This window comes from Nocardia acidivorans NBRC 108247 (genome assembly GCF_001625085.1).
GTDB lineage: Bacteria > Actinomycetota > Actinomycetes > Mycobacteriales > Mycobacteriaceae > Nocardia > Nocardia acidivorans.
Map to the genome: position 1 here is coordinate 54741 of NZ_BDAW01000006.1, position 96161 is coordinate 150901.

A 96161-nucleotide genomic window follows, 5' to 3' on the forward strand; every position below is an offset into this window, starting at 1 on the left:
GACCCGGCGGCTGCAATTCCCCGAGTTCGAGGGGTCCGATCTGAACCTGGCCGGCTGGGCCAGAAAGCTCTCCGGGAAACCCGCCGTCAGTGTCGGCTCGGTGGGGCTGGGTGATGAGTTCCCACATATGTCACCCGGCAAGGTCACCGATATCGGTGAGTTGCTCGACCGCATGGAGCGCGACGAGTTCGACCTGGTGGCCGTCGGCCGGGCCCTGCTGGGGGATCCGGAGTGGCTGACGAAGGTCCTCGCGGGCCGCACCGATGAACTGACCCATTTCCATGGCGGCCTGCTCGGCAGTCTCCGCTGAAACGATTGGAGCACAGAACAATGCACAACCGACCTACGCTCGGCGATCCAGCACGGGCCACCACTGCCCACGAGGTCGCCGCTCGCTTCGCCGAAGGTCTGCAACAATCCGGCGCGGCGGGCGACGCGGACGGCTATGACGGCGCCTTTGCCGCAGATGTGGTGTGGGGCAGTCCATACGGTGCGTCGGTAGTCGGCTACGCCGAATTGAACGCCATTCACCGCCGCTTGATGGACGCACAGGTCGCGCCGCCGTCACAGTTCGAAGTCGTCGTTGCGACGTCCCCGACACCGAAGGTCGTGCTGACCCAAATCCGCAGGCGTGCAACCGAACCGGGTGGATTCTCCGAGAACGCGATGTACGTACTGGTCGAGCGGAACGGCCGATGGTGGCTCGCGGGCGCTCAGAACACACCGATCACGCAGCCACCCGGACGAACCGACTCCACTCCACCGACTCCACCGACTCCTCAGGCGGCGGCGTCTGAGTCCGCTGCCAGTGCGGCCGTTCAGGAGGGCTTGTCATGACAGGGAATTCAGAGATCCGGTTGGGCGTCGTCCGGGGCATCCAGTACGGGCTGATCGACGAGACCGACGACTTCACGCCGCGGGTGCGCCAACTCGGGGCCGGTGGGGTCCGGGTGTTCTTCTACTGGTCGCAGCTCGAACCCGAACCGGGACGATACGATTGGACGGCCGTGGACGCGGTGCTCGAGCAGAGCGACGAGGACACCGAACTGTGGTTCACGATCACCGCGTCCTCGCCGTGGGGATCGACCCGTGCCACCGATTTCCTACCCGCCTCCGTGCCCCACAACCCCGACGGCTACGCCGCCATGGTGCGTACATTGGTTGAGCATTGTGGCGGCCGGGTGCGGTACTGGCAGTGCGAGAACGAACCTTCGAGCGGATTGTTCTGGGCGGACTCGGCCGATGACTACGTCCGGCATCTCGCCCGCTTCCGGGCGGCCGTCAAAGCGGGTGACCCAGCGGGCCAGGTCGTCCTCGGCGGTTGCGTGCCAGGTGTTTTCGCGAACATGGACGAGCCCGATTCCGAGCGTGAGTTCTTCCTACACGTGATCCACGCCGGTCACGACTCTTACGACGTGTTCGATCTGCACCCCTATGGTGACCCGTACCTGGTGCCGGGCATGGTCGCCAACGCCCGGGCCGCGCTGCGTGCCGCCGGAGGCGAGAAGCCGGTCGTGGTGGGCGAATACAACGGTCCGCTTCTCGTCGAGTTTCCGGAACTGTTCAGCGAGTTGACCGATGTGCTGGCCACCGAACCCCTGCGGCCCTGGCACGCACTGACCGTCGCTGATTTCCGTTCGGGACAGACCGTCATGACCGAGTCTCGTACGGCCATGGAACGCCTGTACGAGCGTATGCCCGAATTGCCTCCCGCTCTCCAGATGTTCATGCTCGACTGCCCGCCCGAGGCGGAGGCCGAACGGCACCGGCTCAATGCCGATGACATCGTGATCCGCAATGTTCTCGCGCTATCGTGCGGCATCGACCGCACCTTCTGTTGGCAACTCGGGCCTGACACACCAGAACCCGCTGAGCGTTTTTCGTTCCTGGGCCTGCTGTTTCTGAAGTTCGCGCTTTTCGGCTACGACAACCAGCAGCAGCCGGTGGGCTATCCCTGCGCGAGCGCATTCGCCGAGCTGTCCTTACGCCTCGACGGCGCCAAGGCCGTCGAGCGAATTCCTGTGCCAGATCGGCCCGATGCCTATATTTTCGATCTCGTCGGAACCGAATGGCAGGTCGGCTGGTTGCGCCGAGAGTACCCAGCCGCGGAACCAAACCCACTGGTGTGGAACAACACCGCCCTGGGTTCCCGTCCGAGCTATATGCGCGGCGGCCACTGAACAAGCTCGGGCGTCGCGCCTATGTCAACCCAGCCTCCATCGAGGCAACCGGACGGGGTGCAGGCCGACGACCGGCGAACGTCGGATGGCTGGCAGGCGTTCGGGCCGAATGCCTCTATCTGTTGCCCGCCAGCAATGTCAGGCAGTGGTCGGACCGCGCCGAGAACTATCGGTTTCCGTTCGATTCTCGTAATGTGGTGGATTTTCACGTCGATTCGGTGTGCGGCCGATATAGCCGAAGCGCCGACGACCTCGCGAACGATGACGCGTTCAGCTTTGGTCGAGAGGTCCCAGATCTCGGACGATGCGGGTGAAGGCGCGGATTTGTTCGCGGTCGCGGTCGCTGCGCCAGATCAGTGCCCATTGGACCAGATGGGAATCGGTGATCGGCAGGTAGGTGACGCCGGGACGGTTGTAGTAGCGGGCGATGTGGCTCATGCCCGTGGTGAGTGCGGTGCTGGTACTGACGGTGGTGAGAATGTCTTCGAGGGTTGAGATTTCGGTGACCCGTTCGATCGGTCTGCCCTTGGGGGTGTAGAAGGGGCTGACCGAATCTTCCCAGTATTCGGGTAGCGGTGCACTGGGCTTGAAGACGCCGAAAACACCGAAGTCCTCCAATGTCAGGTGGTGCTCCTCGGCGAGTACATGGTTTCCGGGCAGCACCGCCACCATCGGCTCCGCGGAAATGATGGGACCAACCGTCAATCCGGGTTCTTCCACCGGCAGCCAGGCGATGAGGATATCGGCCTCGCCGCGATGCAATGGTCCGAACTGGTCACCGAATTCGGTACTGCGAATCTGCAACTCCCACTCCGGATGTCGTCGACGGAACGTATCCCAATACGGTTGGTAGTCATAGGGGTTGTAGCCGATCATCGCCACGCGCAGCACGCCCGAGATGCCCAAGGCCGCCGAGCGGGCGTTCTCGATGGCATGCAGCACGCCGTGGTACGCCGGCCGGAGCTCGGCGAGCAACTGGTGTCCGAGTGGAGTGACCTGCACATTGCGCGGGTTGGAGCGGTCCACCAGGCGACCGCCGATGCGGCGTTCCTGATTCTTGATCGACTGACTGATCCTTGCTTGGGACAAGTGCAGCCGTTGTGCGGTGCGCCCGAAATGCAGTTCCTCGGCCAGCACCAGGAAGATTTCGATGTCCCGCAATTCCATGCCGACATTGTGCTCCTCCCCGATTGGCGCTGCGAATCGGGAATCGGGAGTACGACGCTCAGATCACCTTCGCGAAGAAGTCGCATATGTCGTAGAGAAGCACGTCCGGTGCTTGGTGGGCCGGCCAGCGGCCACCGACGCCCCGGGTGCTGGCTGTTCTGTTCAATGAACCGTATGATCACCGCCGGGTGGGGCCGAGCTCCGAGGTGAAATACGCACTCGCAGAACGCAATATCTCGTTGAGCCGCCCAACACCGCCACCCGCTTCCTCAACGCGCGGTTCTCAGCGGCAAGGCAAGTGGTGGGCCTATCGTTGCGTTCGCCAGCGTTGTTCTCGGGCTGGCGGATCGAGTTCCTCGCCGCCGCAGTCGTTGTCGTCAGGTCAGCCGGTGATGGACTGGAAGATCTTCACGCCCACCAGAACCACCGCGATGAGCAGATAGCCGCGCAGGGCGATCATTCCGGCCATGCGGCCCATCGAGAACGCCGGGCGTTCCAGGGTGTCCAGCGCGGGTGTGCGGAAGGCGTCGCGGTCGGCTTCGAGGATGGCCTTGCGCTCGGCGCGGGTCAGCGGGGTCGACTCGAGTTCCTCGACCTGGTCAGGGTCGAGACCGCCGAGTTCGGCCGCGGTGCGTTCGGTGGCCCTGCGCTGTCCGCGCCGCCAGGCCGGCAGCATGGCCGCGCCGCCGAGGATGCCGATGAGAGCGCCTGCGCCGAAACCGATTTCGAGGGTCTGGGTGGACAGGTTGGGGAAGAAGGTTGCGGCGGTGAGGGCCAGTGATAGCAGTACCAGCGACCAGACGATGACGCCCGCGACGATGTTCTGCCGCACGGTGTTCACCCACGGGCCCAGGACGGCCTTGTCGTTGCAGAGCAGGACCAGGAACACCGTGGCCGAGGGCAGCAGCACACCGGCCAGTGCCTGCACGCCCTGGGTCAGCAGGCCGAGCACGTGGTCCGGGCTGAAGGACACCGCGGCGGCGATCGCGAGCAGCGTGGCGTATCCGGCGTAGAAGATCGGGGCTTCGGTGATCTTCCAGTGCAGCGAGTGCCGCTTGCCGAGGGTGTCGCCGAGCGCGTAGGTGGTGGCCAGGCCGACCGCGTTCGCGCCGATCAGCGAGGCGTCGAGCAGCAGGATCGCGAACAGCGCACCGACGGTCGGGCCCATGTGGTCGTGCAGCGCCCGTGCCACCGCCCCGGCGTCGGTGAAATTGCCGATCGCGTCGGTCCCGGCGAGGCCGAACGAGGCCGCGCACATGATGGCGATGGCACCGGCCATGACCACGACGATGCCCACGATCAGGTCGTAGCGCTCATAGCGGATCCAGCGCGGGGTGATGCGCTTGTCGACGATGTTGGACTGCTGGAAGAACAGCTGCCAGGGGGCGACGGTGGTACCGACGATGGCCACGATGAGCAGCAGCAGCGTCGAGTTCAGCCCGCCGGGGAAAGACGGCAGGAACCCGTGGCCGACCTCGGATACCTTGGGGCGCACCATGAACGTGAGCGGGAAGATGACGATGTTCAGTGCGATCAGCCCGAACAGGAATCGTTCCCAGCGCCGGAACGAACCACCGGCGACGACCGCGAACAGCAGTACGGCGGCCAGTGGGATCGAAATGCCCCTGGGCAGGCCGAAATAGCCCAAGGCCATGGAGACGCCGATGAATTCGGTGACGATGGTCAGCGCGTTCACGATGAACAGGTCGCCGACGCTGAACGCGCCCCAAAACTTGCCGAAGCGGTCGAAGATCAAGCGCGCGTGGCCGACTCCGGCGACCGCGCCCAGGCGCACCACCATTTCCTGGTTCACGTACAACACCGGGATCAGGAGGACCAGCGTCCATACCAGCGCCATGCCGTAGTTCTGTCCGGCTTGGGCGTAGGTGGCCACGCCACCGGCGTCGTTGTCGCCGACCATGACGATCAGGCCGGGGCCGATGACGGCCAGCAGCATGCGGAAACGCTGCCAGCGGGAACGTCCTTCGAGGGTGTCGTGCTGACTGATGGAGCCCAACGCGCCATGGATGTCGCCGACGTGGGCGCTGTCCATGACGGCGCCGGTGGGCTGAACGTCGGCGACGGCGGTGGTGTTGCGGCGCGGCGCGCCGTTCGAGAAGAAGGCCATTGCCTTTCCCCGCTTTCATCATCAGGTGTCGAGCAAGGTCGTACCTCCGGCGGGCTGCGACCGCCGGAGGGTCCGGAGAACAAGTGATGTGTGGTCCACGCGGGACCCGCGTGGATCTACGCGCGGAAGCCGCGGCCGCCGAGCGAGGCGGTGTACACCGCCGAACGGCCGCGGGCCGCACGCAGGTTGTGGCGTTCGGCCTCGGTGAGGGTGTGGCGGGCGCGCACGCGCCGGGTGCTCTCACCGAGGACCGACAGCACGGTCATCGGGGTACGGGCACGGGTGAAGGTGGGGAAGGTCATGGCAGGCTCCTTCGAGCACAAGCGGCTCATCGGCTGCCCGGACACAGCAGGAGTCCGAAACTCACTGCCGCACAAGCGAATATGCGTTCAGTGCGAGAGCGCGTCGGAATCAGGCAATGGCCAGGCCGCGGCAAGCCGGAACGACAAGGATTTTCGAACCGGACTCGGATACGGACTATCGCCGGACTTCATGTCGTCCCTCACCTCCTTGCCGTCTGGGCGCGCACGCCGAAACCTTCACAACGCCGCACAACGCGAGACAGAGGGGAAACGTTCACCATGAGCGTGAACGAGCACCCCTCTCGTCAGAGCTTCGGCACTATACGACGTATCCCGTTGCGCGGGAAGCCACTTCGGGTGACCCCTTAATCCGGGGAAACCTGTCCTAACCCTGGGCGTCTCTCGACGTCGTCGGATCAGTGGCCTTTGTTCGTACAGGAGCCTCGCCTAGCGAGGTGCTGACCGAGCAATATTGGACCCGCACGGTGGGAATGTCAAGCCAGGGTCTGCTGTGTGAGGATCGCCGCCGGAGCTGGAACGACGCTGTGACGCAACCGGTTCGATCACGGAAAGCTTCTCTGAACTGGGGATTCATGTGCGCAATCATGCACCTGTCATTGGTGTGCCGCGCTGGAACGTCTGTGAACGCACGCTCACGCCGATGACACGACGCTCCCGGCCCTAACCCGATCCGCTAGCTAATTTCTGGCACTCGTGTGTTGTGTGCGGAGAAAACACGCCGGACCACATCGTCGTGGACCGGTGGCCCCGGCCTGCCCTTGCCGCTGCGTTTCTTGCCGATCAGTCGGCGGGCGCGAGCACGTGCGCTGAAATATCCTGTCGCACAATTACTCCGCGATGCGGTGGGTGGCATCGCGGACGGTGCCGACGAACTCCTCCACCAGATCCTCGAGCGCGACGATGCCGACGGTATTGCCGCGGCTGTCCACCACCCGGCCCAGATGGGAGTTGGTGCGGCGCAGGCGGGCCAGGGCCTCGAAGAGAGTGGCTCCGGTGCTCACCGTGGGCAGCGGGCGGATATCGGTGCGGGGGATGGGCGTCGACGGACCGGCCTTGTCATCGGCCACCAGATCCAGCACATCCTTGACGTGCAGGTAGCCGACCAGCGACCCGTCCCCGGCCCGCACCGGATAGCGGGAGAAGCCCGTCTCGGTGACGGCGTTCTCGATATCGCCGAGGGTGGTGCCCTCACCGCGCAGCGGCACCGACCTGGTCTTGGCCAGCGGCACCATCACATCGGAGACGATACTGTCGCTGGACCCCAGCGCCTGGGTGAGGCGGCGGTGCTCCTCCTCGTCCAGCAGCCCCTCCGAATGCGATTCACCGAACATCTCCGCCAACTCCACCGACGACACGGTGGAGTCCAGCTCATCCTTGGGTTCGATCCGCAGCGCCCGCAGCGATAGATTCGCCGCCAGGTTGTAGATCGAGATGAGCGGCTTGGCCAGCCGCAACCACAGCAGATGCAGCGGAACCAGCAGCAGCGCACTGCGTTCCGGCCCGGCCAGCGCGATATTCTTCGGAATCATCTCGCCCAGCAGGATGTGCAGCACCACCACGATGGCCAAGGCAACCGCGAACGAGATCGGGTGCAGCAGTGACTCCGGCATGCCGATCAGGTCGAAGACGCCCGAAAGCAGATGCGCCACAGCGGGTTCGCCGACCCGGCCCAGCAGGATCGAGCAGATGGTGATGCCCAGCTGCGCCGCCGCCAGCATCATCGACAGGTTCTGTCCCGCCTCGATTACCGTATTGGCGCTGCGCTTGCCCTGTGCGGCAAGCGCTTCGAGCCGATCGCGGCGCGCGGAGATCAGCGCGAACTCCGCGCCGACGAAGAACGCGTTGCCCAGCAGCAGGCCCAGGGCCAGCAGTACCGCGGTCCAGTCACCCATGGTCGCGCTCCCACTCCGCCAGGCTCTCGGCATCGACCGGACGCAACAGCACCCGGTCGATCCGGCGGCCGTCCATTCGCTCCACCTTGGCGATCCAGCCGCCGCTGGTGTGCGGATCCATGGCGTGGTTGTTGCCGGGTTCGGGCAGTAGTACCTCATCATCGGCGACCGGAATCCGGCCCAATTGGGTCAGCACCAGACCGCCGAGGGTTTCGTATTCACCCTCGGGCGCGTCGTAACCCGTTGTGCGCGAGACCTCGTCGATGCGCAGCAGCCCGGAGCAGTCCCAGCCGTTGGCGGTGCGGCGCACATCGAGTTCCTCTTCGTCATGCTCATCGCGGACATCGCCGAGGATCTCCTCGATCAGGTCCTCCATGGTGACGATGCCCGCGGTGCCGCCGTATTCGTCCACGACCAGGGCCACCTGCATACCGTCGGCGCGCACGCGTTCGAGCACCTCGTCACCGTCCAGGCTCGCGGGCACTATGGGCACGGGCTGGCAGATGGATTTGAGCCGGATGGTGCGGCGCTGGGTCGAAGGATGCGTGAACGCCTGCTTCACGTGGACGACGCCGAGCGTGTTGTCCAGATCCCCGTCGATCACCGGGAAGCGCGAATAGCCGGTGCGACTTGCCGTTTCGATGAGATCGGCGATGGTGCAGTCCTGATCCAGGGATTCGATCTTCACGCGCGGGGTCATCAACTCCTCCGCGCTGCGCTCACCGAATTGCAGTGAGCGATCCACCACCTGCGCGGTGCGCTGATCCAGCGCGCCGTGCAGGGCCGAGGTGCGCACCAGCGAACCCAGCTCCTGCGGCGAACGCGCCGAACGCAATTCCTCGGCCGGTTCGACCCCGAGCCGGCGCACGGCCCAGTTGGCCGTGCCATTGAGGAAATTGATCAACCAGCGGAACGCGGTCGAGAACCACATCATGGGTCCCGCGGTCCAGCGCGCGGTCACCAGCGGCGAGGCGATGGCGATGTTCTTCGGCACCAGCTCGCCGTAGATCATGGACAGCGAGGTGGCCAGGATGAGCGCCAGCGCCAGCGAAATGCCGTGCGAGGCACCCGAATCCAGGCCGAGGGCGTCGAAGGGGGGCTCCAGCAGCCGTGCCAATACCGGTTCGGCGATATAACCGGTGATCAGCGTGGTGATGGTGATGCCCAACTGGGCCCCGGAGAGCTGGAACGACAGCGTGCGATGCGCTGTGCGCACCTGCCGGGCGCGGCGATCGCCCTCGCGGGCGTGCGCCTCCACGGTGCTGCGTTCCAGGGCGGTGAGCGAGAATTCCGCGGCGACGAACAATGCCGTACCGGCGGTCAGTGCGATGAAACCGATCAGGCTGAGAACGGTGAGCAGGGCTGACACGGTCAGCACCACCCGGCCGTCTGGGTGGCTGAGAGAGCGATGGCGCCGGGTTTGTCACCCGGCTCGGTAGAGGAGCCCTCCTGAACGGCGCCCTCGGACGCGGGTGACAACTGGTTCCTTTCGCATGGGGTAGACCGTGACGGGTCGTCACGGTCCGATAGTCGACATGGTACCGGCTGGTCGATCACACTTGCGTGTGACCTGGCCGGACATGGCCAACCCGGTGGGTTCCCGCGGGTTCCCACCGGGCGTGATGTCGTACGGGTCTACCAGCCCGAAGGCAGCGGGCGACCCTCGGCGAAACCGGCGGCGGACTGCACGCCCAGTACCGCCTTCTCATGGAATTCGGCGATGCTGCGCGCACCGGCGTAGGTGCAGGAACTGCGCACACCGGAGGTGATGTGATCGATCAGATCTTCCACACCCGGGCGCTCGGGATCCAGGCGCATGCGCGAGGAGGAGATGCCCTCCTCGAACAGCGCCTTGCGCGCCCGATCGAAGGCCGAATCGGTGGCGGTGCGCGCGGCGACCGCGCGCTTGGAGGCCATGCCGAAGCTCTCCTTGTAGCGGTTGCCGTCGCGGTCGATGCGCATATCGCCGGGCGATTCGTAGGTGCCCGCGAACCAGGAGCCGATCATGACGTTGGCCGCACCGGCCGCCAGGGCCAGGGCCACATCGCGGGGATGCCGCACGCCACCGTCGGCCCAAATGTGCTTGCCGAATTCTTTTGCCGCGGCGGCACATTCGGCCACGGCGGAGAACTGCGGCCGGCCCACGCCGGTCATCATGCGGGTGGTGCACATGGCGCCGGGGCCGACGCCGACCTTGATGATGTCCGCGCCCGCCTCGATCAGATCGCGGGTGCCCGCGGCCGAGACCACATTGCCCGCGACCAGCGGCACACCCAGATCCAGGGCGGCGACCGAGCGCAGCGCCTCGAGCATCTTCTGCTGATGGCCGTGCGCGGTATCCATCACCAGCACATCGGCGCCCGCGTCGACCAGGGCCTTGGCCTTGGACGGGATATCGCCGTTGATGCCGACCGCGGCGGCGATGCGCAGCTGACCGTTGGCATCGACGGCGGGCTGGTAGATGCCCGCGCGCACGGTGCCGGTGCGGGTCATGACGCCCGCGAGGGTGCCGTCCGGATGCACCAGCACGGCGAGCTTGGAATGCCCGGCCTCGAGCAGATCGAACACCTCGCGCGGGGAGGCGTCGGCCGGTGCGCTCACGAAATTGGTGTCCGCGACCGTGCTCAGGCGGGCGAAGCGATCCACATCGGCGCAGGCGGTCTCGGTGACCACGCCGACCGGTTTGCCGCCCTCGACGATCACGACGGCGCCGTGGGCGCGCTTGTGGATCAGCGCCAGCGCATCGGAGACCGAACGCTCCGGATCGAGGGTGACCGGGGTGTCGGCGGTGAGCGAGCGACTCTTGACGAACGCGATGGTGTCCGCGGCGGCCTGGATCGGAAGGTCCTGCGGCAGCACCACGATGCCACCGCGGCGTGCCACTGTCTCGGCCATGCGACGGCCCGCGACGGCGGTCATATTCGCGACCACGAGGGGAATGGTGGTGCCGGTGCCGTCACTGGTGGACAGGTCGACGTCGAACCGCGAGGCGACATCGGTCCGATTCGGGACGAGGAAGACATCGTCGTAGGTCAGGTCGTAGGGCGGAGTCTGCCCGGGAAGGAACTGCACGGTGTTTGCCGCCTCATGGTTTGACGTCGGGGTTGTCGTATTTCCATGCTTCGATGGCAGGTGCCCTTCGCGCTACCTGGTGTCACGCATGCAGCCAGCCAGTGTAGTCGGCGACGGCGCACACCGTGGAAACCGGGTTGCCGCCCCGCCGACCGTGCCTTGGGTTCGCCACCCTCTCTGCCACCGAGATCACCGCCGGTTGGGCGCAGGGCCTGGCGCCCTCGACGCCGTGCACCACCGGGCGGGCAACCACCTCATCGACATCACCGGCGACACCGGCCGCGCGCACGCCGACGCCATCGCCGTCCACCTGAAGAACGACGCCACCAACGGCACCACCCGCTGGTTCATCGGCAGCTACGTCCCGGGCTTCGAACGCACCGAGAAGGGCTGGCGCATCAACCATTTCGAATACAAGCTCAAAGTCATCGACGGCAACGCCGACCTGACCTGACCTGACCCGGACGATTCGTGTTGATTCGGTGAAAGTTGTGAGCTGACGCCGATATTCGCTCGGACCGCCGGAATTCTCGGGGCAGCCTGTGCGCATGGGAGAGGGAGCACACATACGGGGGTCGTGCCCGAATCAACGGGCTCCTCGCGAGTCACGCTGTGACAGCGTGGAATTCGCTCGTCCTGCTCGTCGGAGCGCTGCTGACCCCGCTGGCCTGGCATATCGGAGCCAACCAGTCCTACGACCGCTACCGATACCCGCATCATCACCACTGTTGCGCGGGTGGGTGATTCGGTGGGGTAAATCGCGGTTTGTGGGTATCCCGTAGGTATGTTCGCAATCGCTGCCGCCGTGCTGTTCGCCATCGCACTGCTACTGCAACTCGTCAATCAGGCAACCACATTCGGGGCCGAGGTGTGCCTCACCATCGGATTGCTCGCTCTCGCTTTGCAACTCGCGGGATTCAGTGAGCGGATTCCGGCGCGCGGTGGGTGGCGGTCCCGGTCGGGCTGGGGCCGCCGCCGTTGATCAGCGTGGGTCGCTGATCAGAGGGAACCGCTCTCGATATCGCGTTCGAGTGCCGCCTGGTAGGCGCGTTGCACTCGACGGTGTGCGCGTTATCGGATTCGATACCGCCGATGGCGGTATCCGCCTGCGCCACAGGCAATCCCACCGTCGTGCAGGTGGCGAGGACCAGGGCGCACCCATGATGAACTTCACGCGGCGGACGCTGCCGGGAAGCGGGTTCCCCGGCAGGTCGGTCGCGGTCAGCCCTTGCGGGTGGGTTTGGGTTTACGTTTCTTACTGTGCTGGCGACCGCCGGTGCGGGGATCGATGCGGTGGCGCGGGCGTTCGGGGGCCGGATCCGGTGTGGCGGCAGCGGCTTTGGCATTGGCGGCGACCGTCGACGGATCGGGCACGGGGCGGCCGAAGGGGCGGCGGGCCCCGGTGATCTCGGCCAGGCGGCGGTCCCCGGGGCGGACCTCGAGATCGGTGACCGCGACGCCGGCGCGGCGCGCCAGATCGGCCGCCTCCTGACGGTCGTCGGGGGTGACGACCGTGACGACGGTGCCGGAGGCGCCCGCACGGGCGGTGCGGCCGGTGCGGTGCAGATAGTCCTTGGGGTCGGCCGGGGGATCGACGTGCACGACGAGCGAGACATCGTCGACGTGGATGCCGCGCGCGGCGATATCGGTGGCCACCAGCACCGGCCAGGTGCCGTCGGCGAAAGCGGCCAGCGTGCGGGTGCGCTGATTCTGCCCTTGACCACCGTGCAGCGCGGCGGCGGAGATGCCGGCCTCGCGGAGTTTGCGGGCCAACTTGTCCGCACCGTGCTGGGTGCGCACGAACAGCAGGGTGCGACCCTTGCGCGCGGCGATCTCGGTGACCACCGGGCGCTTTTCGATACGCCGCACATGCAGGGCGTAGTGCGCGATATCGGGCAGGCCGCCATCATCGGTGGTCTCGGGCTCGGCGGAATCCCGGCCGCCCGCATCGGGATTCGCGCCCGGCGCCTCGGTCACCGCATGGGCGGTGGGGGAGTGCAGGTAGCGCTGGACCAGATTGTCGATGGCCTCGTCCAGGGTCGCCGAGAACAGCAACTTCTGGGCATTGTCGGGGACGCGATTGAGCACGGCCGTCAACTGCGGCAGGAAGCCGAGATCGGCCATATGGTCGGCCTCGTCGACGGTGATGACCTGCACATCCGACAGATCGACGGCACGACGGCCGATCAGGTCCGTCAGCCGGCCGGGCGTGGCGATGAGCAGATCCACACCGCGCCCGAGCTTCTCGTCCTGCGCCTTGATGGCGAGACCGCCCACGGCCGAGGCCAGCCGCAGCCCCACCGAGAGTGAGGGCTCATCCAGCGCGGTCTCGACCTGCAGCGCCAATTCCCGTGTCGGCACCAGAATCAACCCGCGCGGTCGCCGCGGCGCGGTCGGCGCACCCGAGAGCCGCACCAGCATGGGCAGTCCGAAGGCCAGGGTCTTGCCCGAACCCGTTGCGGCCCGGCCCAATACGTCGTGACCGGCGAGGATATCCGGAATCACCGCGGCCTGAATCGGGAACGGGGTGTCGATCCCATTGCGCCGCAATGCCTGCACCAGCATCGGTGGCAGCCCGAGATCGGCGAATCGGCGCGCACCCGCGGCCGAGGACGCGAAGCGCGGGGTTTCGGGTGTGGTGTCGAGGGGCTCAGGCACGGCTGAGCAATCGGCTCAGTTCCTGCAACCACGGAATGGCGACCGCGAGGGTCGGCACCACGAGGATGGCCGCGGCCGCGAGATAGGCCGCCGACGCGATCCGCAGATCACCGATCGGCCCGGCCAGCCGTTGAATACGAATCAAGGTCGTCGGCCCGCCCACCGCCATCGCACCCTGCGGCGCGGGCGAATTGGAACAGGCGACCAGTGCCCGCGCCAGCGGTGTCGGCCCGGTGACCTTCACCGCCGAATCGTCGGCCAGCAATTCGATCAGCAATTTCACCGAATCCAGTGCGGATTTCGAGCGCACCACCCGTGGAAACGCCTCGTGCGCGGCGGTGAACGCCTCCAGCACCAGGTCGTGGCGGGCGCGCAGATGCGAACGCTCATGGCTGACGATTGCGGTCAACTCCTCTTGGGAAAGATTGGTCACCGTGCCCTGACTGAGCACGACGCGGCGGCGCAGCCCGGGCAGACAGTAGGCGATGGGTTCGGTGGAGGCGAGCACCCGGATATCGGCGGATTTGCGCGCCACCCCGCCCTGATCGAGCAGATCGACCAGCATGCGGTGTTTGGCGCGCCGCCGGCGCGTGTGCACGCCGACCCGCACCACCGAGAAGATCAGCCGCGCGCCGACGAGCAGGGTGAGCGCGAAGACGGTGACCAGGGCCAGCCACAGCGGCAGTCCGAGGGCGTCGATCTCCTTGCTCGGGGTGGTGGTGGGCCGGCCGTCGGCTCCGGGCACCAGTAGTCGACTGGCGATGGCGAGTCCGGAGCCGAAGGCGCTCAGAATGGCGGCGAGGGCGATGGCCTGCCAGAGCACCAGCGCCGCGCGGGGACTCCGATACGGCCAGGTGGCTCGGCTGAGCAACGCCGGGACCGGTCCCGCCAGCAACAAGGCGAGACCGGCGAATACCGGCGCTGTTACGTCCATTCCTCAGCTCACTGCGTTGTGGGGGCCTGGGCCGAGGCTGGGGCTACTTGGAGTCTTTCGGCTCCTTGCGTGCCGCCTCGGTGGCTTCGAGCTTAGCGAGTGCATCCCGCAAAGCGGCAGCCTCGTCGGCTCCGACCTGTTCCACGAAGTGCACGAGTGCTGCTCGGCGCGAGCCTACTTCGTCCGCCTGCTGTAGTGCGTCCACCATGAGACTGGCGACGAGTTCGTCGCGAGTGTGCACGGGGGCGTACCGATGCGCGCGGTCATCACGCTGCTGGAGTACGAGATTCTTCTTCGCGAGACGCTGCAGAACGGTCATTACCGTGGTGTAGGCGAGCTCGCGGCGTTCGGCGAGGGCCTCATGGACCTGCCGTACCGTTTGGGGTTCATCGGCCGACCACAACTGGTCCATGACCGCTTTCTCGAGTTCACCAAGACCTGCCATCCCACAAGTTTACGGAGACAACGACAGGAATGCGTACTACAAGTTGTCGTAACCCGCCGGTAGCTGTGTGGGATTGGTCATAGCGGGCGTGTCCTGCCCGGTCGCGCCGTGCACGTGCCGGGCGCCGATCGGCACGATCATGGGTCGCCCGGAGACCGGATCCTCGAGCACCTCGGCACGCAGACCGAAGACCTCCAGCAGAAGCTCGGCTGTGATGATGTCGCCCGGTGTGCCCTGCGCCACGATCTTGCCCGCGCGCATGACGACGAGTTGATCGCTGTAGCGAATGGCCAGATTCAGATCGTGCAACACCATGACCACGGTGCGGCCGAAGTCGGCGTGCAGGCGATCGACGAGATCGAGCACCTCGAGCGAATGCGCGAGATCGAGATAGGTCGTCGGCTCGTCCAGCAGCAGGATGTCGGTGCCCTGCGCCAGGGCCATGGAGATCCAGGCGCGCTGGCGCTGGCCGCCGGAGAGTTCGTCCAGGGCGCGGTCGGCCAGATCCGCGATCCCGGTCTGGGTGAGCGCGAGGGTCACCTCGGCCTCGTCGTCGGCGGACCACTGGCGCAGCCAGGATTGATGCGGATGCCGCCCGCGCGCGACGAGATCGGCGACGGTCAGGCCCTCGGGGGCGAGGGGGGTCTGCGGCAGCATGCCGATCATGCGGGCGATATCGCGGGTCTTGAGGGACGAAATGGCCTTGCCGTCCAAGACGATTCGGCCCTCGCGCGGCTTCAGTAACCGGCCCAGCGAACGCAGCAGCGTGGATTTGCCGCAGCCGTTCGGGCCGATGACGGTGGTGATCACACCGGGCCGGATATCGAGGGTCAGTCCGTCGACGATGACCCGATCGCCGTAACCCAGCGTGACGTTTTCCGCGGCGAGAGTTGTTGTCTCGCCGATCTTCACATCATCCGTCGCAGCGGTCACAGGGTCGCCTTCCGATTGGCGCGAACTAGCAGATACAGCATGAACGGTCCGCCGACCGCGGCGGTCACCACACCGACGGGCAGATCGACCGGTAGCAGTGTGCGGGCGACCAGGTCCGCGCCGACCACGGCGATCGCGCCGATCAGGGCCGAGGCGATGATCGGTTCGCCGGGGGTGCGCAGCAGGCGGCGCGCGATCTGCGGTGCGGCCAGCCCCACGAATCCGACGGGTCCGGCCGCGGCGGTGGCGAGCGCGGCGGCGATCACGCCCGCGCCCAACAGGATCGCCTGCTGGGTTTGAATGCTGACGCCCAGCACGCGCGTGGTGTCGGTGCCGAAGCGCAGGGCGGCCAGGGTGCGGCTGGACGCCGCCGCGGCGAGCAGTGCCAGTCCGAGGCCGAGCGCGGCGGGGATCAGGGTCGAGAAGTCCGCGCGATCGAGGGAGCCGGTGAGCCACAGTTGCGCGTGCGCCGCGTCGGCGAGGGTGGCGCGGGTGAGCAGCCAACTGACCACCGACAGCAGCGCGGCATTGACTCCGATGCCGATGAGTACCAGGCGAAATCCCATGACCCCGGTATCGCCGGTGCCGGTGCGCCCCCAGGCCAGCAGATAAATGCCGATCGCGGTGAGCAGCCCACCGGCCAGCGCGGCGAGCGGAACACCCATAGATGCCGCGATTCCGGTGGTCGCGCCGCTGGTTCCGGCCAGGACCAGTACCGCACCGCAGCTCGCTCCGGAGGTGATGCCGAGAATATCGGGGCTCGCGAGCGGATTGTGCAGGATGGATTGGGCGATCGCGCCCGCCAGGCCGAGCGCCGCACCGACCACGACCGCGGTGAGCGCGCGCGGCAGCCGGGAGTCGAAGATCACGAATCGCTGTGCGCGAGTTCCGCCGCCGCCCAGCACATCCAGCACTCGGCCGAGGGGTATGCGGAAGTCGCCGGTGGCGATGTCGAGGGCGAACAGGGTGAGCAGAACCGTGATGAGCGCGGCGACGGTGAGCAGCGCGCCGATCCGCAGCACCGCCGAGAAGCCGCCTACGCGTAGGGCGGGCCGTACCCGCCGCACGGTACGGGTAGGCGCGGCACCGCTCTTCGTCACCATGCCGGTTTCGGCCGCCGATTCGCGCTGCCCGGAAATGCTATTCGCGGTAGCGGCGAGATCAGCCGTCGTTTCCGTTTGCCCGGGAGCGGGTTCGGCGGGTGTGCCGTCGAGTTGCGTGGGAATGCTCACAGGCTCACCAGCTTTCGGCGGCGGACCAACAGGATGAAAAATGGTGCGCCGAACGCGGCGAGGATGATGCCGACCTGGAGTTCACCCGGGCGGGCGACCACTCTGCCCGCGGTATCGGCGAGCAAGAGCGTGATCGCGCCGAGTAGTCCCGAATAGGGCAGCAGCCAGCGGTAATCCGGGCCGGTAAGGGAGCGGGCCAGGTGCGGAACGATCAGCCCCAGAAAGGCGATCGGGCCGACCGCGGCGGTGGCCGCGCCCGCGAGTAGCACGACGGCGGCGAGTCCCAGCGCGCGGCTGCGCGCGATATGCACGCCGAGCCCGCGGGCCACGTCATCGCCGAGTCCGAGCAGGTTGAGGCCGGGTGTGGCGGTCAGCGCCAGTGCCACGCCCACGGCCAGGAACGGCAGTATCTGCCAGAAGACGGCGGCGTCGTGTCCGGCGACATCGCCGACCACCCAGTAGCGGACGGTATTGAGCGCGTTGGCGTCCAGCAGCACAACCACATTGGTCATGGCCTGGAGAAACGCGGTGACGGCCGCGCCCGCGAGCACCAGGCTCAGCGGGCTGGCCTTACCGCCGCCGATCGAGGAGATCCCGAAAACGATGATGCCCGCGAGCAGCGCGCCCGCGAAGGCGAACCAGATGTACTGGGTGGTGGCGGTGAGCGCGAACAGGTGAATGCTCAGCGCCGCCAGGAACGCGGCCCCGGCATTGATTCCGAGTAAGCCCGCGTCAGCGAGCGGATTTCGGGTATAGCCCTGGATGAGTGCGCCTGCCATCCCGAGCGCCAAACCCGTGACGAGCGCGAGTCCGGTTCGGGGCAGGCGTAATTCGCGCACGATCTGCGCGGCCGATCCGTCGGCCGGGCAGGACAGTGGAAACCCGCCCGGACAGGTCAGTGCGTCGAATACCGCGGGGAGCGGTATCGCTCGCGAGCCGAACGCAATGCTCGCGAGCACGGCACAACCCAGGAGTGCGGTGAGTAGGAGAAGTCCGGACAGACGTCGCCGTCTGGTGGTGACTACGGCGGGCACGGTGACGAACTGCTCCTGTTGTGTTGATTGCTCTCGTTAGCTTGGTAAGCCTAACCTATCTTCGTTCTCGTTGCGTTCACAGTGGCCGGAATACCGATGATTGAGGAGGTTCGATGCTCGAACCCGTAACCGTGTGCCCGCCTCGCGATTCCAGGATCGCCTTCGGCAGGGCCAGCGCCCGGCTGCGCGCGCTGCAACCCGAGCATTGGGCGGGGTTGGCGGACACCACGATTCGCGTGGTCGACGGCGACCGCCTGGCCGGTGAGCCCGGAATCGTCGCGCTGCCTTGTGAACCCGCGCTGTACGTCTGGCTGGCGCATCGCTGTGAACCGGCGCTGCTGCTGGCGCAGGAGGCCATGCTGCGCTGTGCCGGATTGGATGTGCGCCGCTTCTGGTCCCTGGTCGCCGAGTCCATAGTCGGTGCGGCGACCTATGTTCCGGCCCTGGCGGGCACTTCGTCGACGGTGGGCGCCCAGCGCGGACAGGCCATGCTCGCGGCGCTGGCGGACCGTGGTCTGCCGGTGCGCCGGGGGTGCGTTGTTCGATAGGCGTTGAGCGAGTAGCGAATTCGGTGGCGGCCGGAGGGTCCGGACGTCGAGGGTTGTCCGGCCGCCGGGTGGTTATCGGGGTCTCCCGGCGGATTGACGGAACGCACCGAGGTTTTCGGTCAGGTATGCCTCGATGGTGCGCGGGGGCCTGCCGTGGATGCGGTCGACGGTATCGGTCGGCCGTCCCGGGTATTCCACGGCCAGCCGCTGGATCTCGGTCAGGTGATCGGCGAGCCAATCCGGCAGCCGCGGTCGTTCGATCAGATACTCCCGGAAGTCGGCGGGCGATATCGCCGCCGCCGGTGCGGGTCAGACCGGGGAGGGCGGCGAACCGTGCTCGGCGCCGGGGGCAGGTCGATGTACTCGACCGGGGCGCCCAGCAGTGTGCTCAACAGGCTCGCCAGCTCCGGGTACCCGACGGTCCGGGATCCGGTGAGGGTGTATGTGCCCCCGGCGATTTCGGGCCGGGTGCCGCAGCGGCGACATCGGCGATATCGCGGCAGTCGATGTAATTGCAGACGGCCGACCCCATAGTGCCCACGATCGCGCCGCGCCGGGCCACCTCGCGGCCCAGCAGCGCAAGCTTCTGCATGAACGCGTACGGCCGCAGCGGGGTATGGGCGATCCCGGACGCGCGCAGCACCTGTTCGATCTCGTCATGCCAGCGCGCGATCGCCACCGATGAATCCGGGGCGGCCGTCGGTGCGGAGAGTTCGACGATGTGCGCGATGCCGCTCGCCGCGGCGCCGTCGATCACCCGGGTCTCCAGTGCGACCTGATCCGGACTGTCGGACATGGTGAGGAACAGCTGGGTCGCCCCATCGAAGGCGGTCCGCAATGAGTCGGAATCCGCGGCGTCGGCACAGCGGATTTCGACGCCGGAGGTCCGGGATATGTTGGCGCGCAACCGGTCCGGATCCCGGCTCCGGTGCCATGCCGGTAATATGGCACCTAACCATATTAGCCGCCAAGCTAGGTCGAAATGCGCTTCACCTCGCTGATGAGCCAGCGGCCGTCGGGCTGCTCCTCCGCGGTGACCACCGAGGCGAACAGCGATACCGCCGGATCGGGGCTCAGGTCGCTGGAGGTGGATTGTTTGACATAGCCGACCCCGAGGGCGGTGGTGCCGGTGATCGCGCGCAATCCGCAATTGAATTCGATGACCTGGCTGCTGCTGTTGGTGGCGAGCAGGTATTCGCGGGTCGCGTTGTGGGTGTCGAGGAGTTGTTGCCGGCACACGCCGGTGGTGGCTTCGATGGCTCCGGTGAAATAGCTGTCCAGTGATTGCGGGTCGTAGGTCGCGATGTGGTTCAAATAGGTGTGAATGGCGTGCAGTGCGGCGATATGGCGGGTGCCGATGCGGGAGATCTCCGGTGCCAGCCCGGCCGGGGGTTCGGTCATGGTCGCGATGGTGCTCGGGGTCGGCGCCGTCTTCGTACTGGTCTGGGCGGCGGCCGCCGAGCGGGTGTCCTCGCCGTTGCGGGGCAGCAGAGCCGAGCCGACCGCGACCGCGCTCAGCGGGAGGATGCCCGCGAGGGCGGCGAGTTTGCGCCGGGACAGGCGCTGCTTCGCGGGTTGGTCGTCCGGAAATGGCGGCGGCTCGGCGGGGGGAAAGGACAGCGGCGGCTCGGCGGGGGGAAAGGACAGCGGCATTTCATCGGATTGAGTCAAGGCGTCCCTCTTATTATGCGAACTTTGTCGGAATCAGGAGAAATGCGGTAAATGCTCCGACCGGCCCGATCTCGTACCGGACGATTGCGTGCACAGAGATTACACAAACGATGCGCATTCGATTCAATATTGGCGGTATGGGGTTCGGCTGCCACGCCCGGGCGGCCGTGCGGACCGTGCGGGGCGGAGTGCGTTATCTCGCGGTGCGCCGGGCAGAATGGGCAAATGGTCGCGCGTTCCGAATCCACCGCAGAGCCCGGACAGGGCTATCCGGTGCGTGTCGTGGCCGAGCGACTCGGGATTCCGGCGGCCACGCTGCGGAGTTGGAATCAGCGCTATGGAATCGGCCCGGCCACGCATCGACCGGGTCGGCATCGCCTCTATTCCGAGGCGGATATCGCCTTGCTCGAACGGATGCGCGCGTTGATCAAGTCGGGTGCCACGCCGGCCGGAGCGGCCGGACTCATTCGGGCGGGCAGCGCGATTCGCGGCGACAGCGGACCACTGCTGGCGGCGGCCTTCGCGCTCGATACCGCCGCGGCCTCACGCCTGCTGATCGCGCATCTGCGGGATTTCGGGGTGGTGAGCACCTGGGATGAGCTGTGCCGCCCGGCTTTCGCGGAGATCGTGGCGCGCCAGGGCGCCGGTGAGGGCTGTATCGATGTCGAGCATTTCCTGTCCTGGTGTGTGATGTCGGCGCTGCACCGGACCAATCCGCCTCCGCCGGGCGAGGTTTCGCCGCGCGTGGTGCTGGCCTGCACGCGCGGTGAGGCGCATTCGCTGCCGCTGGAGGCGCTGCGGGCGGCCTTGGCCGAGCGCGGCGTCGGCGCGCATACGCTGGGACCCGATGTGCCGACCGAGGCGCTGGCGGACACCCTGCGGCGATTGGACGGACCGGTGGCGGTGGTGCTGTGGTCGCAACAGGAGTCCACGGCACTGACCTCGGTGGTGCGGGTCGGGCTGGCGGGCGGTGCGCGGGTGCATGTCGGCGGTCCGGGCTGGGCCGAGGTGATCCTGCCCGCCGCGGCGATCCGGGTGACCAATCTCTCCGACGCGGTACGGCGGCTGGTCTAGCTCTCGGCGTGAGAGTCGGTGCGGCCCAGCACATGTCGCAGTGCCGAGGTCAGATCGGGATTGCGGAATTCATGACCGGCCGCGGCCAGGCGGGCCGGGGCGACCCGCTGGCTCGCCAGCGCGAGTTCGCGGGCGCCCTGCCTGCCCAGCAGTAGCGCGGGACCGAAGCCCGGCACCGGCAGGACGGCGGGGCGATGCAGTATCGCTGCAAGGACCCGGGTGTATTCGCTATTGCGCACCGGTGCGGGCGCGACCGCGTTGACCGCCCCGGCGAGTGAATCATCCCAGAGCGCACGGTGATACACATCGATCAGATCATCGATGCCGATCCAGGACAGCCACTGGCTGCCGTCGCCGATGCGCCCGCCCAGTCCCAGGGTGAACAGCGGCCGCAGCAGGCGCAGCGTGCCGCCCGCCGGGGACTGCACGATTCCGGTCCGCACCCGGACCACCCGGCAGCCGGTGACCTCGGTGGCCCGCTCCCAGTCCGCGACGACATCGGCGAGGAATCCGCCGCCGCGTTCGCTCTGTTCGGTGAGCGTCTCATCACCCCGGTCATCGCCGTAGTAGCCGATCGCCGAGGCGCTGACGAAGGTGGAAATGCCGGTGCGCGCGGCGAGTTCGGCGAGCGCGCGGGTGGGCTCGATGCGGGAGTCGGCGATGTCGCGCTTGTGCCGGTCGGTGAACCGGCCCGCGATGGAGGCCCCGGCGAGATGGACGACGGCATCCACACCGGTCAGCATGTCAGGCGCCGGATTTGCCGGATTCCATTGGCGTTCACCCGCATCGCGCGGCGCGTGCCGCACCAGCCGGATCACGGTATGCCCACCGGTGCTCAGGAACGCGGTCAGCGCGGTGCCCACCAATCCCGTCGCACCGGTCACCGCGATGGTCGAGCGCGTGAAGCCGTGCCGTGCCGCGGTCTGATGCGCGGCGAGATCCGCGGCGAGCTGGCGATAGCGATAGTCGAAGGTGGAGCGCAGTATTCGCGCGGGCACCGGGGTGTCCACCCGGTCGAGTACGCGGGTGTGCGTGGCATCGACCGCCTCGAAGTCGTGGGTGTGCTTCCAGCGGATCGCGAGCGCGGCCGGGAGCGAGGCGGGGCCGTCGCTGTCGATGCGGTCGACGAATCGGTACGGGGGATCGAAGCCGTCCGGATCGTGCCGGGCGACCCAGCGCAATCCGGCGGGCAACCCCAGCACGGCGCGGCCGTCGGCGAGCGATTCGGACTCGCTGACCAGGGTCATGGGTTGCCATGGCGGGGACAGGCGGGTGAAGGCGCCCGGTCTCGCGAACCAGTCGAAGACCTCGGTCAGCGGTGCGGCGACGACGCTCGAACACTCGATGCCCATGCCTCGACTGTAGTCGAGGTCAATTTCGACGCATTGATGGTGCATCGTTTTATCCCGCGTATGCCAGGCTTGGCAGTAAATGCGCCGATCTTCGCATTGAAAATGCATCGCTGGGTTTACGATGGTTGTCGCTCGTCGCGGTGCCGGTGCGATCCGGTGCCGCCGGAGGCTGCGTCGATCGTGGTGTGGCAGAGCCGCCCTCCGCCCTGTCGATGCAGCCCCCGGGGCACCGGAAGGCCGAACAGGGTTACTTGTGTTCGCGCTGACCCGAATCCTGGTCGTGGGATGCTGATGCTGCGAATCTGACCCGAATATCTCCGGCTACGCCGGGGGGTGTTCGACGGGCTCGGCGGGACAGGCAGGGGCTGCCGCATGAGCACGGTATCGGCCACCGGCGCGGATACGTACGACTCGTTCGCCGCCGCGATCGGCAAATACGCCCTGGTGCGATTGAATCGGGTCACCGATGACCTCCGCGTCACCGTCTACGTGAAGCTCGAGTACCTGAATCCCGGTGGGAGCGTCGAGACGCGCATCGCCGAGTTCTCCGCCGAACAGCGTCTCGAGCACTCCTGGGTCGATCGGGTGCTGGCCCGGCTCGGTTCGGCCGCCGCGTTGCAGGGGCGGCACCGGCTGCGCGAGCAGCTCGGCGCACGCGGATTCTTGTTGCGCTGACCGCGCAGGCATCGAAAAGCGTTGTGATCAAGATGATTTCATGGGAACAGTGGTCGCGGGCGGGAGGTTGGCCGAAGGTATGACACTCGGAGTAGCGCTCGCCGGAGCCAATGTCACCAACTATGTCGATGAGATCGTCGAGCAGTCCCGGGCCGCGGCCGCACTGGGCGTGCGATCGGCGTGGTTCGGGCAGCGGATGGATTACGACTCACCGGCGCTGGCCGCGATCGTCGGCCGGGATGTGCCCGAACTTCAGGTCGGCACCTCGGCGATTCCGGTGATCGGACGGCATCCGCTGGTGGTCGCCGCGCAGGCGCAGACGGCGCAGGCCGCGACGCACGGCCGCTATCACCTCGGGCTGGCCGTCGGATCGACCTTCACCGCGGGCGCTTTCGGGCTGCCCTTCGACCGGCCGATCACACGGCTGCGCGAATTCCTCACCGGATTGCGGGAATTGCTGGAGACCGGCACCGCCGACTTTCACGGCGAATTGCTCACCGCGACACCGCCGCTGCCGACCACGGTCGCCGGGGCGCGACCTCGGGTGCCGATCCTGGTCGCGGCCATGGGTCCGCAGGCCCTGCGGGTGACCGGTGAGCTCGCCGACGGCACACTGCCGTACCTGGCGGGCCCCAAGACGCTCAGCGCCCAGATCGTGCCCGCGATCACGCGCGCGGCCGAAACCGCCCCGCGCGTAGTCGCTTTCGTACCGGCGGTGGTCACCTCGGATATCGAGGGCACCCGTGCCCGCGCGGTGGAACAGCTGGCGTTCTACGAACAGGTGCCCTCCTACCGTCGCGTCATCGAACTCGAAGGCGCCGACCGGGCCGCGGATCTGGCGCTCATCGGCGATGAGGAGACCGTGGCAGCCGGTATCCGGCGCTACTACGACGCCGGAGCCACCGAGGTCGTGCTCACCTCCACCGATCTGGCCGGTGCGGCCGATCAGCGTCGCACCTGGATCTTGCTCGGCGAACTCGAAGCCGGTCGGTGACCGGAGACAAGAGCGCGGGCCACCGCATCGCTGGATCTGGCCACCGATGCCAGGGCTCGACCCGCCGTGTAGGTGCTCACCGCGGGTCGCACCACGATCGTCGTAGCGCACCGTCTGGCCACGGCCGCGAACGCGGACGCCTCTGGTCGGCCTATGTCGGGGACACCGCCGAGGCGGTGGAATCGGCGCGGTGAGCAGCGAGACTCGACATCACGGTTTCATAACAGGCGGACGTGGGTAGTCGTAGGTTATGACCTTGATGCGGGAGATCTCCGTCAGCAGCTCGAGCGAGCGAGTCGGTGTGAATCGGCGGCCCTATGTCGGTGCGCAGTTCTTCCTAGGTGTCCTGGCGAGCGGTTGCGGCGCTGCCGCGGTCGCGCTGTTGACCTTGATGATGCAGTACCGCTGACCGATATCGCCCGCAGCGCAGGGACTTTCGACGGGAGTGTGACATGCGATCCGATGAGATAGTGCTACCGGTTTCCGGACTGCGGGTGGAGTGGCGGCCCGATGACGAACGTTTCCGGATACGGCCGTCCGAGCCCGCCGGCGCGGGGACGCGCGGCCAGCCCTGGCGGGAATGGCTGGGGCACAGCGATATGGCGGTCGGGGCGTCCGGTCCCATTCCGCAGGACCCGGCGACCACTTGGTGGGCGGTGTGGGGTGAGTACATCGGCAATGACGTGCAGGTGACCCTGGACGATCAGAGTCGGCCCGAGGTGCTGGTGTTCGGCAAACTCTGGATCTGCGAAGGGCGGGGTCGCGAACGCGAGGCCACCGTGGTGACCGCCGGGCGGCAGGCCGAGGTCCGGTTCGCGCCACCCGTGGCGCTGCGATCGGGGTGGTTGAGCCGGAACGGTTTCCGGGATGTGAGTCATATCGAGACGCCGACCGGATTCCACGAAATAGCCATCCGGGCATAGTGATTCGATCAGGTCGCCGGGAGTGCCTGCTGGAACCAGGCGAGGATCCCCGGCAGCGCGGCGCGGACGGACCCGTTGTGATCGGTATCGCCGAGGTTCGTCAGCGTCGCGTTATCGCTGTGCAGGGCCTGTAGGCAGTGTTCGGCATTGGCGTAGGGCACATTCCGGTCGCCGGTGGCGGCATAGAGACGAACGGGTACCCGCGGCGTCCAGTCGCAGGTCCCGTCGCTCTCGGTCATCGCCTTCAGGACCTGCCCGGTCGGATTCAGCGCGAGATCCATGAATCTCTGCGTCAGAAGCTGATTCGGCTGCGCGGGGAGCTGGGTGACGATGGCGGCATCATCGTGCAGACCGTCGAAGAGGCCCTCGACCTTCTCCGCGTACGGCTCCTGGAACGCCTCGGACGGCTTGTCGTACAGGTGGTAGATCCGATTCATGGCGGTGACCCAGTACGCGAAGTAGTACACCGCGCTTCCCCCGCCGACCCGACCGTCCAGCCCGGCGGGGGTCTCGACATGTTGGACGTCGTAGGGTCCGCTGATCGGTGCCAATGCGGCCAGCCCGAACCCGGGGTCCGCACCGCTCTGCAATGCCTTGGCCAAAGCCGTTGCGGCATGGCCGCCTTGGGAGAATCCGGTGACCAGCACAGCGTTGTCGAGTTCGCGCTGCCGCTGTCCGGTGAAGGTGCGGGCGGCGCGCAACAGGTCGACACCGGCGCTCGCCTCGGAGGGTGCATGCGTATACGGGTGCGTGCCCGGGCCCTCGCCGAGCCCCAGATAATCGGGCGCGACAGCCGCATAACCGACCGCGGCGAACATGATCGTGCGCGCCTGATCGGGGTGGTGCACCCCATCGACCGAGGGCGCGGCATTCTTCTGCGCCAGCGTCCCATGCTCATAGCTGACCACCCGCAGATGCCGGGAATCCGTGCGCGGCAGGACCACCAGTCCACTCGCGGTGGTCGCCGCGCCATCGGGCGCGATGGTCCGGTACACGACGCGATAACTTTCCACGCCATTGCGCACCGGTGTATCAATCCCTCCCTTGGTCAGGTAGTCGGTGACATCCTGCGCCGACATCTGCGCGATCGGGGTCGTCGCGACGATCTCACCCCGGCTGACGGGTGCGGGGCCGTCCTCGCGGGCCGAACAGGCGCTCGATCCGAGCAGCGCCACCAGCGCCGCCATCGCGAAACATTGTGCTCTACGCATAAATTCGCCGATCCTCTCGGAGTGGGAACGATAGTCGCGGCCACGCCCAGACCGCCAGCGTCAGCCATACGAGCAATCCCGCAGCGTCGCCGAGCATTTGCGCGACGGCGGGATGGGACAGCGATACCACCACCTGATCGGCATAACCCCCGGCGATATTGGCCGCGGCGTGCAAAACCACTGCGGGCCACACGCTCCCGGTCACCAGGCGCAGATATCCGGCGAAGACGCTGACCGCGACCAATGTCAGGGTGAAGACCGGCAGATACATCCATAGCGGAACACCTCCGGGCGTGCCGCCGCCGATGATCAAGCCGAAATGGAATACCGCCCAGGCCAATCCGGTCCACAGCACGGCCGCGTGTGCCCCGAGCAGGGTGGTCAACCGGGGCTGGAGGAATCCGCGCCAGCCGAATTCCTCGAACAGGCCCTGCCGCAGGCCGCCGAGCACATGCCATGCCCCGATCGGCAAAAGCCATTGTGTAGGTAGGCGACCCAGCCCGCACGCGATGACGACGCCGACACCGGCCGCGGTCACCGCCACCGGCGCGAGTGCCGAGGCTGCCAGCGATGCGACCGGAGCGCGTCGAATTCCCATATCGCCGAATATGGTTCGGCGGCGGCGTGAGATCACGGCCAGCACCAGTGCCACGACCGACGGCATGGCGAACACCACCAGGAGGGGTGATCCGGTGAGCCCGAATCCGATCATCGCCGGGAGGACGATGCCGAGATACACGCCGACCGGCACCCACTGCACGCAGTTTTCAGAGTGCTCGACCATCAGACTTAGTATGCTGAAATTATGTTCGACGGTCAAACACAATCGGAGAAGGCACAGCTCCAGGCCCAGGTGGCGGGTGAGCTGGCCGCACTTCAGGCGGCCCATGACGACGGTGACCGCGCGCTGGCGGGCCGGTTGGGCATCGGCCGCACCGATCTGCGATGCCTCGACCTCATCATGCGCGACGGGCCGCAGACCGCCGGTGCCCTGGCGCGGAAACTGCGCCTGACACCGGGCTCGGTGACCGCACTCCTGGATCGCCTCGAAGCCAAGGGCTACGCCTCCCGCGCCCCCGACCCTACGCACGGCAAACGCGTACTCATCACCCCGACCGCGCACATCGTGGACCTGGTGACGCCCATCCTGGCCACCCGAATCGCCCGCGGCCGAGCGCGTTTGAACGGCTACACCGCCGACGAGTTGACCCTCATCCGAGACTTCCTCGCCGAGACCCGGGAGAGTCACCGGGTATTCGCGGCGGAGTTGAACGAAGAGGGCGGTGGGTTCCATTGACGCGCAATGGAACTGACGCGCAATGGAACCCACCGCCGGCAGCGGATCGGGGGCCGCCGCAGCCCTCGGGGCCTCGCTCGATCCCGACGCCGAGTTCAGCATAGGGCAGCCTTACCTAATGTGCAAGCCTCCGCTCGTCGAGGTGCCCGCGATCCCCGCAAAGGAATTGCCCGCGTCTGTTCGCGGCGCTAGTGTCCCGGCAGGGTGTCTTCGGGCACGCGTTTCAATTCGGGGTTCTCACGGGGGGATTCGACTTTGTCGATGCCGCAGCGACATTCAGCACAACGGGGATCGGCCAACGGGGTCTACTGCCGCTACTGCGGTTCAACCCCCGCGGCCGAGGTCGATATCCGCGGCCACCGCGGGTTTATCTTCTTCATGCAGTTCCTGAAATACCCCGGCCCGTTCTGCCGCGACTGCGGCCTGGCCACCTACCGCAAAATGACCCAGGAAAGCCTCTGGATCGGCTGGTGGGGTTTCCTCTCCGCCGTCATCAACCCCATCACCATGCTGATCAACCTCGGCCCCCGCTCAGTCCTGGTAGCCCTACCCCCGCCGATCCCGGGTGGCCCACGCCTGCCCATGGACCCCGGCAAGCCGCTGTATCAGCGCCCCGCCGTAATCGTCGCCTTCGCCCTGCTGATCCTGGCCCTGGTGCTGTTCGTGATCTCCCTCGCGTCCTGAGAGATCACCGGGGCCGGGCATCGTAGAAGGACTATCGCGTGCGAGCTTCAAGAGCCTCGAAGATGAGGGCGCGTGCGGCCTCACCCTTGGCAGCATGTTTCGCCAGGATCTGAAACGCCTTTTCGTACAGCACCACCTCTCGCGGCTGACTGATGGTGAGTTCCGCGCTGACGGTCTCGACTCGGACATGCCCGGCGTCGTACATGAGGAAGTTGGTTGCGGGAACCCGGAATTGGGCTGTCCGGGGGATGATTCCTATCGCGAAACGTGACGAACGAACCTGCGCCGCAAGGTATTCGAGCTGTCCCGTCATGACGCCATCCGATCCCACGGTGGTGTACAGGGCCTGCTCCGCGATGAGGAAATGGAAACGGCGCTGCCCTTTGCGCAGGACCTGCTGGCGCTCCATGCGCACGGCAACGGCAGCGCCGAGATCATCGGGGCCACCGATGAACCGGACGCACTCTCGCAATACCGCGGTGGCGTAGTCCCGTGTCTGCAATAGGCCCGGGATCAGGTCCGGGTCATAGCCGCGGATGAACTTGGATTCCGCCTCTACCCGAGCAATCTTCCGTTGGGCATGGTGGGACTGAACCCGCTTCCATTCCAGCCAGGCTGCCTCGACGCTCCGGACGGAGGCGATCAGGTCCGCGATGTCGTGAGGGGCGTTCGTCAGCGCACACCACGTGTGTATGTCCTGCTCACTCGGCGTCTGCTTGCCGTGCTCGTACCGGGAGACCTTCGAGTTGTCCCAGCCTGCGAGCCGGGCCAATTCCAAGCCTGTGAGGTTGGCTTGCCTCCGGAGCTCTCGGAGTCGTACCCCGAGTGTTTCGCGTGCTTGCTGGACGCTGGTCACTACTTGATGCGGTATTCCGAGTGCGGAGTTGCCAAATCCCACACCTGGTCGCGGACGGTGCGGCAGTAATCGATGATCACGAGGTCGCGGGTCACCGCGAACCCTCCCAGGGTTTCATCCGGCCTGAAGGCTGTGAAAGCCACCGTATCGTCGTCGAACAGCCACCAATCATCTGCCGTCAGCCTCGAAGGATCGATCAAATGCCTTGGAAGCCAACGAATATCTTCTCCGGACTGAAGGTTGCTCACCGTCGTGGCGAACAGAAACCGCGTGTAGTCGGTGTGTGGTTCGCTGACTACACGCACACGTTGCACCAACCGTCCCGACTCGGTGACCTCTCGCATGAGGTCATCCCAGTGCTGCCAATCCGGGTCGTATTCGAACTCCCCGGTCTCCAGAAACTTCGCCAACGATTCGGCTTCGTCGGCAACCGCATAGGTGTCTTGGACCTCCAGGTGGAATGCCCGCCGCCGGCAGTCTCGGAACAATTGTTCTTGCTCTTCAGCGGTAAGTAGCTGCATCGTCCGGGCGGACTTCCTTTCCGATCGGTACTTCGATACTGCGCTCCCCGGACGGCGAGCTGATCATGTCCAGCGCGGCCGGATCGATGACCGGCTCACCTTCGAGGAAGAACAGCCGTGTCCGGTGTCCTCGAGCAGAGTACCGAGACAGGTTCCCTTCTCGAGGTAGGACAGCAATCGATGCGGGATCTCGATGTGCCGCGAGTTTCGTTCGGGCACTTCCCATCCCAACACAACGTAGGTGTTTCGGTCGGAGGCGTACAGCGTTGGTGAGCCGCCATTGCGGGTGTCTACTCCGAGAAAGCGAAGAAGCATGGTGGAACCTCACGATCAGAGTTTGTCGGTAACCCGGATATGAGCGTGACCCTGATCGGCAGGTCAGGTCAACGATTCAAGCCAAGTTGCGGCAAACATCTACAAACTGCTGTTCAGCGCATCGCACCTGCTCCTACCTTCAGTGCTAGGCGTTCGGGCGGTGCAGTCGACCGCACTCGGATCGCCTCATCACCGAGGGATAGGGGCCGACATGAGGGACGGGCAGCGGCGGGACCGGGCGGTCATCTTTGTGAACCGCGGTCTGCTGACGAGTAAGGCTGATCTGGATTGGGCGACGTTTTATGCGCGGCAGCGTGCTCAGGAGCTGAATCTGCGGGTTGCCGAGGTGCTGGTGCTCGGTAGTACGGATGGGCCGCATATGCGGGCGCTGTACGACGTGGTTCGGCGGGTTGATTCGGGGTGTGTGATCACTCCCGATCTCGGACATGTGGGTGGGAGCTCGGATCGGGTGACCGTGTTCGCGGAGCTGTACACCGTCGCCCCGGCGCGGCGGTATCGGTGGCGGCTCGGGTTGTCGTCGGTGGAGCTTGCCGAGGCGTTGAACCCTTCGTGTCCGAAATCCGAGGCTGGTTAAGCTCCTGACATGACCTCTGATGACCAAGCGACCACGGGGAGCGACGAGTTCTCCTCGATCAAGTCCATGGCGGATTTGACGCCCGAGATGATGAACAAGTTCAGCGCGGGGACATTCGTCGACACCTTCGGGCTGAAGATGACCGAGATCGGGCCGGATCGGGTTGCGGCGGAATGGGTTGTGACGCCTACTCAGCATCAGCCCGCGGGGATTGTGAACGGTGGGGTGTACTGCACCGTCATCGAAACCCTCGCCAGTGTCGCGGGCAGTGTGTGGCTGGGGGAGCGCGGCTCGGTGGTCGGGGTCAACAACAACACCGACTTTCTGCGGGCGGTGCGCGAGGGCGTGCTGCGCGGGGTCGCCACGCCGGTGCATCGCGGGCGTTCGCAGCAACTGTGGGTCGTGGAGATCACCGATGAGCAGGATCGGATGGTCGCGCGCGGCCAAGTGCGGTTGCAGAACCTGAGCCCACGGGGCTGAGAATCCGGCGCGACGGGGCTGATCTCGGACGAAACATTCGGGTAACGCGGGGCGTGTCAGAATGGCCGACGACCCGCCCCGTCGTTCGCCGAGGAGCCCGAATGCGACTGTCGCCGCACGAGCAGGAACGCCTGCTGCTGAGTTATGCGGCCGAGTTGGCCCGGCGACGGCAGGCTCGCGGACTCAAGTTGAACCATCCCGAGGCGGTCGCGCTCATTGTCGATCACGTCCTCGAGGGAGCGCGGGACGGGCGCAGCGTCGCCGAGCTCATGAGCACCGGGCGCGGTGTGCTCACCCGCGCCGATGTCATGGACGGGGTGCCGGAGATGATTCACGACGTGCAGGTCGAGGCCACCTTCCCGGACGGCACCAAACTCGTCACCGTCCACAACCCGATCGGCTGAGTCATGATTCCTGGCGAATACCTCTGTGCCGAAGGCACTATCGAACTCAATGCCGGAGCCGATCGCATCGAGGTCGACGTGGTCAATACCGGTGACCGCCCGGTTCAGGTCGGCAGCCATGTGCATTTCCCGCAGGCCAACTCGGCCCTGGACTTCGATCGCGAGGCCGCGCACGGCCGCCGCCTCGATATTCCCGCCGGTACCGCGGTGCGCTTCGAACCCGGTCTGGGACAGCGGGTTTCGCTGGTCCCACTGGGCGGCAACCGCGAAGTGCACGGAATCAGCCTGAACCCTCCCGGAAAGCTGGACGCCTGATGGCCGAACTCTCCCGCGCCCGCTACGCCCAGCTGTTCGGGCCCACCACCGGCGATCGAATTCGCCTGGCGGACACCGATCTACTGATCGAGATCACCGAAGACCGCAGCGGTGGACCGGGACTCGCCGGTGAGGAGGCCGTCTTCGGCGGCGGCAAGGTACTGCGCGAATCCATGGGCCAGGCGCGCGCCACCCGCGCCGAGGGCACCCCGGACACCGTCATCACCGGTGTGGTGATCGTCGACCACTGGGGAATCATCAAGGCCGACATCGGTATTCGCGACGGCCGCATCAGCGCCATCGGCAAGGCCGGTAATCCCGACACCATGACCGGCGTGCACCCGGATCTGGTGGTCGGCCCCTCCACGGAGATCATCGCGGGCAACGGCCGCATCGTCACCGCCGGGGCGATCGACTGCCATGTGCATTTCATCTGCCCGCAGATCCTCGACGAAGCGATCGGCAGCGGAATCACCACCCTCGTCGGCGGCGGCACCGGACCGGCCGAGGGCTCCAAGGCCACCACCGTCACGCCGGGCGCCTGGCACCTGGGCCGCATGCTCGAGGCCACCGACGGCTGGCCGGTGAATATCGTGCTGCTCGGCAAGGGCAATACGGTGCGACCCGAGGCCATGTGGGAGCAATTGCGCGGCGGCGCGGCCGGTTTCAAACTGCACGAGGACTGGGGCACCACCCCGGCGGCCATCGACGCGTGCCTGACCGTCGCCGATGCCTCGGGCGTCCAGGTCGCATTGCACTCGGACACCTTGAACGAGGCCGGATTCGTGGAGGACACCCTCGCGGCCATCCGCGGCCGGGCCATCCACTCGTATCACACCGAGGGCGCGGGCGGCGGCCACGCACCCGACATCATCACCGTCGCCGCGTATCCGAACGTGCTGCCGAGTTCGACCAATCCGACCCGCCCGCACACCGTCAACACCCTCGACGAACATCTCGACATGCTCATGGTCTGCCATCACCTGAGCCCCTCGATTCCGGAGGATCTGGCCTTCGCGGAGAGCCGGATTCGCCCCTCCACCATTGCCGCCGAGGATCTACTGCACGATATGGGCGCGATCTCCATGATCGGCAGTGACGCGCAGGCCATGGGCCGCATCGGCGAGGTCGTCATGCGCACCTGGCAGACCGCGCACGTGATGAAGAAGCGCCGCGGCGCGCTCGCGGGAGATGGTGCGGCGGACAACAATCGGGTGCAGCGCTATGTCGCCAAGTACACGATCTGCCCCGCCGTGGCCCACGGCCTCGACCATGCGATCGGCTCGATCGAGGTCGGCAAACTCGCCGATCTGGTGCTGTGGGAACCGGCCTTCTTCGGGGTCCGCCCGCACGCGGTCCTCAAGGGCGGCACCATCGCATGGGCCGCCATGGGCGATGCCAATGCCTCGATTCCGACTCCGCAGCCGGTGCTGCCGCGGCCCATGTTCGGCGCGGCCCCGGCCGTGGCGGCGGGCAATTCACTGCATTTCGTCTCCGAGGCCGCCATCGAGGACGGCCTCGCCGATCGTCTGCGGGTGAATCGGAAACTGGTGCCGGTCGCCAATGTGCGCCGCCGCACCAAGGCCGATATGCCCCGCAATGACGCCATGCCCCGCATCGAGGTCGAGCCCGACACCTTCACCGTCCGAATCGACGGCGAGGTCTGGGCCGAACAGCCCGCCACCGAGTTGCCGATGGCACAGCGCTACTTCCTCTTCTGAGGTTTTCCGAGGTTCGATCACGCCGAATATAAGGAGGCCGCCCGCGACGCGCGGGTGGCAGACTTGGCGGCATGACGACATCCGACTGGGCCGAAGTAGATCGCTATCTCGTGGATTCCCTGGTGGGAGACGGGGATTCGCCGACCTTGGCGGCCAATGCCGCCGCGGGCCTGCCCGCCATCGACGTCTCTCCGCCGCAGGGCAAATTCCTCTACCTGATCGCGAAATCCGCGCGCGCCCGGCGGGTGCTGGAGATCGGCACGCTCGGCGGCTACAGCACCACCTGGCTGGCCCGGGCGGTAGGCAAGGAAGGCCAGGTGGTGACCTTCGAGTACGAGCCCGAACATGCCGAGGTGGCGCGCGCGAACCTCGATCGCGCGGGAGTCGGTGACCGCGTGGACATTCGGATCGGCGCGGCCCTGGACAATCTGCCGGTCCTGGCCGGGGAGCATCCGGAACCGTTCGACCTGGTCTTCATCGATGCCGACAAGGCCAACAACGCCAACTACGTGCGCTGGGCCCTGAAGCTGACCCGGCCCGGTTCGGTCATCATCGTCGACAATGTGGTCCGCAACGGCGGCATCGCGAACGCGGATTCCACCGATGCCGCGGTGCGCGCCAGCCGCGAGGTCATCGAATTGATCGCCGCCGAACCGCGACTCGACGGCACCGTCCTGCAAACCGTCGGTGGCAAGGGCTGGGACGGTTTCCTCTACGCCCTCGTGAGCGATCAGGACTGACTGATTACTTCCGCGCACCGTTCGGGTGCGCGGCCAGCTCCTCCCAGAATTCGACATAGGCCCGCTCGTGCTTGATGCCGAGCTGCGGAATGCGTTCCCGCGACACCGCCCGCAGGCTGTCCGCCGGGTCGATCTCCGCCTGGAGTGTGCGGTAGAGATCCAGCCGGCGGCGGTGTTCGGCGGCCTGCGCCCGCGCCAGACCCACCACAGCGTCCGGCCGCCCGAGATCGGCGAAGAAGAGTTTCACCTGCGCGGGATCGCGTGTCTCCGGCGGCGGTGCGAGGGGATCGCCCAGCCACCTGGTCAATTCGGCACGGCCCGCCGCGGTGAGGTGGAAGACCCGCCTGCGCCGCCCGCCGGTCTCGGTCTCTTCGCGCAATAGTCCCTGCTCGGCCAGGCGCGGCGGAATCCGATACAGCTGCCCGTGCGGAATCGGCCAGAAGTATTCGACGCTCTCCTCGACCCTGGCCTTGAGCTAATAGGGCGTGAGCGGCCCGTGCCTGGCGATCAATCCCAGCACGATGTGGTCCTGCTGACCGAGTTCGGCCATACCGCAACTGACACAATGACCGGATGTCGAAGCGTCGCAAAGCCCGCCCGATCCCGGTGGAATGTCCGTGCGGACTGCCCGCGAACTACGCGGACTGCTGTGGCCGACTGCATCGGGGTGCGGCGGCCACTACCGCCGAGCAATTGATGCGCTCGCGATTCAGTGCCTTCGCGGTGGGCGATGAGGCGTATCTCCTGCGCAGCTGGGATCCCTCGACCCGGCCCGCCGAGGTCGACTTCGATCCCGGAATGCGGTGGGAGCGACTGGAAATCCTCGGTTCGACCGGTGGCGGGCCGTTCCATACCGAGGCGACCGTGGAGTTTCGCGCGCACTATCGCGTCGGCGGCGTGGCGGGAGATATGCACGAGAACAGTCGGTTTCGTCGGGACGACGGGGCGTGGGTCTACCTCGACGGGGTGGTCACGGACTGAGGGGTCGGATCCGGGCCGAAAGCACGCCGGGATGACGGGGTGGGTGTGCGGGACGACGAGGTTGCTGTGCTCGACGAGGTTGGTGTGCGGGATAACGGGGCGGGGTGCGGAATGGCCGGGTGGGTCGGCGCGCTGCGTACCGACTTGCAGTCGATGCAAGAGTGCGTGCCGGGAAGTTCCGGGGGTTATTTGCGGGTGCCGGCTTCGAAGCCGTCGCAGAGGGCGGTCAGTCCGGAGTTGAGGAGGGTTTGCGGGTCGAGCAGATCCGCTTCGCCGGTTCCGATCAGGTCGGCGAGGGCGGGTGGGGGGGTCCAGCGCGGTGCGCCTTCGAGGAGTGCGGTGAGACCCGAGCGTTCCTCGCTCTCGCTGTCCCGATCGATGAGTAGCTGGGCGCTGACGTGTTGCAGCGCCACGCCCGCGATATAGCTCCACACCGCGAGTGACATGCGGGTCGCCTCGCGGGTGCTGACGCCGAGTTCGGTGAATCCCTCGACCAGCCAGCTCAACACGACCAGGCTGTTCTCGCCGAAGTTGTAGCGCGGGACCGCGAAGGTGAACAGCACCCACGGATGTTCGCGGTAGAGCCGCCAATCCACCTCCGCGGCAATGCGGACGCGATCACGCCAGGTCCAGCCCCGGCCCGCGGGCGAGGGATAGGGATTGCGGCGCGAGACCTCATCGGTCATGGCGGCGAGCAGGGTGTCCTTGTTCGGCACGTGCCGGTACAGCGACATGGCGCCCGCACCCATGCGCTCGGCGATGCGTCGCATGGACAGGGCATCGATTCCGGACTCGTCGGCCAGGGCGATGGCGGCGTCGACAATGGCGGCGCGAGTGAGCTTGGCCTCGGTCATCGGACGAATTGTTTCCTTCTCATTGCGAATCTGCGTACACTGTACTCCAGCCGCGCGTACGACGTACGCGCGCTTTGTGCGTCAATCCCGTAGGCGTAAATCCCTTGATCAGCTCGGAGGATAGGTGATGACCAGCATTCTCGCGCGTCCCGCCGCGCAGACGCCGCGCCGCGCCTGGGCCGGCCTGGCGGTCTTGCTGCTGCCCGTCCTGCTGGTGTCGATGGACATGTCGGTGCTGTACCTGGCCATGCCCACGCTGACCGAGCATCTGGACCCCTCGGCCACCCAGCAGTTGTGGATTCTCGATATCTACGGCTTCATGATCGCCGGACTGCTCATCACCATGGGCAATCTCGGTGACCGTATCGGACGCCGCAATATTCTGCTCGCCGGTGCGACCATCTTCGGATTGGCCTCGGTCCTGGCCGCTTTCGCACCGAGCGCGGGCGTGCTGATCGCCGCGCGAGCGCTCATGGGTGTCGGCGGTGCGACCCTGCTGCCGTCGAGCCTGGCCCTGATCTCCACCATGTTCCCCGAGGCACGGGCGCGCGCCACCGCCATCGGCGTCTGGACCGCGTTCTTCGCGGGCGGCTCGGCGGTCGGGCCGATCATCGGCGGCGTGCTGCTGCACCACTTCTGGTGGGGTTCGGTCTTCCTGATCAATACGCCGGTGCTGGTGGTGCTGCTCGTCTTCGGTCCGCTACTGCTGCCCGAGCATCGTTCGTCGGGGCTGGCTCCCCTGGATCTGCCGAGTGTGGCGCTGTCCATCGGCGGCATTCTGCCGATCGTGTACGCGGTCAAGCATTTCGCGGCCGAGGGTTTCGACCTGCCGGTCATCGGTATCGGATTCCTCGGCGTGCTGTTGCTCGTGGCGTTCGTGCGCCGGCAACGGCACCTGACCGAACCGCTATTGGATCTGAGCCTGTTCCGCAATGGATTGTTCTCGGTGGCAGTCGGTTCCAGCACCGTCGGCATGCTGGCCCTGGCCGGTATGAGCTATCTGACCAGCGTGTACCTGCAATCGGTGACCGGTCGTGATGCGCTCGGCGCGGCCCTGCTCGGTATTCCGATGGCCGTGGTCGTCTTCGTCTGTTCGGTAAGCGGTGCGCGGATCGGCCGCAAACTCGGCACCCGGACCGCCTTCGTCGTCGCGTTGAGCATGGCGGCGATCGGCAATCTCATGCTGCTCGGCATCGGTGTGGACGGTGGAATCGGCTGGTACATCGCCGGAACCGTGGTCGCGGGCGCCGGTTTCGGCATGGCCTTCACCCTCGTGTCGGAGGTGGCGGTGGCCTCGGTGCCGCCCGAGCGGGCCGGTTCGGCGGTCGGCATCTCCGAGACCAGTTTCGAGCTCGGCAATGGTCTGGGCCTGGCGCTGCTGGGTTCGCTCGCGGCACTGGTCTTCCGCTCCGGCGGCGATTTCGGATCGACGCTGGGGGAGACCCTCACCCATGCCGGTGGCGATACCGCGCTGATCGACTCCGCGCGGGCGTCGTTCGTGCACGGTATGCACGTGGCCACCACCGCGGGCGCGATCCTGCTCGCCCTCATGGCGGTCATTGCGGTGATCAGTGGCCGAAAAGCGCGGTCATGACCTCGGCCGCGCCCTTGTTCACGGGCGTGATCACGCGCAGGTAGACGAATCGGACCGGGCGGACCACGGTGGCCCGCCATACGGTCGCCAGCACGGCCGAGAGTGGTTGCAGCGCAGTGCGATACAGCCACCGACAGGGCGTCACCACCAGCACGCGGACAATGGTGGTGGCGACCCGCCAGCCGAATCCCAGCGTCGCGCCGAGCACCGTCAGAATCGGTCGCAGCACCCAGCGCCAGAGCTGATCCAGTGGCCACAGGATCAGCCATCGGACCAGGAAATACGGCACGTACAGGATCGCCTTGGCGATCGGTTCGATGACCTTGTCGCCGAACCAGATCAGGCCCGGCTTCACGATCTTCCGCCACAGCCACTCCTCGACCGCGCGCTTGATCGGACGCAGCAGGAAGTCGAGCAGGAAGGCCCCGATCGGGGTCAGGATCATGCCCCACAGCAGTTGCCCGATGAGCAGGCCCCACAGGAAATCTTTGCAGAAGGCCCAGGCCGGGCGAATGATCCAGTACCAGAACAGCTTCGCGATCGGTTCGATCAGAGTGTCGAGGACATACCCGAGCGTCGCGGCGATACCGCGTCCGAGCAGCTTGCACCCCTCCCACAGCAGCCGCAGCGGTAGGAGGATCACCACCGCGATACCGCGCGCGATCCAGCCCGCGATCGAGACTCGTTCCGGTGGTCCCTGTTCCGTCATCGTCCCCGCCCTCTCCCCGAAGCTCCCTTCATCCTGGTATGGCAAAGCGCCTCGCGCACTGGGTATTTCCACTCAACTCCGGTGACGGACCGGTCAGAAGGTTACAGTCGTGGCGTGGGTGAGAACTCGACTCCGGACCCCGAAACCCAACCCGAATCCACCGGCCGTCCGCTCGCGGAACGCGTCGCGACCAGGCTCTTCTATCCGACGAGCCGACCGCGTGAGAAATCGCTGCGCGAGGCCGTGGACGGTCAGGTCGTCCTGGTCACCGGCGCCTCACACGGGATAGGCAAGGCCGCCGCCAAGAAGATCGCCGCGGCGGGCGCGACCGTCCTGCTGGTCGCCCGCACACTCGACGATCTGGAGCGGGTGGCCGCGCAGATCCGCGCGGACGGCGGCACCGCACACGTCTATCAAGCCGATCTCACCGAAATGGACGCCACCGCGGAGCTCGGCGCGGCCCTGCTCGCCGAGCACGGGCACGTGGACGTGGTGATCAATAACGCGGGCAAGTCGATTCGCCGTCCCGTGGACGAATCCTATGATCGCTTCCACGATTTCACCCGCACCATCGATATCAACTACCTCGGCCCGGTGCGGCTGCTGCTGGCGCTGCTGCCCAGTATGCGCGAGCGTCGTCACGGGCACATTGTGAATATATCCACCTGGGGCCTGCGCATGCCGCCCGCCCCGCGCTGGTCGGCCTACGGCGCCTCGAAGGCCGCCTTCGATGTCTGGTTGCGCACCGTCGCAACCGAAATCGCCGCCGACAATGTCACCACGACCTCCATCTACATGCCGCTGGTGCACACCAGGATGAGCGCGCCCACCGACTTCACCGGCGTCCCGGGTCTGACCGCCGAGGAGGCCGCGGATCTGGTCTGCCACGCCGTGGTATCGCGCCCGCGCGAAATATCGCCCTGGTGGACGGGGCCGGTGCAGGCCTGGACCGATCTGCGGCGCGGCGCCGCACAACGGTTGATGGAGCGCGGTTTCCGGCGCTGAGCAATCAGCGCCCGGTCACCGCAGATCGGCCGACAGTGCGCGGCCCACCTCGGTGAGCAGTGGTACCGCGCGGTCCACCAGATCCTGGGTCATCCGGCCCGCCGGACCGGAGATGGAGATCGCCAGCGGTGCCGGGGCATCGGGGACGCTGACCGCGACACAGCGCACGCCGACCTCCTGCTCACCGTCGTCCATGGCGTAACCGCTGCGTGCCGCGGCCTCGAGCTGGCGGGTGAACTCGCCCGGATCGGTAATGGTGTGATCGGTGTAGCGCGGCATTCCGGTGCGCTGCAACAGCTCTCGGGTGCGCTCGCCCGGCATTCCGGCCAGCAGCGCCTTGCCCACGGCGGTGCAGTGCGGCAGCACACGGCGGCCCACCTCGGTGAACATGCGCATCGAATGGCGTGAGGGCACCTGCGCGACGTAGACGATCTGATCCCCGTCCAGCATGGCCATATTCGCGGATTCACCGAGTTCGTCGACGAGCCGCGCCAGCTGCGGGCGAGCGCGGACGCCGAGCATATGCGCCGAACTCTCGCCGAGCTTGATCAACTTGGGGCCCAGGACGTATTGCCGGGACGGTTCCTGGCGCAGATAGCCGAGGTCGACCAGGGTGCGCACCAGGCGGTGAATGGTGGGCAGCGGCAGCCCCGAGGCGGTGGCCAGCTGCGAGAGCCCCATCATCCCGCCCTCCTCGGCCATGGTCTCGAGCAGGCCGAAGGCGCGCTCGATGGATTGGACGCCACCGGTGCGTCCCTTGGCTTCCTCTGCTGCGGTCACCGCTGGTCTCCTCCATTTCCGGATGGCGGAAGTCTACTGCCATTTCTTGACCGGGCCGGACCTGATTCCTATAGTATTCCGCATAACAGAATTGAATTTCCGCATTATGGAATTCGACGGAGGGCTCCATGGGTCATTCGCGTCGCTACGAGGTCGACGCCTTCGTCGCAGCGATCGAGAACGCCCGAGTGTCCCCGGTGAGCTCCTGAACACCCTTCGTACGCAACGACTTCAGGGATAGAGCATGACCAAGATCGCCTTCATCGGACTGGGAATCATGGGCAGTCCGATGGCCGTCCACCTGGCCACCGCCGGCCACCTGGTGACCGGCTTCAACCCCACCACGATCAAGGCCGCCCCGCTGGTCGCCGCGGGCGGCCGCGCCACCACCTCGATCGCCGACGCGGTGCGCGGCGCGGAGGTGATCTGCGTGATGGTGCCCGACTCGCCGGATGTGCGGGACGTGCTGACGGGGGCCAAGGGGGTGTTCGACAGCGCCGAGCCGGGCGCGCTGATCATCGACTTCTCCACCATCCGGCCCGATGTCGCCGTCGAACTCGCGGATCAGGCCGCCGCGCGCGGATTCCGGCTGCTCGACGCTCCGGTCTCCGGGGGAGAGGCGGGCGCGGTCGCGGGCACGCTGTCCGTCATGGTCGGCGGCGCGGTCGCGGACTTCGACGCGGCGCGGCCCATTCTCGACCTGGTCGCCGAAACCGTTGTGCACGTGGGCCCCAGCGGCTCCGGGCAGACCGTCAAGGCCGCCAACCAGCTGATTGTCGCGGCCAATATCCAGGCGCTCGCCGAGGCGGTGATCTTCCTCGAGGCGCACGGGGTGGACCTCGACGCCGCCCTGCGCGTGCTCGGTGGGGGACTGGCCGGTTCGAAGGTCTTGGAGCAGAAACAGGGCAATATGCTTTCGCGATCCTTCGCGCCCGGATTCCGAATCGACCTGCACCACAAGGATTTGGGCATTGTGACCGCCGCCGCGCACCAAGCCGGGCTGGTGCTGCCGCTCGGATCGCTGGTCGCCGAATTGCTCACGGACGCCCGATCGCACGGCGACGGCGGCCTGGACCACAGCGCCCTGCTGCGCGGGGTGGAGCGCCGGAGCGGACGCGCGGACGGGGAGAACTGAGGGCACGCATGCGGGCCGTGGACGCCGCGGTCCTGCCGGCGGCCCTGCGCAACACCACCCGGATCGAACCCGGGGACGTGCTGCTCGCCGGCCGTCCCGCGGGCGCCGGACCCGGCCGGGCGACCTCGTGGAGGTCGAGATCTCCGGAGTCGGCGTAGTGCGCGATACGGTCGGTGGCTGAAGTCGACCGTGACGCTGCGGTCTCGGTATCAGGGGATCAGGGGATCAGCACGACTTTGCCCGTGGTGGCTCGGGTTTCGAGGGCGCGATGGGCGGCGGCGGCCTGGGCGAGGGGGAAGCGGTGCAGGTCGGGGCGGAGGTGACCGGCCGCCGCCTGGGCCAGGGCGGTGTCCTCCAGTGCGCGCATTCCGCCGGGGAGGGCGAACATGCGTGGGCCCAGCACCGATTCGGAGATGATCTTGCGTGCGGCGAGGGCGGCCTCGTCGATGCGCGCGGGTCCGGCGGCGAAGCCGTAGGTGAGGTGCTGTGCGCCGTCGGCGAGCAGATCCAGTGCGGCGGGCGTGATTTCGCCGCCCACACCGTCGAAGAGCAGGGTGGCCGGGCGGTCGCCGTATGCGGCGCGGATTCGATCCGCCCAGTCGGGGAGCCGGTAGTCCACGGCCAGATCCGCGCCGTTGCGGGCTACCAGGTCCACCTTCTCCGGGCCGCCCGCCGAGCCGATCACGGTGGCGCCGGCGTTCTTCAGATACTGCACCAGCAGGGTGCCGATACCGCCCGCCGCCGCCAGCACGATGGCGACGGTCTCGGCGGAGATATCGGCGAATTGCAGTATGCCCAGGGCGGTTCGGCCGGTGCCGATCATGGCGACCGCCTGCGCGGGGTCCAGGGTCTCCGGAATCTGCTGTAGCCGTTCGACTTCGGTGACCGCGACTTCGGCGTAGCCGCCGGGTACCTGGCCGATGTGCGCGACAACCCTTGTCCCGAGCCAGCTTTCGTCGACGCCCTCGCCCAGCCCGTCGACGACACCCGCGATCTCCCGGCCCGGAATGGTGGGGAGCTCCGGCAGCGGGATCGGACCCATCACCCGGCCCGAACGGATGGTGGTGTCGATGAGGTGCACCCCCGAGGCCGCGACGGCGATGCGCACCTGACCGGGACCGGGCTCGGGGTCGGGCACCACCTCGTATTCGAGATTCGCGGCGGGGCCGAAGGCGTGCAGGCGGACGGCGTGCATACAGACTCCTGGAGCTCGAAAACTGACCGTACGGTCCCAGCTTGCAACCTCGACAGTGGTTCAGGTCAAGCGATCGGTTCGGGTCCGCTTAAGATTCAGCGATGCGATACCAGCAGGTGCGGCGATGAGTCTGGCCACGCTCTTGACCCTGGCGGACTCCCGGCTGCCCATCGGCGGGCATGTGCACTCCGGCGGGGTGGAGGAGGCGGTCTCCTCGGGATTGCTGCGCGACGTGGCCTCGGTGGAGCTGTATTTACGCCGCCGGATCCGGACCTCGGGCGCGGTCGCGGCCTCGTTGGCGGCGGCGGTGTGCGCGGGGGCGATCGATCCGGCGCGCGCCGAACTCGAAGCCGATGCCCGGGCGCCCTCCCCGTCGGCCCGCACCGCTTCGCGGGCGCAGGGGCGCGGGCTGCTGCGCCTGGCGAAACAGGTGTGGCCGCAGGCGGATTGGCAGCCCCTGGGTCCGCGTCCGCATCTCTCGACCGTGTTCGGTGTCGTCGGCGCGGTGTCCGGGGCGTCCCCGGAGGAGATCGCCGGGGTCATGGTCTATACGACCATGACCGGTGCGGCCACGGCTGCCCAGCGACTGCTTGCCCTGGATCCCGCCGCGGTGGCGGCCTGCACCATTCGGCTCGGCGAGGTCTGCGATCGCACCGCGCGGGCGGCCGGCAAGGGCCTAATGGCGCTGTCCGATCCGCTCCAGGATGTGCTCGCCGAGCGTCATCTGGTCCGGGATATGCCGCTTTTCGCGTCCTGACCTGCGCGGACGGACCGGGTAACAAGCGCTTTACCTGCATCGGCCAGGATAGGCGGGGAAAGGAGCACACTCATATGCCACCTCATTTCATCGACGGGGAACCGCACGATCACCACGACCGGCCCAAGCGCGAGCGCACGCCCGGCGAACCGGTGCGCATCGGTATCGGCGGACCGGTCGGTTCGGGTAAGACCGCGCTTGTGGCGGCGCTCTGCCGCGAACTGCGCGATGAGCTGTCCCTGGCCGTGCTGACCAATGACATCTACACCACCGAGGACGCGGACTTCCTGCGCCGTAATGCGGTGCTGGCCGATGAGCGCATCACCGCGGTGCAGACCGGCGGCTGCCCGCACACCGCCATTCGCGATGACATCACCGCGAACCTGGACGCCATCGACGATCTCATCGAGGCGAATCCGCCGCTGGACCTGATCCTGGTGGAATCCGGCGGCGACAATCTCACCGCCACTTTCTCCTCGGGCCTGATCGACGCCCAGATCTTCGTGGTCGACGTCGCGGGCGGCGATAAGGTGCCGCGCAAGGGTGGACCGGGCGTGACCTGGTCCGATCTCCTGGTCATCAACAAGACCGACCTGGCCCCGATGGTGGGCGCGGATCTGAGTGTGATGGACCGTGATTCGACCAAGGTGCGCGAGGGCCGCCCCTTCGTCTTCACCTCGTTGACGCGGGATCCGGCGGCGACCCCGGTGCTGAACTGGGTGCGCGAACAGCTGCGCCTGGCCGCCGAACAGGATGCGGCGACCGGTGCGGCGCACACGCACTGAGGTCGGCCGTGCGCACTGAGCTGCGCATCGACGCGACCGCCGGGGCGCTGCCGCGGATTCACGCGGTGGGTGGTCTGGCGGCGCGTCGTACCGGAGTCGACACCGTGCATCTGATCGGTACGGCCGCAACGCCTTTGGGCGGGGATGAGCTGGATATCCGGATCACGGTGGGTGTGGGCGCGCGATTGCTGGTGCGCTCGGTGGCCGCCACCATCGCGCTACCGGGTAGACAGACGCGCAAGTCGTTCGCGCACTGGCATTTCGAGGTGGCCGCCGGTGGCGAGCTGGATTTCGATCCGGAGCCGACCGTGGTCGCCGGGGGTGCGGAGCATGAGACGCTCACCACGGTGCGGTTGGAAGCCGGTGCGCTGCTACGGCTTCGGGAGCGGGTGCAGGTCGGGCGCATCGGCGAGGAGCACGGGTATTGGTCGGGAGAGTTGAATGCCGATGTCAGGGACCTGCCGCTGCTGCGGCATCGCCTGGATCTGGGCGCGGAAGCCTGCACCGATGACGCGCTCTCGGGACCTCGTGCGCTGGAGAGCATTCTGACCTATCCCGATGCCCGTGCGGTCGAGACCACCGGTCTGGACGCGGCGCTGCTACCCCTGGCGGCGGGCGGGACGCTCTTCACCCGCACCGCGAATCTCCTGCGCGTCCGGTGAATTCGGGCCGATGGGCTGCGCGGACTATGCGGCGGGAACCGGACCTCACCCCCGGTTCCCGCCGCGTACGCGCTATCTCAGCCGCGTGAACGCTTATCGCCGAATCGAACTCAGTTGGCGACGACGCGCGGTGGAGCATTGAACGCGTTGACCGCGCCCACCATCGCGCCCACCGCGGCACCGGCCGCGGCCGCGGGCAGAGCGATCACCGCGGCACCGGCCGCGGCACCCGCGGCGGGACCGGCGACCAAACCGACCGGGAACAGCGGCAGTCCGACCACGAGGCCCAGGGCCGCGCCGACGGTTGCCGAGGTGAGTGCGATCGGCATGGCGGCACTCGCTCCCGCCACCGCTCCCATGGCCGCGGTGCCGACGGTCTGTCCGGCAATGCGGTCGGAACGGCTGCGCTCCAACCCGATCGAGTCGAGGAACGTCGCGAGATTCGCCTCGGTCTGAGCGGATTGGTCATTGATCTGGATCGCCTGTTCGCTGTCGATCCAGTTCGGCGCGTCGACCACCACATCGCCGAACCGGAACTTCCCGGGCGGCGGGGCGATGGGCGGCACCGCGGGCACCGGAATCGGCGCGTGCAGTGCGCCGACGGGGGCCAGATAGCTCTTGTCCGGGGCCTGACGCGACCACTGGATCGAGCTCTTGGTGTCACCGGGGATTTGCAGGCCCTCGTACGGCATGACATTGGGCGCATCGGCGGCGGGCCACTGAGGTGCCGCGCCGTCGTGCTGCGCGACCGGATCAGATTGCACCGGTGCGGCATTGGCCGCGCCGGTTCCGACGATCGCCATGACTAGCGGAACCGCACCCGCCGCCACTACGTTGCCAACCTTGTTGCGATGGGGGTTGAGGGCTCTGTGCTTGCCTGCGGCCATACACGACCTTTCTTTGCCGGGGTGAACATCGACGCCCGACATTCGGACCCGTCGGCCAACCGGATTGGTCGAAAATCGGAGTCGCGTGATTCGTCCGCATTGCCGAAAGTTTGCTATTTGCTTGGGCATTCATGCGAACGGGGCCGGAATCCCTGTTGCTGGATTCCGGCCCCGGCCAAACGACTATCACTCGGCGATAGCTGCTCCGGCATCGTCCGCGCCGGCGACCGGCCCGTCGACCGAGGCGGCCGGAGCGGTCGCGGGCGCCATCACACCGTTCACCGCACCCACCGCCGCACCGATGCTCGCACCGATGGTGGCCGCGGGCACCGCGATGAGCGCGGCGGCGGCGGTCGCGCCCACGGTCGGGCCGACGACCCACCCGGCGGGGGCGAACGGCGTACCCACCATCGCCCCGATGAATCCGCCCATGACCGCTCCGGCGACCTCGACGGGCGCGGCCACACCGACGCCCACCGCGGCGCCGACCGCGGCGGTGCCGACGGTCGAGGCGGCGATGCGATCGGAGCGGCTCGGCTCGAATCCGGCCGAATCGAGGGTGCGCGCGATATTCGCCTCGACACCCGCGGAGGTCTCATTGATCTGAGCCGCCTGCTCCGGTGTCAGGAAGGTCGGAATCGCGATCTGGGTATCGCCGAACCGCAGCATGCCCTCGGGCGCCGCGATCGGCGCCACATCGGCCGCCTGCGCGGGATTCGGCATGCGCAGTTCCCGCACATCCACCGCGGCCACCGGGCCGCGGGGGATATCGCGCACGCCGGTGGAGGAGTTGCGCCCGACCCGGATCACCGGGACGGGTTCGGTCGCGACCGGTTCCACGCCCTCGGCGGTGGGATCGGTGGTGATCACGGGTGCGGCCTCGGCGGCGGAGCCGGATTCGGCCGCGGTGGGCACGGTTTCACCGCGCAGTCCCTCCGCGACCATCGGCGGCACCGGAACCGAGAGCTGCCCGAAGGGGGAGTCGAGCACGAGCCCGGACTGTGCGTCGGGCGCGGGTTGATTCTCCACCACCGTGGATTGGTTGTCCTCGGTGGTCACCGGGTCCGCCGCGGCGGTTCCGGTGTTTGCCAGGGCGGCTACCAGCGGCAGCGCTCCTGCGATGGCGAGAGAGCCGATGCGGAGGCGGCGTGGTGAAATCTGATCAGCCGGTTGGCGTTTGCCCATGGATGACCTTTCTCAGCGAATGTCGACAGATGTCGAACATTCGGATCCGGCTGGTGTGCCGGATTGGTCCCACTGCCGCCCGGTCAGGGCATTCGCGCGTGGCGCGCCGCCATCGCGGCGCACCTGCGTGTCGTTACGAGGCCTCCGCGGCCCTAGTGTTCGCTACGGATTTGCCACTCTCCGGAGCGGATTCGCCGCCGATCTGTTTGGCGAGTTCGCGCGCGTCGTCGGGCTTGTCGAGCGCCTCGAGTGCGAGCCTGGCGAACACCCACTGTTCGGTGGCGGCCATCTGACCGCGATGCCGGCCCAGGAACGAGGTGAACCACTCCAGCACGGTGACGAACCGGCTGCGGAAACCGACCAGGTAGTACAGGTGCAGCGCGAGCCACGCCAGCCAGGCGAAGAAACCGCTGAACTCCAGCTTGCCGATCTGGCACACCGCGTAGAACCGCGACACCGTGGCCATCGAACCCTTGTCGAAGTACTTGAAGGGCTTGCGCTCCTGCGGTTGCTGCTTGCCCTCGACCTCGGCCTTGATGGCCTTGGCCGCGTACGTGCCGCCCTGGATGGCGCCCTGCGCCTGTCCGGGCACGCCCGGCACCGACATGAGGTCGCCGACCACGAAGACGTTCGGATAGCCCTTGATGGTCAGATCGGGTTCGACCACCACGCGTCCGGCGCGGTCGGTCTCGGTGCCCTTGGAGTGCTCGGCCAGAATCTTGCCCAGGCCGCTGGCCTGCACACCGGCCGACCACACCTTGCAGGCAGATTCGATGCGCCGGGTGCCCTCGCCGTCCTTGATGGTGACCCCGCGCGCGTCCACATTGGTGACGATGGCGTTGAGCTGGATCTCCACGCCCATCTTCTCGAGCCGCTGATACGCCTTACCGCCGAGCTTGGGGCCCATCGGCGCGAGCACCGCGCCCGCGCCCTCGACCAGGATGACGCGCGCGTCGCGGGTGTCGATATTGCGGAAGGTGCCGTCCAGGGTGCGATCGGCGAGTTCGGCGATCTGCCCGGCCAATTCGACACCGGTCGGACCCGCGCCCACGACCACGAAGGTCATGAAGCGCTCGCGGGTCTCCTGATCGGTGGCCAGTTCGGCCTCCTCGAAGGAGCCCAGGATGCGCGCGCGGAGTTCGAGCGCATCGTCGATGGTCTTCATACCGGGGGCGTAGGTGGCGAAGTGATCGTTGCCGAAGTAGGACTGCTGCGCCCCGGCGGCGACGATGAGACTGTCGAACGGGGTGATGGTGTCCTGGTTCAGCAGGCGCGAGGTGACGGTGCCGCCCTCGACGTCGATATCGTCGACCTCACCCATGATCACCCGCACGTTCCGCTGTTTACGCAGCACGATGCGGGTGGCGGGGGCGATCTCACCGACCGAGAGAATACCGGTGGCCACCTGGTACAGCAGCGGCTGGAACAGGTGGGTGGAGGTCTTGGAGATGAGCGTGATGTCGACGTCGGCCTTCCGCAGGTGCTTGCAAGCGAAGAGGCCGCCGAACCCGGAACCGATCACCACCACGCGGTGGCGCTGTGCGACGGAATTATCGGCGTTCATCTAGTCCCTGCTCCTAGCCAGACGGTGAAACTACGACACTTCTCACGTCAAGGGTAGTGGGATGGTCGCCGGTTCAGCTCATCGACCCGCGAAGAGCAGCTGCGCTACCCGCGTGGTGGTCTCCGAGCCGTCGGTGTAGCTACCGTTGGGTCCCTGCTCGGTCATGATCGACAGGGTGTAGCGCTCACCGGGTCCGGCGAAGCCGACCGAATTGACCACCCAGCCGCCCTGCTCATCGGACCAGCCGTTCTTCAGGCCCGGCTGCATGGCCGCGCCCGCGCCCCAGACGCCCCAGTGCTGATTGGTGTCGACCCGGCGCATGCGGTCCACCAGGTAGGCGCGATCGTCCGGATGCATGCGGGTGAGCACGTTGTCCATCAGCCGATCCAGATCATTGGGGGTGCACTGCTGGAAGCCCCAGTCCGGGAAGAGCTTGATCTGTTCGAGCGAGGTGGTGGGCTGCATCGGGACCAGCCCGGCCATCCCGTTGGCGCGGAAGGCGTTGTTGAACGCCATGCGATCGATGCCCGCGAACTTGTTCCACAGGATGTCGGCGGCATTGTCGTTGGAGGTTGCCAGCATGGACTCCATCAGGGCGCGGTCGCCCGGGTCCAGGGTGATGGCCCCGATCCGCGCGCGGTTCAGCAGATCCTCCGCGATCGCCAGTTTGATGGTGGAGGCGGTCCAGAACATGGTGTCCGAGTTGGCATTCCGGTAGATGCCACCGGAGACGCGGTCGCGCACCACATAGCCGGTGACGCCGGGTCGGCTCGCCAGATAGGTGTCGACCGCGGCGATTCTGTTGCTCAGATCGCAGTCGAATCCCGGCAGGCAGCCCTGCGCGAGCACCGGCCGGGCACCGGCGGTGGGGATGAATACCGTCGCGGCGGGAATCACGGCAGCGGCGGCGAGAACGCAAGCGGAGGCGGCCACGCGGGAGCGCCGGGCCATGGGAGAACGCACGATGAGACACAATAGACAGGACAATGCCCGATGCGCACGTCTTGAGGGGATTTGTCGCTTGTGCTATGTAAATGCCGCTGTCACAGCGTTTTTCGTATTTCGCACCGGCGCGGCGGATTGTCCGTTCAACCGATAGCAGTGTTCGAACGCCTCACCGTGCCGATCGCGGGGCCAGCTCGCCAGCACCACGGTGCGGCCGTAGTGGCGGGAATTCACCAGCTCCCAGCGCTCGCCGACCCGCCGGACCGTGAATCCGCGCCTGGGCATCAGGGGAATCACCGACGCAGCCATCGACGCAACCAGCCTTTCCATCACCGAACGAACAACCTCCCCGAAATGCACTGTCGCATAGCACACTCGGTTTTCGCCGGGACGCGCCCTAGCTAATATCGGGCATGTGTCAGGTGTCACCCGGCGAGCCGAGGTGCCCGGTGATTGCATGTCGTTCGCTGACTGTATAAACACAGGTCGTGCACATTCACCGTGCCGAGCGTGCGGACACGCTCGCCGACGCGCTCGCCGAGTTGCTCGCCGATCCACTCGGCGATCCGTTCACCCCGGAAGTGGTCGCGGTCCCGGCCAAGGGCGTCGAGCGCTGGCTGCAACAGCGGCTGGGCACGGTGCTCGGCAGTGCCGCGCACGGTGACGGTGTGGCCGCCAATATCGACTTCGCCGATCCGGCCGGATTGGTCGCGCGGGTGCTGGCCGAGGCGACGGGCTGGGAGCCCGAACAGGATCCGTGGGCGGCCGAGCGCGTGGTGTGGACCTTGCTGCCGGTGCTCGACGCGGCGCTGCACGAGCCCTGGAGCGCGGTGCTGGCTCGGCATCTGGGCAATGGGGACGCGAAGGGATATCGGGTCGGGCGGCGGTACGCCACGGCGGCGCGGATCGCGGAACTGTTCGCCGGATACGCCATGCAGCGGCCCGGCATGATCACCGATTGGGCGGCCGGTTCCGATACCGACGGCGCCGGGCACCCGCTGCCGGAGGATCTGCTGTGGCAGCCGCGCCTGTGGCGACTGCTGCGCGCGGCGGTCGGGGAACCCGCACCGGCCGAACGACTTTCGGACGCGTGCGCGCGGCTGCGCGCCGAACCCGCGGTGGTGTCGCTGCCGGAACGGATTTCGCTGTTCGGGGTGACCCGGCTGACCACCGATCAGCTCGAGGTGCTGTCGGCGCTGTCCCACGGGAGGCAGGTGCACCTGTGGCTGGTGCATCCCAGTCCGGCGCTGTGGACCAAGCTCGCCGATGCCGAGGTGATACCGAATTCCGGTGTGCGCGTTCGGCATCCGCTGCTGGCGGCGCTGGGGCGCGATGTGCGGGAATTACAGGAGCGGCTGGCGGGCTACGACCATATCGACACCTATCATCCGCGACCCGAGACGGTCGGGGCGCGCACCCTGCTCACCGCATTGCAGGCGGCCATCCGGCAGGATCGCTGGTCGCTGCTGCCCGAACCCGCGCTCGCGGACGGCAGTATCACGGTGCACTCCTGCCACGGTCCGGCCCGCCAGGTCGAGGTGCTGCGCGATGCCCTGCTCGGATTGTTCAGCGCCGACCCGACTTTGGAACCCCGGGACGTCATCGTCATGTGCCCGGATGTGGAGAGCTACGCCCCGCTGGTGCGCGCCGCGTTCGGACAGTGGTCCCTGGACGGGGCCGCGCCCGGACATCCCGCGCACGGCCTGCGGGTGCGATTGGCCGATCGCGCGCAGCGGGCGGTCAACCCGCTCCTGGATGTGATCGCCACCCTGCTCGAGCTCGCGGACGGCCGGGTCACCGTGACCGAGGTGCTGGACCTGGCGGCGGCGGAACCGGTTCGGCTGCGCTGCGGGTTCGACGAGGACGATATCGAGCGACTGCGCGATTGGGTCGCCGAGACCGGGGCGCGCTGGGGCATCGGCCAGCGCCAGCGGCAGGCGTTCGGGCTGGGCGACTTCGCGCAGAACACCTTGAACGCCGCGGTGGATCGAATCCTGCTGGGCGTCGCGGCCGGTGAATCCAGTGAGGACTGGCTGGACCTGGTGCTGCCCCTGGACGATGTCGACAGCAATGACATCGATCTGGCCGGGCGATTCGCCGAATTCGTCGACCGGCTCGCGGTCTGCCTGCGCGATCTGCGCGGCCCGACCCTGGCCGAACCGGCCGGATCGGCGCGGCCCGCCTCGGAATGGGCCGCGGTGCTCGGGCGCGCGCTGGATCTGCTCACCGATGTGCCGCGCACCCAGGGCTGGCAGGCCGTGCAGGCGCGGCGGGAACTGGCCGCGGCCACCGAGTACGCCGGGCAGATTCCCCTGCGGCTCACCGATATCGCCGCACTGCTCGCCGCCCGGCTGGCGGGGCGGCCCTCGCGGGCCAACTTCCGCACCGGTGAGTTGACCGTCTGCACCATGGTGCCCATGCGGTCGGTGCCGCATCGGGTGGTGGTGCTGCTCGGACTCGATGACGAGGTGTTCCCGCGCGCCGGCGGCGTGGACGGTGACGATGTGCTGGCGCGGCACCGCTGCCCGGGTGATCGCGATCCGCGCAGTGAGGACCGGCAGCTGCTATTGGACGCCATCATGGCGGCGGGGGAGCGACTTGTGCTGCTGCACACCGGATCCGATCCGGTGACCGGCGCGCATCGGCCGCCCGCCATCCCGGTGGCCGAACTGCTCGATACGGTGCGCGCCCATATCGGGCCGGAGGCCATCGATCAGGTGGTCATGCGACATCCGTTGCAGCCCTTCGATCGCCGCAATTTCGATGCCGAGAAGCCGTTCAGCTTCGACAGTGTCGCGCTCGAGGGTGCGCTCGCGGCCCAGCGCGCACCCGTCCCGCGCCCGCCGTTCCTGGCGGCCGCGCTGCCCGGGACCGAGCGCGGGGATGTGGAGCTGGCGGATCTGGTGTCCTTCGTGGAGCATCCGATTCGCGCGTTCCTGTGGCAGCGCTTGGGGATTCGCGTACCCGAGAGCGAAGAGGAGATTGCCGACCGGCTGCCCATCGAGCTGGACGGGCTCACCAAATGGGGAATGGGTGAGCGCATGCTGAACGCGCGGCTCACCGGGGTCGATCCCGGCGCACTGCGCGCGGCGGAGTGGCGGCGCGGATCGCTGCCGCCGTTCGCACTCGGCGCGGCGGTGCTCGACGAGGTGGAGAGCACCGTCGACCGGCTGGTGCGGGTGGCGCAGCCGCTGCACGAGATCCCTTCGCGCACCGTGGATATCGCGGTCGACCTGGGTGAGGGACGTCGCCTCACCGGGACCGTGCCCGATGTGCACGATGACGCGCTCCTGCGCACCACCTTCTCCCGGCTCGCGCCCAAACATCGGATGGCCGCGTGGGTGCGGCTGCTCGCGCTGGCCGCCACGGGTGACCATCAGAGCTGGCGGGCCATCACCATCGGTCGCGGCAAGATGTCGCGTCCCGCGTGGCAATCCACGCTCATCGCGCCCAACGCGCACGCGGCCCGGCTGCTGCTGCGCGATCTGGTGGCCCTGCGCGACGAGGGGCTCGCCGAGGTGCTCCCCATCGCCCCCGCCGCGTCGGCGGCCTATGCCGAGCGTCGCTGCCAGGGTTCCTCCGCCGAGGACGCGCTGCTGGCCGCCGAGCACGAATTCGACGGCGGTAAGGACGGTCCCGGCCGCTACGGCGAACACACCGACCGCTACCTGCGGTATGTGCTCGGCCCCGCCCCGCGCTTCCATCAGCTCACCGAAACCCGCACCGCCACCCCGACCGGGCTGGAGGCCGAGCCCACCCGTTTCGGTGAACTGGCGCGCCGACTGTGGAATCCCTTGCTCAGCAACGAGAATCAGGGCCAGCCATGATCACCCCGCCGCTGACGACCGGCCCCGAAAGCGAAAGGCGCGGATGACCGACGACCTGTTCTCGATCACCGACGCGGACCTCACCGTCCGCCCGGCCGCCACCCGATCCCGTCGCCGCAGTGACTCGGCGGGCGGTGAATCGCACCGCGAGCCGGTGGGTGCGGACGGCGGCGAGCCGTTCGGCCTGGACGGGGATGGCGTCCCGGGGAACGGAACCGAACGCGACGAGACGGCGTCCGGCACCGGTGAGCCCCTCGGGGTGGGCACGGGTGCGGCATTCGGCGCGGCCGCGGTCCGCCCGCAGGGCGAGGGCCTGTGGGCCGAGGACGAGCGGTCGGCCGATGCCTCGGGCGCGGCCGCGACGGTCCCGAATGCCGCGGTCGGGCAGGGGGATTCGGGGAACGGATTCCACCTGACTGGGGCCTTGCCGGTGGGCACCACCGTGCTGGAGGCCAGCGCGGGCACCGGCAAGACCTATGCCATTGTCGGTTTGGCGGTGCGGTTCGTGGCCGAGGCCGGGGTGGACATCTCCGAACTGCTGCTGGTGACCTTCAGCCGGGCGGCCACCCAGGAATTGCGGGAGCGCACGCGCGACCGGTTCGTCTCGGTGGCGGCCGCGCTCGCCGATCCCGAGCGGGCGCAGGCCACCGGGGATGAGCTGATTCGGCATCTGGCGCAGGCGAATCCGGCTGAGGTGGCGGCGCGGCGGGAGCGGCTGCTGGCCGCGCTGTCGGATTTCGACGCGGGCACCATCGCCACCACGCACAGTTTCTGTCAGCGCATGCTGGACGAGCTGGGGCTGGCGGGGGAGCAGGATCCGGGTGTGCGGCTGGTGGAGAGCATCGACGATGTGGTCTCCACCGTCGCGGACGATCTGTACCTGAGCCGGTACGCGCGTGAGATTCCGCCGTTCAGTCCGGCCGACGCACAGCGATTGGCCGCCGCGGCCGTGGGCGACGGCGCCGCCATCCTGGTGCCCGAGGTCGAGTCCGAGGATGATCCGGCGGGGGAGCGGGTCGCCTTCGCCGCGGCGGCGCGGGCGGAAACCGCTCGGCGCAAACAGCTTTCGGGGCTGCGCGATTTCGACGATCTGCTGGTGCTGCTGCACGATGTGCTGGCCGACGAGGAACACGGCCCGCGCGCCTGCCAGCGGATTCGGGATCGGTTCCGGGTGGCGCTGGTGGACGAGTTCCAGGACACCGATCCACTCCAGTGGGACATTCTGCGGCGCGCCTTCCACGGGCACACCACCCTGGTACTGGTCGGTGATCCCAAACAGGCCATCTACGCCTTCCGCGGCGCGGAGGTGCTCAGCTATCTGGATGCGGTGGCGCACGCGGACTCTCGGCGCGAGCTCACCACCAATCGGCGCAGTGATGCCGGACTGCTGGCCGCGCTGGAGCACATCCACGGCGGAGCGGCCCTGGGGCACAAGGAGATCACCGTGCACACGGTGGCCGCCACTCGGCCGTTCTCCCGGCTCACCGGCGCGCCCGAGGTGGTTGTCCCGTTCCGGCTCCGGTGTTTACCGCGCACCGGCGCGGGTCCGCTGAATCGCTCCGGATATCCGACGGTCGGGCGGCAGCGGGAACGCGTCGCCACCGATGTGGCGGCCGATATCGTACGACTGCTCGAATCCGGGACGACCATCGACGCCGGTGGCGAAAGGCCGCTGGGCCCCGGCGATATCGCGGTGCTGGTGCGCAATCGCAATCAGCTCGACCTGGTGCGCAAGGAACTCGAACTCGCCGGGGTGGCCTCGGTACTCGCCGGTGGCGCGAGCGTCTTCGGAACGCCCTCTGCGACCCAATGGCTGTGGGTCCTGCACGCTTTGGAGCAGCCGCATCGCGCGGATCGGGTGCGCTTGGCCGCCGGGACCGCGCTGCTGGGTCTGGCCGCCGACGACATCGACTCCGGCGGTGCGGATCTGGTGGGTCGGCTCAGTGCCGAACTGCGCGATTCCGCGCGGCTGTTCGCCCGGGCCGGTTTCGCCGCCGTCTTCGAGAAGATGAGCGCGGAAACCAGACTCGCGCCGCGCCTGCTGGCCCTGGAGGGCGGCGAACGCCAGCTCACCGACCTGCGTCAGATCGCACAGTTGCTCGACGATGCCGCGCTGCGTGAGGGTTTGGGCCTCAGCGCCCTGACCCGCTGGCTCGCCGATCGGGTTCGTGATCCGGCCTCGGGCAGTGTGGCCGGTCGCAGTCGCCGCCTGGACCGCGATGCGGCGGCCGTGCAGATCGCCACCGTGCACGCCAGCAAAGGTCTCGAATTCCCGGTCGTGTACCTGCCTTTCGCCTGGGATGCCGCCAAGATCCGCAATCCGCAGACCCTGCTCTTCCACGATGAGCAGGGCCGCCGCGTGCTGGACGTCGGTGGTCCGGAGGCATCGGGCTACAACACCCGCAAGCCCCGCGCCGAATCCGAGGAGGCGGCGGAGGAACTGCGGCTGCTGTACGTGGCGCTGACGCGCGCGGGCGCTCAGGTGGTGGCCTGGTGGGCACCGGCCTTCGACACTCAGACCGCGCCGCTGCACCGCATGATCCTGGGGCGCGAGCCCGGCAGCCCGGCCGTAGCGGACAAGGCCGCCGTGCCCGCGGATTCGGTTGTGCTCACCCGTATTTCGGAGTGGGCGTCGACGGCCGAACCCGGCGTGATCGCGATCGAGCCGGTGCATGAGATCCGCCGTGCCCGGCTGCCCCGCGACCACACCGCCCTGGCCGCCGAAGCTCTCGCCGTGGCGCATTTCGACCGTCGCCTGGATCTGGATTGGCGGCGCACCTCGTACTCGGCGCTCACCGCCGGCGCGCACGACGCCATGCCCGCCGGTGATCAACCCGATGGCGGTGGTGTGGCCGATGAACCCCTCGAACCCAGTGTGCTGGGCGACGAACTCGACGTATTCGCCACGGCCGCGCCGTCACTCATGAATACGCTGCCCTACGGCGCGGAATTCGGCACCCTGGTGCACGAGATCCTGGAGTACGTCGACACCGACGCCCCGGACCTGGCCGCCGAAATGCGGGCCCGCTGTACCCACGCGGTCGCCGAGCAGATGTTCGACGCCGACCCCGAGGTGCTCGCGCACGCGCTCATGGCGGTCATGCGCACCCCCATCGGATTCGGTTCGCTCGCCGATATCTCCGCGCGCGATCGGCTCAGCGAACTCGACTTCGATATGCCGCTCGCCGGTGGTGACACCCCCGTGGCGAGGCGGGTGAGCGTGCCGCAGATCGCCGGTCTGCTGCGCCGCCACCTGCCCGCCGACGATGTGTTCCTGCCCTACGCCGATCAGCTCGCACACCTGGACGACACCCCGCTGCGCGGTTTCCTCACCGGCAGTATCGACGCCGTATTGCGGATCCCCGGACCGCGATTCGTGGTGGTCGATTACAAGACCAACCGGCTCGGCACCGGCGATCTGACCGTCGCGCACTACACGCACGAGCGCATGGCGGCGGAGATGATGCGCTCGCACTATCCGCTCCAGGCGATCCTGTATTCGGTTGCGCTGCACCGATATCTGCGCTGGCGGCTGCCCGGATACGATCCGGCGCGGCACCTCGGCGGTATCCGCTATCTGTTCGTGCGCGGCATGGTCGGCCCCGACACCCCGGACGGTTGCGGTGTCTTCGACTGGATGCCGCCGCCCGCCCTGGTGACGGACCTGTCCTTACTGCTGGCGGGCGAACTCGCCGATACGGAGGCACCCGCATGAGGCGCGACATCGATCACCCGTGGCCGGGCAACGGGCTCATCCCGCCCGTCATGGTCCCCGCGCCCCGGGCGGCCCGCGTCCGGACGGTGGCCTCATGACCTCAATCCAGTTGGCGCAGCGCGGAACCGGGGCGTTGCAGATCTTCAACGAGGCCGGTGTGCTCTCCGCGGCGGATGTGCACGTGGCGGTGCGGCTGGGGCGGCTCGGACGGGAGACCTCGCCCCTGGTGCTCTTCGCGACCGCGCTCGCCGTGCGCGCGGTGCGGTCCGGCTCGGTCTGCCTGGAAGTCCGTCGCATGCACGAGATCGGCGTGGATGCCGAAGGGACGGAAGAATCGTCGATCGATCCCGCGACCCTGCCCTGGCCGGATGTGGACGAGGTCATCGCCGCCCTGCGCAAGAGCCCCCTGGTGTGCGGCAGCCCGGCCGGGCCGCTGCGCCCGCTGCGATTGATCGATCCGCCCGGGTCCGAGGCCGGACCGCTGCTCTACCTGGACCGGTACTACCGGCAGGAGGAGACCATCCGGGCCGCGCTCACCGAACGCTCCACCACCCAGCCCATGGTGGACGCGGAACTCGTTCGGCGGGAACTGGATCGGCTGTTCCCGGGCGAGGGCGGACCGGGCGAGCCGCCGGATCGGCAGCGACTCGCGGTGGCGCTGGCCGCAACCCAGTGGACGACCGTGGTCGCGGGTGGACCGGGTACCGGTAAGACGCACACCATCGCGCGCGTGCTGGCGCTGCTGGTCGCGCATCAGCAAGCCATTCCCGGCGCACCGGCCCTGCGTATCGCGCTGGCCGCGCCGACCGGCAAAGCCGCTGCGCGCCTTCAGGAATCGGTGCGCGAACAGGCCGGGGACATCGGCCTGCCCGAGCTCACGGCCGCCACCCTGCACCGGCTGCTGGGCTGGCAGCGCGGCGGCGCGAGCCGGTTCAAGCATCATGAATTCAATCGGCTGCCCTATGACGTGATCGTGGTGGACGAGACCTCCATGGTGTCGCTGACCATGATGAGCCGCCTGCTCCCGGCCGTGCGCCCGGACGCGCGCCTGGTCCTGGTCGGCGACCCGGACCAGCTGGCCTCGGTCGACGCGGGCGCGGTCCTGGCCGACCTGGTGGCGGGACCGATTGCCGGACAGCCGAATCCGGCCCTGGAGAAGATCCTCGGCGGTGAATTGCGGGACAGCGCCGGACATCCCGACGCGCTCTCGGTCCGCGAGCGAGAACGGATGCGCGGCGGCATCGTCCGCCTCACCCGGGGCCGTCGCTTCGGCGGCCGGATCGCCGAACTCGCGGTCGCGGTGCGCGCGGGTGATGCCGACACCGCGCTGGAGCTGCTGCGCGCGGGCGGCGCCGAACTATCCCTGCACACACCCGAGGACATCGGTCAGGTGCGCGCGGATGTGCTGCGCGCCGCGCACTCCGCCACCGACGCGGCCCTGGCCGGTGACGCCACCGCCGCCCTCACCGCATTGGAATCGCATCGCCTGCTCTGCGCGCATCGACAGGGCCCGTACGGCGTCGAACGCTGGGACCGCATGGCCGCGGGCTGGGTCACCGCCGCCGGAATCAGTACCGAACCCGCTCCGGGACACTGGTATCCGGGTCAACCGCTGCTGGTCACGGCCAATGATCACGAGGCGCGCATCTACAACGGCGATACCGGTGTCATCGTTCGCATGCCGGACGGCACGCTGCGCGCGGCCCTGCAACGCGGCACCGAACCGTATCTGGTGCACCCCACTCAGTTCCCGGGCGTCACCACGGTGTACGCCATGACGATTCACCGCAGTCAGGGCAGTCAGTACGACACCGTGACCACCGTGCTGCCCGGGCCGGAATCGACCCTGCTCACCCGGGAGTTGCTGTACACGGCCATTACCCGCGCCCGCAAACACGTCCGTATCCTGGGCACCGAGGATTCGATTCGCGCGGCCATCGGGCGTCGTGTACTCCGGGCGAGCGGTCTGCGCGCGTAGCCCTCGGCGAATTCTTCTCGCGTTCGTAGTCCGCTTCGGCCCTGCGCGTGTTCGGTGCTGGATACGCTGGGCGCACATCTTTGCGAATCGAAGGAGTGTCGATGAGCAGCACGACCGAGCACGTCGATGTGCTCATTGTCGGCGCGGGTCTGTCCGGTATCGGGGCCGCCCACCATCTGCAGACCGCGTTTCCCTGGCGCACGTACGCGATCCTGGAGATGCGCGAGGGGATCGGCGGCACCTGGGATCTGTTCCGGTATCCGGGTATTCGGTCGGACTCCGATATGTTCACCCTCGGGTACCGGTTCCGGCCGTGGCTGGGGGACAAGGCGATCGCCGACGGGGATTCGATCCTGAACTATGTGCGCGAGACCGCGGCCGATGCCGGGATCGACAAGCACATCCGGTATCGGCACCGGGTGCTGGATGCCGAATGGTCATCGGCGCAGAATCGGTGGACGGTGACCGCCGAGCACGACGGCGAGACGGTGACCATCACCGCGAACTTCCTGTTCAGCTGCTCGGGGTACTACCGATACGACCAGGGGTACACGCCGGAATTCGCTGGTATGGAACGTTTCTCGGGACCGGTGGTGCATCCGCAGCACTGGCCCGAACAGCTCGACGTCGAAGGCAAACGCGTCGTCATCATCGGCTCCGGTGCGACCGCGGTGACCCTCGGCCCGGCGCTCGCCGATCAGGGCGCGCACGTGGTGATGCTGCAACGCTCACCGTCGTACATCATCTCCATGCCCGCGCGCGATGCCTTCGCCGATCGGGTGCGCCGCATCCTGCCCGCCAAGGCCGCGTACGGTCTGGCGCGGGCCAAGAATGTCGCGCTGAGCACCGCCATGTATCAAATCTCGCAGCGCTATCCCCGGCGTATGCGGTCGTGGATCTTCGGTCTCCAGAAGCGTTGGCTGCCCGCGGGTTACGATATTCAGACGCATTTCAATCCCAGTTACAAACCGTGGGATCAGCGGCTGTGCCTGGTACCCAATGGCGATCTGTTCCGCGCCATCCGGCAGGACAAGCTGGAGATGGTCACCGACCGCATCGAGACCTTCACCGAATCCGGTCTGAAACTCGAATCCGGTCGTGAGCTCGAGGCCGATATCATCATCACCGCAACGGGTTTGAACCTGATCGCGTTCGGCGGTCTGGAGCTGACGGTGGACGGGGAGAAGGTCGAACTCCCGAATGCCATGGCGTACAAGGCCATGATGCTCTCGGAGGTCCCCAATTTCGCCTTCATCATCGGCTACACCAACGCCTCCTGGACCTTGAAGGCGGATCTGGTGTGCGAGTACGTCGTTCGCCTGCTGCGGCATATGGATTCGCACGGCTACGCCAAGGCCACCCCGGTGCGCGATCCCTCGGTCGGCACCGCGCCCTTCCTGGATTTCCAGCCCGGCTATGTACTGCGCGCCCTGGACCGGCTCCCGAAACAGGGTGATCGCGCCCCGTGGCGGCTGCGCCAGAACTATCTGCGCGATCTGCCCATGCTGCGCTACGGCAAGATCGTCGACCCGGCCATGCGCTTCGAGAAGGCCGGTGCATCGACGCCGATCGCCAGCGGGCAGTAGGACTTTCGGGCAGGAGTACTCTCAGCGCCCGAAGACGCCTTCGAGACGATTGCGTGAGCCCGGATGCACCAGCCGGGCCACACTCACCAGCCCGTGCTCGGACCAGGTGCGGCGGCGAATGAGCAGGCACGGTTCGGTGCGCTCGATCCCGAGCAGGCGGCACTCCTCGGCGCTGCCCAGGACCGCCTCGACCACATGCTCGCCGCGCACCAGCGGCGCGACTCGGCTCAAATAGTCATTGGGCGTGGTGGTCACGAAGTTCTGTTCCAAATATCCCGGGGCCTGCGCGGGATTCACGTACCGGTCCTCGACCTGGATCGGGGCGTCGTCCTCGAAGTGCACCAGCACCGAATGAAAAGCCTTGGTGCCGATGGAATCCCGCAGGAACGGCTGGGTGCCGTCGATCTTCTCGTCGCGCACCAGGATCACTTCGGTGCGATGCCGATGCCCGCGCTGCTGGATCTCATCGGCGATATTGCGCACCTCGAACAGCGGTGAGGAGCCCTTGGTGGCGGCCACGAAGGTGCCCACACCCATCATGCGCACGATCAAACCCTCGGCGGTGAGTTCGCGCAGCGCCCGATTGATGGTCATGCGGGAGAGTCCGAGCGCGGCCACGAACTGATGCTCGGACGGCAGTTGATCGCCCTCGGTCCAGCGCCCGGAACGCACCTGGGTGATCACCAACTGCTTGACCCGTTCGTACGCGGGTACCGAATCGCCCCCCGCCTCGGCGAACAACGCCGCGAGGGAAGTCTCGCCCGAGCTGTTCGATCCCGCGACCGTTGCCATCCCCGCCGTACTCCTCGTCAGTCCATCGTTGTCGAGCCTGGAGCCTACCGGCCCGGATGCGGTCATTTTGACAGTTGTATAGACAGGACTATACAACTGTTGGAGAATGCGATCCAGCACACATTCTCAGCTGAGTGCGAACGGAGTCACGGAGGTACCCATGGACATCACTTCACCCGGGCACGAGGCCCGACCGGTACGCGCGCCGCGCGGTCCCGAGCTCACCACGCTCGGCTGGCAGCAGGAGGGTGCGCTGCGCATGCTCATGAACAACCTCGATCCCGAGGTCGCCGAACATCCGGACAGCCTGGTCGTCTACGGCGGCACCGGTCGCGCCGCCCGCTCCTGGGCGGCCTTCGACGCCATGGTCGCGACCCTGAAGACCCTGAAGAACGACGAGACCATGCTGGTGCAGTCCGGTAAGCCGGTCGGCGTCTTCCGCACCAACGAATGGGCTCCCCGCGTCCTGATCGCCAACTCCAATCTCGTTGGCGACTGGGCGAATTGGGAGGAGTTCCGCCGTCTGGAGGAGCTCGGGCTCACCATGTACGGGCAGATGACCGCCGGATCCTGGATCTACATCGGCACCCAGGGGATCCTGCAGGGCACCTATGAGACCTTCGGTGCGGTGGCGCGCAAGCGATTCGGCGGCACCCTCGCCGGAACTATCACCCTCACAGCGGGTCTCGGCGGGATGGGTGGCGCGCAGCCGCTCGCGGTCACCATGAACGAGGGTGTGGCCATCTGCGTCGACTGCGATGTCACCCGTATCGATCGGCGGATCAAGCACAGGTATCTGGATGTGAAGGCCGACAACCTCGATCACGCGCTGGAGCTGGCCATCGAGGCCCGCGATGCGCGCCGCCCGCTGTCCATCGGCGTGGAAGGCAATGCGGCCGAGGTGTTTCCGGCCCTGCTCGAGCGCGAAGCGCCCATCGATATCGTCACCGACCAGACCTCGGCGCACGATCCGCTGGCGTACCTGCCCATCGGCGTGGACTTCGGGGATATGAAGACCATGTCCGAGAAGGATCCGGTGTGGTTCACCGAACAGGCCCAGCTGTCGATGGCCGCGCATGTGAAGGCCATGGTCGGCTTCCTCGATCGCGGCGTCGAGGTCTTCGACTACGGCAATTCCATTCGCGACGAGGCCCGCAAGGGCGGTTTCGACCGTGCCTTCGACTTCCCCGGCTTCGTGCCCGCTTACATTCGCCCGCTCTTCGAGGAGGGCCTGGGCCCGTTCCGCTGGGCCGCGCTCTCGGGTGATCCGGCCGATATCGCCGCCACCGATAAGGCGATCCTCGAATTGTTCCCGGACAACGAGCATTTGAAGCGCTGGATCACCATGGCGGGGCAGAAGGTGGCCTTCGAGGGCCTGCCCGCGCGCATCTGCTGGCTCGGCTACGGCGAACGGCACCTGGCCGGACTCAAGTTCAACGAGATGGTCGCCAGCGGTGAGCTTTCCGCACCCGTCGCCATCGGCCGCGACCACCTGGATTCGGGTTCGGTGGCCTCGCCGTATCGCGAAACCGAAGCCATGAAGGACGGCTCGGACGCCATTGCCGACTGGCCGCTGCTGAACGCCCTGGTCAACACCGCCTCCGGTGCGTCCTGGGTATCGCTGCACCACGGCGGCGGCGTCGGTATGGGCCGTTCCATCCACGCCGGTCAGGTCGTCATCGCCGATGGCACCGACCTCGCGGCCCGCAAAATCGAGGCCGTGCTGACCAATGATCCGGGGATGGGTGTCATCCGGCACGCCGACGCCGGATACGAACACGCCATCGAGACGGCGCGCACCCGCGGCGTCCGCGTACCCATGTCCGAGAATCAGTAACCGATCCACCGCGGTCTATAAGCAGGAAGGCAGAGACCATGACGCACGACGGTCCCGCCGAGGTAGTACTCGCCCCCGAACGCCACACCATCGATGTCATTCCGGATGCGGAGCGGTACGGGAGTCCGCGCAGCCAGTTCACGCTGTGGTTCGGGGCGAATATGCAGATCACCGCGATTGTCGACGGTGCGCTGGCGGTGATCTTCGGCGCCGATGCGCTGTGGGCCATAATCGGCCTGCTCATCGGCAATCTGGCCGGCGGTGCGGTGATGGCGCTGCATTCCGCACAGGGGCCGAAACTGGGTCTGCCGCAGATGATTTCGAGCCGCGCGCAATTCGGTGTGCGCGGTGCGATCCTACCGCTGCTGCTCGCGATCCTGATGTACCTGGGATTCGCCGCCACCGGCACGGTGCTGGCCGGACAAGCCGTGGCCAAGGTCCTGCACGTCGACAGCCCGAAACTGGGCATGGTCATCTTCGGGTTGCTGACCGCGCTCATCGCGGTCACCGGCTACAAGCTGATCCATATCGTCGGCCGGATCGCCACCGTGGTCGGCATCGTCGGATTCACCTATCTGGCCATCCGCCTGTTCGCCGAGTACGACGTGACCGCGCAGCTCGGGGTGAAGGGTTTCGAGACCGCGACCTTCCTGCTGGCGATCGGTCTCGGCGCGGGCTGGCAGCTGACCTTCGGACCGTACGTGGCCGACTACTCCCGATACCTGCCGCGCTCGACCAGCGGCCGGGCCACCTTCTGGTCCACCTTCGCCGGAACAGTGATCGGCTCGCAGTGGTCGATGACCTTCGGCGCGCTCATCGCGGCCGTGGCGAGCAAATCGTTCATGAAGGACCAGGTCGGCTTCATCGGTGATCTCGCCGGTCCCGCGGCCGTCGCGGTGCTCATCTACCTGGTGATCGTGACCGGCAAGCTTACTGTCAACGTGCTCAACGCCTACGGCGGCTTCATGTCGATCCTGACCACCGTGACGGCTTTCGAAGGGCGCTCGCGCATTTCGACCCTGGCACGCGGGCTCTACATCGTCGGCTTCACCACCGTCGCCACCCTGATCGCCATCGCGGCCAGCGCCGACTTCCTGGCGAACTTCAAGAATTTCGTGCTGGCGCTGCTGATGGTGTTCACCCCGTGGAGCGCGATCAACCTGATCGACTACTACCTGATCTCCAAGGAGCGCATCGACATTCCCGCGCTCTACGACGCCACCGGTCGCTACGGGGCCTGGAATGTGCCCGCCCTGGCCTGCTACTTCGTCGGTGTGGCGGTGCAGATTCCGTTCCTGGCGACCAAGTTCTACACCGGCCCCGTCACCGACATGCTCGGCGGAGCGGATATCTCCTGGATCGTCGGAATCGTGGTGACCGCCGCGCTGTACTACCCGGTCGGCAAGCGCACCGCCAATCCGCCGGCGACCATGATCTACCCGCAGGACACCGAGATGGCCCGAGCCTGAAAGGAATTCGATCGTGACCAGCCTGGTCATCACGAATATCGGCACCCTCGTCACCAATGACCCGCAGATGGGTGAAGGACAGTTGGGGGTGCGTCGAGACGCCGCCATCGCCGTCACCGACGGACGCGTGGCATGGATCGGCGACAGTGCGCAGGCGCCCGCCGCCGATCACGGCGTCGACCTCGGCGGCCGCGCTCTCGTGCCCGGATTCGTCGAAAGCCACTCACACCTGGTGTTCGCGGGCGAACGGGCCGAGGAGTTCGCGGCCCGCATGACCGGAACCCCGTACTCCGCGGGCGGAATCCGCACCACCATAGCCGCCACCCGAGCCGCCGATGAGGGGCAGCTCGAAGGCAATGTGCGGCGACTGCTCAACGAGGCGCTGCGATCGGGCAGCACCACCGTGGAGTGCAAGACCGGATACGGCCAGACCACCCGCGACGAATTGCGGAGCGCACAGGTCGCGGGCCGGTTCACCGATGAGGTGACGCTCTTGGCGGCGCATGTGCCGCCGCCGGAGTACGCCGGACGCGCGGACGACTACGTGGCCATGGTCTGCGACGAGATGATCGAAGCCTGTGCGCCCCATGCCAAATGGATCGACGTGTTCTGCGAGCGTGGTGCGTTCAACGAGGAGCAGTCCCGCGCCGTCCTGAAAGCCGGTGTGGCGCACGGACTCATCCCGCGCGTACATGGCAATCAGCTAGGGCAGGGTCCGGGCGTGCGGCTGGCCGTGGAGATGGGCGCGGCCTCGGTGGATCATGTCACCTACGTGAACTCCGCCGATATCGACGCGCTGGCAAGCAGTTCCACGGTGGCGACGCTGCTGCCGGGCGCGGACTTCTGCACCCGGAACGCCTACCCCGACGCGCGGGCGCTACTGGATGCCGGAGTCACGGTGGCGCTGGGAGCCGACTGCAATCCCGGCACCTGCTACACCACCAGCCTGCCGTTCTGTATCGCACTCGCGGTCCGCGAACTGCATATGACGCCCGCGGAAGCCGTGTGGTCGGCGACCCTGGGCGGGGCGAAGGCATTGCGGCGCGATGACATCGGATGGCTGGGTATCGGTGCGCGCGCCGATGCCATCGCCCTGGACGCACCGTCGTATCTGCATCTGGCCTATCGGCCCGGCGTGGCACTGGTGCGCGAGGTATGGAAGGACGGCGTGCTCGTCACCCCGGGGGTCGCGGCATGAGCGCGCAGATCCGGGTCGATATTCCGCCCGCGGCATGGACCGGGCGCAATGACGGTGACACACCGGAGCATCTGCGGTGGCATCAGGCCATCCGTCCGTACGACCCGGAGGCGTCCGAGAGTCGTTGTGTGCTCATCGGTTTCGCCAGCGATGAGGGTGTGCGACGCAATAGGGGCCGCCAGGGTGCGGCGGCGGGTCCGGCGGCACTGCGGGCCGCACTCTCCTGCATGGCGCTCTCGGATCCGATGCTGTTGGAGGATGCCGGGACCGTCGCGGTGACCGATGCGAATCTCGAGGGCGGCCAGGAGCGGCTCGGAAATGCCGTTGCGGCGGCGATTGATTCGGGGCGACTGCCCGTGGTGCTCGGCGGAGGGCACGAGGTCGCGTACGGAACCTACCTCGGTGTCTCGGCCGCGCAGGGCCGCGCGGCCCGTCCGCGACTCGGAATCCTCAACCTGGACGCGCATTTCGACCTGCGCGATGAGGCTGTGCCGAGCTCCGGCACACCCTTCCGGCAGATCCTGGAAGCCGAGCGGGCGGCGGGTACCTCGGTGCGGTACGACGTGCTCGGAATCAGTCAGCCGAGCAATACCCGGGCGCTGTTCGACACCGCGGATCGTCTGGACGTGCACTATCTACTCGACGATCGTTGCGGGCCAACCGATTACGCGATGGTGGACGCCTTCGTCGCGGACCTCCTGGACGCGGTCGATATGCTGTATCTGACCATCGATCTGGATGTGCTTCCGGCCGCCGTCGCGCCGGGTGTCAGCGCGCCCGCGGCGTATGGGGTTCCGCTGGAAACCATTCAGCGCGTATGTGATCGGGTTGCGGCCAGCGGGAAGCTGGTCGCGGTCGATGTCGCCGAATTGAATCCCGGCCTGGACGTGGACAATCGGACCGCGCGGACGGCGGCTCGGCTCATACACCGGCTCGTATGCGCTCGCGCGGTGCCAGCACGCACAGGAGGGCAACGATAAGGCCGCCGCCCGCCAGGTAGAGGCCCCAGCTGCCGTTGAGCAGGTCGCTGTAGTCGTGGCGGAGCCGGTCGTCGAAGTTCTGGTCGAGCCGCCAGGTGAGGACGCCCAGTCCAGCCAGGCCGACCAGGACGGCGAGGGCGGCCAGGGTGCGGGAGCCGACCAGGGCGGCGATCAGGGTGACGGCGGCTACGGCCAGGAGGCCGATGGCCAGGGAGGTCCAGAGGTTGACGGACTGGTGGCCGAGTTGTTCGATGGATTGGCCGTCCGGGAAGCCGTTTCTGAGGTTGTCGAAGCTGATGTGCTGGGGTTTGAGGGAGTCCAGGAGGGGGCCGAAGGCGCCTACCGCTATCGCTATCGCGCTGGCGAAGAGTAGTAGGTGTACCGAGGTTCTCATATGTCCACGGTAGGTGGTTTCGGGCTTGGGTGGGGTAAAGATCAAGAGAAGAAAAGAACAAAAAGATAAAAGACGCCTGGACGGGAAGAAAAAAACGAGCAAAGAGAAAAGATGAAAAGAACGAGAGTCTGAATAGGTTTGTATCACAAGGGAATTCGGCTGGTGGGGGTGGGATTATCACGGTAGAATAAAGATATGGAATCCGGGGGTGACACCGCAATCGTAGTGGTCGTTCAGGCGCTGCGTGCTGCGGCGGACGCCCTGCTCTCGGCGTCGCCGATTCCTTTGTCGGATGACGAGTTCATCGCTCTGATGCGGGAGACCGAAACGGTTGCGCGGCAATTGGATGCCGTCAAAACCGGATTCGTGGACGAAACTCGCCGCCGGGATTTGCACGGCAAGGCGAATGTGAAGTCCCCGGCGCTGTACCTGGAACAGTCACTGCGCCTGTCCCGCGCGGACGCATGCCGTCGGGTGCGGGTCGCGGACAAGCTCGCGGTGCGTCGCCTGCCCGGGCAGGTTCTGGAACCCGAACTGCCGGTGGTCGCGCAAGCGCATCGAGCCGGGGAGATTTCCGCCGATCACGTCACCCGAATTCTGCAAACCATGGATCGTCTGCCCGGCAGCCTCGATATCGAGAAGCGGGAGGCGGCCGAGGTGTATCTGGCCGAGTACGCGAGCACCGGCTGGCCCGATGACGTGCGCAAACTGGGGGAAGACATCCTGCGGCGCGTTGACCCGGACGGCAAACTCTGTCACGACACCGACCGCCAGCGCATGCGCGGTCTTACCATCGGCACGCAGCGCGTGGACGGCATGTCCGCGTTGATCGGTGAGATCACCCCCGAGTTGCGCGCGGTGTTCGAGCCGTTGCTGGCCAAGCTGGCGCGCCCCGGTATGTGCAATCCGGAGGATCCCGAAAGCCCGCGCACCACAGCCGAATCCGCCGACCGTGAACGCCTCGAGGCCGCCGCCCAGCGGGACACCCGCACCGCAGCCCAGCGCAATCACGATGCGCTGCTTGCCTTCCTGCGCTACGAAGCCGATCCGGCCATCCTGGGCACCCACCGCGGCCTGCCGGTCGGCACCCTCCTCACCATGAGCCTGACCGATCTGGAGAACCGTTCCGGGGTGGCGACCACCGCCACCGGTGGGACGCTCTCCATCGGCGAAGCCGTGCAGCTGGCGGCGAACTCCACCCCGTACCTCGCCGTGTTCGACGACGCGGGTATGCCACTGCACCTGGGCCGTGGCAACAACCGACTGGCCAACAAGGCACAGCGGTTGGCCCTGGTCGCCGCCGAAAAGGGCTGCACACGCCCCAACTGCACCGCCCCCGCCACCCTGTCCGCGGTGCATCATGTGACCGAATGGTCCAAGGGTGGAAGAACCGATATCGAGAATCTCACCCTGGCGTGCGATAGCTGCCACGCCCTTATCCACGACGGTCCGGGTGGGTGGAAGACGGTGAAACTCGGTGCGGGCAGCCAATTTCCGGGCCGCACGGGCTGGATAGCCCCGCCCCACATCAACCCCTCGCGGACACCGGAGGTGAACCATCGTCACCATCCCGGTGAGTTGATGGCTGCCACTGTGTCGCGGATCCAATCCCGCAATGAGGCTGAGCGACAACGCCTGAAGCAGTGGTTGAACTGTCGCCGGTCGGGGGAATTCGGCTCGGGGCCTTCGTAGCGGACACCTGCCCTTACCCCCGCGTGCCAGCGGGGTTCGGGAGGACAAGCAAAACAAGCGAGGCAGTGCTGGTTACTTCGCCTGCCGTACCCCGCTTTAGCTCCCCCTTCGGGAGCCGCCCTCTCACCTCCCAGCCCGGCTGGATGGCGGTGGGAACCTCCAGACCACAACCCAAAAGACCAAAAGACTTTTGGGGGCGTCGAGCAGGAACTGGTGTGCGTGACACGCCGGGGTGGTGGTGCGTGAGGTCCTGATGAGGTGCGTCCGGATCGTTGGAGACACCTCTGAAGGTGTTGTGGTGGAGGGGTTCTGGGCCCGTAGGGCCCTTCTGTTCTTCTTGTCCCGGCGTCTTTTGTTTTGGTCCTGAAGGTTCCCACGGCCAGCCAGCCAGGCTGGTTCGTGAGAGCGCGGCACCCAATGGGGGAGCGAAAGCCGGGTACGGCAGACGAGGTTCCCACACCTCTTCTTTTCCGCATGCACTTCCTCTACCGATCCCAGCCCGGAGAGCACCAGCGAGTCACACCCCACCAATCACGAGATACCCCTGTTCAACTCGCGGTTGAACGACCAGCCCACCGCGAAAAGCAACTCGATGAACGGCGTAGACCGGTGGAAGGCATACAGCGATGTGCCGGAACTGTTTTGCCGCCCAGCAGGTGATCTCGGAGACCCGATCGCGGCTGCCCAGCCACCGGCCACGAGCGGTGAGACCACCCTCAGCCCGGGAAGAGCCCCGGAATTGTCAGGGCGTATTCGACGTCTTCCCGGCTACCGAGGGTGACCAGGCAGCTGCGAATCATGGTGAGGCGGGCCGCGGCGATGGTCTCCGGGCTGGGTTCACCGCCTGCCGAGATGCGATAGACCACGAATTCGCAGGTTTGCAGGCAGGTGTCCAGATCGAGGTCGGCCGGAACGGCGCGGCCGAGTTTGACGAATTTGGCGCGGATCAACTCCCGGATGTCGTCCATGGCGCGTTCGCGGTACGGCGAGACCGGGGAGCCCGGATCGTGTAACTCGGCGAACAGCGGCGAGAGCATCGGCCCGTGCCCGCTCGCCCAGTACAGGTACGCCTCGATCATGTTGATGCCGAGCTGAACCGGCTCCTCGGTGCGCTCGAGCGCGGACCGGATGCCGCCGACCAGATCGTCGTTCGACACCGTCAGCACCGCGTGCAGCGGTTCGATGGCATTGGCGAAGTAGCGGTAGAAGGTGGGCCGTGCCAGCCCTGCCGTCTCGATGATCCGGGCGACGCTGAGCCCGCGCGAACCGTGTTCGGCGAAGACGTCCGCGGTGGCCAGGATGATGCGGGCGCGCACCTGGTCGGCCTGCTTGGCCGTCTGCGGTGGGCGACCCCGGCGCGCGGTCGGGGTACTCGCGGTCATCGACCGCTCCGGGTGCTTGACATGGGGTGTGGCACGCCTATTAATCTAACACTAGTGTTCACCTAACAATGGTGTTCAGAAAATTGGCGGGGATCGGCCCGCGCATACCTATCGAGAGGGCGACCAATGTCGACTGCCCCGCAGCTCGCTGCCGCTGATGCACTGCCGTTCGACCTGGTGCAGCGGCTGCTCGCGCACGCTGTCGCCGGCGGCGCGCCCTCGGTCGAGGTGTTCGCACCCGCCACCGGACGCAAGATCGCCGATCTGCCGCAGTCCTCCATCGCCGATGTCGAGACCGCCTTCGCCACCGCCCGCGCCGCCCAGGCCCGGTGGGCCGAGGTGCCGGTGAGCGAGCGGGCCGCACTGCTGCGCCGCATTCACGATCTGGTGCTGGACGAGCAGGACACCATCCTCGATATCGTTCAGACCGAAACCGGCAAGTCCCGCGTGCACGCCTTCGACGAAGTCTCCGATGTCGCGGTGAACACCCGCTTCTACGCCGCCGAGGGCAAACGCCTGCTCGCGCACCGCAAGCCGCGCGGTGTCATGCCGCTGCTCACCCAGGTCGAGGTGCGCAATCGCCCCAAGGGCGTGGTCGCGGTCATCTCGCCCTGGAATTACCCACTCGCACTGGGCGCTTCGGATGCCCTGCCCGCCCTGCTCGCGGGCAATGCCGTCATCGGCCGCCCGGACAATCAGACCGCGCTGACCCTGCTGTGGGCCATCGATATCGCCGAGCGCGCGGGCCTGCCCAAGGGCCTGTGGCAGGCCGTGCTGGGGCGCGGCGCGAAGCTCGGCCCCGAGGTGATCGCCCGCGCCGACTACGTCGACTACACCGGCTCCAGCGCCACCGGCCGCACCATCGCCCGGCAGGCGGGGGAGCGGCTCATCGGCTACTCGCTCGAATTGGGCGGTAAGAACCCGCTTCTCGTGCTCGAGGACGCCGACGTCTCCAAGGCCGCCAAGATCGCGGTGCGGGCCTGCTTCGCCTCCGCCGGTCAGCTCTGCGAATCGATCGAGCGAATCTATGTGCACGACAAGGTGTATGACCGGTTCGTCACCGAATTCGTCGCCAACACCAAGGAATTGAGCCTCGGTAAGACCCTCGACTTCGACTACGAGATCGGCTCGCTCACCTTCCCGCGTCAGATCGACACCGTCAGCAAGCATGTCGACGATGCCGTGAGCAAGGGCGCGAAGGTGCTCGCCGGTGGTAAGGCCCGCCCGGATCTGGGTCCGTACTTCTACGAGCCCACCATCCTGGCCGACGTTCGCGAGGGCATGACCGTGTACCGCGAGGAGACCTTCGGCCCGGTCGTCTCGGTCTACCGCGTCACCAGCGACGACGAGGCCGTGGCCCAGGCCAACGACACCGCCTACGGCCTCAATGCCAGTGTGTGGAGCAAGGATACGAACCGGGGCCGCGAGGTCGCCGCACGCGTCAATGCCGGATCGGTGAATGTGAACGAGGGCTTCATCGCCGCCTGGGGTTCGGTCGCCGCACCGTCGGGCGGGCTCGGCATCTCCGGCACCGGCCGCCGCCACGGCCCCGAGGGGCTGCTCAAGTATGTCGACACCCAGACCATCGCCGTCCAGCGCGGCCTGCCCATCGCACCGCTGCCCGGCATGTCCGAGCAGGTGTGGGCCAAGACCATGACGCTGTTCCTGGGCGTGATGAAGACGTTGCGGCAGAAGTGATCCGCTGAAATCGAGACAGGGGTACACCGGGGTATGAAGAACGTCGCGGATAAGAAGGTCCTGGTCACCGGCGCGGCCATGGGGCTGGGTAAATCGTTCGCCGAGCGCGCGGTGCGCGAGCGCGCGGCCGACGTGGTGCTGTGGGATATCAACGAAGAGGCGCTCGAGAAGACCGTGGCCGAGCTGGCGGCCCTGGGCAACAGTCGAATTCACCACTACATCGTCGATGTCTCCGACCGTGACGCCATCGCCGAGGCGGGCGCGGCGGTGCGCGCCGACGTCGGCGATATCGATGTGCTCATCAACAACGCGGGCATCGTGCGCGGTAACGGGTACTTCTGGGAGACCACGAACAAGGCCGACATCGAGAAGACCGTGGCGATCAATTCTCTTGCGCCCATGTACATTACGCTCGAATTCCTGCCCGCCATGGTCAAGAACCCCGGCGAGGCGCGGGTCATGACCATCTCCTCCTCGGCGGCCCTGGTCGCCAACCCGCGTATGAGCGTCTACGCCGGTTCCAAATGGGCGGCGCTGGGCTGGTCGGATTCGGTGCGCCTGGAACTCGAGCAGTCCGGCAACGCGCACGTGAAGGTGACCACGGTCTGCCCGACCTACATCAACACCGGCATGTTCGACGGGGCCAAGGGTTTCCTGTTCACCCCGATCCTGGAGCAGGACGAGGTGGTGAACACCTCCTGGGAGCAGATGAAGAAGGGCTCCCCGCTGGTGGTGCTGCCCTGGACCTCGCGCCTGAACCGCGCCATCTCCGGGCTGCTACCACTCAAGGTGCGCGACTTCTACCTCGATACCGTCGGCGTCTACCACTCCATGGACGAGTTCACCGGCCGCACCAAGTAGCCGCCGGCGAGGCCGCGCTCACAGGTCCGAGTTGCCGAACGTCGTCGCACTCAGTACGGCGAGCGAGGGGATCACCGTGATTCCCTCGCGATGGTCGACACCGCGCGCCGTGCGATCCAGCCAGTACGCGCGCAGCCCCGCATCGCGCGCGCCGATGCCATCGGTCTCGAAACGATCGCCGACGTACGCGACCTGATCCGGCGGCAGCCCGATCATGTCGCAGCCCGCCAGGAAGATGCTCGGATCCGGCTTGGCCACGCCGAATTCCTCTGAGCACAAGACGCTTTCGCTGAAATGGTCGAGCAGGCCGACCGTCGCCAACTTGCCCCGCTGATGTGCCAGCGAGGAATTGGAGACCACGCCGAGGGTCACCTGCCCGGCCAGTCCGCGCAACGTCGGCGGGACATCCGGGAACGCGGCCCAGGCGGTATCGCGGCGCGCGGCATACCGGGCGAACCATTCGACGGGATCCTTGACCTTGACCCCGATATGCGAGAGGAACCGCTGGGTGCGCGCCTGCTGCTGCCCGGCGAAGGTGAGCTCACCCGTCAGGAAGCGCGGATACTCCTGCTCCTCGAGCGCCCGCCAGAGGTCCACCGCCTCATCGGAGGACTGGAAGTAGCGCAGCAGGTTCTCGGCGGTCAGATGCCGCAGCAGACCCACCCGCGCCGTCGCCGAGTAGTCGATGAGCGTGTCATCGATATCGAACAGAATCCCGCGAATCGTCATACGCCCACACCCCGCGTACCGATCACCACGGTCGCACCCAGCTCATCATTCTCGGCAATCCGCGCCCTCAACCCATGATCTCGCATAACCTGCGCGGCCGACGCCGCCTGCTCCTCGCTCTCTTCAACCAGTAAATGCCCGCCCGGTGCGAGCCACTCCACGGCCACCGCCGCGATCCGCCGCAACACATCGAGTCCGTCCGCCCCACCGTCGAGCGTCACCCGCGGCTCATGATCGCGCGCCTCGGGCGGCATGGAAGCGATTGCCGCCGAAGGCACGTAGGGCGTATTGGCCAGCAGAATCCGCACCCGCCCCGCCAACTCCGCGGGCACCGGGGCGAACAGATCTCCCTCGAACACCCGCGCCCCGAGTCCCGCCAGATTCCGGCGAGCGCACGCGACCGCCGCCGGTTCGATATCCGCCGCGGTGAGGTCCACCGAAATCCCCTCCGCCGCAGCCTCGATGGCAAACGCCATGCCCAACGCGCCACTCCCACAGCACATATCGAGAACGATCAGTGGCGCGCTGCCCACCTTGGCGGATGCGCCGAGAGCGGCCCCGGCCTCGATCGTGGTGGATGCGCCGGTGGTGGCCTCGGCCCGAGTCTTCGCCGATGCGCCGAGAGCCGCTTGGGTCTCGATCGTGGTAGATGAGCGGATAGTGGTATCGCCCACGGTCCCGGACCGCCGCGCACCCGTGGACGCATCGATCACGGCGCGCGGGACGTCGGTCGGTTCTGCGCGGATCATCTCCCGGCCCAAGGCAATTGCCTGCTCGACGAGGAATCCGGTGCGCTGCCGGGGCACGAACACATCCGGTGCGACCGCCACCCGCAGCCCGCGAAACTCCACCCACCCCAGCAGATGCTCCAGGGGAAATCCGGCAATCCGCCGCACTACGAGCGATTCCAGTTGCTCGGCACTGTCGGCGGCTTCGAACAGCAGCGCCGCCTCATCCTCGGCGAACACGCACCCGGCCGTCCTGAGACGCGCGACGAGGGTATCGGTTGCGGAAGTACTCACCGAGCCATTGTGCCCGCCCCGGCCTCCGCACTTGCCACGCGGGTCGAGAGGGGTACAAAAGCAGGACCGCGGGCACGCTCGATCCGGCACGGGCATCCCGGCATCGCCATCCGTCGTCATCCAGGCATGGCCATCCCCGTCACCTCGGCATAGCCATTCCGTCATGCCCGGCATGGCCATCCCGTCATCCCGCCACGCTTCTGGCCGGGATCCACGCCTTCGGTGTCGCTACCGCTTCACCGGCAACAGCATGGTCCTGGTCGCGTCCAGGTAGATCCCGCGCTGGCTATTGCGCGCGGGCGGCGGCAGCTGCGACACCAGCTGCTCCAACGACGTGGTCGCCCCGACCACCGGAATGCCCGCGACAATGAAATCGGCCACCGCGCGCCGCACATGGTTCGGCGAGGTCACCACGATCACGCTGGTCGCCCCCGCCCGCTTCAACATATCCGCGCCGAACAGCGCGTTCTGCACGGTCGAGCCCGCCCGATGATCGGCCACAATGCGATTGGCCGCAATGCCGTGCCCGATCAGCCAGCCCTGCATGGCCGCGGCCTCGGTGATGCCATTCTGCGGATTGCCGCCGGTCACCAGAATCGGCGACATCGGCGAGGCGATGGCCTGCAACCACGCGGCCTGCAACCGGTTCACCAGCTCCGGTCGCATACTTCCGTCGGGCAGCAGACCGTAGCCGAGCACCGCGATACCGGTGGACGGTCCGGCGATCGCCGGAATCGGATTGGGCAGGGTGCCCACGGCCGCGCCGATGGCGTGGAAGGTATTGCGGGTGCTGTCCGCCAGCTCGCGATCGATACCGTTCAGGCGCGTGAGCGCCGCCTCGCGGGTGATCAGATCGCCAGTGTAGTCGGACCAAATCGCTTGCAGCGCAAGCGCTTGCGCGTCGTCGGGGGATTCGGCGAGCAGTTGCCGCAGGTCGGCGAGGCCGGCGGCGGCATCACCGTCGGTGAAATTGTCCTGCGCGGAGTTGTAGAGCGGGCCGGGATCGGCGTGGGCGATGCCCGGGCCGAACAGGGTCAAGGCGGCTGCCGCCGCCGCGAGGACTGTAGGGAAACGCCTGGCGATCTGCACTGCTGTCGACCTTTCCGAGAGAGGGTCACGCATGCTTGCTTGGGTTCCGACTGACTTTGCTGACTGATGGCTCGGTAACAACTGGGGACACGATACGACTGACCACAGCCGTTGTCGGGTATTTGCCACAGAGAATTTCCGGGTTCGGCGGAAGCGGTGGCGGGGCACCCCCGCGCGTCGCGATAGGGTGTGTTCCCGTGGATACGACTTCGCTGATCGGCAAGGAACTCGCCGCCGCCATCAATGCCGACACCAAGGCCCGCGCCGCCGCGCTCACCGAATCCGGTGCCGCCCCGCGCCTGGCGCTGGTGATCGCCAATGACGATCCGGCCAGCGCCTGGTACGTGAAGTCGCTCAACCGCGCCGCCGAGCGCAATGGAATCACTTGCGAGAACGTCGATCTCGGTGTCGACGCGACCGCGGATCAGATTCGCGCCAAGCTCTCCGAGCTCTCGGCCGATCCGGCCGTGGACGCGATCATGCTGCAGACCCCGCTGCCCAAGGGTGTCGGCCTCGATGATGTGAGCCTGGCGATCGCCGCGGCCAAGGATGTGGACGGTGTCAGCCCGCTGTCCCTGGGCCTGCTCGCCTCGGGCCTGCCCGGCTTCCCGCCCGCCACCTCCGAGGCGGTGGTGGAACTGGCCAAGTTCCACGGCATTCCGCTCGAGGGTCGCCTGGTCGCGGTGGTCGGCCGCTCCAATGTGGTCGGCAAGCCGCTGGCTCAGCTGCTACTGGCCGAGAACGCCACCGTGACGGTCGCGCACTCCCGGACTCGCGATCTCCCCGCCGTGACCTCGGCCGCCGATGTGGTCGTCGCCGCCGTCGGCCGCGCCGGGCTGATCACCGGCGACCATGTCCGCGACGGCGCCGTGGTCATCGATGTCGGCACCAATGAGGACGAGAACGGAAACATCACCGGCGATGTGAACGCCGAGTCCGTCACCGGTAAGGCGAGCGCCCTGAGTCCGGTACCCGGCGGGGTGGGCCCGGTCACCACCGCACTGCTCATGCGCCACGTAGTTCAGGCCGCCGAGACTTCTCGCTGACGAAAGAAGCGGGGGGTGTGGGGGATTGGATCCCCACACCCGAATCCCTCTACCAGTGAACGGTAACCGGGTCGCCCAGCGAGACATTGTCGTAGTACCACTCGGCGTCGCCCGGTGCCAGATTGATGCATCCGTGGCTGACATTGGCATGGCCCTGTGAATCCACCGACCACGGTGCGGAGTGCACGTAAACGCCTCCCCACGTGAGCCTTTCGGCGAACTCACCCTGAATGAGATACCCCTGCGGGTCACTGAGCGGAATCCCGATCGTCCGCGAATCGAAGGTCACCGAGCGGTCGCGCGAGAGCACCGGGAACGTGCCGGTGGGCGTCTCCCACCCGGGTTTGCCCATGGACGCGGGCATGGTCCGCACCGGAACCCCGCCGATGAACACGGTGAAGGTGTGCGCGGACATATCGGCGTCCGCGGTTGTCCCGCCATTGGTTTCGAACTGGGTGTGCAGGCGACCCACCGACACCGTGATAGGTGCAGAGGTGGGAAGGTAAGCGGCCGGAGTCCATGTCAACTGACGGTCGTCTACCCAGGAGAAGTGCCCGGCGAGAGTGGTGTCGGCTCGTACGCTCATGGCCTTCTCGGCGAGAGCCCGATCCGCGACAGGTTCGGTGAAGCGCACCCTGACCGGTGCCGCTATCCCGACCGTTTCACCGGGCCCCGGCGTAATCGCCTGCACCGCCGGGAGATCGGGTGCGGTGAGCACCGCCCCCGCCGCTCCGGAGCCGAACGTGGCTGCCGCCGCGAGTGTCGATGCGACGAACAGAAGCCGTATCGCGTTCCGCATGGGTCCATCCCTTCGAAAGGGTGTGGTCTGGAGGCTCAGCCTATGACCAGATCATCCCATTCATCCGGAAATGTTCCCGCTTCGTGACCTAGCTTCCGGCGTGGAGAATTGGAATCGCCGGGTTCACCGGGTAAAAGCCCAGGGCTATTTCGTGATCGCCAGGACCACCTCGTCGTGCAGCGCCTCGGCACGCGCGATGACCTCGTCGATCTGGGTGAGCACCGGGGCGAACTCCGCACCCGCGCCGGGACCCAGCGAGGCCACATTGATGGCGATATTGAGCTGCGAGCTGGCGGCGGCGGCGCGGGCCGCATCGGCGGCCGCGCCGATATCGGTGACCACGTTCGGATTGCCGATGGGCAGCAATTCGCTTGCGAGCGAGACGACTTCGTCGGCGGCGGCGACCACCGCGGCGGGCACCCGGGCCGCGCCCAGCAGCGCGCCGGTAATGGCCGCGGTGCGCGCGGCCTGCTGCTCCTCGGTCTCCTTGGCCATCTTGTAGGCATTGCCCACGGCGGTGAAGGCGGCGGCATCGGCATCGGCCAGCGCCAGCGCGCGATCGCGCACGGTATCGGCGGCCACGATGACCCGGTCGATCACCGGACGGTTCTCCGCGTCCTTGGCCCGCGTGGTGTACCGCGCCACCATGGCGACCAGCGCGGCGCCCTGCGCGGCGTGCAGCGCGGCGACGGCCCCGCCGCCCGGTGCGGGCACCTTGGCGGCCAGCTCATCCAGGTAGCCCTGCAGTGTCGAGTCACCGAAGCTGGTGCTTGCCTGCGCGGCGTCCTGAGTCATGAGGAATGGCCTCCTTGAGAGTGCGTGGGATCGAGCGAGATTCGCCGATAACCGTACCGGGGAGCCCAGCCGCTGGTAGTGCGCGGGTGCGGTGTCGGTAAGGTCCGGGCCATGCGTATCGGACTGTCGATCAATTACACCGACGGCTTCAAAGAGGTAGCCGCCGAGGTCGCCGACCTCGAACGGGCGGGCCTGGACATCGTCTTCGTGCCGGAGGCGTATTCGTTCGACGCCGTGAGCGCGCTCGGCTACATCGCCGCGAAGACCGAACGGGTGCAGCTGGCCTCGGGCATCATGCAGCTCTACACCCGCACGCCCACGCTGACGGCCATGACCGCCGCCGGTCTGGACTACGTCTCGGACGGCCGGTTCATCCTGGGTCTGGGCGCGTCCGGCCCGCAGGTGATCGAGGGCTTCCACGGTGTGCCATATGACGCGCCGATCGGCCGCACCCGCGAGGTCCTCGAGATCTGCCGCAAGGTGTGGAAGCGCGAGCGGCTCGAATACAACGGCAAGTACTACACGATCCCGCTGCCGGAGGGGCGGGGTACCGGTCTGGGCAAGCCGCTCAAGCTCATCAATCACCCGGTGCGCGAGAACATTCCGGTGCTGCTCGCCGCGCTCGGCCCGAAGAACGTGGAGCTCGCCGCCGAGCTCGCCGAGGGCTGGCAGCCGATCTTCTTCCTGCCGGAGAAGGCCGACGATATCTGGGGCGATTCGCTCAAAGCCGGTCTGGCCAAGCGTGATCCGGCGCTGGGCAACCTCGAGGTGTTCGCCGGTCCGGCCCTGGCCATCGGCGACAATGTGGAGCCGCTGCGCGAATTCGTGAAACCGCATCTGGCGCTGTACATCGGCGGTATGGGCGCCAAGGGCAAGAACTTCTATCACACCCTGGCCACCAAGTACGGCTACGGCGCCGAGGCCGACCGTATCCAGGAGCTGTACCTCGAGGGTAAGAAGGATGAGGCCGCCAAGGTGGTCCCGGACGATCTGGTGCGCGATATCTGCCTGATCGGTTCGGCCGGTTTCGTCAAGGAGCGGGTGGCCGCGTTCCGGGAGGCCGGGGTGACCGCGCTCAATGTGGTGCCGCTGGCCGCGACGCCCGCCGACCGGGTGAAGTTGGTCGAGCAGTTGCGCGCCATCTGCGACTGATCTGCCCAACGACAGCACCGAGATAGACAGCACCGAGCCCCGCCGCGATCACTCGCGAGCGGGGCTCGGGCCGTTGTACGGGTCGGGATCAGTTCTCGTTCAGGGACGTGAGGGCCTGCGCCAGCGTGGCGTGTAGCGCGAACACCTGGTCGAGATTGGTCATCTTCAATTGACGGCTGGTGGCGGGTCCATCGGCGACGACGGCAATGCGGGTGGTCCCGGCGCGCTGATGGGCGGCTACCAGCGCCGCCATGCCCGCGGAGGCCAGAAAGCTCACCTCGGACAGGTCGATCACGAGTGCGCCCGGTTTACCGGACAGTGTGGAATCGATCGCGTTCTCGAGTGCGGGCGCAGTCGCCAGGTCGACCTCACCGACCACCGCGAGTACCGTCGCGCCGTCGTGCACGCTGACCGTGGTGGTCATCGTCTCGCCGAGGGGATACGCGTCTCCGGAAGTATTGGTCACGTTGGAACAATCTGCCATGATCCGTCCGTTCGTGCTGCATCGTCTGCGACATCGGTTTCGTTACGGGTTGCCGGGAAATCGCGAAAAGCCCAGTTACCGCACCGTTTTCTGCTGATTCAGGAATGGCAATGGCGCATATGTGCCTTCCATATTTACACGCGACTGGCGGCCGAGAAAGAGACCGCGGGCAATCGGGTGGTCATCCGGACCTGGGTGCCCGGTCCCGCGTTGTCGATATCCAATTGGTCGGTGAGCGCCCGCATCATCGCGATACCGCGGCCTCGATGCCCAGGATCCTCGGGTAGCGGCCGCCAGATGCCGGAATCGGTGATCACCAGGGTGACCGTGTCCAGCCCGCATTCGGCGGTGAGCTCGACGCGACCGGATTCACCATTCAGATACGCGTGTTCGATGCTGTTGCTGAGCGCCTCGTTGGCGGCCGCGGTGAGGTCCGTCGCGAGGTCGTGCGGGATCGCGGCGGCGGCGAGCCAGGACTTCAATTCATAGCGCATACGGGACAACTCGCCCGGGGTTGCCGGAACGTCCAGATGTAGCGGTGCGGGCGGCTGCCGGTAGACCACGAGGGCGACATCATCGTCGTAGCCGCCGGTGGGACGCAGCCGGGACAGCACCGCATCGGACACCTCGCGCGGCAATTGCCCGGCGGCGCCGGTCAATTCGTCGGCGAGTTCGACGAAGCGGTCGTCGATATCGATACCGCGCTGTTCGACCAGACCGTCGGTGAACAGCACCAGCGTCGAGCCGGGCGCCATGGCGGTGGTGGCCTCGGGGCGGCGCGGCAGTTCGAAGGTGGCCAGCGGGACCGCCCGGCCGCCCTCCAAAAGCCTTCCGCGCGTACCGGGTTCGGCGAGGACGGGCGGCATATGCCCGGCGCTGGAGTAGCGCACCAGATTGTGCGCCGGATCCAGGATGGCGGCGCAGACGGTGGTGCACATGGCCCCCGGAATGCGCGCGGCCACGGCGTCGAGCTCGGCCAGCAGCTGGGCCGGACCCGCCCCGCGCAGCAGCAATGCCCGTGCGGCGGTGCGCAATTGGCCCATGACCACGGCGGCGGAGAGGCCACGGCCGACGCAGTCGCCGACCACCACGCCGATGGTGTCGTCCTCGAGGCGTACCACGTCGTACCAGTCGCCGCCGATCTCCAGCGGCGGCAGCGCGGGTTCGTAATGCACCGAGAAGCGCGGCGGCAGTTCGATCGGTCCCAGCATGGCGCGTTGCAGGGTGAGCGAGGTGGAGCGGGCCTGATCGAAGTTGCGGGCACGCTGCACCGCCAGGCTCAAATGCCCCACCAGCAGTGAGAACAGCGCCCAGTCATCGGGTGTGATGGCCCGGGGCGCGGCGAAGCGCAGCCACAGCGCCGAATCCCCGGCCTCGCCCAGCGGGGCCACGATCCCCTCGGAGCTGGACGCGCCCTCGGGAATCGCGAACATGGTGCGCCCCGGACGCAGGCGCGCGCGATCCAGCAGCGCCCGCGCCCGAGCATCGAGTACCTGGCGAGACTCCCTGCCGTCCTGGACGATTCCGTTCTGCGGCGCACTCGACCGCAGTGCGATGCCACCGGCGGCGACCGTGTGCAACTGCGGATTGTCCTCGGAGACATAGAGTTCCGGCCCGGTATGCCGATTGGGCCAGACCGAGACCACCGCGGACTCCGCGCCGACCGCCCGGCGCAATTCCTCCAGGCCGACCGCGAGCACCTCCACCACACTGGTGGCCGCGCCGACCGCCGTGGCCAATCGCGAGACCGCCTGATCCCGGGCCTGGGCATCGTGTTCGGCGGTCACATCGCGAATGGTGCCGACGAAAATCCGTTCGCCGTTCTCGGGTTTCACCAGTGAACTGGTGGAGACCGCGAGCCAGAGCCGCCGTCCGTCCCGATGCAGGATGGGGGTGACGAAGCGGGCCGCATCGGTTCCGAGATCGGGATAGCGGGGCGCTTCGGCCACCGACCACGGATGGGGGAGTGGATAGGGCACGCCGTCCGGGCCGTATCCGGTGAGCGCGCCGAAGGCCGAATTGACCTCCACGAGTGTGCCTTCGGCGTCCACCACGAAGAAGCCGTCCTGCAGCGATTCCACCAGTGCGGTGCGGAAGGCGTCGCGTCCGGCGAGATCGTCGGCGCGCGAACGCTGTTGCTCGTACCGCCGGTTGCCGTCCAGGAAGCCGCGGGTGGCCACGTCCAGGGCCGCCATGGTCTGCAACAGGAATTCCAGTGCGGCCTCGGCGCGTTCGTCATCGGCGACCGGCAGCCCCTCCTGTTCCAGGATCCGGAAGTGATGTTCGGTCAGGTCGAGAATGCTCACGCCCTCGACCAGCGCCCGGCGGCCGAGTTCATAACCCTCGGCGAGGGTGTTCTGATTCGGGGCGCGCAGATGCAGCCGTAGCGCGCTGGTATACGCGTCACGGAAGGCCGCCAGTGCCGAACTCATGCCGGGGGCTCCGGGTGCAATCCCAAGGGCCGCACGGTATGTCCGCGATGCCGGGCCGCGAGCACCAGGGCGTCGTCGGTGTCCTTGGCGTGTTTGGTCAGAATCTCGGCGGTGATCTCCGAGGTCGGTTTGGCCAGGTCGATGCCGTCGGAGTAATCGGTGGTGATGCCGTCGGTGGACATCAGCAGCAGATCGCCGGGGCGGATGGGCACCGTCTGCGATTGCAGATTCGGCGGTAGCAGATAGCCCACGATCCCGGCGGACAGCAAGGCCGCGGACCGAATGGCCGGTTTGCCGGGAGCCGCTGCGACAACACGGGATTCGACATTGCCGACGCCGAGCCAGTGCAGTCGATCGCCGGCGTCGAAGAGCGCGAGGGAGACCGCCGCGCCCCGCGTATCGGACATGGCGCGATGGCACAGCAGAATCAGCACATCCAAAGGCTCGGCGCGGTTCTCGGACAACACCTGTGCGGCGCGATCGGAGGCGTCCGCGGCGGCGGCGCCGTGCCCGAGGCCGTCCAGCACCGCGAAGAGCACCGAACCGCCACCGGCGTCCAGGACGACCGACCGGTCTCCCGAAACCCGCTGTCCGGGTAGCGCGCGACCGGCGACGGCCCATTCGACCGTGCCGATGAACCCATCCTCACGCATCCCGCGGCACCCACTTCCACATCTCCACCAGCGTGCCCTGGCCCGGCTGGGAGGTGATGCTCAGACCGTCCATGAGGCGGCGCGCGCCCGGAAGGCCAAGTCCCAGACCGCGTCCGGTGGAGTAACCGTCCTCCAGCGCACGATCGATATCGATGATGCCCGGCCCCTGATCCTGTGCCTGCACCACCATGGCGCGCCGACCCTCCCGCTCTCCGACCGAGAGCCGGATCTCCCCGGTGCCCGCGTAACTGGTGATATTGCGCGCGACCTCCGAGATCGCCGTCGCAATCATGGTGCGATCGGATAGCGAGAAGCCGAGAGTGCTTGCCAACTCCAGCCCCGCCTGCCGAGCGGTCACGATGTCGTTGGACACCTTCACCGCGATCACCATGACTTCAGCGGCCACGATCACGACCGTCTCGTTGACCCCGAGCGTTGATCTTGCGGTTGAGCCAGGACAGCCCTTCCTCCAGATCCAGTGCGGTGTGCATATCTTCGAAGGTGAGTCCGAGTTGCACCATCGCGAAAGCGACCTCGGGTTGCAGACCCACGATGACCGTCTCCGCGCCGCGCAGTTTGGTCATATGGGCGATGGTACGCAGCGATCTCGCCGCGAAGGAGTCCATCACGTCGATCGCGGTCACGTCGACGATGATGCCCTGGGCGCGATACTTGCTGACGTACTTCATCAGATCGTCCTGCAAGCGCTCGGTATCGGCATCGGTCAGTGCGGATTGCACGGACGCGATGAGATAGGTGCCCTGCTTCAGAATGGGTACCGGCATTGGCCCTGTCCCGGATTACCGTCCGTCGCGATCGGCGGGAACACGCGACACCTCGTAACCGAGGAGTCGCTCCGCCTCTTCGATACCGCCTTGGAGATCGCCGACCGCGTTCATCTTCGACAAATCCAATCCGATGGTTACCAGTGTGAGCGCAATCTCCGACGACAGGCCGGTAATGATCACATTCGCACCCATCAAACCCGACGCGTCGACGGTTTGCACCAGGTGGTTGGCCACGGTGGAGTCGATCGCGGGCACACCGGTGATATCGATGACGACGACCTTGGCGCGATTCGCCCGGATCGCGCGCAGCAGCTGTTCGGTCAGCTGACGCGCGCGCTGGGAATCCAGCACGCCGATGATGGGCAGGATGAGCAGCTGTTCGCGCACCTGGAGCACGGGGGTGGAGAGTTCGCGGATCGCCTCCTGCTGCTGGCGGATAACGCGCTCGCGCTCCTGCACGAAGGAGACGGCCACGGTATTGGCGATGCGGTTGGCGGCCGGTTCGTAGGCGTCCAGCACTCGCTTCAGCAATTCGAAGTCGGTCTGGTACTTCTCGAAGAGGCTGCGGGCCAGCACATCTCGCAGCAGCAGCACGATGCCGACGACCTCGTCGGTCTCGACGCCTCGGGGAATGATTCGTTCGGACAGATCGCGGGCGTACGCCTGCAGGGCTTCGACGCTACCGGTCTCGAGCACCTCGACGTAGTTGTCGTAGACCGAGGTCGCTTCGGAGAAGATCTCCTCCGGGGTCATGGCGGTCAGCAGCTGGGCATCGGTAATGCGACGCGCCCACTCCTCGCGCAGTTCGGTGCGGTTCTGCCGCAGGTGTTCGACGAGCTGCGGAAGCAGGTTGTCGACTGAACCCGCGGGCAAGGAATCTGCCGAGAGGCCGATGGACACGTCGGACATGAAAACTCCTGCCCCTTTCGCTAAGGCCAGGTTGGGATACTCGATCGATTCGGCCGGCTGGTTTGCCGCCCGTGCGCTCGGCGCCGACCGCCGTCGGTAGCCGGTGCCGAGCCTAGTCTTACCCAGTACCCCCCGTGTGCCAAACCAAACGCCGGTCGGTAGGTATTTTGCCCGGCGTTCGATGATCTTGCCGAGCGGGGTGGCGGAATCCCGGTGGGCCGCCATCAGAGGGGGTTGCGCGTATCGGGTCTTCGGTGGTGCGCCAATAAGGTGTCGTAGATATCGGCGAGGGCGGCGAGCTGGCCGCTGTCCAGGACGTCGATCATATGCCTGCGCACGCTCTCCACATGTGCCGGAGCCGCCCCGGCCAGCACCTGTTCGCCCTTGGCGGTCAGCACCGCGGCGGTGCGCCGGGCATCGTCGGGAATGGATTCGCGAGCGACCAAGCCGCGCTTCTCCATTCGGGTGATCTGATGCGAGAGCCTGCTCTGCGACCACTCCAGTACGGCGGCGAGTTCGGCGAAACTGCGCCGGTGATCGGGCGCATCGGCGAGCCGTGCGAGCACGGTGTACTCGACATAGGTGAGGTTGGATTCACGCAGCGAATCACGTCCGACCGCGGCGGCGATGAGGTCGCGGGTGAACACGAATCCGAGCCACGCGCGCGTCTCGACATCGTCGAGCCAACGGGTTTCGGTCACGGTTCCACTCCCGGGTTCTGCTGCCATGCTAATTCCCCTCCGCCGCCGACAAGCGCATCATCACAGGTAACACCCCCCGACTTGAAGGTGCAACCTGTGCCGATTCGCAGAATCCGCACCGAAATTCACACAGATACGCACAGCCGAGGTGCTCTCACCCGCGCCGCATTCGCGCCCATCCACGCATGCCGCCCGCGATCGCCCCACCCGCCGCGGTGAGCACGGCCGCCCCCGCGCTGCCGAAGACGACCAGCGCCACCACGGTGGCCACGATGATCATGAGCGCGGCGAGGTCGAACCATGGATTGTGTTGTTGCGTCATGTCATTGCTCTCCGGGAGTGGATGCGCGGGGCAGGGGTGTCAGTGCAGTAGTTCGCGCAGCAGGTCGGCGGTGCGCTGCGGCGGGCTGGCTACGATCGCCAGCTGGTCGGCGAGTTGCAGATACCGTTCGGTATTCGAGTGGCACGTGGTTCCGGTCATCTGCCGCACTCGAACCAGGTCCTGCAGGGTCGGATCGGCGAAGCGGAGATAGACGAACGCGTGCAGCGCCAGCACGGGGCCGTGCTGGTGATCCTCGAGTACCTGGATGTGCACATTCGGCAGGTCCAGGACATCGAGCAGGTGCTGAATCTGTTTGCGCCACACCGCGGATTCGCCGATCCGGCGGCGCAGTGCGGCGGCCTCCACGATCAGCCACACCTTCGGTGGCGCGGGTTCGGAAACCGGGTAGCCGCGCGCCAGGCGCGCGTGGAGTAGTCGATCGATTTCGTTGGATCCGAGCTCTTCGTGGGCGAATTCCAGGACCTCACGCGCGTAATCGGGTGTTTGCAGCAGTTCGGGGACGGTCGCCGGGTCATAGCCGCGCAGCAGCTCCAGGGGCTCCAGATCCAGCAGTTCGTCGAGACCGGAGTCCTCATTGCCCACGGTATCGGGCCACCATGTCGCATCGGTCCGCAGGCGCTCGGCCCAGGCGCGGTACTTCGCGTGTTCGCCGGGCTCGATGCCGTAGAGCGGCAGCAGAATGTCCAGGTGTTCGGCGTGCAGGGTGGCCAGCCCGGCTTCGAACCTGCTGATCATGGAGACATCCATGTGCAGAGCCCGCGCGGCGCGCTTGCGCGGGACGCCGCTCTCGGTGCGAAGCCGGCCGATACTCGCGCCGAGGATGGCGGGCAAAGGCTTTGTCTTGGAAGAGGTTCGGCGGCGTTTCGACTGAATCGTCCGTTTCTGCCGCGGGTTCCGTGTGTTCAACACGGAGCGAGTTTGGCACGCGCAGAAGGGGATTGATACCCGCTCAGCAAATTCTGTGTGTGCAAATGAGATTGCATATGTGCGCCGCACTGGCCGGTGAATCTGGTGGTACAAGGCGGATCCGGGGTCCGGGGATCTCCCGTGGCCGGGTGCGCGGCTGCTCGCCGACCCGGTCCTCGGCCGGCTGATCGCCCGCCGGCAACATCCTGGTAGGAGTGCGTGTGACGGTCGCTACGTCAAGAGTGCGGAATGCGGCTCCGACCGGCCGGGCCGGTTGATTCGCGAGGCGGCCCGGCTCGATAAGGTTCGCCTGCTTGCCGGGGTTGTCCGGGTGCTGGATAGAGTCACTCTGCTTGAACCGTCGGCTGCACAGCCCCCAGCCCTGCTCGAGGAGTACGAACCGTGACCGCGCCTGATTTCCTGTACTCGGATCTGCTGCCCACCGGTGCCGATGACACGCCGTATCGGCTGCTCACCACCGAGGGTGTCAGCACGTTCGAGGCGAACGGGCGCAGCTTCCTGCAGGTGGAGCCCGAGGTGCTGCGGATGCTCACCGCGGAGGCGATGCACGACATCAGCCATTACCTGCGGCCCGCGCACCTCGCACAGCTTCGCAAGATCATCGATGATCCGGAGTCGAGCGGGAACGATCGGTTCGTCGCGCTGGATCTGCTCAAGAACGTCAATATCTCCGCGGGCGGCATTCTGCCCATGTGCCAGGACACCGGCACCGCCATTGTCATGGGCAAGAAGTCCGAGGGCGTGCTCACCGGGTCCGATGACGCGGAGTGGATCTCGCGCGGTGTGTTCGACGCCTACACCAAGCTGAATCTGCGGTACTCCCAGCTCGCCCCCATCACCATGTGGGAGGAGAAGAACACCGGGTCGAATCTGCCCGCGCAGGTCGAGTTGTACTCGGACGCAGGCGATCCCGCGCATCCGGCGTACAAGTTCCTGTTCATGGCCAAGGGCGGCGGGTCGGCCAACAAGTCCTTCCTGTTCCAGGAGACCAAGGCCATCCTGAACCCGGATCGCATGCTGGAGTTCCTCGACGAGAAGATCCGCTCGCTGGGCACCGCGGCCTGCCCGCCCTACCACCTGGCGGTCGTCATCGGTGGCACCAGCGCCGAATTCGCTTTGAAGACAGCGAAATACGCCTCCGCGCACTACCTGGACAATATGCCGACCGAGGGTTCGATGTCCGCGCACGGCTTCCGCGATCTGGAACTCGAGGAGCAGGTCTTCAAGCTCACCCAGTCGTTCGGCATCGGCGCGCAGTTCGGCGGCAAGTACTTCTGCCATGACGTGCGCGTGATCCGCCTGCCGCGCCATGGCGCGTCGCTGCCGGTCGCCATCGCGGTGTCCTGTTCGGCCGATCGCCAGGCACGGGCCAAGATCACCGCCGAGGGCGTGTTCCTGGAGCAGCTCGAACGCGAACCGGCGCAGTACCTTCCGGAGCAGACCGATGCCATCCTCGGCGGCGACGTGGTCAAGATCGACCTGAACCGGCCCATGTCCGAGATCCGCGACGAACTCTCGAAATACCCTGTGAAGACCCGTCTTTCGCTGACCGGTCCGCTGGTGGTGGCGCGCGATATCGCGCACGCCAAGATCAAGGAGCGCCTCGACGCGGGTGAGCCCATGCCGCAGTACATGCGCGATATGGCCGTGTACTACGCCGGTCCCGCCAAGACCCCCGACGGCTACGCCTCGGGTTCGTTCGGCCCCACCACCGCGGGCCGCATGGACTCCTATGTCGATCAGTTCCAGGCCGCCGGCGGCTCGCACGTCATGCTGGCCAAGGGCAACCGCTCGGCGCAGGTCACCAAGGCGTGCAAGGAGCACGGCGGCTTCTACCTCGGGTCGATCGGCGGACCCGCCGCGCGACTCGCCCTCGACTGCATCAAATCCGTCGAAGTTCTCGAATACCCTGAGCTCGGCATGGAAGCCGTCTGGAAGATCGAGGTCGAGGACTTCCCCGCCTTCATTGTCGTGGACGACAAGGGCAATGACTTCTTCGCCGAAACATCCAAGCCGATCGCCCTGCGCGTCCGCGAACGGTCCAAGGAACGAGTCTGAGTAAGGGAGAGCGCCGCATGCGCGTTGGGCACCGGATGGAACTGCCGAGCAAGTCGAGAACACTTGCCGCACAGGAGAACCCGGTGGTCGGCGACGTGGTGGACATGGACCGGTCGGCGCTCGGTGTGGTTGTTCCGGAACCGGAGTGGCGACTCGGCGGCGCGGGTAGGACCGCCGTCGTTTCGTCGGCGGGCCAGCGGTTCGAATTCGGCGCAGGGGTTGTCGCCGAGACATCGGTCGTACCGCATGGGCGGCCTGCGCGTGGGGCGTCCCGAGCGGCTGTTGTCGCGCTGATCGCGGGGGTCGGGCTCTTCGCGACCGGCCTTCCGGCCGCTTCGCCGCTCGCGCACGCGGCACCCGAGGGTGTTGCGGTCGCGCCCGGATTCCCGCTGTCGGAGTCGGCGGTCGGTGGCGAAGGGGCGCTGCTGCCGTCGGCCTCGGCGATCGCGGGGGAGACGGAGGGGCTCGATCCCCTGCTGGCCGCCGCGTATTCGCAGGCGTCGGAGCAGGCGCGCGAGGAGGGCGTGACCATCTGGATCACCTCCGGCTACCGCTCGCCCGCCGAACAGCAGGCCATGTGGGAGGACGGGATTCGGCAATACGGCAGTCCCGAGGCCGCGCGCCGGTGGGTGCTGCCGCCCGAGGAGTCCACCCATGTCTCGGGTAAGGCCATCGATGTGGGTCCGCGCGCGGGCGCACAGTGGTTGGAGGACAACGGAAATCGGTGGGGCCTGTGCCGCACCTTCGACAATGAATGGTGGCACTTCGAGCTGGTGACCGTCCCCGGAGCGTCGTGCCCGGCACGACTACCCGATGCGAGCGTGCGCTGAAAAAGGACCGGACACCCTGTTGTCCGCTTGTTCACCGCTGTGCGTACGCCGCTTCTTCGGCATTCTGGGGTTCGGCACATTTCTAGCTACGGAGGCAATGGGTGGTCCGGCAACAACAGCATTCGAGGCATAACAGCATCGGCAGGCAGCGCCCGCCGATCCGCTCGCACCGCCTCACCCACCCCGCCCGCACCCCCCGCACCGCCCGCGAAGCCGTCCTCACCCCCGGCTGGCTCGCCGTAGAACTCCCCACCGCCGTTCTGCTGGCCATCTTCGTGGGCACCGGCTGGCTCGGCTACGCCCAGCCCTCCGGCACCCCCGCCCAGCCCCGCCCCGCCGTGGTCGTCCCCGCCGACCACCCCCTTCCCGGCCGCTGACCCCGGGCACAGACCCCGCAACCCGTTCACCCCTTCGCCCTGCCGACCGACCGGCAGGGCGATTTCGACGTGCATGCGCTCAGACAGGGGCCCACTCGACGTTCACCAGCGTCTTGACGTGCACGTTGAGGGAATTTCGGGGGCTGGTGGCGCTGTGTCGTATTGGCAACTGAGCTGTCATGTTGCGGGACACCGGCGTTCAATCCGTAAACGTACCGTTGGGTAACAGCAGTTTGCGGCGGACGGAGATTGTCATGCTGGATCCGCGACTTCGGACATTGTGGCTGGCCAATGCGGCCGCGGGGGCCGCGGCGGTGGCCGTGCGGGCGCAGCGGCCGGTGTTCGCGAGCTATGGGGCTCGGGTGCAACGCAATTCGCTCACCGTTTCGGATTTGGAAGTGGTCACCGTCACCGATACCTCGGTGATTCTGACCTGGACATCGCGGAGCCGGAATCGGGCGGGGCGGTTACAGCCCGCGACGGCCGATACCGAGGTGCGGTTCGGGCCCGCGGACAGCACCGGGCCGCTGCCGGTGCGGTTCCTCGAAACCCTGCCCACCGCTTTCCATTACGCGGAGATCACCGGGCTGGAACCGGGGCGGGCCTATCGATTCGAGGCGTATTCGCGGGGGTGCCGGGCCATGCCCGCGCGGACGCTGGTGACGCGGCGGCACGGCGCGCCGGAATCGACCGGGATCGTCACCACGCTGGTGCCGCCGCCGGGGCGGTTGTTGCGGACCATCGCGCTGGCGAACGATTTGCATCACGGGGAGGAGTACAGCGGGCTGCTGCCGGGAGGCTTCGTGGAGGGGCTGCGTGATGACACCGAGCGCTATCCGGAGTTCATGCTGGGCGCGATGCTGGAGGATCTGCGCGAATCAGGCAGGGGCGCGGACCATCTCGTCGCCGCGGGGGATTTGACCGACTCCGGGACCCGGGAGCAATCGCGGGGGGTGCGGGCGCAATTGGACACCTGGGGCGAACTCGGGCGCGACTACTTCGTCTGCCGGGGCAATCACGATATGCCCCCGCGCGACGAGGCCGATCACTGGGGCGAGGTGTTCTACCCGTATCAGCAGCTCGGCGAATTCGCCCTGGGCGGACTGCGGCTGGTGGGACTGGACACCACGCGACTGCGCGGGGGCGGCGGCACGCTGAGTTTCCCGCAGCTGGCGCACCTGCGGGATGTGCTGCACGCCGATCCGGAGCGTCCGACGCTCGTATTCGGTCACCACCCGGTCACGACGCACGCGGCGATAAGCAACCCGGGCGGACCGGGTTTCGTGCTCGACAGGGCGAATGCGGCGGCAATACACGCCCTCTACCGATCGGCCCCGGGCGTCTTCCTGCATCACAGCGGTCATACGCACCGAAATCGCGTCACCCGCGCCGATTCCGGCATTCCGGTCGAATTCCTGGAAGTGGCGGCGGTCAAGGAGTATCCGGGCGGGTACATGCTGGTGCGCCTCTACGAGGGCGGGTACATGGCGAACTTCTACAAGACCCGGTCCGAGCGGGCGCGGCGGTGGAGCACCCGCACCCGTCGGCAGTATCTGGGCATGCATCCCGATCATTCGCTGGGCAGCTGCGCCCATCGCAATCACGTTGTGCTGCGCGATTTCTCAGGGCTGACCGGCGTGATCTGAACCCCGGCAAACCGCCGAAACCGCCCGGAGCCGAGGCTGCGGGCGGTTTCGGGTGCCGGGAGTGGGATCAGTCGACGTCGGTTCCCCCGTTGCGGGCGCGGGCCGCGGCGCGAGCGCGGCGACGGGCGGCCTGGAGTTCGGCGAGCTCCTGCTCCAGGGTTTCGGCGATACGGAACTGACCGGTGTCGTACACATTCAGCGGCGGCATGCCGTCGTTGGGCTCCGAATGATTCTCCGGCTCGGCGGTTTTGGCCGATTTGGTGGCCGAAGTCCGTTCTTCCTTCTTCGGCACGGGCTTGGGCGACGGCTTGACCGGCACCGGATCCGGGGTGCTCTCCACCACCTGCGCGGCCTCGGCCTCGGGGGCGGCGGTGAGCGCCGGGGTGGGCGCGGCCATGGTCGGCGCGGGCCCGGTCGGACGGGTCGGCCAGGTGACCATGCTCGGCAGCGTGCGGCGAATCGTCTCGGCCGGATCCGGCAGATCCCGGATCTGATCGGTGGCGCGGACGATGGCCAGCCCGTACCGGGCGCTGGCGGCATTGTGGATCAGCAGTGCGACGCCGATCATCACCGGGGCGATGGCGTGCACCGAGACGTCGTACCAGCTACCGATTTTCAGGTACGGATAGGTGTTCAGCGTGACCGTCAGGCCCAGCAGCGCCACCTCGGCCGCGACGACCTGCTTGGTGCTGTCGATGACACCCCACTCGGCGACCTTATTGGTGCCGATCATGATGATCACGAGACAGACGCTGATCATGCCCTCGAGCAGATAGCTGAACCAGAACAGCGGATCCGAGGCGCCACCGGGAGCGATATTGTGCTGGACATTGACCGCGGACCAGAGCATGCCCGCCGCGACCACACCCGCCAGCGCGCGCAGCGACCACGCGCGATGCTTGTACAGCGAAGCCAGTTTCGCGTGCGGGCTGGATTCGCGCCGCTGCGCGGCGATCGCCTTGCGGGCCATCAACAAGTCCCGAATGTCGGCCTTCTCGATTTCTTCGGTGGTCTGCCGGGCGCGGTCAGCCGTGGCGGCCGCGGCCTCGACTTGTTTCAGGCGCTGGGCGCGATCCTCATCGCGAATGCGCTCGGCTAGCTCGCGCTCGGCTTTGAGTTCGTTCTCCGAGAGCGCTTCGGTGAGGGCGGGATCGAACTGATAGGCCAGGCGTCCGCGGGCCTTCTCGACCCGCTTCGCGAGGACGGAGACTTCGTCCTCGAGCGGATGTTCGATCGTCATCGGGTCCCCCGTCCCGGGAGTTTCGATGGCTGACAGGTGAACTCGATAGGGATCGGCACGGAAAACATTTCTAGTCGATACACCGCCATTGGCGAAACTGTTGATTTGCCGATACACCAATCCTTACGGCGTGGCGCGCCGCGACACGCGTAATCCGATGGGACACGGGGTGTTTACCAGGTCCGTTCCAGACCGACTGTCAAGGAGGCGTGCCGTAGCGGTGTCCAGGCGGCTGGACGGCGCGCGACGGTGATTTCGGTGACGATCAGGGCGAGCACGGCGAAACCGGTCATGGCGTGCCAGCTCTGCCGCGCGGGGGTGCGGGAAGCGTCCGCTGAGTCCAGCGCGCCGGGCATCGTGGCTATCGGCGAGCCGATGATGGCGACGCCGAAAGCCCGGCCGATTTGTCGGGAAGTCATTGCGACACTTGATGCCACGCCCGCCCGCGAAGCCGACAGTCCGGACACGGCGGGCGCGGGCGCGCTTGCCGGGGGCGGTGCGGGTCTCGGAGACGAGGCCGATGGCCGAGGGGCGTGGATCCCGGCCGGAAGCACGCCGGGATGACGGGTCGCGCGCTGCCGTGCCGGGTGCGGCTGTCTGGTTACGGCGATTGCGGTGGCGGGGCACCGGTTTCAGAGCAGGGCGGCCGCACCTTCCACGCCGTGTGGCAGGCGGCGGCGGTTGGGGGAGCCCAGGGCGGCGGCGAGGTCGGTGCCGTCGTGTTCGGCCAGCAGATCGTCAGCGTCCCAGACCAGCAGGGTGGCGCTGACGGTGTTCTCGGCGGCGGAGTGCGCGAGATCGTAATGCGCGCAGGCGGGGACGTGCGTGTAGGTGATCCAGAGGTCGTATCCGGTCATGAACAGGTCGAGGTCGAATTGCACCGACAGGCCCAGGAGTTCGCTCTTACCGTTGTCGTCCACGCCCGCGAAGGCTTCGTCGAGGGCGAGCAGGCGCGGGGCCTGCGGATCGGCGGAGTCCAGCATGACGTGCGCGGCGGCGAAGAGCGGCAGGTGCAGGGAGACCGACTGTTCGCCGCCGGAGAGCGCGCTGTGCCGGGCCACGGTGAGCCGGTCCTCGGTGCCGTCGGAGGTGATGATGGTGAACGAGAACGCCCGCCAGGTGCGGTAATCCAGGGTGGCGGCCAGGATCTCCGGGAACGAGCGCTCGGGGTGCGCGGCGCGGGCGGAGCGGATCTCGGACGCGAAATGCGAACGGATGGTGGCGAGATCGTCCGGGGTGAGTTCGGAGGAATCGCGGTCCAGCAGTTTGCAGACCGCGCGGGCGGGCTCGGACAGCGCATCGGCCAGCACCCAGTGCACGCCGATGGTATTGCCCGAGGACATGCGCCGCTGCTTCATCTCCATACCCATGCGATTGATGAGATCGCGTGCGTCACCGGTGCGTTCGTGAATCTGCTGAGCCAGCCCGGTGAGCAGGGCGTCCTCCAGGATGCGCCGCTCGGAGTCGGTGAGCAGCAGCTCCTGATCGCGGCGGGCGCCGCCGATGCGCTCGGCGAAGTCCGCGAGCGAGGAGAGGCCGTGGTCGTCGTGCACCTGGACCACGGTGAGCCCGTCCGCGGCATCCCAGTGCAGGCGGTAGTCCTGCCGGGCGGCGGTGAGCGCGGCGTCGAATTCCTGTAGCGCGGCGGTGACCGCGCTGCGGGTGCTCTTGCGGGTGGCCTCCCCGGCGCGCACCGAAGCCGTTGCGGTGGCGAGGTTCTGGAAGAGTTCGGCGACCTCGTCAGGGAGCACCTTGGGCTCCTGCTCGGGATCACCGTTCTCGATCCGGTACAGCAGCTGTTCCGGAGTCGACCAGGCGGCATCGCTACTGGGCCAGCGGCTTTCGACGGGCGCGCCCAGCAGGCTCAGTAGATCCGGTCGCGCATAGGGGGCCAGATGCCGCACATCGGCGAGCAATTCGGTGAGCGCGGTGCCCAGGGCGGCATGTGCGGCCCGGTGCGCGCCCTCGGCGGTGCCGACGGCCTCGATGGCCTCGTGCGCGGCCTTGCGCGCCGCCTTCTGTTCCGCCCGTGCGGCATCGATGCGTTCGCGGGCGAGCTCGAGTTCGCGGTCGATATCGGCGGCTCCGGCGCCGAGCGCCTCGCGCAGGGTCTCCAGTTTGCGCCGCTGCTCCTCGTAGCCGCTGCGGGCGGCCTCGGCCTCCTCCGCGAACGCCTCGGCGAGATCGGTGGCCTCGTCGAGGCGGTCCCCGGATTCGCGGGACCGCTCGTGCTCGCGCTGATGGTCACCGCGCAGGCGCAGCAGGGCGGTTCCGGCATTCTCGAAGTGCCGCACCGCCGCCGCGAGCGCATCCAGCTCCGCCGGGTCGCGCGGAGCCCTGTGCTCGGCGGCGATGGCGCGCACCTTCTTGTCGGCGGCCGAATACTCACCGACCGCCTGATCGAGATCCCGCTCCGCCTGCGCGGCGGCCTCCGACCGGGACCGCAGCATGCCCGCGGCCTCCGAAACAGCCCGCAGGGCAGCGGTGACGGCGGTGGTGCGCGGCAAAGCCTTGGCGGCGGCCGAAACCCGCGCCAACTCCTCGGTGGCGGCGCGCTCCTCATTCAGCGCGTCCTCGACGGCGGTCTCGGCGGCTTCGATGGCCGCGGCCAATTCCGCGAGCCGCAGTTCCCGCCGCCGTGCCCGCGCGGTGGTGCCGATGAACTCGGCGTCCCCCTTGAAGTGTCGCCCGACCTGCACGCCCTGCCGGTAGCACCCATCGGTGGCGATGGTGAACAACTCCGCCACGCCCGCAACCGAATTCGGGACCATGGGAACGCTCGCGGACTTCGGACGTGCATCGGCCGCGGCGAGGGAGGTGCCCGTCCCAGCGGCGGGCGTGGTCATGCCTTCCGCCGTCGCCGCGGGGTCCGAACCCGCTGAGTTCGGACGCCCATCGGCCGGGGCGGCGTTCGTATCGGCCGATGGGCTGTGTCCCGCCGCCGGTTTCGTGCCCTTGGCCTTGGCGGTGCCGCTGCCCGGTGCGGCTTCGTGCAGGGCGATCGAGGCGAGGACGTCGGCGACGGTCTGGCGCGGCACGGTGAGCGCGTCGGAATCGTCCTCCACCACAAGCACATCGGCGAGGGTGCGGCCGCTCGGGCGCTGCGCCTCGGGCAGCGGCACCAGGAACTGGTCCGAAGCGTGGTCCGGGAGTGCGGAATCGGCGCACACCCAGCCGTCCAGCAGATTCGCGGCCTGGAGTGCGGCCTCGATGCCCGCCGCCGCCTCCGGGGCCACGTGGTCGGCGAAGCGGACCAGTCGCCACAGGGGTGCGCCGGGGCGGTCACCGCGCACATCGGTGCGCGCGGCGAATCCCTGTGG

93 protein-coding genes, 2 pseudogenes and 1 riboswitch (1 of these 96 only partly in view) are annotated in these 96161 nt (G+C 67.3%); of the genes and pseudogenes, 44 read left to right on the forward strand and 51 right to left on the reverse strand.

What is annotated here, in order from left to right; genetic code table 11:
- The 3 genes from NA10_RS01950 to NA10_RS01955 all read left to right on the forward strand — a co-directional run.
- On the forward strand, window positions 1–310 hold the 3' portion of the coding sequence (locus NA10_RS01950; protein WP_067562532.1) for an NADH:flavin oxidoreductase. Its footprint begins 800 nt before the window's first position; the window shows 310 of its 1110 coding nt (coding positions 801–1110); its start codon lies off the left edge, out of view; it ends in the stop codon at window positions 308–310.
- A 20-nt stretch (window positions 311–330) separates the two neighbouring features.
- Window positions 331–837 carry a Cif family virulence factor gene (locus NA10_RS35190; protein WP_174562462.1) on the forward strand — a complete coding sequence of 169 codons (507 nt, stop codon included), beginning with the start codon at window positions 331–333 and terminating at the stop codon, window positions 835–837.
- Between the two features lie 170 nt (window positions 838–1007).
- The gene (locus NA10_RS01955) at window positions 1008–2180 is read left to right on the forward strand and encodes a glycoside hydrolase family protein (RefSeq protein ID WP_157555948.1); all 1173 of its coding nucleotides are present in this window, start codon (window positions 1008–1010) and stop codon (window positions 2178–2180) included.
- A gap of 270 nt (window positions 2181–2450) precedes the next feature.
- On the opposite strand, the gene NA10_RS01960 is transcribed toward NA10_RS01955, so the two are convergent.
- From NA10_RS01960 to NA10_RS01985, 6 genes are all read right to left on the reverse strand, one after another.
- Entirely contained in the window at window positions 2451–3347 is an 897-nt protein-coding gene (locus NA10_RS01960; RefSeq protein WP_067562537.1) for a LysR family transcriptional regulator, read from the reverse strand.
- A 382-nt stretch (window positions 3348–3729) separates the two neighbouring features.
- A complete protein-coding gene (locus tag NA10_RS01965) occupies window positions 3730–5475 on the reverse strand; it encodes an NRAMP family divalent metal transporter (RefSeq protein WP_067562540.1) in 1746 nt (581 codons plus the stop codon).
- 116 nt (window positions 5476–5591) lie between these two features.
- Window positions 5592–5777: a hypothetical protein gene (locus NA10_RS01970; protein ID WP_067562542.1), complete on the reverse strand. Its 186-nt coding sequence runs from the start codon at window positions 5775–5777 to the stop codon at window positions 5592–5594.
- A gap of 290 nt (window positions 5778–6067) precedes the next feature.
- Window positions 6068–6239: riboswitch (M-box (ykoK) riboswitch) on the reverse strand.
- Window positions 6240–6625: 386 nt separating this feature from the next.
- Window positions 6626–7690, reverse strand: a complete 1065-nt coding sequence (locus NA10_RS01975) for a hemolysin family protein (protein ID WP_067562544.1) — start codon at window positions 7688–7690, stop codon at window positions 6626–6628.
- Complete coding sequence (locus NA10_RS01980) at window positions 7683–9059, reverse strand: hemolysin family protein (RefSeq protein ID WP_067562719.1); 1377 nt, start codon at window positions 9057–9059, stop codon at window positions 7683–7685. The genes NA10_RS01975 and NA10_RS01980 overlap by 8 nt, the downstream gene beginning before the upstream one ends.
- Window positions 9060–9325: 266 nt before the next feature.
- Window positions 9326–10762: a GuaB1 family IMP dehydrogenase-related protein gene (locus tag NA10_RS01985; protein WP_067562547.1), complete on the reverse strand. Its 1437-nt coding sequence runs from the start codon at window positions 10760–10762 to the stop codon at window positions 9326–9328.
- Window positions 10763–10961: 199 nt separating this feature from the next.
- Here NA10_RS01985 and NA10_RS35195 point away from each other — a divergent pair, with 199 nt between their 5' ends.
- The 3 genes from NA10_RS35195 to NA10_RS01995 all read left to right on the forward strand — a co-directional run bounded on the left by NA10_RS35195 (window position 10962) and on the right by NA10_RS01995 (window position 11744).
- Window positions 10962–11216: a nuclear transport factor 2 family protein gene (locus tag NA10_RS35195; RefSeq protein ID WP_245676956.1), complete on the forward strand. Its 255-nt coding sequence runs from the start codon at window positions 10962–10964 to the stop codon at window positions 11214–11216.
- Between the two features lie 158 nt (window positions 11217–11374).
- Entirely contained in the window at window positions 11375–11506 is a 132-nt protein-coding gene (locus tag NA10_RS39065; protein ID WP_281180133.1) for a hypothetical protein, read from the forward strand.
- Window positions 11507–11546: 40 nt separating this feature from the next.
- On the forward strand, window positions 11547–11744 hold the full coding sequence (locus tag NA10_RS01995) for a hypothetical protein (protein WP_067562552.1): 198 nt from the start codon (window positions 11547–11549) through the stop codon (window positions 11742–11744).
- Window positions 11745–11983: 239 nt separating this feature from the next.
- On the opposite strand, the gene NA10_RS02000 is transcribed toward NA10_RS01995, so the two are convergent.
- The 6 genes from NA10_RS02000 to NA10_RS02025 form a co-directional block, all read right to left on the reverse strand.
- Window positions 11984–13327 (reverse strand): DEAD/DEAH box helicase, encoded by a 1344-nt coding sequence (locus NA10_RS02000; RefSeq protein ID WP_067562721.1) that lies wholly within the window; start codon window positions 13325–13327, stop codon window positions 11984–11986.
- Between the two features lie 85 nt (window positions 13328–13412).
- The gene (locus NA10_RS02005) at window positions 13413–14354 is read right to left on the reverse strand and encodes a M56 family metallopeptidase (protein WP_067562555.1); all 942 of its coding nucleotides are present in this window, start codon (window positions 14352–14354) and stop codon (window positions 13413–13415) included.
- Window positions 14355–14397: 43 nt separating this feature from the next.
- Window positions 14398–14799 carry a BlaI/MecI/CopY family transcriptional regulator gene (locus tag NA10_RS02010; RefSeq protein ID WP_067562558.1) on the reverse strand — a complete coding sequence of 134 codons (402 nt, stop codon included), beginning with the start codon at window positions 14797–14799 and terminating at the stop codon, window positions 14398–14400.
- A gap of 36 nt (window positions 14800–14835) precedes the next feature.
- The gene (locus NA10_RS02015) at window positions 14836–15732 is read right to left on the reverse strand and encodes an ABC transporter ATP-binding protein (RefSeq protein WP_245676957.1); all 897 of its coding nucleotides are present in this window, start codon (window positions 15730–15732) and stop codon (window positions 14836–14838) included.
- The gene (locus tag NA10_RS02020; protein ID WP_067562726.1) at window positions 15729–16835 is read right to left on the reverse strand and encodes a FecCD family ABC transporter permease; all 1107 of its coding nucleotides are present in this window, start codon (window positions 16833–16835) and stop codon (window positions 15729–15731) included. Before NA10_RS02020 ends, NA10_RS02015 begins: the two co-directional genes overlap by 4 nt.
- A gap of 125 nt (window positions 16836–16960) precedes the next feature.
- On the reverse strand, window positions 16961–17998 hold the full coding sequence (locus NA10_RS02025) for a FecCD family ABC transporter permease (RefSeq protein ID WP_067562560.1): 1038 nt from the start codon (window positions 17996–17998) through the stop codon (window positions 16961–16963).
- A gap of 113 nt (window positions 17999–18111) precedes the next feature.
- Between NA10_RS02025 and NA10_RS02030 the strand changes: the two genes are divergently transcribed.
- A complete protein-coding gene (locus tag NA10_RS02030; RefSeq protein ID WP_067562563.1) occupies window positions 18112–18546 on the forward strand; it encodes a hypothetical protein in 435 nt (144 codons plus the stop codon).
- Between the two features lie 388 nt (window positions 18547–18934).
- Here the strand turns inward: NA10_RS02030 and NA10_RS38050 are convergent, their stop codons facing one another.
- A complete protein-coding gene (locus NA10_RS38050) occupies window positions 18935–19603 on the reverse strand; it encodes an NAD(P)H-binding protein (RefSeq protein WP_281180136.1) in 669 nt (222 codons plus the stop codon).
- Entirely contained in the window at window positions 19519–20217 is a 699-nt protein-coding gene (locus NA10_RS02040) for a hypothetical protein (protein ID WP_157555950.1), read from the reverse strand. The genes NA10_RS38050 and NA10_RS02040 overlap by 85 nt, the downstream gene beginning before the upstream one ends.
- Before the next feature lie 225 nt (window positions 20218–20442).
- On the opposite strand from NA10_RS02040, the gene NA10_RS02045 reads away from it, so the two are divergent.
- Window positions 20443–21291 (forward strand): MerR family transcriptional regulator, encoded by an 849-nt coding sequence (locus NA10_RS02045; protein ID WP_067562568.1) that lies wholly within the window; start codon window positions 20443–20445, stop codon window positions 21289–21291.
- Here the strand turns inward: NA10_RS02045 and NA10_RS02050 are convergent.
- Window positions 21288–22643, reverse strand: coding sequence for a TIGR01777 family oxidoreductase (locus NA10_RS02050; protein WP_067562570.1), 1356 nt, complete (start codon window positions 22641–22643; stop codon window positions 21288–21290). The two genes, NA10_RS02045 and NA10_RS02050, sit on opposite strands and share 4 nt — an antisense overlap.
- Before the next feature lie 372 nt (window positions 22644–23015).
- Here NA10_RS02050 and NA10_RS02055 point away from each other — a divergent pair, with 372 nt between their 5' ends.
- From NA10_RS02055 to NA10_RS02065, 4 genes are all read left to right on the forward strand, one after another.
- Window positions 23016–23318 carry a pyridoxal-phosphate dependent enzyme gene (locus NA10_RS02055; RefSeq protein WP_067562573.1) on the forward strand — a complete coding sequence of 101 codons (303 nt, stop codon included), beginning with the start codon at window positions 23016–23018 and terminating at the stop codon, window positions 23316–23318.
- A 79-nt stretch (window positions 23319–23397) separates the two neighbouring features.
- On the forward strand, window positions 23398–24312 hold the full coding sequence (locus tag NA10_RS02060; protein ID WP_067562576.1) for a TIGR03564 family F420-dependent LLM class oxidoreductase: 915 nt from the start codon (window positions 23398–23400) through the stop codon (window positions 24310–24312).
- A gap of 250 nt (window positions 24313–24562) precedes the next feature.
- Entirely contained in the window at window positions 24563–24721 is a 159-nt protein-coding gene (locus tag NA10_RS36365; protein WP_157555952.1) for a hypothetical protein, read from the forward strand.
- 43 nt (window positions 24722–24764) lie between these two features.
- A complete protein-coding gene (locus NA10_RS02065) occupies window positions 24765–25235 on the forward strand; it encodes a hypothetical protein (RefSeq protein ID WP_067562579.1) in 471 nt (156 codons plus the stop codon).
- Window positions 25236–25243: 8 nt separating this feature from the next.
- Here the strand turns inward: NA10_RS02065 and NA10_RS02070 are convergent, their stop codons facing one another.
- The gene (locus NA10_RS02070) at window positions 25244–26446 is read right to left on the reverse strand and encodes an alpha/beta hydrolase (protein WP_067562580.1); all 1203 of its coding nucleotides are present in this window, start codon (window positions 26444–26446) and stop codon (window positions 25244–25246) included.
- Complete coding sequence (locus NA10_RS02075; RefSeq protein WP_067562582.1) at window positions 26439–27230, reverse strand: CPBP family intramembrane glutamic endopeptidase; 792 nt, start codon at window positions 27228–27230, stop codon at window positions 26439–26441. The genes NA10_RS02070 and NA10_RS02075 overlap by 8 nt, the downstream gene beginning before the upstream one ends.
- Window positions 27231–27251: 21 nt before the next feature.
- Between NA10_RS02075 and NA10_RS02080 the strand changes: the two genes are divergently transcribed.
- Together NA10_RS02080 and NA10_RS02085 are read left to right on the forward strand one after the other, a co-directional pair.
- Window positions 27252–27743, forward strand: a complete 492-nt coding sequence (locus tag NA10_RS02080; RefSeq protein ID WP_067562583.1) for a MarR family winged helix-turn-helix transcriptional regulator — start codon at window positions 27252–27254, stop codon at window positions 27741–27743.
- A 378-nt stretch (window positions 27744–28121) separates the two neighbouring features.
- Window positions 28122–28427: a hypothetical protein gene (locus NA10_RS02085; RefSeq protein WP_157555954.1), complete on the forward strand. Its 306-nt coding sequence runs from the start codon at window positions 28122–28124 to the stop codon at window positions 28425–28427.
- A 31-nt stretch (window positions 28428–28458) separates the two neighbouring features.
- Here the strand turns inward: NA10_RS02085 and NA10_RS02090 are convergent, their stop codons facing one another.
- Together NA10_RS02090 and NA10_RS02095 are read right to left on the reverse strand one after the other, a co-directional pair.
- Window positions 28459–29325, reverse strand: coding sequence for a helix-turn-helix domain-containing protein (locus NA10_RS02090; protein ID WP_307188372.1), 867 nt, complete (start codon window positions 29323–29325; stop codon window positions 28459–28461).
- Window positions 29283–29804 carry a DUF6879 family protein gene (locus NA10_RS02095; RefSeq protein ID WP_067562589.1) on the reverse strand — a complete coding sequence of 174 codons (522 nt, stop codon included), beginning with the start codon at window positions 29802–29804 and terminating at the stop codon, window positions 29283–29285. The genes NA10_RS02090 and NA10_RS02095 overlap by 43 nt, the downstream gene beginning before the upstream one ends.
- 526 nt (window positions 29805–30330) lie before the next feature.
- Here NA10_RS02095 and NA10_RS02100 point away from each other — a divergent pair.
- The 6 genes from NA10_RS02100 to NA10_RS02125 all read left to right on the forward strand — a co-directional run bounded on the left by NA10_RS02100 (window position 30331) and on the right by NA10_RS02125 (window position 34374).
- Window positions 30331–30714 carry a hypothetical protein gene (locus NA10_RS02100; RefSeq protein WP_067562591.1) on the forward strand — a complete coding sequence of 128 codons (384 nt, stop codon included), beginning with the start codon at window positions 30331–30333 and terminating at the stop codon, window positions 30712–30714.
- 87 nt (window positions 30715–30801) lie between these two features.
- Window positions 30802–31194, forward strand: a complete 393-nt coding sequence (locus tag NA10_RS02105; protein WP_245676967.1) for a PaaI family thioesterase — start codon at window positions 30802–30804, stop codon at window positions 31192–31194.
- Window positions 31195–31295: 101 nt separating this feature from the next.
- On the forward strand, window positions 31296–31598 hold the full coding sequence (locus tag NA10_RS02110) for an urease subunit gamma (protein ID WP_067562593.1): 303 nt from the start codon (window positions 31296–31298) through the stop codon (window positions 31596–31598).
- 3 nt (window positions 31599–31601) lie between these two features.
- Window positions 31602–31913 (forward strand): urease subunit beta, encoded by a 312-nt coding sequence (locus NA10_RS02115; RefSeq protein WP_067562595.1) that lies wholly within the window; start codon window positions 31602–31604, stop codon window positions 31911–31913.
- Window positions 31913–33634, forward strand: a complete 1722-nt coding sequence (locus NA10_RS02120) for an urease subunit alpha (RefSeq protein ID WP_067562598.1) — start codon at window positions 31913–31915, stop codon at window positions 33632–33634. Before NA10_RS02115 ends, NA10_RS02120 begins: the two co-directional genes overlap by 1 nt.
- A gap of 71 nt (window positions 33635–33705) precedes the next feature.
- On the forward strand, window positions 33706–34374 hold the full coding sequence (locus NA10_RS02125) for an O-methyltransferase (protein WP_067562600.1): 669 nt from the start codon (window positions 33706–33708) through the stop codon (window positions 34372–34374).
- A 4-nt stretch (window positions 34375–34378) separates the two neighbouring features.
- On the opposite strand, the gene NA10_RS02130 is transcribed toward NA10_RS02125, so the two are convergent.
- A complete protein-coding gene (locus tag NA10_RS02130) occupies window positions 34379–34681 on the reverse strand; it encodes a virulence activator alpha C-terminal domain-containing protein (protein WP_281180137.1) in 303 nt (100 codons plus the stop codon).
- Window positions 34682–34687: 6 nt separating this feature from the next.
- Window positions 34688–34834, reverse strand: a pseudogene (locus NA10_RS39070) (PadR family transcriptional regulator); the annotation flags it as partial.
- Window positions 34835–34947: 113 nt separating this feature from the next.
- On the opposite strand from NA10_RS39070, the gene NA10_RS02135 reads away from it, so the two are divergent.
- Window positions 34948–35355: a YchJ family protein gene (locus NA10_RS02135; protein ID WP_067562605.1), complete on the forward strand. Its 408-nt coding sequence runs from the start codon at window positions 34948–34950 to the stop codon at window positions 35353–35355.
- Window positions 35356–35540: 185 nt separating this feature from the next.
- On the opposite strand, the gene NA10_RS02140 is transcribed toward NA10_RS02135, so the two are convergent.
- Window positions 35541–36209 (reverse strand): TetR/AcrR family transcriptional regulator, encoded by a 669-nt coding sequence (locus tag NA10_RS02140; RefSeq protein ID WP_067562607.1) that lies wholly within the window; start codon window positions 36207–36209, stop codon window positions 35541–35543.
- Window positions 36210–36336: 127 nt separating this feature from the next.
- On the opposite strand from NA10_RS02140, the gene NA10_RS02145 reads away from it, so the two are divergent.
- The gene (locus NA10_RS02145) at window positions 36337–37803 is read left to right on the forward strand and encodes an MFS transporter (RefSeq protein ID WP_067562610.1); all 1467 of its coding nucleotides are present in this window, start codon (window positions 36337–36339) and stop codon (window positions 37801–37803) included.
- Here the strand turns inward: NA10_RS02145 and NA10_RS02150 are convergent.
- Window positions 37778–38512 carry a hypothetical protein gene (locus NA10_RS02150; RefSeq protein WP_067562613.1) on the reverse strand — a complete coding sequence of 245 codons (735 nt, stop codon included), beginning with the start codon at window positions 38510–38512 and terminating at the stop codon, window positions 37778–37780. The two genes, NA10_RS02145 and NA10_RS02150, sit on opposite strands and share 26 nt — an antisense overlap.
- A gap of 114 nt (window positions 38513–38626) precedes the next feature.
- On the opposite strand from NA10_RS02150, the gene NA10_RS02155 reads away from it, so the two are divergent.
- Window positions 38627–39517, forward strand: a complete 891-nt coding sequence (locus tag NA10_RS02155) for an SDR family NAD(P)-dependent oxidoreductase (protein WP_084514224.1) — start codon at window positions 38627–38629, stop codon at window positions 39515–39517.
- Between the two features lie 15 nt (window positions 39518–39532).
- On the opposite strand, the gene NA10_RS02160 is transcribed toward NA10_RS02155, so the two are convergent.
- Window positions 39533–40297, reverse strand: a complete 765-nt coding sequence (locus NA10_RS02160) for an IclR family transcriptional regulator (RefSeq protein ID WP_067562615.1) — start codon at window positions 40295–40297, stop codon at window positions 39533–39535.
- Window positions 40298–40541: 244 nt separating this feature from the next.
- Between NA10_RS02160 and NA10_RS02165 the strand changes: the two genes are divergently transcribed.
- Entirely contained in the window at window positions 40542–41432 is an 891-nt protein-coding gene (locus NA10_RS02165) for a 2-hydroxy-3-oxopropionate reductase (RefSeq protein ID WP_067562617.1), read from the forward strand.
- Between the two features lie 217 nt (window positions 41433–41649).
- Here the strand turns inward: NA10_RS02165 and NA10_RS02170 are convergent, their stop codons facing one another.
- Window positions 41650–42627: a zinc-binding dehydrogenase gene (locus NA10_RS02170; protein WP_067562620.1), complete on the reverse strand. Its 978-nt coding sequence runs from the start codon at window positions 42625–42627 to the stop codon at window positions 41650–41652.
- A gap of 124 nt (window positions 42628–42751) precedes the next feature.
- Here NA10_RS02170 and NA10_RS02175 point away from each other — a divergent pair, with 124 nt between their 5' ends.
- The 3 genes from NA10_RS02175 (at window position 42752) to NA10_RS02185 (ending at window position 44831) form a co-directional block, all read left to right on the forward strand.
- Window positions 42752–43384, forward strand: a complete 633-nt coding sequence (locus NA10_RS02175) for an urease accessory protein UreF (RefSeq protein WP_067562622.1) — start codon at window positions 42752–42754, stop codon at window positions 43382–43384.
- A gap of 74 nt (window positions 43385–43458) precedes the next feature.
- A complete protein-coding gene (gene ureG / locus NA10_RS02180; protein WP_067562625.1) occupies window positions 43459–44169 on the forward strand; it encodes an urease accessory protein UreG in 711 nt (236 codons plus the stop codon).
- 8 nt (window positions 44170–44177) lie between these two features.
- Window positions 44178–44831: an urease accessory protein UreD gene (locus NA10_RS02185; protein ID WP_067562627.1), complete on the forward strand. Its 654-nt coding sequence runs from the start codon at window positions 44178–44180 to the stop codon at window positions 44829–44831.
- 110 nt (window positions 44832–44941) lie between these two features.
- Here NA10_RS02185 and NA10_RS02190 read toward each other — a convergent pair whose 3' ends face one another.
- The 5 genes from NA10_RS02190 to NA10_RS02210 form a co-directional block, all read right to left on the reverse strand.
- A complete protein-coding gene (locus NA10_RS02190; RefSeq protein ID WP_157555958.1) occupies window positions 44942–45634 on the reverse strand; it encodes a hypothetical protein in 693 nt (230 codons plus the stop codon).
- A 270-nt stretch (window positions 45635–45904) separates the two neighbouring features.
- Window positions 45905–46903: a hypothetical protein gene (locus NA10_RS02195; protein ID WP_067562632.1), complete on the reverse strand. Its 999-nt coding sequence runs from the start codon at window positions 46901–46903 to the stop codon at window positions 45905–45907.
- Window positions 46904–47036: 133 nt separating this feature from the next.
- Window positions 47037–48467, reverse strand: a complete 1431-nt coding sequence (locus NA10_RS02200) for an NAD(P)/FAD-dependent oxidoreductase (protein WP_067562634.1) — start codon at window positions 48465–48467, stop codon at window positions 47037–47039.
- A gap of 78 nt (window positions 48468–48545) precedes the next feature.
- The gene (locus NA10_RS02205; protein WP_174562464.1) at window positions 48546–49418 is read right to left on the reverse strand and encodes a serine hydrolase; all 873 of its coding nucleotides are present in this window, start codon (window positions 49416–49418) and stop codon (window positions 48546–48548) included.
- Between the two features lie 75 nt (window positions 49419–49493).
- Window positions 49494–49721 carry a hypothetical protein gene (locus NA10_RS02210; protein ID WP_067562637.1) on the reverse strand — a complete coding sequence of 76 codons (228 nt, stop codon included), beginning with the start codon at window positions 49719–49721 and terminating at the stop codon, window positions 49494–49496.
- A gap of 179 nt (window positions 49722–49900) precedes the next feature.
- Here NA10_RS02210 and recC point away from each other — a divergent pair, with 179 nt between their 5' ends.
- The 4 genes from recC (at window position 49901) to NA10_RS02230 (ending at window position 60518) form a co-directional block, all read left to right on the forward strand.
- Complete coding sequence (gene recC / locus NA10_RS02215; protein WP_067562638.1) at window positions 49901–53239, forward strand: exodeoxyribonuclease V subunit gamma; 3339 nt, start codon at window positions 49901–49903, stop codon at window positions 53237–53239.
- A 43-nt stretch (window positions 53240–53282) separates the two neighbouring features.
- Window positions 53283–56954 carry a UvrD-helicase domain-containing protein gene (locus tag NA10_RS02220; protein ID WP_084514225.1) on the forward strand — a complete coding sequence of 1224 codons (3672 nt, stop codon included), beginning with the start codon at window positions 53283–53285 and terminating at the stop codon, window positions 56952–56954.
- Window positions 56955–57048: 94 nt separating this feature from the next.
- Complete coding sequence (gene recD, locus NA10_RS02225) at window positions 57049–58932, forward strand: exodeoxyribonuclease V subunit alpha (RefSeq protein ID WP_067562641.1); 1884 nt, start codon at window positions 57049–57051, stop codon at window positions 58930–58932.
- A gap of 101 nt (window positions 58933–59033) precedes the next feature.
- Window positions 59034–60518: a flavin-containing monooxygenase gene (locus tag NA10_RS02230; protein ID WP_067562738.1), complete on the forward strand. Its 1485-nt coding sequence runs from the start codon at window positions 59034–59036 to the stop codon at window positions 60516–60518.
- 21 nt (window positions 60519–60539) lie between these two features.
- On the opposite strand, the gene hutC is transcribed toward NA10_RS02230, so the two are convergent.
- Complete coding sequence (gene hutC / locus NA10_RS02235; protein ID WP_067562644.1) at window positions 60540–61310, reverse strand: histidine utilization transcriptional repressor HutC; 771 nt, start codon at window positions 61308–61310, stop codon at window positions 60540–60542.
- A 160-nt stretch (window positions 61311–61470) separates the two neighbouring features.
- Here hutC and hutU point away from each other — a divergent pair, with 160 nt between their 5' ends.
- The 4 genes from hutU (at window position 61471) to hutG (ending at window position 66794) form a co-directional block, all read left to right on the forward strand.
- On the forward strand, window positions 61471–63147 hold the full coding sequence (gene hutU / locus NA10_RS02240) for a urocanate hydratase (RefSeq protein WP_067562647.1): 1677 nt from the start codon (window positions 61471–61473) through the stop codon (window positions 63145–63147).
- Between the two features lie 38 nt (window positions 63148–63185).
- Window positions 63186–64616, forward strand: coding sequence for a purine-cytosine permease family protein (locus NA10_RS02245; RefSeq protein ID WP_067562650.1), 1431 nt, complete (start codon window positions 63186–63188; stop codon window positions 64614–64616).
- Window positions 64617–64683: 67 nt separating this feature from the next.
- Window positions 64684–65814, forward strand: a complete 1131-nt coding sequence (gene hutI, locus NA10_RS02250; protein WP_218021426.1) for an imidazolonepropionase — start codon at window positions 64684–64686, stop codon at window positions 65812–65814.
- Window positions 65811–66794 carry a formimidoylglutamase gene (gene hutG / locus NA10_RS02255; protein WP_067562655.1) on the forward strand — a complete coding sequence of 328 codons (984 nt, stop codon included), beginning with the start codon at window positions 65811–65813 and terminating at the stop codon, window positions 66792–66794. Before hutI ends, hutG begins: the two co-directional genes overlap by 4 nt.
- Here the strand turns inward: hutG and NA10_RS02260 are convergent.
- The gene (locus tag NA10_RS02260; RefSeq protein WP_067562657.1) at window positions 66736–67188 is read right to left on the reverse strand and encodes a hypothetical protein; all 453 of its coding nucleotides are present in this window, start codon (window positions 67186–67188) and stop codon (window positions 66736–66738) included. The two genes, hutG and NA10_RS02260, sit on opposite strands and share 59 nt — an antisense overlap.
- 195 nt (window positions 67189–67383) lie before the next feature.
- On the opposite strand from NA10_RS02260, the gene NA10_RS02265 reads away from it, so the two are divergent.
- Window positions 67384–68880, forward strand: a complete 1497-nt coding sequence (locus NA10_RS02265) for an HNH endonuclease signature motif containing protein (protein ID WP_067562660.1) — start codon at window positions 67384–67386, stop codon at window positions 68878–68880.
- Between the two features lie 716 nt (window positions 68881–69596).
- Here the strand turns inward: NA10_RS02265 and NA10_RS02270 are convergent.
- Window positions 69597–70262: a TetR/AcrR family transcriptional regulator gene (locus tag NA10_RS02270; protein ID WP_067562663.1), complete on the reverse strand. Its 666-nt coding sequence runs from the start codon at window positions 70260–70262 to the stop codon at window positions 69597–69599.
- 126 nt (window positions 70263–70388) lie between these two features.
- Between NA10_RS02270 and NA10_RS02275 the strand changes: the two genes are divergently transcribed.
- Together NA10_RS02275 and NA10_RS02280 are read left to right on the forward strand one after the other, a co-directional pair.
- On the forward strand, window positions 70389–71960 hold the full coding sequence (locus NA10_RS02275; RefSeq protein WP_067562665.1) for a succinic semialdehyde dehydrogenase: 1572 nt from the start codon (window positions 70389–70391) through the stop codon (window positions 71958–71960).
- Window positions 71961–71993: 33 nt separating this feature from the next.
- The gene (locus NA10_RS02280; RefSeq protein ID WP_067562668.1) at window positions 71994–72821 is read left to right on the forward strand and encodes an SDR family NAD(P)-dependent oxidoreductase; all 828 of its coding nucleotides are present in this window, start codon (window positions 71994–71996) and stop codon (window positions 72819–72821) included.
- An 18-nt stretch (window positions 72822–72839) separates the two neighbouring features.
- On the opposite strand, the gene NA10_RS02285 is transcribed toward NA10_RS02280, so the two are convergent.
- The 4 genes and pseudogenes from NA10_RS02285 to NA10_RS02295 all read right to left on the reverse strand — a co-directional run bounded on the left by NA10_RS02285 (window position 72840) and on the right by NA10_RS02295 (window position 75661).
- On the reverse strand, window positions 72840–73550 hold the full coding sequence (locus NA10_RS02285) for an HAD family hydrolase (RefSeq protein ID WP_067562670.1): 711 nt from the start codon (window positions 73548–73550) through the stop codon (window positions 72840–72842).
- The gene (locus NA10_RS35205; protein WP_084514227.1) at window positions 73547–74299 is read right to left on the reverse strand and encodes a methyltransferase; all 753 of its coding nucleotides are present in this window, start codon (window positions 74297–74299) and stop codon (window positions 73547–73549) included. Before NA10_RS35205 ends, NA10_RS02285 begins: the two co-directional genes overlap by 4 nt.
- A gap of 9 nt (window positions 74300–74308) precedes the next feature.
- Window positions 74309–74572: pseudogene (locus NA10_RS38055) on the reverse strand (putative protein N(5)-glutamine methyltransferase); the annotation flags it as partial.
- A 228-nt stretch (window positions 74573–74800) separates the two neighbouring features.
- Window positions 74801–75661 (reverse strand): YdcF family protein, encoded by an 861-nt coding sequence (locus NA10_RS02295; protein WP_245676962.1) that lies wholly within the window; start codon window positions 75659–75661, stop codon window positions 74801–74803.
- Between the two features lie 197 nt (window positions 75662–75858).
- On the opposite strand from NA10_RS02295, the gene NA10_RS02300 reads away from it, so the two are divergent.
- Complete coding sequence (locus NA10_RS02300; protein ID WP_067562675.1) at window positions 75859–76707, forward strand: bifunctional 5,10-methylenetetrahydrofolate dehydrogenase/5,10-methenyltetrahydrofolate cyclohydrolase; 849 nt, start codon at window positions 75859–75861, stop codon at window positions 76705–76707.
- 49 nt (window positions 76708–76756) lie between these two features.
- On the opposite strand, the gene NA10_RS02305 is transcribed toward NA10_RS02300, so the two are convergent.
- The gene (locus tag NA10_RS02305; protein WP_067562677.1) at window positions 76757–77506 is read right to left on the reverse strand and encodes a L,D-transpeptidase; all 750 of its coding nucleotides are present in this window, start codon (window positions 77504–77506) and stop codon (window positions 76757–76759) included.
- 144 nt (window positions 77507–77650) lie between these two features.
- Window positions 77651–78301 (reverse strand): cyclodeaminase/cyclohydrolase family protein, encoded by a 651-nt coding sequence (locus NA10_RS02310; RefSeq protein ID WP_067562679.1) that lies wholly within the window; start codon window positions 78299–78301, stop codon window positions 77651–77653.
- A 111-nt stretch (window positions 78302–78412) separates the two neighbouring features.
- Between NA10_RS02310 and NA10_RS02315 the strand changes: the two genes are divergently transcribed.
- Window positions 78413–79453, forward strand: coding sequence for an LLM class F420-dependent oxidoreductase (locus tag NA10_RS02315; protein WP_067562681.1), 1041 nt, complete (start codon window positions 78413–78415; stop codon window positions 79451–79453).
- A gap of 88 nt (window positions 79454–79541) precedes the next feature.
- Here NA10_RS02315 and NA10_RS02320 read toward each other — a convergent pair whose 3' ends face one another.
- From NA10_RS02320 to NA10_RS02355, 9 genes are all read right to left on the reverse strand, one after another.
- Complete coding sequence (locus tag NA10_RS02320) at window positions 79542–79877, reverse strand: STAS domain-containing protein (RefSeq protein ID WP_067562740.1); 336 nt, start codon at window positions 79875–79877, stop codon at window positions 79542–79544.
- A 194-nt stretch (window positions 79878–80071) separates the two neighbouring features.
- Complete coding sequence (locus tag NA10_RS02325; protein ID WP_067562683.1) at window positions 80072–82369, reverse strand: SpoIIE family protein phosphatase; 2298 nt, start codon at window positions 82367–82369, stop codon at window positions 80072–80074.
- Window positions 82366–83022, reverse strand: a complete 657-nt coding sequence (locus tag NA10_RS02330) for a SpoIIE family protein phosphatase (RefSeq protein WP_067562685.1) — start codon at window positions 83020–83022, stop codon at window positions 82366–82368. The genes NA10_RS02325 and NA10_RS02330 overlap by 4 nt, the downstream gene beginning before the upstream one ends.
- Window positions 83015–83428: an ATP-binding protein gene (locus tag NA10_RS02335; RefSeq protein ID WP_067562742.1), complete on the reverse strand. Its 414-nt coding sequence runs from the start codon at window positions 83426–83428 to the stop codon at window positions 83015–83017. Before NA10_RS02335 ends, NA10_RS02330 begins: the two co-directional genes overlap by 8 nt.
- On the reverse strand, window positions 83418–83807 hold the full coding sequence (locus NA10_RS02340) for an STAS domain-containing protein (RefSeq protein ID WP_067562687.1): 390 nt from the start codon (window positions 83805–83807) through the stop codon (window positions 83418–83420). Before NA10_RS02340 ends, NA10_RS02335 begins: the two co-directional genes overlap by 11 nt.
- A gap of 15 nt (window positions 83808–83822) precedes the next feature.
- A complete protein-coding gene (locus NA10_RS02345) occupies window positions 83823–84719 on the reverse strand; it encodes an STAS domain-containing protein (RefSeq protein WP_067562689.1) in 897 nt (298 codons plus the stop codon).
- Window positions 84720–84943: 224 nt separating this feature from the next.
- On the reverse strand, window positions 84944–85420 hold the full coding sequence (locus NA10_RS02350) for a MarR family winged helix-turn-helix transcriptional regulator (protein WP_067562691.1): 477 nt from the start codon (window positions 85418–85420) through the stop codon (window positions 84944–84946).
- 154 nt (window positions 85421–85574) lie between these two features.
- Window positions 85575–85742 (reverse strand): hypothetical protein, encoded by a 168-nt coding sequence (locus NA10_RS36370; protein ID WP_157555960.1) that lies wholly within the window; start codon window positions 85740–85742, stop codon window positions 85575–85577.
- 39 nt (window positions 85743–85781) lie between these two features.
- On the reverse strand, window positions 85782–86759 hold the full coding sequence (locus NA10_RS02355; RefSeq protein WP_373862328.1) for a helix-turn-helix domain-containing protein: 978 nt from the start codon (window positions 86757–86759) through the stop codon (window positions 85782–85784).
- Window positions 86760–87071: 312 nt separating this feature from the next.
- Here NA10_RS02355 and NA10_RS02360 point away from each other — a divergent pair, with 312 nt between their 5' ends.
- The 4 genes from NA10_RS02360 (at window position 87072) to NA10_RS02375 (ending at window position 91601) form a co-directional block, all read left to right on the forward strand.
- Window positions 87072–88748 (forward strand): fumarate hydratase, encoded by a 1677-nt coding sequence (locus tag NA10_RS02360; RefSeq protein ID WP_067562695.1) that lies wholly within the window; start codon window positions 87072–87074, stop codon window positions 88746–88748.
- Window positions 88749–88765: 17 nt separating this feature from the next.
- Entirely contained in the window at window positions 88766–89578 is an 813-nt protein-coding gene (locus tag NA10_RS39410; protein ID WP_373862329.1) for a M15 family metallopeptidase, read from the forward strand.
- 101 nt (window positions 89579–89679) lie between these two features.
- A complete protein-coding gene (locus tag NA10_RS02370) occupies window positions 89680–89955 on the forward strand; it encodes a hypothetical protein (RefSeq protein WP_067562698.1) in 276 nt (91 codons plus the stop codon).
- Between the two features lie 254 nt (window positions 89956–90209).
- Window positions 90210–91601, forward strand: coding sequence for a metallophosphoesterase (locus tag NA10_RS02375; protein WP_067562699.1), 1392 nt, complete (start codon window positions 90210–90212; stop codon window positions 91599–91601).
- 67 nt (window positions 91602–91668) lie between these two features.
- On the opposite strand, the gene NA10_RS02380 is transcribed toward NA10_RS02375, so the two are convergent.
- The 3 genes from NA10_RS02380 to NA10_RS02390 all read right to left on the reverse strand — a co-directional run.
- Window positions 91669–92841 (reverse strand): hypothetical protein, encoded by a 1173-nt coding sequence (locus tag NA10_RS02380; protein ID WP_067562702.1) that lies wholly within the window; start codon window positions 92839–92841, stop codon window positions 91669–91671.
- A 173-nt stretch (window positions 92842–93014) separates the two neighbouring features.
- A complete protein-coding gene (locus NA10_RS02385; RefSeq protein ID WP_067562705.1) occupies window positions 93015–93260 on the reverse strand; it encodes a hypothetical protein in 246 nt (81 codons plus the stop codon).
- A gap of 213 nt (window positions 93261–93473) precedes the next feature.
- The coding region (locus NA10_RS02390) for an SbcC/MukB-like Walker B domain-containing protein (RefSeq protein WP_281180134.1) at window positions 93474–96161 on the reverse strand (2688 nt) is incomplete at its 5' end.

Excerpts from the sequence above, each read along its gene's own strand:
- NA10_RS01975 (WP_067562544.1), bottom strand. The coding sequence starts at position 7,690 with ATGGGTGACTGGACCGCGGTACTGCTGGCCCTGGGCCTGCTGCTGGGC.
- NA10_RS02030 (WP_067562563.1), top strand. The coding sequence starts at position 18,112 with ATGCTCGAACCCGTAACCGTGTGCCCGCCTCGCGATTCCAGGATCGCC.
- NA10_RS02110 (WP_067562593.1), top strand. The coding sequence starts at position 31,296 with ATGCGACTGTCGCCGCACGAGCAGGAACGCCTGCTGCTGAGTTATGCG.
- NA10_RS02285 (WP_067562670.1), bottom strand. The coding sequence starts at position 73,550 with ATGACGATTCGCGGGATTCTGTTCGATATCGATGACACGCTCATCGAC.
- NA10_RS02315 (WP_067562681.1), top strand. The coding sequence starts at position 78,413 with ATGCGTATCGGACTGTCGATCAATTACACCGACGGCTTCAAAGAGGTA.
- NA10_RS02115 (WP_067562595.1), top strand. The coding sequence starts at position 31,602 with ATGATTCCTGGCGAATACCTCTGTGCCGAAGGCACTATCGAACTCAAT.
- NA10_RS02270 (WP_067562663.1), bottom strand. The coding sequence starts at position 70,262 with ATGACCGCGAGTACCCCGACCGCGCGCCGGGGTCGCCCACCGCAGACG.
- NA10_RS02000 (WP_067562721.1), bottom strand. The coding sequence starts at position 13,327 with ATGCTGGTGCAGGCATTGCGGCGCAATGGGATCGACACCCCGTTCCCG.
- NA10_RS02230 (WP_067562738.1), top strand. The coding sequence starts at position 59,034 with ATGAGCAGCACGACCGAGCACGTCGATGTGCTCATTGTCGGCGCGGGT.
- NA10_RS02170 (WP_067562620.1), bottom strand. The coding sequence starts at position 42,627 with ATGCACGCCGTCCGCCTGCACGCCTTCGGCCCCGCCGCGAATCTCGAA.
- NA10_RS01965 (WP_067562540.1), bottom strand. The coding sequence starts at position 5,475 with ATGGCCTTCTTCTCGAACGGCGCGCCGCGCCGCAACACCACCGCCGTC.
- NA10_RS02050 (WP_067562570.1), bottom strand. The coding sequence starts at position 22,643 with ATGGGCATCGAGTGTTCGAGCGTCGTCGCCGCACCGCTGACCGAGGTC.
- NA10_RS02380 (WP_067562702.1), bottom strand. The coding sequence starts at position 92,841 with ATGACGATCGAACATCCGCTCGAGGACGAAGTCTCCGTCCTCGCGAAG.
- NA10_RS02340 (WP_067562687.1), bottom strand. The coding sequence starts at position 83,807 with ATGCCGGTACCCATTCTGAAGCAGGGCACCTATCTCATCGCGTCCGTG.
- NA10_RS02375 (WP_067562699.1), top strand. The coding sequence starts at position 90,210 with ATGCTGGATCCGCGACTTCGGACATTGTGGCTGGCCAATGCGGCCGCG.
- NA10_RS02005 (WP_067562555.1), bottom strand. The coding sequence starts at position 14,354 with ATGGACGTAACAGCGCCGGTATTCGCCGGTCTCGCCTTGTTGCTGGCG.
- NA10_RS02175 (WP_067562622.1), top strand. The coding sequence starts at position 42,752 with ATGAGTCTGGCCACGCTCTTGACCCTGGCGGACTCCCGGCTGCCCATC.
- NA10_RS02265 (WP_067562660.1), top strand. The coding sequence starts at position 67,384 with ATGGAATCCGGGGGTGACACCGCAATCGTAGTGGTCGTTCAGGCGCTG.
- NA10_RS35190 (WP_174562462.1), top strand. The coding sequence starts at position 331 with ATGCACAACCGACCTACGCTCGGCGATCCAGCACGGGCCACCACTGCC.
- NA10_RS02120 (WP_067562598.1), top strand. The coding sequence starts at position 31,913 with ATGGCCGAACTCTCCCGCGCCCGCTACGCCCAGCTGTTCGGGCCCACC.
- NA10_RS02165 (WP_067562617.1), top strand. The coding sequence starts at position 40,542 with ATGACCAAGATCGCCTTCATCGGACTGGGAATCATGGGCAGTCCGATG.
- NA10_RS02320 (WP_067562740.1), bottom strand. The coding sequence starts at position 79,877 with ATGACCACCACGGTCAGCGTGCACGACGGCGCGACGGTACTCGCGGTG.
- hutU (WP_067562647.1), top strand. The coding sequence starts at position 61,471 with ATGGACATCACTTCACCCGGGCACGAGGCCCGACCGGTACGCGCGCCG.
- NA10_RS36365 (WP_157555952.1), top strand. The coding sequence starts at position 24,563 with ATGACCTTGATGCGGGAGATCTCCGTCAGCAGCTCGAGCGAGCGAGTC.
- NA10_RS01970 (WP_067562542.1), bottom strand. The coding sequence starts at position 5,777 with ATGACCTTCCCCACCTTCACCCGTGCCCGTACCCCGATGACCGTGCTG.
- NA10_RS02045 (WP_067562568.1), top strand. The coding sequence starts at position 20,443 with ATGGTCGCGCGTTCCGAATCCACCGCAGAGCCCGGACAGGGCTATCCG.
- ureG (WP_067562625.1), top strand. The coding sequence starts at position 43,459 with ATGCCACCTCATTTCATCGACGGGGAACCGCACGATCACCACGACCGG.
- NA10_RS02075 (WP_067562582.1), bottom strand. The coding sequence starts at position 27,230 with ATGGTCGAGCACTCTGAAAACTGCGTGCAGTGGGTGCCGGTCGGCGTG.
- hutI (WP_218021426.1), top strand. The coding sequence starts at position 64,684 with ATGGGTGAAGGACAGTTGGGGGTGCGTCGAGACGCCGCCATCGCCGTC.
- NA10_RS02330 (WP_067562685.1), bottom strand. The coding sequence starts at position 83,022 with ATGCGTGAGGATGGGTTCATCGGCACGGTCGAATGGGCCGTCGCCGGT.
- NA10_RS02275 (WP_067562665.1), top strand. The coding sequence starts at position 70,389 with ATGTCGACTGCCCCGCAGCTCGCTGCCGCTGATGCACTGCCGTTCGAC.
- NA10_RS02205 (WP_174562464.1), bottom strand. The coding sequence starts at position 49,418 with ATGGCCCGGCGCTCCCGCGTGGCCGCCTCCGCTTGCGTTCTCGCCGCC.
- NA10_RS02260 (WP_067562657.1), bottom strand. The coding sequence starts at position 67,188 with ATGAGAACCTCGGTACACCTACTACTCTTCGCCAGCGCGATAGCGATA.
- NA10_RS02345 (WP_067562689.1), bottom strand. The coding sequence starts at position 84,719 with ATGTCCGACGTGTCCATCGGCCTCTCGGCAGATTCCTTGCCCGCGGGT.
- NA10_RS02200 (WP_067562634.1), bottom strand. The coding sequence starts at position 48,467 with ATGAACGCCGATAATTCCGTCGCACAGCGCCACCGCGTGGTGGTGATC.
- NA10_RS02245 (WP_067562650.1), top strand. The coding sequence starts at position 63,186 with ATGACGCACGACGGTCCCGCCGAGGTAGTACTCGCCCCCGAACGCCAC.
- NA10_RS02125 (WP_067562600.1), top strand. The coding sequence starts at position 33,706 with ATGACGACATCCGACTGGGCCGAAGTAGATCGCTATCTCGTGGATTCC.
- NA10_RS02325 (WP_067562683.1), bottom strand. The coding sequence starts at position 82,369 with ATGAGTTCGGCACTGGCGGCCTTCCGTGACGCGTATACCAGCGCGCTA.
- NA10_RS02310 (WP_067562679.1), bottom strand. The coding sequence starts at position 78,301 with ATGACTCAGGACGCCGCGCAGGCAAGCACCAGCTTCGGTGACTCGACA.
- hutC (WP_067562644.1), bottom strand. The coding sequence starts at position 61,310 with ATGGCAACGGTCGCGGGATCGAACAGCTCGGGCGAGACTTCCCTCGCG.
- NA10_RS02145 (WP_067562610.1), top strand. The coding sequence starts at position 36,337 with ATGACCAGCATTCTCGCGCGTCCCGCCGCGCAGACGCCGCGCCGCGCC.
- NA10_RS02065 (WP_067562579.1), top strand. The coding sequence starts at position 24,765 with ATGCGATCCGATGAGATAGTGCTACCGGTTTCCGGACTGCGGGTGGAG.
- NA10_RS02140 (WP_067562607.1), bottom strand. The coding sequence starts at position 36,209 with ATGACCGAGGCCAAGCTCACTCGCGCCGCCATTGTCGACGCCGCCATC.
- NA10_RS02085 (WP_157555954.1), top strand. The coding sequence starts at position 28,122 with ATGCAGTTCCTGAAATACCCCGGCCCGTTCTGCCGCGACTGCGGCCTG.
- NA10_RS02010 (WP_067562558.1), bottom strand. The coding sequence starts at position 14,799 with ATGGCAGGTCTTGGTGAACTCGAGAAAGCGGTCATGGACCAGTTGTGG.
- NA10_RS02190 (WP_157555958.1), bottom strand. The coding sequence starts at position 45,634 with ATGGCGATCGTCGGAACCGGCGCGGCCAATGCCGCACCGGTGCAATCT.
- NA10_RS02220 (WP_084514225.1), top strand. The coding sequence starts at position 53,283 with ATGACCGACGACCTGTTCTCGATCACCGACGCGGACCTCACCGTCCGC.
- NA10_RS02020 (WP_067562726.1), bottom strand. The coding sequence starts at position 16,835 with ATGGTGACGAAGAGCGGTGCCGCGCCTACCCGTACCGTGCGGCGGGTA.
- NA10_RS02305 (WP_067562677.1), bottom strand. The coding sequence starts at position 77,506 with ATGCGGAACGCGATACGGCTTCTGTTCGTCGCATCGACACTCGCGGCG.
- NA10_RS02385 (WP_067562705.1), bottom strand. The coding sequence starts at position 93,260 with ATGACTTCCCGACAAATCGGCCGGGCTTTCGGCGTCGCCATCATCGGC.
- NA10_RS02070 (WP_067562580.1), bottom strand. The coding sequence starts at position 26,446 with ATGCGTAGAGCACAATGTTTCGCGATGGCGGCGCTGGTGGCGCTGCTC.
- NA10_RS02150 (WP_067562613.1), bottom strand. The coding sequence starts at position 38,512 with ATGACGGAACAGGGACCACCGGAACGAGTCTCGATCGCGGGCTGGATC.
- NA10_RS36370 (WP_157555960.1), bottom strand. The coding sequence starts at position 85,742 with ATGACGCAACAACACAATCCATGGTTCGACCTCGCCGCGCTCATGATC.
- hutG (WP_067562655.1), top strand. The coding sequence starts at position 65,811 with ATGAGCGCGCAGATCCGGGTCGATATTCCGCCCGCGGCATGGACCGGG.
- NA10_RS02135 (WP_067562605.1), top strand. The coding sequence starts at position 34,948 with ATGTCGAAGCGTCGCAAAGCCCGCCCGATCCCGGTGGAATGTCCGTGC.
- NA10_RS02055 (WP_067562573.1), top strand. The coding sequence starts at position 23,016 with ATGAGCACGGTATCGGCCACCGGCGCGGATACGTACGACTCGTTCGCC.
- NA10_RS02195 (WP_067562632.1), bottom strand. The coding sequence starts at position 46,903 with ATGGGCAAACGCCAACCGGCTGATCAGATTTCACCACGCCGCCTCCGC.
- NA10_RS35205 (WP_084514227.1), bottom strand. The coding sequence starts at position 74,299 with ATGATCCGCGCAGAACCGACCGACGTCCCGCGCGCCGTGATCGATGCG.
- NA10_RS02280 (WP_067562668.1), top strand. The coding sequence starts at position 71,994 with ATGAAGAACGTCGCGGATAAGAAGGTCCTGGTCACCGGCGCGGCCATG.
- NA10_RS02080 (WP_067562583.1), top strand. The coding sequence starts at position 27,252 with ATGTTCGACGGTCAAACACAATCGGAGAAGGCACAGCTCCAGGCCCAG.
- NA10_RS02060 (WP_067562576.1), top strand. The coding sequence starts at position 23,398 with ATGACACTCGGAGTAGCGCTCGCCGGAGCCAATGTCACCAACTATGTC.
- recD (WP_067562641.1), top strand. The coding sequence starts at position 57,049 with ATGACCTCAATCCAGTTGGCGCAGCGCGGAACCGGGGCGTTGCAGATC.
- NA10_RS02100 (WP_067562591.1), top strand. The coding sequence starts at position 30,331 with ATGAGGGACGGGCAGCGGCGGGACCGGGCGGTCATCTTTGTGAACCGC.
- NA10_RS02095 (WP_067562589.1), bottom strand. The coding sequence starts at position 29,804 with ATGCAGCTACTTACCGCTGAAGAGCAAGAACAATTGTTCCGAGACTGC.
- NA10_RS02210 (WP_067562637.1), bottom strand. The coding sequence starts at position 49,721 with ATGGCTGCGTCGGTGATTCCCCTGATGCCCAGGCGCGGATTCACGGTC.
- NA10_RS02105 (WP_245676967.1), top strand. The coding sequence starts at position 30,802 with ATGATGAACAAGTTCAGCGCGGGGACATTCGTCGACACCTTCGGGCTG.
- NA10_RS01995 (WP_067562552.1), top strand. The coding sequence starts at position 11,547 with ATGTTCGCAATCGCTGCCGCCGTGCTGTTCGCCATCGCACTGCTACTG.
- NA10_RS39410 (WP_373862329.1), top strand. The coding sequence starts at position 88,766 with ATGCGCGTTGGGCACCGGATGGAACTGCCGAGCAAGTCGAGAACACTT.
- NA10_RS01960 (WP_067562537.1), bottom strand. The coding sequence starts at position 3,347 with ATGGAATTGCGGGACATCGAAATCTTCCTGGTGCTGGCCGAGGAACTG.